The 115343-nt window shown below is 69.2% G+C and carries 103 protein-coding genes, 1 pseudogene and 1 riboswitch (1 of these 105 only partly in view); of the genes and pseudogenes, 48 read left to right on the forward strand and 56 right to left on the reverse strand.

Annotated features, from left to right (window positions below; genetic code table 11):
* Window positions 1–206 precede the first annotated feature (206 nt).
* From OG587_RS05190 to OG587_RS05245, 12 genes are all read right to left on the reverse strand, one after another.
* Window positions 207–1628 carry an aldehyde dehydrogenase family protein gene (locus OG587_RS05190; protein ID WP_329087375.1) on the reverse strand — a complete coding sequence of 474 codons (1422 nt, stop codon included), beginning with the start codon at window positions 1626–1628 and terminating at the stop codon, window positions 207–209.
* A gap of 183 nt (window positions 1629–1811) precedes the next feature.
* The gene (locus OG587_RS05195; protein WP_329093742.1) at window positions 1812–2912 is read right to left on the reverse strand and encodes a tartrate dehydrogenase; all 1101 of its coding nucleotides are present in this window, start codon (window positions 2910–2912) and stop codon (window positions 1812–1814) included.
* 91 nt (window positions 2913–3003) lie between these two features.
* Window positions 3004–3834 carry a DeoR/GlpR family DNA-binding transcription regulator gene (locus OG587_RS05200; protein WP_329087377.1) on the reverse strand — a complete coding sequence of 277 codons (831 nt, stop codon included), beginning with the start codon at window positions 3832–3834 and terminating at the stop codon, window positions 3004–3006.
* On the reverse strand, window positions 3831–4790 hold the full coding sequence (locus OG587_RS05205; protein ID WP_329087379.1) for a hypothetical protein: 960 nt from the start codon (window positions 4788–4790) through the stop codon (window positions 3831–3833). Before OG587_RS05205 ends, OG587_RS05200 begins: the two co-directional genes overlap by 4 nt.
* A 10-nt stretch (window positions 4791–4800) precedes the next feature.
* Window positions 4801–5706: a carbohydrate kinase family protein gene (locus OG587_RS05210; protein WP_329087381.1), complete on the reverse strand. Its 906-nt coding sequence runs from the start codon at window positions 5704–5706 to the stop codon at window positions 4801–4803.
* Between the two features lie 11 nt (window positions 5707–5717).
* Entirely contained in the window at window positions 5718–6560 is an 843-nt protein-coding gene (locus OG587_RS05215; protein WP_329087382.1) for a carbohydrate ABC transporter permease, read from the reverse strand.
* Entirely contained in the window at window positions 6553–7542 is a 990-nt protein-coding gene (locus OG587_RS05220; protein WP_329087384.1) for a carbohydrate ABC transporter permease, read from the reverse strand. Before OG587_RS05220 ends, OG587_RS05215 begins: the two co-directional genes overlap by 8 nt.
* A 108-nt stretch (window positions 7543–7650) precedes the next feature.
* Complete coding sequence (locus OG587_RS05225; protein WP_329087386.1) at window positions 7651–8970, reverse strand: ABC transporter substrate-binding protein; 1320 nt, start codon at window positions 8968–8970, stop codon at window positions 7651–7653.
* A gap of 621 nt (window positions 8971–9591) precedes the next feature.
* Complete coding sequence (locus tag OG587_RS05230) at window positions 9592–10401, reverse strand: SAM-dependent methyltransferase (protein WP_329087388.1); 810 nt, start codon at window positions 10399–10401, stop codon at window positions 9592–9594.
* Between the two features lie 282 nt (window positions 10402–10683).
* Window positions 10684–10881: a ferredoxin gene (locus tag OG587_RS05235; RefSeq protein ID WP_329087390.1), complete on the reverse strand. Its 198-nt coding sequence runs from the start codon at window positions 10879–10881 to the stop codon at window positions 10684–10686.
* Between the two features lie 20 nt (window positions 10882–10901).
* Complete coding sequence (locus OG587_RS05240) at window positions 10902–12119, reverse strand: cytochrome P450 (protein ID WP_329087391.1); 1218 nt, start codon at window positions 12117–12119, stop codon at window positions 10902–10904.
* A 139-nt stretch (window positions 12120–12258) separates the two neighbouring features.
* Window positions 12259–13719 (reverse strand): MFS transporter, encoded by a 1461-nt coding sequence (locus tag OG587_RS05245; protein WP_329087393.1) that lies wholly within the window; start codon window positions 13717–13719, stop codon window positions 12259–12261.
* Window positions 13720–14218: 499 nt separating this feature from the next.
* Here OG587_RS05245 and OG587_RS05250 point away from each other — a divergent pair, with 499 nt between their 5' ends.
* A complete protein-coding gene (locus OG587_RS05250) occupies window positions 14219–15505 on the forward strand; it encodes an endonuclease Q family protein (RefSeq protein WP_329087395.1) in 1287 nt (428 codons plus the stop codon).
* Window positions 15506–15651: 146 nt separating this feature from the next.
* Here OG587_RS05250 and OG587_RS05255 read toward each other — a convergent pair whose 3' ends face one another.
* Window positions 15652–16272, reverse strand: coding sequence for a TIGR04282 family arsenosugar biosynthesis glycosyltransferase (locus OG587_RS05255; protein WP_329087397.1), 621 nt, complete (start codon window positions 16270–16272; stop codon window positions 15652–15654).
* Window positions 16273–16793: 521 nt separating this feature from the next.
* Here OG587_RS05255 and OG587_RS05260 point away from each other — a divergent pair.
* The gene (locus OG587_RS05260) at window positions 16794–17579 is read left to right on the forward strand and encodes a neutral zinc metallopeptidase (protein ID WP_329087399.1); all 786 of its coding nucleotides are present in this window, start codon (window positions 16794–16796) and stop codon (window positions 17577–17579) included.
* 342 nt (window positions 17580–17921) lie between these two features.
* On the opposite strand, the gene OG587_RS05265 is transcribed toward OG587_RS05260, so the two are convergent.
* From OG587_RS05265 to OG587_RS05275, 3 genes are all read right to left on the reverse strand, one after another.
* Window positions 17922–18161 (reverse strand): hypothetical protein, encoded by a 240-nt coding sequence (locus tag OG587_RS05265; protein ID WP_329087400.1) that lies wholly within the window; start codon window positions 18159–18161, stop codon window positions 17922–17924.
* A gap of 176 nt (window positions 18162–18337) precedes the next feature.
* Complete coding sequence (locus OG587_RS05270) at window positions 18338–19432, reverse strand: LCP family protein (protein ID WP_329087401.1); 1095 nt, start codon at window positions 19430–19432, stop codon at window positions 18338–18340.
* Window positions 19433–19434: 2 nt separating this feature from the next.
* The gene (locus OG587_RS05275) at window positions 19435–20016 is read right to left on the reverse strand and encodes an RNA polymerase sigma factor (protein ID WP_329087403.1); all 582 of its coding nucleotides are present in this window, start codon (window positions 20014–20016) and stop codon (window positions 19435–19437) included.
* A 302-nt stretch (window positions 20017–20318) separates the two neighbouring features.
* Between OG587_RS05275 and OG587_RS05280 the strand changes: the two genes are divergently transcribed.
* From OG587_RS05280 to OG587_RS05290, 3 genes are read left to right on the forward strand one after another with little or no spacing between them, the layout of a single operon-like run.
* Window positions 20319–21434, forward strand: coding sequence for a DUF559 domain-containing protein (locus tag OG587_RS05280; protein WP_329087405.1), 1116 nt, complete (start codon window positions 20319–20321; stop codon window positions 21432–21434).
* Window positions 21424–22176: a hypothetical protein gene (locus tag OG587_RS05285; RefSeq protein ID WP_329087407.1), complete on the forward strand. Its 753-nt coding sequence runs from the start codon at window positions 21424–21426 to the stop codon at window positions 22174–22176. The genes OG587_RS05280 and OG587_RS05285 overlap by 11 nt, the downstream gene beginning before the upstream one ends.
* On the forward strand, window positions 22173–25487 hold the full coding sequence (locus tag OG587_RS05290) for a helicase HerA domain-containing protein (protein WP_329087408.1): 3315 nt from the start codon (window positions 22173–22175) through the stop codon (window positions 25485–25487). The genes OG587_RS05285 and OG587_RS05290 overlap by 4 nt, the downstream gene beginning before the upstream one ends.
* A gap of 81 nt (window positions 25488–25568) precedes the next feature.
* Here the strand turns inward: OG587_RS05290 and OG587_RS05295 are convergent, their stop codons facing one another.
* Entirely contained in the window at window positions 25569–26270 is a 702-nt protein-coding gene (locus tag OG587_RS05295; protein WP_329087410.1) for a nucleoside/nucleotide kinase family protein, read from the reverse strand.
* 180 nt (window positions 26271–26450) lie between these two features.
* Here OG587_RS05295 and OG587_RS05300 point away from each other — a divergent pair, with 180 nt between their 5' ends.
* A complete protein-coding gene (locus OG587_RS05300) occupies window positions 26451–26960 on the forward strand; it encodes a SigE family RNA polymerase sigma factor (RefSeq protein ID WP_329087412.1) in 510 nt (169 codons plus the stop codon).
* On the forward strand, window positions 26957–28186 hold the full coding sequence (locus OG587_RS05305; RefSeq protein ID WP_329087414.1) for a TolB family protein: 1230 nt from the start codon (window positions 26957–26959) through the stop codon (window positions 28184–28186). Before OG587_RS05300 ends, OG587_RS05305 begins: the two co-directional genes overlap by 4 nt.
* Before the next feature lie 307 nt (window positions 28187–28493).
* On the opposite strand, the gene OG587_RS05310 is transcribed toward OG587_RS05305, so the two are convergent.
* Complete coding sequence (locus OG587_RS05310; protein ID WP_329087415.1) at window positions 28494–29228, reverse strand: GntR family transcriptional regulator; 735 nt, start codon at window positions 29226–29228, stop codon at window positions 28494–28496.
* Window positions 29229–29512: 284 nt separating this feature from the next.
* On the opposite strand from OG587_RS05310, the gene OG587_RS05315 reads away from it, so the two are divergent.
* The 5 genes from OG587_RS05315 (at window position 29513) to OG587_RS05335 (ending at window position 35845) form a co-directional block, all read left to right on the forward strand.
* Window positions 29513–30652 carry an extracellular solute-binding protein gene (locus OG587_RS05315; protein ID WP_329087416.1) on the forward strand — a complete coding sequence of 380 codons (1140 nt, stop codon included), beginning with the start codon at window positions 29513–29515 and terminating at the stop codon, window positions 30650–30652.
* Between the two features lie 195 nt (window positions 30653–30847).
* Complete coding sequence (locus tag OG587_RS05320; protein ID WP_329087417.1) at window positions 30848–31909, forward strand: carbohydrate ABC transporter permease; 1062 nt, start codon at window positions 30848–30850, stop codon at window positions 31907–31909.
* Window positions 31906–32811 carry a carbohydrate ABC transporter permease gene (locus OG587_RS05325; protein WP_329087418.1) on the forward strand — a complete coding sequence of 302 codons (906 nt, stop codon included), beginning with the start codon at window positions 31906–31908 and terminating at the stop codon, window positions 32809–32811. The genes OG587_RS05320 and OG587_RS05325 overlap by 4 nt, the downstream gene beginning before the upstream one ends.
* Window positions 32812–33029: 218 nt before the next feature.
* Window positions 33030–34325 carry a beta-N-acetylhexosaminidase gene (locus OG587_RS05330; protein ID WP_329087419.1) on the forward strand — a complete coding sequence of 432 codons (1296 nt, stop codon included), beginning with the start codon at window positions 33030–33032 and terminating at the stop codon, window positions 34323–34325.
* Window positions 34326–34435: 110 nt separating this feature from the next.
* Window positions 34436–35845 (forward strand): cellulose binding domain-containing protein, encoded by a 1410-nt coding sequence (locus OG587_RS05335; RefSeq protein ID WP_329087420.1) that lies wholly within the window; start codon window positions 34436–34438, stop codon window positions 35843–35845.
* On the opposite strand, the gene OG587_RS05340 is transcribed toward OG587_RS05335, so the two are convergent.
* Both OG587_RS05340 and OG587_RS05345 read right to left on the reverse strand, forming a co-directional pair.
* Window positions 35842–37176 carry an MFS transporter gene (locus tag OG587_RS05340; protein WP_329087423.1) on the reverse strand — a complete coding sequence of 445 codons (1335 nt, stop codon included), beginning with the start codon at window positions 37174–37176 and terminating at the stop codon, window positions 35842–35844. The genes OG587_RS05335 and OG587_RS05340 overlap by 4 nt on opposite strands.
* Window positions 37177–37398: 222 nt before the next feature.
* A complete protein-coding gene (locus OG587_RS05345) occupies window positions 37399–38700 on the reverse strand; it encodes an MFS transporter (protein ID WP_329087425.1) in 1302 nt (433 codons plus the stop codon).
* A 262-nt stretch (window positions 38701–38962) separates the two neighbouring features.
* Between OG587_RS05345 and OG587_RS05350 the strand changes: the two genes are divergently transcribed.
* Window positions 38963–42304: an AfsR/SARP family transcriptional regulator gene (locus tag OG587_RS05350; RefSeq protein WP_329087427.1), complete on the forward strand. Its 3342-nt coding sequence runs from the start codon at window positions 38963–38965 to the stop codon at window positions 42302–42304.
* 202 nt (window positions 42305–42506) lie between these two features.
* On the opposite strand, the gene OG587_RS05355 is transcribed toward OG587_RS05350, so the two are convergent.
* The gene (locus tag OG587_RS05355; RefSeq protein ID WP_329087429.1) at window positions 42507–43130 is read right to left on the reverse strand and encodes a TetR/AcrR family transcriptional regulator; all 624 of its coding nucleotides are present in this window, start codon (window positions 43128–43130) and stop codon (window positions 42507–42509) included.
* Between the two features lie 104 nt (window positions 43131–43234).
* On the opposite strand from OG587_RS05355, the gene OG587_RS05360 reads away from it, so the two are divergent.
* A complete protein-coding gene (locus tag OG587_RS05360) occupies window positions 43235–44443 on the forward strand; it encodes a cytochrome P450 (protein ID WP_329087430.1) in 1209 nt (402 codons plus the stop codon).
* A gap of 8 nt (window positions 44444–44451) precedes the next feature.
* Window positions 44452–44661: a ferredoxin gene (locus OG587_RS05365; RefSeq protein WP_329087431.1), complete on the forward strand. Its 210-nt coding sequence runs from the start codon at window positions 44452–44454 to the stop codon at window positions 44659–44661.
* Between the two features lie 3 nt (window positions 44662–44664).
* On the opposite strand, the gene OG587_RS05370 is transcribed toward OG587_RS05365, so the two are convergent.
* The 4 genes from OG587_RS05370 to OG587_RS05385 form a co-directional block, all read right to left on the reverse strand.
* Entirely contained in the window at window positions 44665–44865 is a 201-nt protein-coding gene (locus OG587_RS05370) for a hypothetical protein (RefSeq protein WP_329087432.1), read from the reverse strand.
* A 619-nt stretch (window positions 44866–45484) separates the two neighbouring features.
* On the reverse strand, window positions 45485–45955 hold the full coding sequence (locus OG587_RS05375; RefSeq protein WP_329087433.1) for a hypothetical protein: 471 nt from the start codon (window positions 45953–45955) through the stop codon (window positions 45485–45487).
* Between the two features lie 502 nt (window positions 45956–46457).
* On the reverse strand, window positions 46458–46889 hold the full coding sequence (locus OG587_RS05380; RefSeq protein WP_329087434.1) for a hypothetical protein: 432 nt from the start codon (window positions 46887–46889) through the stop codon (window positions 46458–46460).
* Window positions 46882–47151, reverse strand: coding sequence for a hypothetical protein (locus OG587_RS05385; RefSeq protein ID WP_329087435.1), 270 nt, complete (start codon window positions 47149–47151; stop codon window positions 46882–46884). Before OG587_RS05385 ends, OG587_RS05380 begins: the two co-directional genes overlap by 8 nt.
* A 527-nt stretch (window positions 47152–47678) precedes the next feature.
* Here OG587_RS05385 and OG587_RS05390 point away from each other — a divergent pair.
* From OG587_RS05390 to OG587_RS05400, 3 genes and pseudogenes are all read left to right on the forward strand, one after another.
* Window positions 47679–48653, forward strand: coding sequence for a type IV toxin-antitoxin system AbiEi family antitoxin domain-containing protein (locus OG587_RS05390; protein ID WP_329093743.1), 975 nt, complete (start codon window positions 47679–47681; stop codon window positions 48651–48653).
* 38 nt (window positions 48654–48691) lie between these two features.
* Entirely contained in the window at window positions 48692–49567 is an 876-nt protein-coding gene (locus OG587_RS05395) for a nucleotidyl transferase AbiEii/AbiGii toxin family protein (protein ID WP_329087436.1), read from the forward strand.
* Between the two features lie 36 nt (window positions 49568–49603).
* A pseudogene (locus OG587_RS05400) lies at window positions 49604–49846 on the forward strand (hydroxyurea phosphotransferase); the annotation flags it as partial.
* 305 nt (window positions 49847–50151) lie between these two features.
* Here OG587_RS05400 and OG587_RS05405 read toward each other — a convergent pair.
* From OG587_RS05405 to OG587_RS05455, 11 genes are all read right to left on the reverse strand, one after another.
* The gene (locus tag OG587_RS05405) at window positions 50152–50493 is read right to left on the reverse strand and encodes a hypothetical protein (protein ID WP_329087437.1); all 342 of its coding nucleotides are present in this window, start codon (window positions 50491–50493) and stop codon (window positions 50152–50154) included.
* A gap of 251 nt (window positions 50494–50744) precedes the next feature.
* Window positions 50745–51281 carry a hypothetical protein gene (locus OG587_RS05410; protein ID WP_329087438.1) on the reverse strand — a complete coding sequence of 179 codons (537 nt, stop codon included), beginning with the start codon at window positions 51279–51281 and terminating at the stop codon, window positions 50745–50747.
* Between the two features lie 341 nt (window positions 51282–51622).
* Entirely contained in the window at window positions 51623–52513 is an 891-nt protein-coding gene (locus OG587_RS05415; RefSeq protein WP_329087440.1) for a LysR family transcriptional regulator, read from the reverse strand.
* A gap of 934 nt (window positions 52514–53447) precedes the next feature.
* A complete protein-coding gene (locus OG587_RS05420) occupies window positions 53448–54296 on the reverse strand; it encodes an SDR family oxidoreductase (protein WP_329087442.1) in 849 nt (282 codons plus the stop codon).
* Complete coding sequence (locus OG587_RS05425; RefSeq protein ID WP_329087444.1) at window positions 54293–55537, reverse strand: acyl-CoA dehydrogenase family protein; 1245 nt, start codon at window positions 55535–55537, stop codon at window positions 54293–54295. The genes OG587_RS05420 and OG587_RS05425 overlap by 4 nt, the downstream gene beginning before the upstream one ends.
* 119 nt (window positions 55538–55656) lie before the next feature.
* A complete protein-coding gene (locus OG587_RS05430) occupies window positions 55657–56265 on the reverse strand; it encodes a GTP-binding protein (RefSeq protein ID WP_329087445.1) in 609 nt (202 codons plus the stop codon).
* Window positions 56246–56596, reverse strand: coding sequence for a DUF742 domain-containing protein (locus tag OG587_RS05435; RefSeq protein WP_329087447.1), 351 nt, complete (start codon window positions 56594–56596; stop codon window positions 56246–56248). Before OG587_RS05435 ends, OG587_RS05430 begins: the two co-directional genes overlap by 20 nt.
* Window positions 56593–57018: a roadblock/LC7 domain-containing protein gene (locus OG587_RS05440; RefSeq protein ID WP_329087449.1), complete on the reverse strand. Its 426-nt coding sequence runs from the start codon at window positions 57016–57018 to the stop codon at window positions 56593–56595. The genes OG587_RS05435 and OG587_RS05440 overlap by 4 nt, the downstream gene beginning before the upstream one ends.
* A complete protein-coding gene (locus tag OG587_RS05445; RefSeq protein WP_329087450.1) occupies window positions 56999–59350 on the reverse strand; it encodes a sensor histidine kinase in 2352 nt (783 codons plus the stop codon). The genes OG587_RS05440 and OG587_RS05445 overlap by 20 nt, the downstream gene beginning before the upstream one ends.
* 312 nt (window positions 59351–59662) lie before the next feature.
* The gene (locus OG587_RS05450) at window positions 59663–60640 is read right to left on the reverse strand and encodes a YihY/virulence factor BrkB family protein (RefSeq protein WP_329087451.1); all 978 of its coding nucleotides are present in this window, start codon (window positions 60638–60640) and stop codon (window positions 59663–59665) included.
* A gap of 214 nt (window positions 60641–60854) precedes the next feature.
* Window positions 60855–61667 carry a class I SAM-dependent methyltransferase gene (locus OG587_RS05455; protein WP_329087453.1) on the reverse strand — a complete coding sequence of 271 codons (813 nt, stop codon included), beginning with the start codon at window positions 61665–61667 and terminating at the stop codon, window positions 60855–60857.
* 192 nt (window positions 61668–61859) lie between these two features.
* Here OG587_RS05455 and OG587_RS05460 point away from each other — a divergent pair, with 192 nt between their 5' ends.
* Window positions 61860–62303, forward strand: a complete 444-nt coding sequence (locus tag OG587_RS05460) for an MmcQ/YjbR family DNA-binding protein (RefSeq protein WP_329087454.1) — start codon at window positions 61860–61862, stop codon at window positions 62301–62303.
* A gap of 203 nt (window positions 62304–62506) precedes the next feature.
* Here the strand turns inward: OG587_RS05460 and OG587_RS05465 are convergent, their stop codons facing one another.
* On the reverse strand, window positions 62507–63004 hold the full coding sequence (locus OG587_RS05465; RefSeq protein WP_329087456.1) for a hypothetical protein: 498 nt from the start codon (window positions 63002–63004) through the stop codon (window positions 62507–62509).
* Between OG587_RS05465 and OG587_RS05470 the strand changes: the two genes are divergently transcribed.
* The gene (locus tag OG587_RS05470; RefSeq protein ID WP_329087458.1) at window positions 62988–63359 is read left to right on the forward strand and encodes a hypothetical protein; all 372 of its coding nucleotides are present in this window, start codon (window positions 62988–62990) and stop codon (window positions 63357–63359) included. The two genes, OG587_RS05465 and OG587_RS05470, sit on opposite strands and share 17 nt — an antisense overlap.
* 6 nt (window positions 63360–63365) lie before the next feature.
* On the opposite strand, the gene kynU is transcribed toward OG587_RS05470, so the two are convergent.
* On the reverse strand, window positions 63366–64598 hold the full coding sequence (gene kynU, locus OG587_RS05475) for a kynureninase (RefSeq protein WP_329087460.1): 1233 nt from the start codon (window positions 64596–64598) through the stop codon (window positions 63366–63368).
* Window positions 64599–64887: 289 nt separating this feature from the next.
* On the opposite strand from kynU, the gene OG587_RS05480 reads away from it, so the two are divergent.
* The 13 genes from OG587_RS05480 (at window position 64888) to OG587_RS05540 (ending at window position 77286) form a co-directional block, all read left to right on the forward strand.
* Window positions 64888–66186, forward strand: coding sequence for an ABC transporter substrate-binding protein (locus OG587_RS05480; protein ID WP_329087462.1), 1299 nt, complete (start codon window positions 64888–64890; stop codon window positions 66184–66186).
* A gap of 80 nt (window positions 66187–66266) precedes the next feature.
* The gene (locus tag OG587_RS05485) at window positions 66267–67583 is read left to right on the forward strand and encodes a branched-chain amino acid ABC transporter permease (RefSeq protein WP_329087464.1); all 1317 of its coding nucleotides are present in this window, start codon (window positions 66267–66269) and stop codon (window positions 67581–67583) included.
* 14 nt (window positions 67584–67597) lie between these two features.
* Complete coding sequence (locus OG587_RS05490; protein WP_329087466.1) at window positions 67598–68566, forward strand: branched-chain amino acid ABC transporter permease; 969 nt, start codon at window positions 67598–67600, stop codon at window positions 68564–68566.
* Entirely contained in the window at window positions 68559–69413 is an 855-nt protein-coding gene (locus tag OG587_RS05495; RefSeq protein ID WP_329087467.1) for an ABC transporter ATP-binding protein, read from the forward strand. Before OG587_RS05490 ends, OG587_RS05495 begins: the two co-directional genes overlap by 8 nt.
* A complete protein-coding gene (locus OG587_RS05500; RefSeq protein ID WP_329087469.1) occupies window positions 69410–70144 on the forward strand; it encodes an ABC transporter ATP-binding protein in 735 nt (244 codons plus the stop codon). The genes OG587_RS05495 and OG587_RS05500 overlap by 4 nt, the downstream gene beginning before the upstream one ends.
* A 100-nt stretch (window positions 70145–70244) precedes the next feature.
* Window positions 70245–71723, forward strand: a complete 1479-nt coding sequence (locus OG587_RS05505) for a 2-hydroxymuconic semialdehyde dehydrogenase (protein ID WP_329087471.1) — start codon at window positions 70245–70247, stop codon at window positions 71721–71723.
* A gap of 5 nt (window positions 71724–71728) precedes the next feature.
* On the forward strand, window positions 71729–72511 hold the full coding sequence (locus tag OG587_RS05510; protein ID WP_329093745.1) for a 2-keto-4-pentenoate hydratase: 783 nt from the start codon (window positions 71729–71731) through the stop codon (window positions 72509–72511).
* Window positions 72511–73467, forward strand: a complete 957-nt coding sequence (locus OG587_RS05515) for an acetaldehyde dehydrogenase (acetylating) (RefSeq protein ID WP_329087474.1) — start codon at window positions 72511–72513, stop codon at window positions 73465–73467. The genes OG587_RS05510 and OG587_RS05515 overlap by 1 nt, the downstream gene beginning before the upstream one ends.
* Complete coding sequence (dmpG, locus tag OG587_RS05520) at window positions 73464–74483, forward strand: 4-hydroxy-2-oxovalerate aldolase (protein WP_329087476.1); 1020 nt, start codon at window positions 73464–73466, stop codon at window positions 74481–74483. Before OG587_RS05515 ends, dmpG begins: the two co-directional genes overlap by 4 nt.
* Window positions 74480–75295: a 2-keto-4-pentenoate hydratase gene (locus OG587_RS05525; RefSeq protein WP_329087478.1), complete on the forward strand. Its 816-nt coding sequence runs from the start codon at window positions 74480–74482 to the stop codon at window positions 75293–75295. The genes dmpG and OG587_RS05525 overlap by 4 nt, the downstream gene beginning before the upstream one ends.
* On the forward strand, window positions 75292–75747 hold the full coding sequence (locus tag OG587_RS05530; RefSeq protein WP_329087479.1) for a RidA family protein: 456 nt from the start codon (window positions 75292–75294) through the stop codon (window positions 75745–75747). The genes OG587_RS05525 and OG587_RS05530 overlap by 4 nt, the downstream gene beginning before the upstream one ends.
* The gene (locus tag OG587_RS05535) at window positions 75744–76271 is read left to right on the forward strand and encodes a 3-hydroxyanthranilate 3,4-dioxygenase (RefSeq protein ID WP_329087481.1); all 528 of its coding nucleotides are present in this window, start codon (window positions 75744–75746) and stop codon (window positions 76269–76271) included. Before OG587_RS05530 ends, OG587_RS05535 begins: the two co-directional genes overlap by 4 nt.
* A 10-nt stretch (window positions 76272–76281) precedes the next feature.
* Window positions 76282–77286: an amidohydrolase family protein gene (locus tag OG587_RS05540; RefSeq protein ID WP_329087482.1), complete on the forward strand. Its 1005-nt coding sequence runs from the start codon at window positions 76282–76284 to the stop codon at window positions 77284–77286.
* A 94-nt stretch (window positions 77287–77380) separates the two neighbouring features.
* Here the strand turns inward: OG587_RS05540 and OG587_RS05545 are convergent, their stop codons facing one another.
* Window positions 77381–78337: a LysR substrate-binding domain-containing protein gene (locus tag OG587_RS05545; RefSeq protein ID WP_329087484.1), complete on the reverse strand. Its 957-nt coding sequence runs from the start codon at window positions 78335–78337 to the stop codon at window positions 77381–77383.
* 201 nt (window positions 78338–78538) lie between these two features.
* On the opposite strand from OG587_RS05545, the gene OG587_RS05550 reads away from it, so the two are divergent.
* The 6 genes from OG587_RS05550 to OG587_RS05575 all read left to right on the forward strand — a co-directional run bounded on the left by OG587_RS05550 (window position 78539) and on the right by OG587_RS05575 (window position 83189).
* A complete protein-coding gene (locus OG587_RS05550; protein ID WP_329087485.1) occupies window positions 78539–79315 on the forward strand; it encodes an SDR family NAD(P)-dependent oxidoreductase in 777 nt (258 codons plus the stop codon).
* A 241-nt stretch (window positions 79316–79556) separates the two neighbouring features.
* Window positions 79557–80315, forward strand: a complete 759-nt coding sequence (locus tag OG587_RS05555; protein WP_329087486.1) for an IclR family transcriptional regulator — start codon at window positions 79557–79559, stop codon at window positions 80313–80315.
* Between the two features lie 117 nt (window positions 80316–80432).
* Window positions 80433–81146 (forward strand): dienelactone hydrolase family protein, encoded by a 714-nt coding sequence (locus OG587_RS05560; protein ID WP_329087488.1) that lies wholly within the window; start codon window positions 80433–80435, stop codon window positions 81144–81146.
* Window positions 81147–81386: 240 nt separating this feature from the next.
* Complete coding sequence (locus tag OG587_RS05565) at window positions 81387–81929, forward strand: VanZ family protein (RefSeq protein WP_329087490.1); 543 nt, start codon at window positions 81387–81389, stop codon at window positions 81927–81929.
* 150 nt (window positions 81930–82079) lie between these two features.
* Entirely contained in the window at window positions 82080–82832 is a 753-nt protein-coding gene (locus OG587_RS05570) for a GntR family transcriptional regulator (RefSeq protein ID WP_329087492.1), read from the forward strand.
* 126 nt (window positions 82833–82958) lie between these two features.
* Window positions 82959–83189 (forward strand): hypothetical protein, encoded by a 231-nt coding sequence (locus tag OG587_RS05575; RefSeq protein ID WP_329087493.1) that lies wholly within the window; start codon window positions 82959–82961, stop codon window positions 83187–83189.
* 288 nt (window positions 83190–83477) lie between these two features.
* On the opposite strand, the gene OG587_RS05580 is transcribed toward OG587_RS05575, so the two are convergent.
* Window positions 83478–84812, reverse strand: a complete 1335-nt coding sequence (locus tag OG587_RS05580) for a hypothetical protein (RefSeq protein ID WP_329087495.1) — start codon at window positions 84810–84812, stop codon at window positions 83478–83480.
* A gap of 140 nt (window positions 84813–84952) precedes the next feature.
* Here OG587_RS05580 and OG587_RS05585 point away from each other — a divergent pair, with 140 nt between their 5' ends.
* The gene (locus OG587_RS05585) at window positions 84953–85495 is read left to right on the forward strand and encodes a gamma carbonic anhydrase family protein (RefSeq protein ID WP_329087497.1); all 543 of its coding nucleotides are present in this window, start codon (window positions 84953–84955) and stop codon (window positions 85493–85495) included.
* Between the two features lie 370 nt (window positions 85496–85865).
* Entirely contained in the window at window positions 85866–87209 is a 1344-nt protein-coding gene (locus OG587_RS05590; RefSeq protein WP_329087499.1) for a hypothetical protein, read from the forward strand.
* Between the two features lie 485 nt (window positions 87210–87694).
* Here OG587_RS05590 and OG587_RS05595 read toward each other — a convergent pair whose 3' ends face one another.
* From OG587_RS05595 to OG587_RS05620, 6 genes are all read right to left on the reverse strand, one after another.
* Window positions 87695–87976: a metal-sensitive transcriptional regulator gene (locus OG587_RS05595; protein ID WP_329087501.1), complete on the reverse strand. Its 282-nt coding sequence runs from the start codon at window positions 87974–87976 to the stop codon at window positions 87695–87697.
* 18 nt (window positions 87977–87994) lie between these two features.
* On the reverse strand, window positions 87995–89071 hold the full coding sequence (locus OG587_RS05600) for a glycosyltransferase (RefSeq protein WP_329087503.1): 1077 nt from the start codon (window positions 89069–89071) through the stop codon (window positions 87995–87997).
* Window positions 89068–89862 (reverse strand): hypothetical protein, encoded by a 795-nt coding sequence (locus tag OG587_RS05605; RefSeq protein WP_329093746.1) that lies wholly within the window; start codon window positions 89860–89862, stop codon window positions 89068–89070. Before OG587_RS05605 ends, OG587_RS05600 begins: the two co-directional genes overlap by 4 nt.
* 167 nt (window positions 89863–90029) lie before the next feature.
* On the reverse strand, window positions 90030–92180 hold the full coding sequence (locus OG587_RS05610) for a heterodisulfide reductase-related iron-sulfur binding cluster (protein WP_329087505.1): 2151 nt from the start codon (window positions 92178–92180) through the stop codon (window positions 90030–90032).
* A 285-nt stretch (window positions 92181–92465) separates the two neighbouring features.
* Window positions 92466–93098 carry a TetR/AcrR family transcriptional regulator gene (locus OG587_RS05615; protein WP_329087506.1) on the reverse strand — a complete coding sequence of 211 codons (633 nt, stop codon included), beginning with the start codon at window positions 93096–93098 and terminating at the stop codon, window positions 92466–92468.
* The gene (locus OG587_RS05620) at window positions 93095–93904 is read right to left on the reverse strand and encodes a sugar phosphate isomerase/epimerase family protein (protein WP_329087508.1); all 810 of its coding nucleotides are present in this window, start codon (window positions 93902–93904) and stop codon (window positions 93095–93097) included. The genes OG587_RS05615 and OG587_RS05620 overlap by 4 nt, the downstream gene beginning before the upstream one ends.
* A 162-nt stretch (window positions 93905–94066) precedes the next feature.
* On the opposite strand from OG587_RS05620, the gene OG587_RS05625 reads away from it, so the two are divergent.
* The 5 genes from OG587_RS05625 (at window position 94067) to disA (ending at window position 98411) form a co-directional block, all read left to right on the forward strand.
* The gene (locus OG587_RS05625; RefSeq protein WP_329087510.1) at window positions 94067–94765 is read left to right on the forward strand and encodes a class I SAM-dependent methyltransferase; all 699 of its coding nucleotides are present in this window, start codon (window positions 94067–94069) and stop codon (window positions 94763–94765) included.
* A 120-nt stretch (window positions 94766–94885) separates the two neighbouring features.
* Window positions 94886–95266, forward strand: coding sequence for a MerR family transcriptional regulator (locus OG587_RS05630; RefSeq protein WP_329087512.1), 381 nt, complete (start codon window positions 94886–94888; stop codon window positions 95264–95266).
* Entirely contained in the window at window positions 95263–95577 is a 315-nt protein-coding gene (trxA, locus tag OG587_RS05635) for a thioredoxin (RefSeq protein ID WP_329087515.1), read from the forward strand. Before OG587_RS05630 ends, trxA begins: the two co-directional genes overlap by 4 nt.
* 70 nt (window positions 95578–95647) lie before the next feature.
* A complete protein-coding gene (radA, locus tag OG587_RS05640; RefSeq protein ID WP_329087516.1) occupies window positions 95648–97051 on the forward strand; it encodes a DNA repair protein RadA in 1404 nt (467 codons plus the stop codon).
* A 274-nt stretch (window positions 97052–97325) separates the two neighbouring features.
* Complete coding sequence (disA, locus tag OG587_RS05645) at window positions 97326–98411, forward strand: DNA integrity scanning diadenylate cyclase DisA (protein WP_329087518.1); 1086 nt, start codon at window positions 97326–97328, stop codon at window positions 98409–98411.
* Between the two features lie 192 nt (window positions 98412–98603).
* On the opposite strand, the gene OG587_RS05650 is transcribed toward disA, so the two are convergent.
* Window positions 98604–99278 (reverse strand): hypothetical protein, encoded by a 675-nt coding sequence (locus OG587_RS05650; protein ID WP_329087519.1) that lies wholly within the window; start codon window positions 99276–99278, stop codon window positions 98604–98606.
* A 133-nt stretch (window positions 99279–99411) separates the two neighbouring features.
* Here OG587_RS05650 and OG587_RS05655 point away from each other — a divergent pair, with 133 nt between their 5' ends.
* The gene (locus OG587_RS05655) at window positions 99412–100287 is read left to right on the forward strand and encodes an A/G-specific adenine glycosylase (RefSeq protein WP_329087521.1); all 876 of its coding nucleotides are present in this window, start codon (window positions 99412–99414) and stop codon (window positions 100285–100287) included.
* A 252-nt stretch (window positions 100288–100539) separates the two neighbouring features.
* On the opposite strand, the gene OG587_RS05660 is transcribed toward OG587_RS05655, so the two are convergent.
* The 5 genes from OG587_RS05660 to OG587_RS05680 all read right to left on the reverse strand — a co-directional run bounded on the left by OG587_RS05660 (window position 100540) and on the right by OG587_RS05680 (window position 108305).
* Entirely contained in the window at window positions 100540–101490 is a 951-nt protein-coding gene (locus OG587_RS05660) for a TIM barrel protein (RefSeq protein WP_329087522.1), read from the reverse strand.
* 373 nt (window positions 101491–101863) lie between these two features.
* Window positions 101864–104371, reverse strand: a complete 2508-nt coding sequence (locus OG587_RS05665) for an ATP-dependent Clp protease ATP-binding subunit (RefSeq protein WP_329087525.1) — start codon at window positions 104369–104371, stop codon at window positions 101864–101866.
* Window positions 104372–104650: 279 nt separating this feature from the next.
* The gene (locus OG587_RS05670) at window positions 104651–104983 is read right to left on the reverse strand and encodes a histone-like nucleoid-structuring protein Lsr2 (RefSeq protein WP_329087527.1); all 333 of its coding nucleotides are present in this window, start codon (window positions 104981–104983) and stop codon (window positions 104651–104653) included.
* A gap of 1294 nt (window positions 104984–106277) precedes the next feature.
* Window positions 106278–107432: an RDD family protein gene (locus tag OG587_RS05675; protein ID WP_329087529.1), complete on the reverse strand. Its 1155-nt coding sequence runs from the start codon at window positions 107430–107432 to the stop codon at window positions 106278–106280.
* 219 nt (window positions 107433–107651) lie between these two features.
* Complete coding sequence (locus tag OG587_RS05680; protein WP_329087532.1) at window positions 107652–108305, reverse strand: amino-acid N-acetyltransferase; 654 nt, start codon at window positions 108303–108305, stop codon at window positions 107652–107654.
* 336 nt (window positions 108306–108641) lie between these two features.
* A riboswitch (cyclic di-AMP (ydaO/yuaA leader) is annotated at window positions 108642–108790 on the forward strand.
* Between the two features lie 5 nt (window positions 108791–108795).
* On the opposite strand from OG587_RS05680, the gene OG587_RS05685 reads away from it, so the two are divergent.
* Window positions 108796–109845 carry an NlpC/P60 family protein gene (locus OG587_RS05685; protein ID WP_329087534.1) on the forward strand — a complete coding sequence of 350 codons (1050 nt, stop codon included), beginning with the start codon at window positions 108796–108798 and terminating at the stop codon, window positions 109843–109845.
* Window positions 109846–109898: 53 nt separating this feature from the next.
* On the opposite strand, the gene OG587_RS05690 is transcribed toward OG587_RS05685, so the two are convergent.
* From OG587_RS05690 to OG587_RS05705, 4 genes are all read right to left on the reverse strand, one after another.
* Complete coding sequence (locus tag OG587_RS05690) at window positions 109899–110099, reverse strand: LuxR C-terminal-related transcriptional regulator (protein ID WP_030905642.1); 201 nt, start codon at window positions 110097–110099, stop codon at window positions 109899–109901.
* Window positions 110100–111344: 1245 nt separating this feature from the next.
* Entirely contained in the window at window positions 111345–112847 is a 1503-nt protein-coding gene (gene lysX / locus OG587_RS05695; RefSeq protein WP_329087539.1) for a bifunctional lysylphosphatidylglycerol synthetase/lysine--tRNA ligase LysX, read from the reverse strand.
* An 88-nt stretch (window positions 112848–112935) separates the two neighbouring features.
* The gene (locus OG587_RS05700) at window positions 112936–113718 is read right to left on the reverse strand and encodes a type III pantothenate kinase (RefSeq protein ID WP_329087541.1); all 783 of its coding nucleotides are present in this window, start codon (window positions 113716–113718) and stop codon (window positions 112936–112938) included.
* Window positions 113718–115343, reverse strand: partial view of an L-aspartate oxidase gene (locus OG587_RS05705; protein ID WP_329087543.1) — the 3' portion only. 927 nt of this gene lie beyond the right edge of the window; 1626 of the gene's 2553 nt are visible here — the last part of the coding sequence; the start codon falls outside the window, past its right edge; the stop codon is at window positions 113718–113720. The genes OG587_RS05700 and OG587_RS05705 overlap by 1 nt, the downstream gene beginning before the upstream one ends.

The raw sequence follows: 115343 nt of genomic DNA on the forward strand, positions 1-115343 counted from the left end.
CCGGGATCCCGCTCAAACCACGCCGGGATCCCATCCGGGCCCGACACGCCGGGGGATCCCGCTCAGGCCGCGCGGGGATCCCGCCCAGACCTGACGCGCTCTGGGATCCCCTGGGGCCGACGCGCGGAAAGAGGCGGAAGACGAAAAGGCATGGCCCCGGCCGGGACCATGCCTCCCGGCCGGGGCCACGCTTCGAGCGGCACCGGCTACGGTTTGAGAACCACCAGCTTGTGGTGCAGCAGCTCGTGGACCGCGTACCTGACGCCCTCGGTGCCCTGCCCGGAGTCCTTGACCCCGCCGTAGGGCATGTGGTCGGCGCGGTAGGACGGGGGCATGTTCACCAGCACGCTGCCCGCCTGCGCGCGAGCCGCGTACCGCATGGCCTCGCCGAGGTCGCCGGTGTAGATCGACGAGTTGAGCGCGTACATGGAGGAGTTCACGCCGCGGATCGCCTCGTCCAGGTCGTCGACGACGAGCACGCTCGCGACGGGGCCGAACGCCTCCTCGCAGACCAGCGCGCTGTCAGGATCGACCTCGGCCAGCAGGGTGGGCTCCAGCACCCCGCCGACCACCTCGCCGCCCGCGAGCAGCCGCGCGCCACCGGCCACCGCGGCGTCGATCGAGCGTTTCAGACCCGTCGTCGCCTCGGTGGTGACGAGCGGCCCGACCACGGTGGCGTCGTCCCGCGGGTCGCCGTAGCTCACCGCCCTGAACGCCTCGCCCAGCAGGGTGACGAACCGGTCGGCCACCTCGCGGGTCACGTACACCCGCTGCAGCGAGACGCAGGCCTGGCCCGAGTTGGCCAGGGCGGAGGTCACCGCGTCGGCGGCGGCGCGCTCCAGGTCGGCGTTGCCGGTGACGACCATGGCGGTGTTGGACCCCAGCTCCAGCACGTGCAGCTTGCGGGGTGACCTCGCCTTGAGATCCCAGCCCACCCGGCTCGACCCGGTGAAGCTGATCACCGCGACCCGGGGGTCGTCGATCCACGGCTCCACGACGTCGGCGGGCGTGCCCGTCACCAGGTTGAGCCATCCGGCGGGAAGGCCCGCCTCCGCGAACACCTCCACCAGCAGGCCCGCGACCAGCACCGCCTTGTCGGACGGCTTGAGCACCACGGCACATCCCGCCGCGAGTGCCGGCGCGACCTTGTGCAGCACCAGGTTGAGCGGGAAGTTGAACGGGGTGATGGCCGCGGCGATGCCACGTGCCTCGGGCACCGTCAGCGCGATGGTGCCCGCACCCGACTCAACGGCGTCCAGCGGGACGGTCTCACCGGTCAGCCGCCTGGTCTCCTCCGCCGCCCAGCCGAGCGTCTGCACCGCGCGGCCCACCTCGCCGCGCGCCGCGGTGATCGGCTTCCCGGTCTCCGCCGTGATGGATCGGGCGAACTCCTCGCCGCGCTCCTCGACGAGCCGCGCGGCGGTCGCCAGCACGCGGGCGCGTTCCGGCACGGGCAGCCCCCGCGCCATGGCCCGCTCGGCCGCGTCGACGGCACGGACGGCGTGCTCGCCCAGGCCCGCCGCGACCGTGCCGATCCGCTCACCCGTCCAGCGGTCCCGGACCGGACGCGATCCCGCGCCCTCGACCCAGGCCCCGTCGATGTACAGCAACTGGTCGCGACTCACCACGGTCCGGCTCCCGCCCGAGTGTCCGATGCCGACATGTTCCTCATGGTGCCGACTTCCAGCCGGATACCCGGTGCCGACGTGTTCGTCATCGTTCTGGCTCCCGCCCGCGTCTCCGGTGCCGACGCGTTCGTCACGGTCCCGGCTCCCGCCCGGCCACCCGGTGCCGACATGTTCCTCATCGTTCTAGCTCCCGTCCGGGTCCGCGGTGCCGGCGTGTTCCCCGGTCCTCGCGAGGTCCTCGATGTGCCCGCGCACCACCTCGGTGAACGCGGCCGTCGAGGCCTGCCCGCCCAGGTCGCGGGTGCGGGTCCCCCCCGCCAGCGCGGCCTCGAAGGCCGCCACCAGGTGCGCGGCGGCGGCGGGATGTCCCAGGGCGTCGAGCATCATCGCCCCGCTCCAGATCTGGCCGACGGGATTGGCCACGCCCTGCCCGGCGATGTCGGGTGCCGATCCGTGGACGGGTTCGAACATCGACGGGTGGCGGCCCTCGGGATTCAGGTTGGCGCTGGGCGCGACCCCGATGGATCCGGTGATCGCACCGGCCAGGTCGGAGAGGATGTCGCCGAACAGGTTGGACGCCACGATCACGTCGTACCGGCCGGGGTGCAGCACCAGGCTCGCGGCGAGCGCGTCGATGAGCTCGCTTCGCAGCTCGACCTCGGGGAAGTCGGCGAGCGCCTCCCTGACGACCTCGTCCCAGAACGGCATCGTGTGCACGATCCCGTTACTCTTGGTGGCCGAGGTGAGGCGCCCGCCCCGGCTCGCGGCGAGCCGCGCGGCGTACCGCGCCACCCGATCCACACCGCGCCGGGTGAACACCGACTCCTGCACCGCGAACTCCTCGGGCAGGCCGCGGTACATCCGCCCGCCGATCTCCGAGTACTCGCCCTCGTTGTTCTCGCGGACGACGACCAGGTCGATCGGGCCGGAGTCGGCGAGGGGGGAGCGCACACCCGGCAGGGTCTTCACCGGCCGGAGGTTGACGTACTGCTCGAAGCGGCGGCGGATCGGGATCAGCAGGCCCCACAGGGTCTCCACGTCCGGGATGTCCGGGACTCCGACCGCGCCCAGGAAGATGGCGTCATGCTCGGCCAGGACGTCCAGCCCGTCGACCGGAAGCATCCGGCCGTGGGCACGGTAGTGGTCGGAGCCCCAGCCCAGGTGGTGCCAGTCGAGGTCGAGCCCGTACAGACCGGCCACCAGGTCGAGGCAGTCGATGGCGGCCGGCATCACCTCCTGGCCGATGCCGTCGCCCGCGATGACCGCGACGCGATGACGGTTCACCCGGCCCACACCGCTCACGCCGCTCACGAGGCGGCGCCCGCGATGACCGCGACGCGGTGACGGCTCACAACACTCATACCGCCCACACCGCTCACGAGGCGGCGTCCGCGGCGGAGCCGAGGTCCTGCGGGGTGGCCGTCACCGTCACCACGTCCACGTCCTGCTGTTCGAGCACGTGCCTCTGGTTCTCGGAGATGCCGTCGTCGATGATGATCCGGTCGATGACCTCCCAGTCACAGATCTTCACCATCGCCGAGGCGTAGAACTTGGAGGAGTCCGCGAGCAGCACCACCCGCTCCGCGACCTCGATCAGCGCGCGCTTGGTGATGGCGTCGAAACCGTTGCCGCAGAAGGCGCCCCGCTCCCCGATGCCGCTCGCGGCGAGGAAGAACGTCTCCACCCTGAGGTTGGAGATGGCCGCGAGGGCGGCCGGTCCGTCGAAGGACAGCGACTCCGGGTGCAGCAGGCCGCCCAGGCACATCACCTCTGTGCCGGTACGGCCGATCAGGCTGGACACCACGGGGAAGGAGTGCGTGACGACCGTCACGTTGCGGTCCGGTGGCAGCAGTTCGGCCACCTGGTGGCCCGTCGTCCCGGCGTCGATGGCCACCACCGAGCCGATGCCCACCATGTCGATCGCCTTGAGGGCGATGGCCCGCTTGGCGTCGGCCATCTTCATGTCCCGCAGGCGGTAGTCGCTGCCCTCCATCTCCTGCTTGGACAGCGAGCCGACACCGCCGCGGAAGGCCCGTACCTTGCCCTGCTCGGCCAGCCGCAGCACGTCGCGCCGGATCGTCATCTCGGAGACGGCGAAGGCGTTCGACAGCTCCGTGATCGTGCAGTATCCCTGCTCCGAGATGAACTGCACCAGCCGCTCGCGGCGTTCCGGTGCCGAGGTGTACCTGAAGTTCTCCTCGGTCATCTCCGTACCCCCTCCGCTTCCACATCCGGCTCCGAAGCCCGCGGCCCCCTCGACCGCGAGGCCTCGGCCACGATGGTGGTCAGCGCGCGCAGCCTGTCCACCGACCGCCGGGACAACGCGCCGAGCGTGTCGGGGTCGGCGACGGTGTCCCCCCAGATGGCGCGTCCGGCGAGGAAGCCCTCGGCGCCGCCGAGGCACGCCTCCCGGACGCCCGGCGCGAAGTCGGGCTGGTTTACGCCGTTGGACAGCACCACCCAGGGGACGGGGACGATGTCAGACATGCGTTCGGCGTGCTCCCTGACGCGCGAGACGTCCCCGGGCAGGTAGCCGGGCATCTCCGCCTTGTAGATCGTCCCGCCGAGGGTCGAGACCTCGCGCGCCGCCTGGAGGATGGCCTCGTGGCGGGCGTCGGGGCCGTCCCACTCCCCGCCGGTCGCGGGCCGCACGATGGCCTCCACCAGGCTGGGCACCCCGGCGGCGCGGGCGACGTCCAGGAATGACAGGACCAGCCGTGTCCTCTCCTCCAGGCCCTCGTCCGGCCGCCAGATGACCAGGAGTTTCACCGCGGTGGCTCCGACCCGCCCGATGAACTCGGGGGTGACGGCGGGGTCGAGGGTCGTGGTGATCACCCCCTGTCCCCGTGGCTGGTCCAGGACGTCCGCGGCGAGGATCAGGCTCGTCGAAGGGGCGAGGCTGCCGGGCCGGGCGTCGGTGACCGCGTAGGGGCGGTCGAGCAGGACCGCGGAGACCAGTGGTGACAGCACCCGTGTCGCCATGTCTTTGAAACGGCGCAGCGAGTCGTCACCGACCTCGTCGCCGTCCACGAGCGGGAACATCTGGCGCAGTGACTCCCGTTGGTCCAGCGCGAGCATGGCGAAACCGCCCTCGGCCGATTTCAGCGGCGCCACCAGCTCGTCTATCGCTTGATCATCCGGGGCCACACGGTTCCCAGACATCTCTCTCCGTTCACCTGTATTCATCAATCCGCGATGCGGGTCGCATCGCGGATAGGTATTTTCCGGTCTCGGCGGCGTCGGGGATGCCGCTTCTGCCGTCGAGGGAACGACATGAAAGCGCCGCCACCACGTTGGCCCGCCAGGCCGCCTCCACCGGGGACATGCCCTCGACCAGCCCTGCCAGCAGGGCGCCGTGGAAGACGTCGCCCGCTCCCATGGTGGACAGCGGGTCGACGGTCACCGGCGGAACGTGCACGGCCCGGCCGTCCACGAGCACCTGGCATCCCTCGCCACCCGCGGTCGCCACCACCTGGCGGGCACCCGCCGCGGCGGCGGCCCGCAGGCTCCCGGGCACGTCCTCGGCCGGGAAGGCGTCACGCAACGAGCCGACGGTCGGCGCGTACAGTGCGACGTCTTCGAGGTCGAGCCCGGGGATCGGATTGCCGCCGTCGATACTCAGCGAGGCCACGTCCGTCTCGCCCCGCAGCGCGGTCCGCGCGCTGCGATATCCGGTCTGGTCGACGTGCAGCCACCGGGAGGCGCGTACCGGTACGGAACCGGGGTCGGGGGGCACCGAGGGCGACGTGACGATGGACCGGGAACCGGACGCGCGGGACACCACGATCATGCTCTGCGGCGTCCGTACGCCGGGGCGCGTCCGCAGCCAGCGGGTGTCGACCCCCTCCTCGTCCAGGAGCCGCCGGCTGAGCTCTCCGGCGGCGTCGTCGCCGACCACGCCGCAGAAGCCGACCGAGGCGCCCAGCCGGGCGAGGGTGACCGCCGCGGTCGCGGCGGGACCGCCCCCGGCGACCACGAAGGGCTCGCCGAGCACGCGGTCGTCTTCGGCGGGCATGCGCTCGACCATGGCGATCGTGTCGATGGTGACAACTCCGACGCAGATGACATCCAATGCCATTTCCCGCGCCCCTACTTTACCGCTCCGGCGGTGAGGCCGGAGACGAGATATCGCTGCAGAATCAGGAATCCGGCGACGATCGGCACGCTCACGACGAGGGCCGCGGCCATGACCTGGTTCCAGTAGACATTCGTTTCGGTGGCGTAGCTCTGCATGCCGACCGAGAGGGTACGGGTGGCGCTGTTGGTCAGCTGCGAGGCGAAAAGGATTTCCCCCCAGCCGGTCATGAAGGAATAGACGGCGACCGCGATGATGCCGGGCCGCGCGGCGGGCAGGATGACCCGGAAAAGCGCGCCGAGCGCCGTGGTGCCGTCCACCTTCGCGGCCTCGTCGAGGGCGCGCGGTATACCGTCCATATAGCTGGCCAGCATCCAGATGGAGAATGGCAGGGTGAACGTCAGGTAGGTGACGATCAGCCCGATCCTGGTCTGGTAGAGAAACGGGAGCCCGAGGCTTCTGTCGATGTTGACGAAAATGATGAACAACGGCAGCAGGAAGAGCACACCGGGAAACATCTGCGTCGACAGGACGACCCCGGAGAAGGCGCCCTTGCCGCGGAACCGGTAGCGCGAGATGGCGTACGACGCGAAGATCGCGATGACGACGCTGAACAGTGTCGCGATGCTGGTGACCAGCAGGCTGTTCACGAAGTAGTCGGCCAGCGGAACGGTCGACCACATGTCGATGAAGGGCTCGAACGTCAGGTTCGTCGGCCACCACTGGAAATCACCCTGCACGTCCCGCAGCGGTTTGAGTGACGAGGTGATCATCACATAGAGCGGGACGGCCGTGAACACGGCGAGGGGGACCAGCACCACCCAGCGGAAAACGCGGAACGACAGTTGCTCACGCATCGCGGTTCACTCTCCTGTTCCACAGGGCCCACAGACTGGCGACGACGACGAGGAAGAGCATCAGCAGTACCGACATAGCCGAACCCAGGCCGAAGTTCCAGGTGATGAACGAGCTCGAATAGATGTGCACGGTCAGCAGGTCCGCGGATTCCGGCGGAGTCGGCCCGAACAGCACGTACGGGGTGTTGAACTCGCGGAACGTCCACAGGAACAGCAGCAGTATCAGGACGGCGTTGATGGGACGCATCATGCGCAGCGTGATGTGGCGGACCTGCTGCCAGGTGCTCGCGCCGTCGATCGCGGCGGCCTGGTAAAGCTCCTCGGGAATCACCTGCATGCCGGCCATCGACATCAGGAACGCGAAGGGCCACTGCTGCCAGATCGACACCACGACGACCGAGACGAACGCGTTGCCGCCGATGAGCCAGAACGGCCGTTCGCTGGCGAGGTGCAGGCCGTCGACCAGCAACTGGTTGAGCAGCCCGTTGTCCCGCTGGAGGATGAACTTCCAGACGATGATGCCGGCGTAGGCGGGCAGCGCGTACGGGATGAGGAACAGGGTGCGCAGGAAACCGCGGCCGCGTCCCAGGCGGTGCAGCACGAGCGACGCCGACATCCCGAAGACGAACGAGATGCCGACGACGAGCACCGTGAAGCCGAGGGTGATCCCGAAGGACCGCAGCAGCTGCCACCCGAGCGGGCCGGAGAAGTCCAGCGCGACACCGTAGTTGCCCGCGCCGGTGAACGGCGCCGCCGACCAGTTGGCGATGTAGAGCTGGGTGAGCTGGAGGAAGCTCATGAAGATCCCGACGATCATCGGGATGACGTGGACGAGCAGTTCGAACGCGACAGCCGGGAGGATCAGCAGGTAGGGCGCGGCCTGCGTCCAGTTGAACCTTCTCCTGCGCTGCGGCTGGTCGGCGTCCGGCTCCTGCTCGCCCGGTGGCCCCTGTGCGGGCCTCCTGGGGAACGTCACTGCCATCTCGTTCTCCTCGGGTTGACATCGTCCCGGGTGCTGGGCTGACGTGGGACGATGTCAACCCGTGGTTCGGTGGGTTCTGTCGGTTATGCCGGTTGTGCCGGACGGGACCTAGCTGGCGCCCATCTTCTGCTGGGCCTGCTCCAGCGCGGCCTTGATGTCGGCGTCACCGATGGTGGCCCCGGTCGCCGCCTTCGCGATGAGCCCGACGACCTCGCCACCCACGTTGGCCTGGAAGGCCTGGATCCCCGGGACGAGCGGCAACGGCTTCGCCTGCTCGGCCAGGATCTTCGTGAAGGCGTCCAGCTTCTCCTGGTCCTCGGTGAACGCGGCCGACGCGCCCTTGACCGCGGGCTGGGTGGTGTACGCCTTGTTGAGGATCTGCTGCTCCTCGTCGCTGGTCATGAACTTCACGAACTGCAGCGCGGCGTCGAGGTGCTTGGTGTTCTTGAAGATGGAGAGGTTGGTCCCCGCGACGAAGCTTGAGATCTTGGTGCCGCTCGCGGGCGCCGGGATCGGCACGATGCCGTACTGGTCGGGCTCCATGCCGTTCTGCTTCAGGACGTTGATCCCGGAGGTCTGCGTCATGAGCATGGCCGCGTCGCCCCGGGCGAAGTCTCCGGCGGCCTGCGCGGCTTCGGTGTACTGCGCGGCGCTCGGGTTCACGACGTGGTGCTTGCTGATCAGGTCGACGTACTGCTTGACGCCGTTGATCATCCCCGGGGAGGTGAAGGACGGCTTGCCCGCCTGGTCGAAGGCCGAGCCGCCGTACTGCTCACTGAAGATGTAGGAGAAGTGCATGCTCACGTTGACGGTGCCGCCGGGGATGACGATGCCGTACTTCTTCTTCGCGGGGTCGGTCAGCTTCTGGGCGGTCGAGACCAGCTCCTCCCAGGTGGTGGGGGGCTGCAACCCGGCGTCGGCGAAGGTCTTCTTGTTGTAGTACAGCGCGTACACCTGGCTGTACAGCGGGATCGAGGTCGGGGCCGCGCCGGGCGGACCCGCCGTGGCGAAGGCGCTCTCGACGAAGCGGTCCTTACCGCCGATCTTCTGCAGCGCGGCGTCGTCGAAGGGGTGGAAGGCACCGGTCGACTGGAACGTCGTCGCGTTGGTGTTCCCGATGTTGAGGACATCGGGCCCCTGCCCGCTCACCGCCGCGGCGAGGGTGTTGTTGGTGAGGTCGCTCCACGGAACGACCTCCAGGTTGACCTTGATCCCGGTCTGCTGGGTGAACTTGGCCAACTCCGGCGTCAGAACCTCTTTGTCGTTCTCCAGGCTCGCGCCCTGGTTGCTCGCCCAGTACGTAAGTGTGACGGGGGCATCGCCGGAACCGGTCGCGCTGTCCGATTCGGAACTTCCGCCGGAGCAGGCGGTCAGGGCGACGGCAAGAAGTAGTGCGGAGACGCCAGCTGCGAGGGGTTGGGACTTCATCGCGCCGCTCCTGATGAGAAATGGCAAGCGGGGGGCTTACCTTGCCTTTGAGTGTTGCCATTTGAACATCAGGTTACAGTTGGTGTCAATAGAACATCTTTTGAGATCTATCGATCACTATCAGGTCGACTGATGGCCGTCCTGTGACAAGACGAGCACCTGTTGCGCGAAGCTGTCACGACCGGGAACACCGGACACGTGCCGGGACCAGGGCCGGGGCCGGAGGCCAGGTGGGAGCCGGGTGGGAGCCGGGAGGGAGCCGGGAGTCGCGAACGGGACCGGACGTCGCGGCCGGAACCGGGGATCACGGCCGGGATCGCGGGGCACGGCCGGAACCGGGAGGCGCGGGCACGGCGCGCGGAGGTTTCGCTCCCCTCACGCGTGCCCCGCGCGCGAAAGTGAGAAAGGCCGTGGCCGTGGCGGGGTCACGACGGCGGATCGACGCGGATCGACTTCGCCCGGCCATGACGCCACCGAGGTGGGCGAAACCCGGCCTATGTCCGTAAATCCGGGGGCCGTGAATCCGGGGGCCGGGGCCAGGGGTCGTGAATCCGGGGGCCGGGGCCAGGGGTCGTGAATCCGGGGGCCGGGGCCGGGAGCCGGGGGAAACCAGCGGAACGGTCAGAGCCGCCCGACGACGCCGAGGATGCCGGGCTTGGTGAAGTCGACCGTGACGTCCTCGTCGTATTCGGGCCGCCACGCCTCCACCGGGACGACACCCGGTTCCAGCAGATCCATTCCGCTCAGCAGTTCGGCCAGCTGTTCCGGGCCCCGCGAGGTGAGCGCCCCCGCGCTGGTCGAACGGTAGACCTTCTGCCCGGCCTCGCGCACCTCCGCGCTGACCTCGGCCTCGAAGGCGTGCGTGATGACCAGGTGGCCGCCCGGGACGAGCCGTTGGCGGATCTCGGACATGATGCGGGCGACCAGGACGTCGTCGGGGATGAAGTGCAGCATCGAGACCATCAACACGGCGACGGGCCGGGTGAAGTCGATGGCACTCTCGACCTGCGGGTGTGTCAGGAGCTTCTCGGGTTCCCGCATGTCGGCCTGGACGACCGAGGTGAAGGCGTTGTCCTCCAGGAGCGCGCGGCCGTGCACCAGGACGATGGGATCGTTGTCGACGTAGACGACCCGGCTCTCCGGCGCGACGCGCTGGGCGACCTGGTGCACGTTGTCCCGCGTCGGCAACCCCGACCCGATGTCGAGGAACTGCCGCACGCCCTGACGCGCGAGGAGCTCGACGGCCCGCGACAGGAACGCCCGGTTGTCCCGGGCCATTTCCCTGATGCCGGGCACTATCCGGATGAACTGTTCGGCGGCCTCGCGGTCGGAGGCGAAGTTGTCCTTGCCCCCGAGGTAGTAGTCGTACATTCGAGCGACGCTCGGAATGCTCGGATCAATACCCGCAGGAACAGCCTCTTGTTCGGTCATGCCCTCGCCCCGTCCCTCGTCTTCGGGAAATGATATGAGGGGCCCGCAAGATCGTGGATCTTTATCGGTGGATATGTCCCCGGTCACGGTCGCGGCCGTACTCCCACGATCCTCCTGAGGTTTCGCGACAGGTTTCGCGACACACCTCGGGAAGATCGCGGGAGCATGGGCGGACCCGGCGCCCTCGCCGGCCAAGGTCAGTGAACCGGCGGCGGGGTTCCGGCGGCCGTCAGACCTCCTCCGCCGCCGAAGCACCCGCGGCGACGATCCGAGACGGCCGGCTCACGACGGGGTAAGCGTGATCGCCTGGGCCGGGCAGATGCGGGCGGCCTCACGAACGTCCTCCCGTAGCCCCGGTTCCGGACTGTCTCGCAGGAGTACGACGACGCCATCCGCGTCGCGCTGGGCGAACACCCCGGGTGAGCCGAGTACGCACTGCCCGGAGCCGGCGCACGCGTCCTCGTCGACGGTGACCTTCACGCGCTTTCTCCTTTCACGATTCACCAGGTGACGGGCAGTTCCCGCACCCCGTAGAAGATCGCGTTGTGTTTGAACGTCAGTTGTTCCAGCGGTGTGGCCAGGGCCAGTGTGGGGATGCGCCGGTAGAGGGTGCCGTAGACGACCTGCAGTTCCACCCGGGCCAGTGGCTGGCCCAGGCACACGTGGGCGCCGTAGCCGAAGGCGACATGGTGGCGGGCCTTGCGGTGGACGTCGAGAACGTCGGGGTCGGGGAAGGCTGAAGGATCCCGGTTCGCGACGCTTTTCACGCCGATGATGCCTTCGCCCTCGCGGATGAGCCGGCCACCGATCTCAAGGTCCTCGCGCGCGACGCGGCGGGCTTCGGTGTGGGTGATGGAGAGGTAGCGCAGGAGTTCCTCAACCGCGTTGGCCACCAGTGCGGGGTCGCCGCTGTCGCGAACCTCGCTCAGCTGGTCCGGGTGTGCCAGCAGCGCGGCCGTACCCAGTGCGATCATGACCGCGGTGGTGTCGTGCCCTGCGACCAGGAGCAGCTGACCCATCGTGGCGATCTCACGCCGGGTCATCCCGCCGGTCCGGTACTGCTCGACGGCCAGCCTGCTGAACACGTCGTCGCCCGGCTCGGCGTTCTTCCTGTCCACCAGTTCTTCCAAGTAGGCGTTCAGTTCCTCGCTGGCGGCCATGGCCTGTGCGGGGTCGGGCTCGTCCATGACGAGCGCACTGGCCACCCGGTGGAAGAAGGCCTGGTCGGCATAGGGCACACCCAGCAGCTCGCAGATCACCAGTGAGGGAACCGGCAGCGCGAACGCCTCCACCAGGTCGACCGGATTGGGGCCGGCGAGCATCTCGTCCACGAGGTCGTCGACGATCTGCTGGATCCGGGGCCGCAACGCCTCCATCCTTTTGATCATGAAGTCCGAGGTCAGCAGCCGCCGCTGGGCTGTGTGCTCCGGCGCGTCCATCTGCATCAGCGTCTTCATGTGCGCGTCGCGTGCCTTGCTCACCGCGTTGGTGTGCGGGAAGCCGGGTTGCGCGACGTCGACGCTGACGCGCGGATCGGTGAGCAGCGCGCGCACATCCGCGTAGCGGGTGACCATCCACGGGGTAGTGCCGTCCCACAGCCTCACTCGCGAGACCGGCGCCTCCTTCATCCTCCGGCTCAGCTCCGGCGGCGGGTCGAAAGGGCAACCCGTCGCACGAGCCATCGGAAACATCGGCGTCTCCGACAGGTCATCGGTCATGAAATCTCCTCACATCGAATGCGGTCGTCAGGTGATTGCGGGCGTTCGCCGAACAGGCGCTGGAAAACCCGGGTCGAGCGTTTCCCCCGGAATGACTGGCATGATCGCGACCTGCCCGGGGTCGGTCGCGAGCCCCGCCTCAGCGGGTGCGGCCGGACGGCTCGGACGGCTCGGACGGCTCGGACGGCTCGGACGAGGAGGGCTCGGACGAGGAGGGCCCCGGTCGGCTCGAACGAGTCGCGGCGCGGGCGGTGACGATCCCGATCGCGCAGATGATCGCGAATCCAAACAGCAGGTATCGGGCCGAGTCGAGCATCGACCGTCCGCCCAGGTTGACCAGGACTCCGGCGACCGCCGTGCCGAACGCGGTCGACATCGTCGTCACGGTGGCGATCGCCGCGGCCGCCTGCCTTCCTTCCTCCGGGTCCGGGGTGCTGGCCATCGCGGCCACGGACAGGTGCGGGTAGGCGATACCGATGCCCGAACCGGCGACGAACAGCACCGGCACCCAGATGGCCACCAGCCAGATCGGCACGCTCTCGCGCTGTAGCAGCCCCTGAGCGAGGAAGCCGAGCGCGAGCAGCACCGGGCCGATGGCGATCAACCGCCGCACCGTGCGTTCCCTGACCGCCGATGAGCTGCCGATCTGGGTCACCGACCACCCGAGGGAGATGACCGCGCCGAAGAAGCCGGCGGCGACCGGGGGCAGACCGGCCAGTCGCTGACCGAACAGCGGGAGGAACGACTCGGCCGCGACGCCGAAGGCCAGCAGCCCGAGCGTCAGGTAGACCCACTTCAGTGGTGAACCCGCCCGATAGGTCGTGCGCGGGAACACCCGCAGTTCGCTGCGCCGCTCATGGAGGACGAATCCGACGACCAGCAGCAGCGCCACCACGATGCCGGCCGCCCTCGTCATCGCGCCGGGCAGGACTCCCGCCACGCTGACGGCCAAGGTGGCGGCCGTGACCAGCATCAGCGACACGATCGGGATCGGCGCCCGCGCGTCGCTCCGTTCGCTGCGGGGCAGCACGCGGGGAACGACCGCGCCGCAGGCCACCGCGATCACCGCCATCAGCACGAACGCCAGGCGCCAAGAGCCGAACTGGGCGAACAGGCCGCCGAGTGCCGGGCCGACGAAGTTTCCGATGCCGTACATCGCCGACATCAACGCGTTGCCGCGTGTCCAGAGCCGGCGCGGCAGGGCCGATCGGATAACGGCGAACCCCAGCCCGGACAGCAACCCGGCACCGAGTCCCTGGACTCCACGGCCGACCAGCAACATCGGCATCGTCATGCTCGCCGCACAGGCCAGTGAGCCCACCATGAACACGGCGAAGCCGAGAAGGTAGGCGCCGACGTTCCCCCACCGGGAGAGGAACCGGCTGACGAGCATCGTCGCGATCACCGTGGCGACGAGGTAGATCGTCATGCTCCACGCGTAGAAACTCGCGCCGCCGATGTCGGCCACCACGGTGGGCAACATGCTCGATGCCAGATAGATGTTGACCGCGCCGACGAGCACCCCACCGGCCATCACGATCACGGCTCCGAGATGTTCCGGGCCCAGGAGCTCCCGCCAGGAGGCTGGGGCGGGGGTCACGCGGTCACCTCCGTCGGGTGGGTGGTGCACGGGATCGTGGTGTGCCCCGTCCTGGACGGCCGTGGGGCCAGGACCTCGCCCCGGCGAACGCGCGGATCCGCCCCGTTCGGCGCATCGGCCGAGCCGTGTCGCATGCGTAGGCCGCGGGGCCGGACGGCAGATCCCGCTCCGGGTGACTTGTCGTCGTCGGTATTCATGTCTTCAAGACTTACGTTGAAGCGTTCCCGGAGACTTTTCCTCGCCCACGGCCGACGGTCCAGGGCCGACGGGCGGGCAACCCTCAAACGGCCGTCGAACCTTTCCGTGATGGGCCGCGGCGGAGATCCGGCGTCGGCGAAGAAGACGTTCCGCTCTCCCGATCGGGATCCCGGTGCGCGGAGGGTCCGTCCGGCGGCATCGCCGTGCGGAGCGGGTCCGTCCAATGGGAAGACCGTCATAATCCGGGCCGGTTCATTCCCTTTCCTGATCTTCATCTCTGGCCTGTGGCAGAATGTGATGGATGCGTTTCCATGCTGACCTGCACATTCACTCGAAATATGCTCGGGCCTGCAGCAGAGACAGCGACCTGGAGCACCTGACATGGTGGGCACGGCGCAAGGGCGTCGCGCTGATGGGCACCGGCGATTTCACACATCCGACGTGGTTCGAGCACTTACGCGAGAACCTCGTACCCGCGGAGCCGGGGCTGTTCCGGCTGCGTGAGGAGATCGACCTGGAGGCCCTCGGACCGCCGCCCGCCGGTGTGGTCCCCGGCCAGGTGCGGTTCATGCTGTCCACGGAGATCTCCACGATCTACCGGCGCGGCGAACGCACCCGCAAGATCCACCACCTGGTCTACATGCCGGGCTTCGACGAGGCCGCGGCGTTCAACGCCAGGCTCGACCGGATCGGTAACCTGAGCGCGGACGGGCGGCCCATCCTCGGCCTGGACTCCCGCGCCCTGCTGGAGATCGCCCTGAGCAGCGGCGACGGCGCCTATCTGGTACCCGCCCACGTCTGGACGCCGTGGTTCGGCGTCTTCGGTTCGAAGTCCGGGTTCGACACGATCGAGGAGTGCTACGGCGAGCTCTCCGAGCACATCTTCGCGCTGGAGACCGGGCTGTCCAGCGACCCGGCCATGAACTGGCGGGTCTCCGCCCTCGACCGTTACCGGCTGGTCAGCCACTCCGACGCCCACTCGCCGCCCATGGTCGGCCGCGAGACCACGGTGTTCGAGACCGACCTCGACTACTTCGCCGTCCTGCGAGCGCTCCAGACCGGGACCGGGTACGCGGGAACGACCGAGTTCTTCCCCGAGGAGGGCAAGTACCACGTCGACGGGCACCGCGGGTGCGACATCCGGATGGGCCCCGAGGAGACGCGCGGGCGTGACGGGATCTGTCCCGTGTGCGGGAAGCCGCTCACGGTGGGCGTGCTGAGCCGGGTCCAGGATCTGGCCGACCGGCCTGACGGTTTCCGGCCGGAGGGCGTCGCGGGCTTTCGCAGCCTCGTACCGCTGCCGGAGATCGTGGGCGAGATCCTCGGCGTGGGGTCGAAGAGCAAGAAGGTCCTCAAGGAGGTCGACAGGCTCACCGCCGTCCTGGGTCCCGAGCTGGGGATCCTGGAGGACGTGCCGGTCGACGACATCGCGGCCCACTCACCGCCGCTCGCGGAGGCCGTCGAACGGCTGCGCCGCGGCGAGGTGATCCGGGAACCCGGGTACGACGGCACGTACGGCGTGATCCGGCTCTTCGAACCAGGCGAGCTGGAGCGCACGGGCGAGGAAACCACCCCGACACTTTTCTAGCCCCCGCTTCCAGGCCCGTTTTTCAGACCCCGGTTCCGAGCCCAGCTTTCAGGCCCCGCTTCCAGGCCCCGGTTCCGAGCCCCGCTTCCAGGTCCCGTCGACCGCGGCCTCCCGGGCTCCGTTCGCGCGGCCTTCCGGGACTCCGTTCACCGAAGCGCGCTCATCCTGGCGAGGGCGGCGGCGAAGAAGGACCGCGGGGCCTGCGCGGCCACGACGAACGTGTCCGCCGCGGTGTCCACGTCGGTGAGGCGGGGCATCAGGGCGACGCTCAACCCGGCTTCCCCCAGCCTCCGCAGCTGGACCTCGCCGGTGGTCGGCTCCGACATCGGGACGCCGAGCAGAAGGCCGGGGTCGGGAACGCGCAGCCCGAGCAGCCAGAACCCGCCGTCCGCCGCCGGGCCGAACACCGCGTCGTAGGCGCTGAGCATGGACAGGGCATAGGCCAACATGTCCGGGGTGACCTGCGGGGTGTCCGTACCGATCAGCACGACGGGCACGGGCAGGAGCCGGTGGGCGTCGTCGAAGGCCGCGGCGAGCCGCTCGTCCGGCCCGTCCCCACGCTGCGGCAACACCGTGAACCCGTGGGGAAGCCAGGGACCCGGAGCACCGTCGAGCGCGAGCACGCGCCGGGCGACCGGGACGCGGGCGACCGCGCGCAACGTGTCCTCAAGGGCGGCGGCGGCCAGCGCGGCGGCCTCACGCGCGGTGAAGGGCGGGATCAGCCCGGTCTTGACCTCCCCGGGCACCGGTTCCTTGGCGAGCACCACGACCTGTCCCCCGGGCGGCCCGCCCTGGGACGGTACGCGCCGCGACGGCTCACCCCAGGCTCGCCGGCTCCTGGACGCGTCGCCATGAAGTATTTCGTCCTGGGAAAGCTCATCCCGGGTGTGAGGAAACGGACCGGCGCCGTACCGCCCGTTCCCGGCGCGGCTCATGCGTCCGCTCGATCGGCCATGACCCGGCGTATCAGGGCCGCCTCTCCGTCCGGGCGGGGCGGCACCACGTCGATCTTCATCGTTCGACGCTAAGGCCACCGGGCTGGATCGCCCCCGAGGGATGACGACGTGCTTCCAAGAAATGACCAGTTCGGGCCTGCGCCGAGAGAGTGACCTGAGCCACGGCTGGTGCCATCATCTGAGCACGGCCTCGCTCGGGCTGTGTACCACCATCTGGTTGACCGGTGATCGACGATTGTTTCTTCCGGAAACAAAGCCCTTTGTTCCAAGTGAATTCCAGAAGCTCGCCGGATATTTACCGACTGCGGGTATTTCCCCTAATGTCGGCGATCATGAAGATTCGAATGATCATGGCAGCGGCCGGCGCGTCCGTCCTGCTGCTCTCCGGTACGGCCACCGCCGCCGCCGCATATCCGATCGAGAACGCCTCCGTCCTGACCAACAACGATCTCTACGGCGCCGGAAAGCTGCCCGACGCGGCATGTGCCAAGAGACCTCCCAAGGGCAAGACCACGGCCTCGGTCTCCAAGCACGTCAAGGCGATCGTCGCGTGTCTGGAGACGACCTGGGGTTCCTACCTCAAGGAGGCCAACCTGCCGTACGTGCCGGTCCAGTTCGACCTGAAGGACAGGATCGAGGACCCGTGCACCCATGAGGCGCGCTATCCCAAGTCGGACGTCTCCTACTGCGGCGGCCGGGCCTGGTTCGACGTGCAGATCCGCCCGGACTGGACCAAGTCCTCCAGCGACCTCGACATCTTCGCCAAGCTGAGCGCCGCGTACGGCCACCACGTGATGAACATGGTCGACATCGCGGAGGGGAACGCCGCGCTGCACTACGACACGAGACCCGAGGCCGCCGAGCAGTATCGCCGCTACGGCATGCAGTCGAAGTGCCTGGCCGGGGTGACCGCGAAGAGCGTCTGGTCCACCCTGGGCTACCCGGCCAAGGACCTGGGCCGCATGCTGAACCTGATGAGGACAGACGGCGACACCAAGGGCAAGGAAAGCCTGTACGGCAAGGGCTCCACCCTGGTCTCCTGGGCGAAGCGGGGCTACGCCTCCGGAAACCCGAAGTCGTGCAACACCTGGACCGCCTCCTCCGGCAAGGTCCTGTAACCCGGCCGGAGAGGCTCGCGCGAAAACCCGTCCGCGAATCGTGACCGGGGCCCGGTCCCGCAGTCCGCGATCCGTCCACCGGCGAAGAGGGATTCCGCCGGTGAACGCCCTCACGGGCGAGCCCCCGGCGCCGGACTCGGGGCCAGGCTCGGGACCGGGCTCGGTTTCAGGCCCGGACTCGGTTTCAGGCCCGGACTCGGTTTCAGGCCCGGGATCGAGCTCGGGACCGGGATCGAGCTCGGGACCGGGTTCAGGGCCCGGCTCGGGGTCGACCTCTCGTTCGGGGCCTGAAACGCTCCGGCTCGGGCCCGGGGTCAGGTACGGGCCTGAAACCTAGCCCGGCTACCAGCACTCGACGAACTGCCGCGAACTGCTCTGGGAGGACTGGTAGCTCTCGTAACCGGGCCCCCAGCTCCAGGTCTCCGTGGTGTCGCCGTGCTTGACGGTGGTCCTCCCGGTGGACAGATACCCGTCCATCGAGGGGGGCTGGGGCGGAATGAGAGCTGCGGACGCGACCGGCGCGGCGAGCGTCACCACGGAGGCGACGAGGACGACGATGGCGATACAGCGGGCAACGGACATGGGTTCTCCCATGACGTGCGGATGATTCGACGGAGATATCACCTTTTTTCCGGAAAGCCGAACCACGTCGATCCTCAAGACTCACACCGAGCCCCATTCGGAACGAATACCCCTTTCATGCGCTTTTGTGCCCCTCTGGCATGGGACGCGCACCCCGGTGCGAGAAGCTCCACGGCTCATCCGGCGTCGTCCCTGAGCGCGGCGAAGAGCCGCTCGGCGGCGGGCTGGTTCCACGCGAGCCGGTTGCGATCGTCGGGGTGCGGACGGGTGGGAACCGTGGAGAACGTGACCGAGCCGGGCTTGAGCTCCGCCATGCCGCTGGCGATGGCGTACATCGTCCGCAGGTCGAGCCCGGCGTCGGTCCTGACCGATTTCTTCACCTCGGTGAGGAAGGCGAAGAGCGCCGCCGGTTCGCCCATCAGGCCTCTCACCCTCATGACCAGCATGTTCATGAAATGCTGCTGGCGCTTGATCCGCCCCAGATCGGTCCCGTCTCCGAAGTTACGGAGCCGCACGAAGCCCAGCGCCTGCTCACCGTTGAGCAGATGCCTTCCCGCGGGCAGCCGCAGCTTCGCCTTGGGATCGTCCACCGGCCGCGGCAGCGTGACCTCCACCCCGCCGAGCGCGTCGACCATGCCCTTGAACCCGGAGAAACGGATCTCCATCGCGTGGTCGACGTGGATCCCGGTGGTCGACTCGACCGTCTTCCAGGCGCAGGACAGCCCGCCCGTGCGGAACGCCGAGTTGATCATGTCGGTTCTGGCCGGAACCGCCGTCCCGTCCGAGGACTCGCAGGCGGGAATGCGGACGATCGAGTCCCGGGGGATGTTGACGGCCAGGGTCTTCCGCCGGTCGGCGGAGAGGTGCAGCAGGATCATCGTGTCAGCGCGCGCCCCCGCGGCCTCGCGCTGGTCGGGTTTGATCGCCTCGCTGTCGTTCCCGACCACCAGGATGTTGAGGGCCTCCCCCTGCTTGTACGGGCGATCTCCCGACGGGCCCGGCACGGACGGACCGGGGGCGAGCGGGCGCCCGCTCAGGAGCACGACGGGAATGACGGTGACGGCGGCGGTCACCGCCGCGACCAGCGCGAGCATCGGCCAGCCGCGCATCGCGCGGGGCAACCGCCACCGGGAGCGGGCCGAGGTGCGGGCCAGGCCCCGGGGGGAACCGGCCGAGGCGTCGAGCAGGCGCGCACGCTGGCGCGCGAGCGTGGCGGGCGGTTCGTGCTCCAGCTCGCGGCCGAGGTCGCGGAGCATCGTCAGGTCGTCCATGGTCACTCCTCCTCGTGCATCGGATTGCTGTCGCCGAACTCCGCGCGTACCTTCCGTCTGGCCCTGTTCAGGCGGGACCGTACGGTGCCGATCGGGATGTCCAGCGCTCGGGCGACCTCCACGTACGACAGGTCGCTCCAGGCGACCAGCAGCAGGACGTCGCGGTCTCCGGACGAGAGCCCGGCCAGCGCCCGCGCGAGCGCCGGGCGGGACACCTGGGCGGTGACCCCCGCGAGTACCCGGTCGTCGGGGGACTCCGCGACGTCCTCGGCGGGGCTGCGCCGCAGCGCCCGGTAACGGGCGGCCTCGGTGCGGTGGTGCCGGGAGACGAGTCTGGTGGCGATGCCGAAAAGCCACGGCCGGGCGTCGGCGTAGGCCAGGTCGTAGTGGCTCCGGCGTGCGAAGGCGACCAGGAACGTCTCGCCGACCAGGTCTTCGGCGATCTCCGGTCCCAGCCGCCGGGAGACGTACCGGTAGAGCATCCCGGAATAGCGGTCGAACAGCGCCGCGAACGCCTCCGGGCGGGCCCGCGACTCGTCGATGAGGTCGCAGTCGCGGGTTTGGGCGGTGAGTGGCGCGGTCATCGCGGGCACCATGGCATGAAGGCCGGCCTTCCCGTGGGAAAAGTGGTCAGCGATGTATCGCCACCACCTCCCGACCGGGTTCACGCCCCCCGAAGGATCGGCGTGCCGGATCGCGACCGGCCTCACGCTCCGCTGTCCCCCAGATGGCGCCGTGACGCCCAGGATCGAGGGAAAAATCCCCTCAAATACGAAATTACCGGCGATAAAAACGGACGAATTTCATCGCTTCCGGCAAAGCGCCTGCATTATCTAGCACTGGCGTATAACCTCGCGAAGTCTCAACACGCGAAAGAGGAAGTGGCGTGGCAGGATCATGGGCGGAGCTGCCGATAGGGCGCGTCGTGCACGTTCACGGCGCGGACGCCGACGCCATCGCCCTTTCGATCGACCCGCTTCCCGATGACGCTCCGGCGATTGTCACCTACTTCGCGGGCGACACGCAATCCGCGACGGAAATGGTCTCCTCGGTATTGCGCGAGCTGGAAAAAGCCGCCGTCGGCCTGTTCCCGGCGTGGCTGCCGGGCGCGGAGGGCATCGGCGGCCCCGGTGGCGCGAGCGGGCGCGCCATACGCGTGCTCGCACTGCGAACCGCGTCCGCGACCGAGCACTTCGGCCCCTTCCTCGCCGATCTCGCCGAGCGGGCGCTCCGCGGAGCCATGCTCGCCGCGCCTCCCGTGCCACGAGGGGCATCGCGGGAGGCGAGGTCACGGCGCTCCCCCGGATTCGCGGCCGAGGTACGGGCCGCCGGTCTCGGGCGAGTGATCGCCGCCAGCTTCGGCCGGCCCCGCGCGGCGGTCCTCGTGCACGTGCCGGCGGACCTCTCTCCCGCCGCCGAGGAGGCCCTCGTCACGGGGTGCGAATGGCTCGCCCACCACGGTGACCTGGGAGTCTGGCTCACCGGCGCCCCCCTGGCCGCCGTGGACCGGATCGCCGTGACGACCCTGCGGCTGCCGGCCGAGGTGACGGACCTCGTCCGCGACCTACCGGCGCCGACGAAGCCCCGGCCCGACGCCCGTACGGCGCACGTGGCCACGTACCCGGCCGTGGCGGGGAGGCCGCATCCGGCGAGTGTCGCCGAGCGGACGCTGGAAACCGCGCTGGCCACGTGCGACTGGGCGGCGGGGCGGGCGTGGAACCAGACCCACCGACCGCACCCGCTCGTCAACCCCATCCGGGTGGACCTGCTCTGGCGGGACGAGCGGTGCGTCATCGAGATCGACGGGCCCGAGCACCACTCCGCGCTCGCGTACGCGGCGGACCGGCAACGGGACGTACGGCTCCAACTCGACGGTTACGCGGTGCTGCGCTTCACCAACGCGCAGGTCACCACCGATACAGAAACCGTGCTTCACCAGATAAGGCGATTTCTCCGGGGCCGTCGTCCCGGGATGTTGGAAGGACTGGAACATGCCCGATAAAGCACTTTCGCTGCCGGAAATTACCGCGCTCCTGGTGTTGATGGTCGAGGCGAGGGAGATCTCCAATCCGGAGCTCCAGGAACGTCACGGTCTGACGATCACCGGAGACCCGCGCCGGAATTTGAACGAGCTGAAGCTGGTGGAGAGCCGGAAAGGAAGGCGCGGCGCGTTCGTCCACGTGCTGACCGACGCCGGATGGGCCTGCCTGACCGACGAGCTCCGCGCCGGGATCGTCGTCCCGGAGCGCTCGGGCTCGGCGGGGATCGCGCTCCGCGCCGTCCTGTCCGGGGTGCAAGGCTTCATGGAGCGGACCGACCACAGCCTCGCCGACGTCTTCGCGGAAAACCCCGACCCGGCCCCCGCGGCCTCTTCCGACGACCCCGCATCAACACCCGCGGCCTCCCCGGATGACTCCGCGTCCACGACATCCTCGGACGACTCCGCGCCGTCGTCCGTGGCTCCCCCGGTCTCGGTGGCGCCGGACGTCGAGGAGCGCATTCGTGCCGCCTACCGCGAGCTGGCCGCCAAGCCGGGCGCCTGGGTGAGCCTCACGAAAGTCCGTCCGCTCCTGGGTGAGGTGGCCAGGGCGACTGTCGACGAGGCCCTCGTCCGGATGAACCGCATGCCGGACGTGAACATCGTCCCTGAGTCCAACCAGAAGACGCTCTCCAGGGAGGACAGGGACGCGGCGGTGACCATCGGCGCGCAGGAGAAGCACCTCCTCTGGATCGAGGCACGATGACCGACGACGAGCGCAGAGCACTGGCGGAGCTCAAGCTCAGGCTGAACTCGGTGCTGGGCCTCAACGACGTGTGGAACACCTCGCCGTTCCACGTGAAGGGCCTGCACCGGCACACTGGGCAGCTCCTGCTCGACGGGCTGGGCGAGGCCGGGGAGAGCCGCGCCGCGAGCCCGATCGGCGTGGTCGTCCACGGCCAGCGGGGCACGGGCAAGACGCATCTGCTGGGCTGGGCACGCGCGCGGGTCCTGAAAGAGGGCGGATACTTCTTCCTGGTGAGCCTGCTGGACGCCAGGAGCTTTTGGGAGAGCGTCGTGGGGTCGATGCTCGACAGCCTTTCCCGCAGGGCCCAGGAGGACGGGGCGAGCCAGCTCAAGGTCTTCCTGGACCGCCTGTCGTCGCTGGTCGAGGTCCCCCGGATGGTGCGGCGCGCGGTGACCGGGAACACGGCGCTGACGCGGGAGGCCCTCGACGCCTTCATTGAGGCGCTGCACCGCTTCGACGGGCCGCTGTGCCTGGAGAGCCAGAACACCGCGCGGGCGCTCGTCCTCCTCGCCTCCGGCGGCCTGGCGGCCCAGGAGGTCGGATTCGCCTACTTGTCCTCAATCCCCGAGGAGGAGCCGGGTGAGCGCGCCCGGTGGGGCATCCGGCGGGGCGAGAAGTCGTCGCAGGAGATCGTGAGGGACATCTCTCGGCTGATGGCGCTCACCGGCCCCTCCGTGATCGCGGTCGACCAGATCGATACGCTCATCGCGCAGGCCTCGCTCTCCGGCGTCAGCGACTTGGACCAGGACTGGCGTGACGCCCTCATCGTCGAGCAGGTCGCGGGCGGGCTGATGTCGCTGCGGGAGGTCACCCGCAGGACGCTGACGGTCGTCTCCTGCATCCCATCGACGTGGATCCTCATCGAGAAGCTCGCGACCGACACCGTCCAGGACCGGTTCCGGCAGGCGGTCCAGCTCATGACCATTCCCGACGCCAAGATCGGCCGCGCCCTGGTCGAGCGGCGGTTCGCGGCGCCGTTCCGGGAGCTCGGCTTCGAGTTGCCCTACCCGACGTGGCCGGTGCTGCCGTCCGCGTTCGAGGACGCCCCCGACTTCACCCCCCGGGAGTTGCTGAAGGTCGTCGACCAGCACATCCACTCCTGCCTGGTCAACGGCGAGGTCAGGGAGCTGGAGAGCCTGCACGCCTCCTCCGCCACGGACCCGACTCCTCTCCACAAGCCCCCCGTGCCCTTGCAGGAGCTCGCGGCGCTGGACGCCCGCTTCGCCGAGCTGAGGGACGCGGCGGACGTGTCCTCGGCGACCGGTTCCGCCACCGAGGACACAACGATGCCCGCGCTGCTGTCGGCGGGGTTCAAGGCCTGGATCGTCGAGCGGGGCGAGGCGGGACGGGTGTTCAGCCAGGACCCCCCGCCGAGCGCGAAGCCTCCCCTGCACGCGCGCCTGCGGCGCAGCCTGGACGAGATCACCGAGGACGAGGCGCACTGGTGCTTCCGCGCGATCGCCACCACGCACGCCAACGCCGCGCTGGTCCGCCTGCGCGGCGCCTCGGTGGCGGCGGGCCTGGACGCCGAGGTCCCGAAGCGGAAACTGTTCGTGCTGCGGAACGCGGAGTGGGCGAAGGGGCCGCGCACCCGCGAGGCCCTCGCGGAGTTCGAGCGGGCGGGCGGCAGGGTGCTCCGCGTGGACGACGAGGACCTCAGGATCCTCGCGGCGCTCCGCGACCTGTTCGCCGAGGACCCCGCGAACTTGCGGGCGTGGCTCGTCTCGCGGAAGCCCACCGGTGACGTCAAGGTGCTCGGCGAGGCGCTGGGGGACGGGTGGACCGTTCCCGGTGAGCGACCCGATCCCGACGGGCCGTCTTCCCCCGCCGCCTCCGACGAGCCGTTCGGCCACGTCGTTTCCGATGAGCCTTCCGGTCGCGCCGCTTCCGAAGGAGACGAGGCACCGGGGCACGCCACCGTACGCGTCGAGGCCGAGCCCGGACGCACCGCCACCGGAGAACCCTCCTCCTCGACGGTCGCGGGACCCGGCGCGAAGCCCCGTACGAGGTCCGGCGCGAGCCACGCGCCGTCCGTCACCCTCGGCAGGACGGTGGCCGACGGCGCACCCCTCGACATCGACCTGGAGTCGCTCAGGAAACACACCGCGATCTTCGCCGGATCCGGGTCGGGGAAGACCGTGCTCATCCGCGGCCTGATCGAGAGGTGCGCGCTCCAGGGCGTGTCGGCCATCGTGCTCGATCCCAACAACGACCTGGCACGTCTGGGAGACCCGTGGCCGCACGCGCCGGCGCACTGGGACGACGGTGACGCGGCGAGGGCCGAGGAATACCTGGCCGGGACCGACGTCGTGATCTGGACGCCGCGCCGCAGCATGGGACGTCCCCTCAGCTTCCAGCCACTGCCCGACTTCGCGAGCGTCGTCGACAACCCCGACGAGTTCACCGAGGCCGTGGAGGTCGCCGTCGCGTCCATCGTGCCGCGGGTCAAGCTGGACGCGAGAACGACCAAGGCCCAGCTCGGGCAGGCGGTGCTCAGGGAGACGCTCAGGCACTACGGGAGGCAGGGGGCGAGCAGCCTCAGGGGTTACATCGCGCTGTTGTCGGCACTGCCCGACGGGGTGAGCGAGCTCGACAACGCGGAGAAGATCGCGGCCGAGCTGGCCCAGAGCCTGACCGCGGCCATGGTCAACGACCCGATGTTCGGTGGTGAGGGCACGCCGATGGACCCCGGACTCCTGCTGACCCCTCCCCCGGGGAAGAAGGCCCGCGTCTCGGTGATCAGTCTCGTCGGGCTGCAGTCGGACTACCAGCGGCAGAGCTTCGTGAACCAGCTGCAGATGGCCCTGTTCGCCTGGATCAAGAAGAACCCGGCCGGTGACCGGCCGCTGGGCGGGCTGTTCGTGATGGACGAGGCCCAGACGTTCGCGCCGTCCGGCATGATGACGGCCTGCACGCAGAGCACGCTGGCACTCGCCTCCCAGGCCCGCAAGTACGGGCTCGGTCTCGTGTTCGCGACCCAGGCCCCCAAGGGACTGCACAACCGGATTCCGGGGAACGCCGCGACCCAGTTCTTCGGCCTGCTGAACAGCCCGATCCAGATCTCCGCCGCGCGGGAGATGGCCCAGGCCAAGGGAAGTGACGTCACCGACATCTCACGGCTGAGGACGGGTGAGTTCTACGCGGCGACCGAGGGGGCGACGTTCGCGAAGGTGCGGATCCCGCTGTGCCTGAGCCACCATCCCAAGGACCCGCTCAGTACCGAGGAGGTCATCAAGAGGGCCGGAAAACCGGCGGCGAGCTCCGAATAGCCTCCCCGCGAATCGCGCCGACCGCGCCGACCCCGCCGGGGCGGACCTCGCCGATCCCGCCGATCCCGCCGAGGCTGGTCGTCAACCGGTCTCCGTCTCGCGGTCACCGATCGAACGGTCGCCGATCGAGCGCAGGACGGCGTCGGGGACGACGAGGTCGGCGCGGGGGCGGGTGGTGGCGATGAGGTCGGCGTTGCGCTGGTCGGTTCCCAGGGCCCAGGCCACGGCGGCGTCGGGGTCCTTGCCGAAGCGCTCGTGCCGGGAGACGAGGCGGCGCACGCGCTCGTCCGGGTCGAGGTCGCAGTACCAGACCTCGTGGAGCCCGGCTCGCACGCGTGCCCAGTCGCCCTGGTCGAGCAGCAGGTAGTTCCCCTCGGTGACGACGAGCCGGGCGGCCCGGTGGACCGGGACGCTGCCCGCGATCGGCTGTTCCAGGTCGCGCGCGAACGCGGGCGCGTAGATCACGTCGTCCTCGTCCTCGCGCAGGCGGCGGAGGAGGGCCGCGTACCCGGCGGCGTCGAAGGTGTCCGGGGCACCCTTGCGGTCGCGGCGCCCGAGCCGGTCGAGTTCGACGTCGGCGAGGTGGAAGCCGTCCATCGGCACGTACGCCACCCACTCCCGCTCCGGCAGGCCCTCGGGGGGCACCGGCCGCAGCAGGCGGACCAGGTGTTCGGCGAGGGTGGTCTTGCCCGCCCCCGGGCCGCCGGTGACGCCGAGCAGCGCGCGGTGCCCCTCCCGTACGAGGGAGCGTGCCCGGACCACCAGGTCGTCGAGGGAGGTCATCGGGGCCGGCCCGCGCGGAGCCGGTCGTCCCGGGCCGGGGCGGCCGAGGTGATCGTCATCGAACGAACGTAGCCGAGCCGCTCGCCGACATCCAGAGCGGCCTGTACGCCTCGACGATGCGGTGCAACACTTTCGGTCTCTTCGCCGTCCTAGGTCATGACAATGGAGAAGAGGCGACAATTGGACGACGAATCCGGCTTTGACGACTTCGTGGCCGAACGGGGCGAGACGCTGCTCCGCTACGCGTACGTCCTGACCGGCAATCCCCACGACGCCGCCGACCTCACGCAGGATGTGCTGATCCGGTTGCGCGACGCCTGGCCGAGAGTGCGGCGCAAGACCGACGCGCACGGCTACGCCCGGACGACGATGGCGCGGCTGCACATCAGCATCTGGCGCCGGCGCAGGCGTGAACACCTCACCGGGGAGCCGCCCGAGCGGACCTGGGAGGCGGTCTTCCCCTCCGACGAGGATCAGGGACTCTGGCGGGAACTGGCCGTGCTGCCCCGCAGACAGCGCGCCGTGCTGGTGCTCCGCTACTACGAGCAGCTGGCCGACGCCGAGATCGCCGAGGTGCTCCGCATCTCCCAGGGGACCGTGCGCAGCCAGGCCTCCCGTGGCCTGAACAAGCTGCGATCCTCCCTCTCCAACTCATCCAACTCACCGGCGGCCTATGGGAGCACGCGATGACCGACATCGAAGACAAGCTGCGTCGCATCCTCTCCGAAGCCGCGGACCAGGTGCCCGAGCGGGCGCGGGTCAGGCTGTCCGCGACGGTCAGGGCACGCCATCACCCCCGGCGGGCGCCCGCCGCACTCCTCGCGGCGGCGGCCGTGGTCATGGTGGCCGGTGGGGCGGGTACAGCGGTGCGGACCCTGGGCGCGTCGGCCGTGCACCAGCCCGCGGCGAACGCCACGGACACGCAGGGACCGACGTCGCGGCCGACCCCGCTACCGGAGGAGAAGCTGCCGCCACCCATCGAACAGGTATGGCCGCGGGCCCTGCACAAGATCCCTGCCAAGCTGCCCGACGGCCGCGCTTACTACCCGGAGTTGCTTCTCGACGATCGGACGCTGGTCGTCATAACGGGAGCGCTCGACGGGAAAAGGCAGTTCCTGTGGAGCTACGACCTGGAGAGCGGCAAGCCCCGGCGGATCACCGAGATCCCGACCCGGAATTCGACGCTCTACGCCAACGACGTCACCGCGGGCGGCGGGAACATCGTCTGGTGGGCGTCGTACAAGGAGCCGGGCAAGCAGCGGGTCGCCCGGATCTGGGCGGTGCCGACCGGCGGCGGAGCCCCTCGGAAAGTGACCGACGTTCCGCTGAAGGACATCATGAAGAAGGGCCACATCCGGGCACTGGAAGTGGTGGGCTCGGAGGTGGTCTTCTCCCGCGAGAGCGGCGGGGTGTACCGGGCGCCGCTGCGCGGCGGCGAGTCCCGGCTGGTGCCGGGCACCGAGGGGCAGCACCTCCTGCGGTGGCCCTGGGTGGGCCGCCACGCCAGGCAGGCCGTCTTCGTCAAGCTGTTCAATGTCGAGACGCGGGAGCGGCGCGACGCCGTGGTCAAGCCCGGCGAGCACTCCGTCAGGTGCGGCGTCACCCGCTGCTACGGCCAGAGCCCGCCCGACGGGTCCGAACCACGTATCTTCGTCCGCGACCGCGACGGTTCCCGGGAGCGGGCGCTGCCCGCCAGGGTCCAGCTAGGTGACGATCCCGGCCTGGAGCGGTTCCACAAGAGGACATTCGCCAAAGGTGTCGTCCTTTACGACCTGGTCACCGGCAGGTCCGCCGATCTGGGCGTGCGACGGGACAAGGATGGACGCATGGGCATTCCCAACGGCGGCTTCGACCGGCTGATGGCCTATCAGGTCGGCAAGAAGATGTACGTCGTGGACCTGGCGGCCATCAAGTAGCGGAGGGGCCGGGGCTCACGCCCGGACCCGGCCGTCTCCTTCCGGGGAGACGGCCGAGCAGGCCTCACGGCAGAGGACAACAGGACGCTCCCCGGGCAGGTCTCACGGCAGAGGACAGCCGGACGCTCCCCTGGCAGATCTCACGACCGGGGTCAACCTCGACCGGGCTCTCCTCAAACCGGCTCGGGGGCGACCGGGCTCTCCCCTGGCAGGCTCGCGGCCGAAACGGCCCCGGGACGAGCCGAAGCCAGCCGAGTCGGCCGGGCGCGCCCGGGCTCGGTGGGGCTCGGCCGGGCGCGCCCGGGAATCAGCCGGAGTCGGCGTTGAAGGACAGCTCCGAGGTCACCCGGTAGCGGTCGCCGCGGTAGATCGAGCGGGTGAACTCGACGATCCGGCCGCCGACGTCGCGGGTGGTGCGCTCGAAGAGCAGGGCCGGGGCGTGCTGGGGGACGTGGAGGAGCTCGGCCTCGGTCTCGTCGGTCACGGTGGGCTCTATCGTCTGCACGGCGGTGCGGACGTCGACGTTGAAACGTTCCCGCAGGAGCCGGTAGAACGAGCCCGACTCCATGTCGGCCGGGACCAGGCCGTCGACCAGGGCGTACGGCAGGTGGATGCGCTCGATCGCCATGGGCTCGTCGTCGACGACGCGCAGCCGCACGACCCTCAGGACGGGGTCGGCGGGCGAGAGCTGGAGCCGGGTGGCGAGCCGGGCGCCCGCGGGGGTGGAACCGAACTCCAGGATCCGGCTGAGCCAGTTGCCCTCGGCGGGCGGCGCGTAGAACGAGTTGCCCGTGGTCGAGGCGAGCGCCTGGGTGACCCGGTGCGGGCCGGTGAACGTGCCGCGCCCGTGCTCGCGGACGAGCAGCCCCGACATGACCAGATCGTCGATCGCCGCGCGCACCGTGGGCCGGGAGACTCCGAGCTCCCTGCAGAGATCCCGCTCGGAGGGGATCGCCTCGCCCGGCTTCATGTCGGCGATGAAGTCGAGCAGGACGTCGCGCACCCGGTCGCGCTTGAGCCCGGACCTCATGTTTAGAGTCACCACCACACCTTACCAAGACCTTACCTATTTGTTACCTGTCATCCCGGAAAAAACAGGCCTTGACGTCGGAAGTGGTAAGAGCCACCCTATGCGGAGCAGGCCAATTACTTACCAATATCTGACCTCTGGGAGTACCGATGGGGTACCGCCTCCGCGCCACCGCGGCAGTGTTGACACTCGCCGCAGGCCTCACCGCATGCGGCTCCTCCGAGCCGTCCCCCTCCGCGGACTCACCCGGTTCGGCCGGTACCGGGCAGGGCTCCACGAACCTCACCGTGTGGGTCATGCGGGACAGCTTCTCCGACGCCCTGCTCGACCGCTTCCGCACCGACTACCAGGCGGCCCACCCCGGCGTCGCCCTCGACATCCAGATCCAGGAGTGGGACGGCATCGGCCAGAAGGTCACCAGCGCCCTAGCCAGCAACGACGCCCCGGACGTCATCGAGGTCGGGAACACCCAGGTCGCCGAGTACGCCGCCAGCGGCGGGGTGAAGGACCTCACCGACAAGATCACCGACCTGGGCGGCGGCGACTGGCTGCCCGGCCTGGCGGAACCGGGCAAGATCGACGGACGCCAGTACGGCATCCCGTGGTACGCCGCGAACCGGGTGGTCATCTACAACAAGGACCTGTTCGCCAAGGCCTCGATCACCTCCCCGCCCAAGACCAGGGACGAGTGGCTGGAGGTCACGGCCAAGCTCAACAAGGGCGGCGACCAGGGCATCTACCTGCCCGGCCAGAACTGGTACACCCTCGCGGGGTTCATCTGGGACGAGGGCGGCGACCTCGCGGTCAACGAGGGCGGCACCTGGAAGGGCGGCCTCGGCACCCCCCAGGCGCTGGCCGGGGTCGAGTTCTACCGAAAGCTCCAGGCGCTGGGCAAGGGCCCCAAGGACTCCGACGAGGCCAAGCCGCCGCAGGCCGACGTCTTCGCCAAGGGCGACGTCGCCCAGATCATCTTCACCCCGGGTGGCGCGGTGGCGATCGAGAAGGCCAACCCGGAGCTCAAGGGCAAACTCGGTTTCTTCCCGATCCCCGGCAAGACCGCCGACAAGCCGGGCGCGGTGTTCACCGGCGGCTCCGACCTGGTCATCCCCGAGGCCTCGAAGAACCCCGAGGCGGCGTACGAGGTGGTCAAGGCGCTGGCGGGTGAGAAGTTCCAGGTCGACATGGCCAAGGAGATGAGCTACGTGCCCAACCGCGTCTCCCTGGCGAGCGTGCTGGACGGCAACGAGGCGACGGCCGCGATGGCCGCGGGCGCCGCCAACGGGCACGCCACCCCCAACTCCCCCAACTGGGCGGCGGTCGAGGCCAAGAACCTGATCAAGGAGTACCTGACCAAGGTGCTCACCGGGGGCACCCCCGCCACCGAGGCCGCCACGGTGGACCAGGGCATCGCCGAGATCCTCAACACCAAGTCCTGATCCCCGCCCGGAGCGGGCACCCGTTCCCCGCGTCGGCCATCGGCTCGGCACACCGGCCCACGAGACCCACGCCCACCCCGTATCGGCACCGGCCCGTGGAACCCATGCCGGACCTCACCCACCGGCACCGGCTCACGAGGGGCCCGGACCGGATCCCCACCCCACCCGTACCGCTCGCCCGCCCCGAGGAGTGCCATGCCCGCTGCCCCCCAGGCCCCGACCGGGCGCCCGACACGGCGGCGCGCCCGCGACCGGGACGCCTCCGCCCCGGGACAGCTCGAACCACCCGGGCGACCCGGGCGACCCGGACCGGACGCGGCGCGATCAAAGGCGCGATCCACGGCCCGATCCGGGGCGCGGCCGTCCCGGCTCACCGGCCTCTGGCCCTACCTGCTGATCGTGCCCACCCTCGCGGGCACCGCCTACCTGCTGCTCTACCCGCTGATCCGCAGCGTCGTCATCTCCTTCCAGCACTTCAGGACCGGCGAGCTGATCCGCGGCGGGGCGGAGTTCGTCGGCCTGGACAACTACGCGGAGGTGCTCGGCGGGGCGGAGTTCTGGGCCGTGGTGCGCAGGACCCTGATCTGGACGGCCGTCAACGTCGTCCTGATCATGGTCATCTCCACCGCGGTGGCCCTGATGATCGCCCGTCTGGGCCGGGGGATGCGCCTGGCCGTGCTGGGCGGCCTGGTACTCACCTGGGCCACCCCCGTCCTCGCCGCCACCACGATCTTCCAGTGGTTGTTCCAGTCGCGGCTGGGGGTGGTCAACTGGCTGCTGGTCACGCTGGGGTTCGAGTCCTTCAGGGACTACACCTGGTTCGCCGACGGCACGTCCACCTTCGCCATCCTGGTCGCCCTGGTCGTCTGGCAGTCCGTGCCGTTCGCCGCCCTCACCCTCTACGCGGGCCTGACCACCATCCCCTCCGAGCTGTACGAGGCCGCGCGAATCGACGGCGCGAGCGGGCGGCAGGTCTTCACCGCCGTCACCTTCCCCATCCTGCGACCGCTCTTCGGCCTGATCACCTCGCTGGAGGTGATCTGGGTGTTCAAGTGCTTCGCCCAGATCTGGGCGATCAGCAAGGGCGGGCCGGGAGAGGCCACCACCACGCTGCCCGTCTACGCGTTCCAGGTCGCGCAGTCACTCCACAAGTACGACCTCGGCTCGGCGATCTCCACTCTCACCGTGCTGATCCTGATCGCCCTGCTGATCACCCACCTCCGGCGGATGCTCAAGCACGAAGGGGAGGAACTGTGACCACCCCGAGGCCTGGCCGACCGGCACCCGGCCGCGCACTGCCCGGCCGCCTGACATCCGGCCACCTGACACCCGCCCGCCTGCTGCGCCGCGCGCCGCTGAACCTGGCGGCCCTGGCCGTGCTGGCCGTCTCGGTCTTCCCCGTCTACTGGATGGTGCTGACCGCGTTCAAGCCCACCCGGGACATCCAGTCGCAGACCCCGACCTTCTGGCCCGCCCATCCCACCCTGGAGCACTTCGCGACCGCGGTGAGCGCGGACGGTTTCTGGACGTTCTGGCGTAACAGCCTCGCCGTCACCGCGAGCGCGGTACTGCTCGCCCTGGTGGTCGCGCTGCTCGCCGCGTTCGCGGTGGCCCGGATGCGCTGGCGCGGGCGCAAGGCGTTCATCCTGATGGTCTTCATCGCCCAGATGGCCCCGTGGGAGGCGCTGCTGGTGTCGATGTTCATCATCGCCCGCGATACCGACATGCTCGACAAGCTGTCGATGCTCACCCTGATCTACTTCATGACGACGCTGCCGTTCACCATCGTGACCCTGCGCGGGTTCCTCGCCGCCATCCCTCCCGAGTTGGAGGAGGCCGCGCTGATGGACGGGTGCGACCGGGCCGCCGCCTTCCGCCGGGTGGTCCTGCCGCTGCTCGCCCCCGGCCTGATGTCCACCTGTCTGTTCGGCTTCATCACCGCGTGGAACGAGTTCGCCTTCGCCAACGCGCTGATCATCAAGAACCAGGACGACCGGACCCTCCCCGTCTGGCTCTCCTCCTTCAGCAACGTCTTCGGCACCGACTGGGGAGCCACCATGGCCGCCTCGACCCTCTTCATGCTGCCGGTACTGCTGATCTTCCTCGTCCTGCAGCGCAGGGTCACCTCGGGAATGATCGCCGGCGCCGTCAAGGGGTGAGCGGGGCGGCGGCCCCGCCGACCGGCCACCCGCGTCCGCACACCCGAGGTCCGCCCTCGGACCCGGAAGGTCCGCCACGCCCTTTTACCGTCACGTCCTCTCACCGTCACGTCCTCTCACCGTCACGTCCTCTCACCGCCATGCCCCTCCCACCGCCATGCCCTCCCACCGTCCGTCCACAGGCGTGCCCTCCCGGGGCGCCGTGAAGGGAAACCAACGTGATCATTCCGAGGCCACGGGAAGTGGCCGTCGACGGGGGCTCCGTCGCGTTCCAGCGGGACCTCCTGCGGCTGATGCCCGACGACCCGTCCCTCGGCGAGGAGGGCTACCGCCTCGACGTCTCCCCCTCCGGTGTCGAGCTCACCTCCGGCGGCCCGGCCGGCCGCTTCTACGGCTCGCGGACCCTCTCCCAGCTGGGGCCGCTGATCCCGTACGGGACGATCGAGGACCGGCCGAGGTTCGCCTGGCGCGGGGTGATGCTGGACGTCGCCCGGCACTTCATGCCCAAGGCGTTCGTCCTGCGCCTCGTCGACCTGCTCGCCGAGCACAAGCTCAACGTGCTGCACCTGCACCTGACCGACGACCAGGGATGGCGCCTGGAGATCGAGCGCTACCCCCTGCTCACCGAGGTCGGCGCGCGGCGCGGCGGTTTCTACACACGGGAGGACGTGCGGGAGATCGTCGCGTACGCGGCGGAGCGCTTCGTCACCGTGGTGCCCGAGATCGAGATGCCCGGCCACGCCCAGGCCGCCATCGCCGCCTACCCGCACCTCGGCAACGACCCGTCCCGCGAGGTGGAGGTCTGGTCGGAGTGGGGGATCAGCGAGCACGTCCTCAACCTTGAGGAGTCCACCGTCCGCTTCTGCCAGGACGTGCTCGACGAGGTCTTCGAGCTCTTCCCGAGCCCGTACGTGCACGTCGGAGGGGACGAGTGCCCCACCGCCGAGTGGGAGCGCAGTCCCCGGGCGCGGCGGAGGCTGGCGGAGCTGGGGCTGGCGGGGCCTCAGGAGGCGTGCGCCTGGTTCATCGGCCGGATGGCCGCGCACCTGGAGAAGCACTCGCGCAAGCTGGTCTGCTGGGACGAGCCGGACCGCGAGCCCACTCCCGGCACGACCGTGATGGTCTGGCGCGACGAGCAGGCCGAGCGCGGCGGCAACGACATCATCCTGGCGCCGCACACGCGGACCTACTTCGACTACCGCCCCTCGGCCGCGCCCTTCGACGACCAGCCGGCCGACCCCGACCGGCCGACCGTCCAGGAGCGCGTCCTCACCCTGGCCGACACCTACGCGTTCGCACCCGACCCGGCCGCGCGGGGCGTGCAGTGCCAGCTGTGGACCGAGTACATGCCCACGCCCGAACGGGTCGAGTTCATGGCCCTGCCCAGGATGTGCGCCTTCGCCGAGGTCGCCTGGGGATCGCCCGGCGACTACCCCGACTTTCTCCGGCGGCTCGGCCCGCACCTCGCCCGGCTCAGCGCCCAGGGCGTTCGCGGCGGCCCGCTCATCCCCTGAAACCCCAGGCCCCGCAAACCCCCCGGGCCCCGCACCCCAGGCCCGCACCCCGGCCCCGCAAATCCCCCGGACCCCGCAAATCCCGGAAAGCACCCAGGAAAGGAAAGAAAGTGCGCAGAAAGCTGTTACTCGGCGGACTCGTGTCCGCCATGCTGCTCGCGCTGGTGGGCGTCGCGGCCAACCCGGCGAGCGCCCAGCAGTCCGTCAGGCTCCAGTACAAGACAGGCGCCACCGGAGCGACCGCCGACCAGGTCGAGCCGTGGTTCAACCTGGTCAACAGCGGCACCTCGGCCGTGCCGCTGAGCGGTGTGAAGATCCGCTACTACTTCAAGGCGGACACCGGATCGCCGCAGTACCGTTTCGCGTGCTCGTGGGCGGTGGTCTCCTGCTCCACGGTCACCGGGACCTTCGGGACGCTCTCCCCCGGCACGTCCACCGCCGACCGCTACCTGGAGGTGGGCTTCACCTCGGGGAACCTCGCGGTCGGGGCGCAGACCGGTGACCTGCAGCTGCGCTTTTACCGCGCCGACTGGCAGCGGCTGACCCAGAGCGACGACTACTCCTTCGGCCCGGCCCGCACGACGTACGGCGACTGGACCAAGGTGACCGTCCACCAGAACGGCGCCCTGATCTGGGGCACCTCGCCCGTGGGCGGCGGTGGCGGCGACCCGACCCCGACGCCCACCCCGACGATCACGAACCCTCCCGGGGGCAGCGGGGTGGTGTTCGACGACTTCGCGTACAGCAACGCCGACGACCCGAACATCTCCGCGCACAACTGGACCGTGCGCACCAACAGCGGCGGCCCCGGCGTGCCCGGCGCCGGCTGGCCCAAGCAGAACGTGACCTTCCCCACGGTCTCCGGTACGAACAAGGCGCTGCAGCTCAGGGCCGTCACCGACGGCACCGCCTCGGGCACCCAGCAGTCGGAGGTGCTGCACCAGCGCAAGTTCCTGGAGGGCACCTACGCGGCCAGGGTGAAGTTCTCCGACACCCCGGTCAGCGGCCCCGACGGGGACCACGTCGTGCAGACCTTCTTCACGATCACTCCCCTGGCCGCCGACATGGACCCCAACTACAGCGAGCAGGACTTCGAGTACCTGCCCAACGGCGGCTGGGGCGAGCCCGCCAACATCATGTACGCCACGTCGTGGGAGACCTACCGCAACGAGCCCTGGCAGGCGGTGAACGTCCACACCGAGGTCAGGCAGAGCTACGCCGGCTGGCACGACCTGGTCCTCCAGGTCTCCGGCGGCCAGATCAGGTACTACATCGACGGCGCCCTCTTCGCCGAGCACGGCGGCGACTACTACCCGGAGACGGTGCAGTCGGTGAACTTCAACCTCTGGTTCATCAGCGGCGGCCTGGTCGGCAGCTCGACCTCGCGTGACTACGTCCAGCAGGTCGACTGGTTCTACCACTCCAAGAACGAGGTCGTCGCCCCCGCCACCGTCCTGAGCCGCGTCAACAACTACCGCTCCGCCTCGACCACCTGGGTCGACACCGTCCCCAACTCCTAACCGCCCTCCTTGGTACGGCCCGCGCTCTCCCCGGGCGCGGGCCGTACGGCTTCCTCAAGGACCGGCGCCTCCCCGGTGTGCGACGCCTCCCCGGTGTGCGACGCCTCCCCGGAGACCGGCGCCCGGAGGGTACGGACCTGGGGGGAGAGCAGCGCCGCGAGCGTGGCGACCACGACGAGAGCGGAGCAGCCAAGAAGGGCGGTACCGGGACCGACGGCGGCGGCGACGGGACCGGCGACGAGGATGCCGAGGGGCGCCAGGGCCAGGGACCCGAACCAGTCGTAGGAGCTGACCCGGGAGAGCGCGTCGGGCGGCACCTCGCGCTGCATGGTAGTGGTCCACAGCACGCCGAACACGTCCCCGGCCACACCGGCGGCGAACATCGCGACGACGATCGTCCACAGCGGTGCCCCGACGCCGAGGAGCACCATCGGCAGCGCCGTGGGAAAGGTGGCCAGGACCGCGAGGAGCATGGGGCGCCGGGGCCGCAGGCGCGCGGCGAGGCCCGCTCCCGCGACGGTCCCCAGCGCCTGGGCCGCGACGATCAGCGCCCAGGAGCTCGCCCCGTCCAGGTCCCGCTCGGCGATCAGGGGGCCGAGCACGCCGACGTTGGCCCCGACGGCGGCGACGACGAAGGCGTACTGCAGCACCACGACCCACAGCCACTGGCGTGAGACGAACTCCCGCCAGCCGTGCCGCAGATCGGACCAGCTGGACCCCATGGACACCCGGAGGCGGCGGGGCAGGCGCATGGCGCGGACCAGCGCGGCGCTGGCGAGGAACGAGACGGCGTTGAGCGCGAGGGCCCACCCGGCGCCGACCAGTGCGACGACGACACCGGACAGCGCCAGCCCCAGCACCATCGCGCCGTTCCTCGCGACCCCGAGCAGGGCGTTGGCCTCCTGCAACCGCTCCCGGGGGACGACCTCCGGCACCACCCCGGTCATCGCCGGTACGAACAGGGCGAGGGCCACCCCCGCGAGGGTCGCCAGCAGCGCCACGGCGGGGATCGGCGCGTCACCGGTCAGGAACATCACCGCCAGCCCGCCGTACGCGACGGTCCCCAGAACATCGGCGACCACCATCAGCCCCGACCGGGAGAACCGGTCGGCCAGCACCCCGCTGAAGAGAATGAGCAGCAGCATCGGCACGGCCTGGCAGGCCAGCACCAGGGACAGTTGCTCAGGAGTGCTCCCGGGAATCGCGATCACGCCGAACGCCAGGGCCACCCGGGCGAAACCGTCACCCAGCACGGAGATCGTCCGAGCCGAGGCGAGCAGGACGAAGCGCCTCTCTCTCAGCAGGAGCGCGGTGGGAGAGGGCATCGCCATGTCACGTCAGCGTAGACGCGAAAGCGTCAACGGTGACATACCAGGAAGACCGGCTGGTCCGAGGTATGGATCGGCGCGCTCGTACCCCCGCGAGGATCACACCGCGAACGCGCGCCGAACAGGGGAACAGCACGGACAGGAGGTTGTGATGACCGAAGGCCACCTTCGGGATGCGGTGGTGGCGGAACGCGGCGAACAGGCGGACCCGCTCGCCGCCCTCTGTCATCGCGCCGGCGCGGCCGAAGCCTCGCGGTTGAGTTCCGCGACTCGTGCGATCTCCGCGTCGATGACATCGCCTCGCGGCCAGGTCTTGACCACGACCCCCACCAAGGCCAGGCCGCAGAGAGCCCACCCCCCGACCAGGACCGGCACGGAGAACCTTTCTGCCAACGCGCCCGCGGTGAGTACGGCGGTCGCGAGCGTGATCTGGATGCCTCCCTGCATGATCCCGAAAGCACGGGCCCGGAAGTCGCCGGGGAGCACGCTGACGAACAGGCCGTTCAGCGGCACGATGACCGTGTTGGCGATACCGGCACCGACTATCAGAAAGAACACCACGATGAACGGCGGCCGGGCCAGAGCGGGCACAAGAAGGAGAGGGGCCGCCAGCAGGAGTGGCTTGACCAGTTTCAGTCGTCGCTCGGGTCCCGTCACCCGCATCAGGACGGCACCGATGACGGTGCCGATCGGCATCGCCGCCATCAGCAGGCCCGTGGTCCAAGAGCCCCCGTCCAGCTCGGCCGACCAGGCGGCGGCCAGCCCCTCCGGGACGATCACGATCGCGACCAGGCTGAACACCACGAGGGCGATCGGCCGCATGACCCGGTTCCCGAAGACCAACCTCAGGCCGTCACCGGTCTCCTTCAACAGGGATCGATGACGCGCCCTGGTCATGGCCGCCGGACGAGGCCGCACTCCGCGCCACAGCAGCAGCGCCGAAGCGCCGAACGTCGCCGCGTTGATCAGAAGCGCACCACGTGGGTCGACAGCGGCGATCAACCCTCCCACCGCGTAACCCGCGACCTGCGCGGCCTGACCCGCCGTGTTCTGCAGCGAGACACCCAGCACGTAGCGGTCTCCGGTCAGCAACTGCGCCACCAGGGCCGAACGAGCCGCCTCGAACGGCGGTGTGAACATGGAGGAGACCATGAGCAGGAGGAGCAGGGCGGGCAACGGCAACCCGGGCAGGGCGACCAGTGTCACGAGAGCCGCTCGGCCCAGATCGCAAATGATCATGACGCGGCGGTACGGAAACCGCTCCGCGAGAGCGGCGAGGACAGGCCCTCCCACCACCCAGGGCAAATAGCTGATGGCGAAGCCCGCGGCGGACAGCAGTGCGGAGCCGGTATCGCTGAAGATCAGAACCGCCACCGCGACCTTGGCGAAGTAGTCGCCGATCCAGGACAGCGACGTCGCCGCGAACAGGGAGCGATACTCCGCGACGGCGAAGACCTCCCGAAAGGTGGCGGGCCGGTCGGCCGCGACGACGTTCTCCGCGGGACCTTCGCCCTCCTGCTCGTCCACAGGCGTTCCGTTCTCCACATCTCACCGCGCATCTCGCTGCGGCGTCTCACCGCGGCGTCTCACCGCGGCGAGGACCGATGTGGTCCGGCTGGCAGCCGGACCACGCTCCCGTACGGATCAGGACTAGGTCCAGCTCGGCTCACGACGCATCCCGATCACCTCCATCCGAATATCCGGTGTCATACCGACGTAGCCTCGCCCGTTCGGCATGACGTTTCCTTGCCATCGCCTGGCCGTCCGGGGCGCCGGTAATCTCTCGGGTGTGGAGTTCAGGCTTCTGGGCGCGGTGGAGATTCGCTCCGCCCGCGGCGAGGTGTTCCGGCTGCGACGGCGCCAGGAACGCCTCGCCCTGGCGATGCTGCTGCTGGAGCCGCAGCGGGTGCTCACCACCGAGCGCCTCATCAAACTCCTGTGGGACGAGGCTCCACCGTCGACGGCCAGGTCGACGGTGCAGACCTTGATGTCCCGCATCCGGACCGCACTGCGATCGGCGGCCGATGGCGACACCGGTGAGCCGGTGCGGCTGCTGGCCTTCGGTGGGGGTTACCGCCTGCAGGTCCGACCGGAGTCGGTGGACCTGCACCGGTTCGGCATGCTGGCCGATGAGGCGCGGGGGATCAGGGAGCCGAACCTGCGCGCGGCCCGGCTGGCGGAGGCGCTCGCGCTGTGGCGCGGGCCCGCGCTCGCCGACGCCGCGACCGACGCCATGCGGGAACGGTTGTGCGGCGGCCTGGAGGAGGCACGGTTCGCGGCGATCTCGGACCGGATCGACGCGGAACTCGCCGCGGGCCGACATGGGGAGCTGGTCGGCGAGCTGTCCAGTTTGATCGACGAACACCCGCTGCGGGAGCGGCTACACGGCCAGTTGATGATCGCCCTGTACCGCTGTGGCCGCCGTGCCGAAGCCCTCGAAACCTACCGGCGCGCCCGCCGCCTGCTGGTCGCCGAGCTCGGCCTGGAGCCTGGCCCGCACTTACGCGACCTGGAGGCGTCGATCATCGCCGACACCGCGGGGACCGGCACGGACATCACGAAGACCGGCGCCGACATCGCGAGAACCGACACGGACATCACGGGGACCGGCACGGACATCGACCGGCGGACGGCGGGCACGGCGGAGCCCGTGGTGCCGGCGCAACTCCCACCGGACTCCGCCGATTTCGTCGGCCGTGCCACGTACCTGCGCGAACTCGACGCGCTGTTGCACCCGGAGGTGCCCGCCACGGCCACGGTGCTCGCCGTGATCACCGGGACTGCCGGGGTGGGTAAGACGAGCCTCGCGGTGCACTGGGCTCACCGGGTCAGCGGGCGGTTCCCGGACGGGCAGCTCTTCGTGAACATGCGCGGCTTCCACACCGGACCGCGGATGTCGCCTGTCGGGGCGTTGGCTCTGTTGCTGGGCGCTTTGGGGGTGACCGCCGAGCGCATCCCGATCAGCGTGGACGCGCAGACCGCCCTGTACCGGTCGATGCTGGCGGGCCGGCGGATGCTGGTCGTCCTGGACAACGTCGCCGACGCGGATCAGATGCGCCCGCTGCTACCGGGTGCCCCCGGATGCCTGATGTTGGTGACCAGCCGAGACCGGCTGAGCGGCCTGGTGGCGCTGGACGGCGCCCATCGACTCAAACTTGACGTCCTGCCCGCCGAGGACGCCGTCGACGTGCTGGCCCGCGTGGCCGGTGTGGACCGGATCGGCGCCGACCGGGGCGCCGCGGTCGAACTGGCGAATCTCTGTGGTCACCTGCCGCTGGCTCTCCGTATCGCCGGGGCGCGCTTGGCGGACCGCCCCCACCTGGGCGTGCGGCAGCAGGTCGAGGAGTTGGCCGCGTACGGCCCGATGAGCCAGTTGCGGGTCGACGGCGACGGCAGCGCGACGGTTCGCGGCGCGTTCGACCTGTCGTACCGGGCCCTTCCGGCTGAGGCCAGGCGGGTGTTCCGGCTGCTGGGGCTGGTGCCGGCCCCCGCCGGGTTGGCCACCACCGCCGTAGCGGCGCTCACCGGTCTGCCCGTGGAGGACGTGACGCCGCTGATCGATGTGCTGACCCGGTTTCACCTGGCCGAGATCGCCGCTGACGGCCGACTGGTCTGCCACGACCTGCTGCTGGAGTACGCCAGGCAACTCGCCGCCGAACACGACCCGCCCGCGGAACGCGAACGCGCGGTCGACCACCTGCTCCACTTCTACCTCCACACCGCCTGCCAGGCCACCACCTTCAACGGGCAGTTCCGCCTGAGGCTGCCTCCCGATCCCCTTCCGGCAGGCGTATCACCCCTGCGATTCCCCGAAGTGATCCACGCTCGGCAGTGGATCACCGTCGAGTGGGCGAATCTGATCGCGGCGCTCGACCACGCCGCCGTGTCCGGCAGGCATCGGATGGTGTGGCAACTGGTCCACACGCTTCGCGACTTCCTGCAGGTGCACGCCTCGCTGACACAGTGGCTGTCGATCGCGCGGACCGGACTCAGCGCCGCGCGACAGGCCGGCGACGTGCTCGGCGAGGCGGCGATGCGGCACAACCTGGGGTTCCTGCGCTGGCGCAACGCCGAGTTCCAAACGGCGATCGACGAATGCGAGGCCGCGGCGGTCCTCGCCCGGCGCGCGGGGTGGCGGCGGGGAGAGGCGGTGGCCCGGAGCAACACCGCCATCGCGCTCGACCAACTGGGCCAGACCCAGCCGGCGATCCGCCTTTACGCGCAGGCGTTGGCCATCGAGCGGGAGATCGGTGACGAACGCGGCGAGGCTGACGTGCTCGCCAACCTGCTGCCCGCGTACCTACTGATCGGCGACCTGAGTCGGGCGGCCGAGGTCGGCGAACTCGCGCTGCCGCTGCTGCGCCAGGCCGGCCAGCGTCAATGTGAGGCCATCTCCATGATCAACATGGCCATCCTCCACCGGGAACAGGGCCGCCTCGGTGACGCGCTCCACTCACTCGACCGGTCTCTGACCATCTGCAGAACCATCGGTGCCCAGCGCGAGGAGGCAGCCGCCCTGAACGGCCTCGGTCTGGTGCACCGCGACGCCGGGCGATACCAGGATGCCACCGCGGCCTTCACCACCAGCCTCGACATAGCCCAACGGCTGTCTGACGGCCGCCACGAGGTCTTCGCCCACGCGGGTCTCGCCGACGTCCAGATAAGGCAGGCTCTCCTGGCCGACGCCGCCGACCGGCTCGATCTCGCGCTGGACATCATCCGCCGCACCGGACATCGACGCGGCGAGGTCGAGACGCTGCTCACACTCTCCCGCCTCAACGCCTCCCGGCATGACTACGACGGCGCCAACAAGCACGCCACCAAGGCGTTGGACCTCGCCCGCGCCTCCGGATACGCGCTCCTGGCCGCGCAGGCCCACAGCAGCCTCGCCATCGGCTTCCTCGGCCTTGGAGACATGTCCGGATGCCTGGAACACTGCCACCGCGCGCTGAGCACGCAACGACGCGCCGGCCAGCGGCTGGCGCAGGCCCGCACCCTGCTCACCAGCGGCCACGCCCACCAACGCCAGGGGAGAACCCAGCTGGCCAAGGTCCGCTGGCGACAGGCCCACGCGCTCTTCGAGCAGATCGGCGCACCCGAGCGCGACCAGACCGCCGTGCTGTCGACGTAGCCCGGCCGACGGCGTCGACGTAGCCCGGCCGACGGCCCGGACACCCTCGACACGACGACCGTGACCGGCCGATCCGCGGCAACGGCGCGGCCGGAACGAAACCCGCCCGGGTCCACCCGGTGCCTGGCCGAGCTCGCGGGGCGAGCGCCGAGACTCCCACCGGAAAAGACACTCACGGATGGATTCAGCGAGGTCAGTGAGTTCAGGACGGCTGTGAGGCGACGGCGCGGAGGGCCGAGAGGGCGAACTCGACGGCCTGGCGACCGGCCTCCAGCATCTCCTCCGGTGAGGCGCCGTTGCTCATGCTGACGAAGGAGGCGAGCTTGCCCCCGCCGATCACCGCGCCGACGGCCGCCGACGCCTCGACGAGGCTCAGCTCCTCCGGGCATGCCCGGTGCAGAGTCTCGGCGAGCTCCCGCTGGCTCTCGAAGAGGAGCAGCAGACCGCGCGCCCGCAGCGAGGGGACGGTCATGGCGAGGTAGTTGGCCGGGCCTATCTCGCGCCGGAGTCGCTCGTCGAGGGCGACCATGGAGAAGCCGGAGGTGACGGCGCGGGCCAGGAGGTCGATCGCCCGGTCTCCCGGACGGGGCTCCGCGATCACCCGCAGCACGCGCTCGATGCCGTCGCGCGCGTTGTGGAAGACCACGTCCTCCTTGCTCGCGAAGTAGCTGAAGAAGGTGCGCGTCGAGACGTCGGCGGCCGCGGCGATCTCCGAGACGGTGGTCTGCTCGTAGCCCTTCTCCATGAAGAGCTCGAAGGCCGCGGCGATGAGCGCGTGCCGGGTGCGGAGCTTCTTGCGTTCACGCAGTCCCAGGACCTCACTCATGCGGGCAGCTTAATGCATCAGACCATACTTTGCACGTATTGCAATTTTGCACTTGATGTAGTTTTCTGGATGGGACGAAGCGCGTCACTACAGAGGAGCGCGAGATGACACAGCCCCACCCGGCCCACCCGGAAGCGGTCACCTTCCCCTTCGGACGTCCCAGCCCCTTCGAACCGCCGGAGCGCCTGGCCTCGCTGCGCGAGGAGCGGCCCGTCACCCCGATGGTCTACCCGGACGGCAAGATGGGCTGGCTCGTGACCGGCTACTCCGCCGTACGGTCGATCCTGGCCGACCCCCGGTTCAGCTCCCGGCGCGAGCTGCTGCACGCCCCGGTGCCCTTCCCACTGGCGCAGGAGATGCGCACCCCGGCCGACCCCGGCCTGTTCATCCGGATGGACCCGCCCGACCACACCCGCTACCGAAAGCTGCTCACCGCACAGTTCACGGTGCGGCGGATGAAGCAGCTGGAGCCCAGGATCCACGAGATCACCGAGGAGCGGCTCGCCGCGATGGAGAAGGCCGGGCCTCCCCAGGACCTGGTGCGGGAGTTCGCGCTGCCTATCCCCTCACTGGTGATCTGCGAGCTGCTCGGCGTCCCGTACGCCGACCGCGAGGAGTTCCAGCGGTTCACGGCGGTGCTGCTGAACCTGGAGTCCTCCGTCGACGACATCCGCGCGACGATCGCCGGCTTCAGCGCGTTCTTCGCCCGGCTCATCGCGGCCAAGCGGGCCGACCCGGCCGACGACCTGCTCAGCGGGCTGATCACGGGCGGCGAGCTGACCGACGAGGAGCTGGGCAACGTCGGGTTCCTGCTGCTCGCCGCCGGGCACGAGACGACGTCGAACATGCTCGGGCTCGGCACGTTCGCCCTGCTCCAGCACCCCGACCAGCTCGCCGCGCTGCGCGCCGACCCCTCGCTGATCGACAACACGGTCGAGGAACTGCTCCGCTACCTCAGCATCATCCATGTCGGCCCGCTGCGCGCGGCCCTGGAGGACGTCGAGGTGGACGGGCAGCTCATCAGGGCCGGAGACCCGGTCACCCTCTCGGTCCAGGCCGCCAACCACGACCCCTCGCGCTTCTCCGACCCCGACCGCCTGGACATCACCAACCCCGCGACCGGGCACCTGTCGTTCGGGCACGGGCTGCACCAGTGCCTCGGTCAGCAGCTCGCCCGGGTGGAGATGCGCACCGCGTTCCCGATGCTGTTCGACCGCTTCCCCGACCTGCGCCTCGCCGTACCGGCGGAGGAGGTCCCCATGCGGGACACAATGTCCATCTACGGTGTACGGGAGCTGCCGGTCAGATGGTAGGAGGAGATATGAAGATCACCACGGACGTGTCGCGGTGCATCGGAGCGGGCATGTGCGCGCTCACCGCACCCGAGGTCTTCGACCAGAGCGAGGACGAGGGCACCGTCGTGCTCCTCGACGAGACACCCCCGCCCGAGCTGCACGCCGCAGCCCGCCGTGCCCAGCAGCTGTGCCCCTCGGGCGCCATCTCGGTGAGCGACCCGGAGGGCGGGTCCTGACGGTCAGGCGGCCGACGGGACGTAGGGGAAGGCCCGGGTCGGCTTGACGGCGACGGAGTCGCCGGTCAGGCCGATCGTGAACGCGGTGTTGGTGGCGAAGGAGAACATCACGTCCGGCGCGTTGTCGGTGAGCGAGCGGCCGTTCCACTCGCCGCGAGGACGCCGGGTTCGATCCAGAAGGGGTCGCTCGTCTCGCCGACCCACAGCCGCAGGCCGCCGTCGGCGTCGATCAATACCAGTGAATTCCCACGAGTTACTACAAACCGCCTATTACCGGCCAAATGTCGCTCCTACGAGGGGTCGCAACTTTTCCGCGACAACCATGGTCACCGTCACCGGGCCGGTCCTCATCGCCCCTACGAGGGACCACAAAACGTCGGCGCCGCCGCGAGGTTGGAGGTGTCCGTCGGATCTGCTGAGGCTGCCGCTGTCCGAGCAAGAGATCACCTGATCGGATTCCAGCCTTGGTTTCAGACCTCGGTGTCCTTCGGGTGACGGGGTGATGCATAGACGACCCAGACAGTCCGGGTGGCGTCATCGATGGCATAGCGAACACGCCCGCCGCTGGTGACCTCGAATTCCCATTGCTCCAGGTCCTGGCCACTGTGGCGATGAGTCGCGAGGTCGCCACGTAGGCGATGTTGACACTCGTGATCAGCCCGTGAGCGTGGATCGGCGCGTAGTGCCTCAAAGCACCGGCGCGTGTTGGCCAAGGCATGACGGCACAACTCCTCCCGCCCTTTGACCGCATCGCTGCTACCGAACCGGATGCCCCATTCACCGTCCGGAGGTGGGACCGTCACCCGGTCTCCACGCTTCGGACTCACGCTGAGGCCTCTACCGCTCCGAAGTCGCCGCTTGTGGCCTTACGGGCCTGGGCGTAGCACACGGGGTCGGCCTTGATCCGAGCGGTTGCCCGCCAGCCCGCGATCACTTCCTGGGTGGTGACGTCGACGTCCAGCTCTGCGGCATCGGAGAGCGCCTCGACCAGTTCAAGGGTGAAGGCACGCAGCTCGGCGGAGGTGAGGTGGCGGACCCAGGGGAAGACCTCGGGCATGGCGATGACCAGCGTACGAGCGGTCGGATCGTGCTTGATGAGAGCGAGGAACAGCCGGGATGCGGTAGCCAGCGTCTGCCCACGTTGATCCTCGCGGTCGGCGGCGGTCAGGTAGAAATCGGGGGCGTCGCGGTGGGTGATGCGTACGCGGCCGAGGCGTGCGGCGCGTTCGGCGACAGCTCGGGGGTTTCTCGACAGGTCCGAGAAGGTGACGGCGTCGGCGTTACCAGTGCTCACCCCGCCATCGTAAGTCAGAACACATTCTGATAGGCGGTGAACACCTCAGGGAGTAGACATCGTGCTTGCGGTCATTTCGGATGACAGCGGCGCTGCGAGCCCGCCACCGGTCGTCGGGGCTCCGTCTCCGGGTCTCATCGATCGGTAGGAACACGCTCGGGTAGCGATTCCCTCCGCCGCAAGCAGCGCCGTTCACCTTGTGCGTGGGGTCAGGAACTGTGGCCCGCTCAGCTCGAACCGGTCGCCGTACCCCTCGCAGGTGCCGAAGCGCGGGACAGGCTCCCAGTCGGCGTCGCGGTCGGATCGGGAGATCACCACGGCGTCGGACGTGAGGCCTCGATCGTCCCGTACCGGACGCAGGACACTCGCTCGGAAGTTCGCCTCAGCGGGGTCGAGGGTGACGAACCGGCTGTCGCCGTCGAGGTCGGCCAGGAGGCCCGTACTTGCCGTCCAAGCCGGTGAAGGCGACGGAGTACGCGGTCGTGAAGAGCGAGCTCTTTTGCTATTGGTCTGGGTCGGCGATCTCAATGATGTGTAGCGGGTTGTCCAGGGCACGGGACGGCTGCACCCACTTGGAAGCGTCGAGCGTGAGAATCGGGCAGACCGTCACGTCGGCGATGGCGGCAACGTGCGCATCCCACGCGTTGAGCCCGGTGGCCGACATGATGTCGGCGAGCTTCGCGGCTTGATGGATGCCGTCGAGCGGAGCGACGGTGGTGCGTTCAAACGCGGCCAGGCCGGTGAACAGCGCTTGCGCGTCGGGCAGGCCCTGACTGTCGAGCAGGGCGCCGGCGGCCGTGAGCGACGGGATGACCAGGGATTGGCCCGCCCGGTCGAAGTCCTGCAGGAAGCCGATCAGGTCGACGTCACCGCGGGCCACATCGACCAGGATGGTGGAGTCGAGGATGTGCGGGGTGGGGGTGAAGTCACTCACCGGACGCCGCCGGGAAACCCTGCTCGGTGAGCTGGCGGTTCACGTGCCGCATCATGCGGGCCACCCGGTCCGGGTCGGCCCTGCGGGCGCGGTCCCGCAGAAGGGCCAGCGCCCGCTGGTCGTTGATGCGCTTGGCGGCGATGGCGTCGTTGAAGACGGCGGCCACGCTGAGTGCCTTGCCGCTGGACACCAGGTGTTCGGCGTATTCAACGACGTCGGGGTCCACGGTGATCGTGATCCGGGCCTTCTTCTCTCCGCTCATACTTGGAATCATACTCAGATGATGTTGGGTGACCAGGGAAAACAGCGGAAAGGACGCGAGCAGTGTCCACGGCCCGCGCCCAGCGGCGACTACCAGCCGTGCTGGAGAAACCGGCGGGCACGCTCAGGCATCTGCCCCCATCGGTAACCTTTGTCGTTAAGCCTCTGCAGCAAGACCATCAGCTCAGCCGCACGCGCGGTGAACCGGCTCCGAACCCGCTGGGGCGCCGACGAGAAAACGCAGCGGTTACGCAGCTCCGCCTGGCCGATGCCGAGCCGCAACGCGGCCAGGATGGACTGGTCCCTCACGGGAAACCCCGCGGTGTGAGGGACAGGCATGGAAGGTCGATCCCTGCGGTGACGGCTACCCGAAGCAGGGATGGCTGCGTTGCAACTTTCGCTACATCGTGGCGATATGTTCAAGATTTACCCCTCTTCTCTGCAGCGATAGTTACTCCTAGAATGTAACTATCGCTGCAGATAAGAGGTAACCTTTGCTGTGTGAGACGGGACCAAGCGCTCAGGACAGTGGGTGAGTCGGCAGCTGATCAGTGGGGCCTCGTAACGGCAGCTCAGGCCAAAAGTGCAGGTCTCAGCGCTGTGGATCTACTACGGCTGGCTGAGGCTGGTTTCCTGGAAAGCGTCGGTCGTGGCGTCTACCTCGTTACAGGTGCTGTACAGCCTGAACATCTGGACATCAAGGTTGCCTGGCTGCGGCTTGAGCCCAAGCTGCCGGCGTGGCAGCGTCATGATCTTGAGACGTATGGCGGGGTGATCTCTCACGGCTCGGCCTGCGAGCTTCACCAGCTCGGTGATCTCCCAACGTCTCTGGTAGAGATTTCAGTACCTCGCCGTCGTACCACCCGTGAGCATGGGGTACGCATGCATCGTGCCGAGCTTGAATCGGCCGATGTTGTGCTGGTTGACGGTCTTCCGGTCACTACTGCTGAGCGAACCGTGGTCGACCTGCTGGCTGCACGTGTAGACGGTGCGCATGCTGGTGGAGTAATCGCCGATGCTGATCGGTACGGTCTGACGAACCGGGATTCTCTTAGTCGGCGCGTTGCGCGTTTCACGGCAGCCTACGGCCTGCCTCGTTCCGCCTCGGGGCGGCAACTGCTGGAGTACCTGGTGGAGCAGGCTGGTACGGGACTGCCCATGGAGGAAGTCGCACGTCTCAGACAAGAAGGCGTTGCCGAGGGCTTCGTCTCTGCACTTGCACTACTTTCCAAGCTTGACGAAGACCGGATAAAACAAATCTTCGCCGACCGACCCAACCCCCTAGCCGACCTGCAGGCCGAAAGCGTCTCATCATTCGCCGAACGCCTGGCAAAGAGCGGGGCTATCCCACTGTCAGCGATTATCCATCAGGCCTCTCAAGCTTCCCGGCTTGCTGGCCGCCTCCCCCCTGCCGCAAAAGTAAATCCAGGAAGTGCAGACTTCTCTACACAGGAATCAATTACAAAAAGCAGCGACAGGACATCTCCCGGAGAGGCCCAGTGACTCAGCTTTATACCACTCCCCGAGCATTTGATATGGCTATGAAAAAGCGCTTGGGGGCTTTTGCCAAGCAGCACGGCCTTAACTCAGCTCTGGTGTTTCGTAGCTTCTACTTCAGTCGTTTGGCTACGCGAGTCTTTCGTCATGACCCTGATGGATGGCTACTTAAGGGGGGACAGGCCCTCCTGCTGCGTTATCCGACTCAGGCCCGCCTGAGTCGGGACATCGACCTGCAACGTTCTACGGCAGAGAGTGCCCAGGAGGCACTAAGCGCGTTGCTCGATGCTGCCGCACTTGATCTGGAGGACTTTTTCACTTTCAGTCCAACCAGCATGGTTGAGCATTCCAATGAAATTGGCGGGGCCAAACAAACCTTCACCGTTACCTTAGGCACTCGCGTGCTTGACACGATCAAGGTCGACCTTGTTGCCGGCCGATACCCTACTGGCACTCCCGAGAAGGTAAGCCTTGCATCGAGTTCCCTTATGCCCTGGCCGGATGATTGGCCGTTTGTTCAGCTCTATCCGCTTGCCGATCATGTAGCAGACAAGATTTGCGCCATGTATGAGCGTCATCGGGGTGCCGCATCCAGCCGATTTCGTGATCTCGCAGACCTCCTGCTGATCAGCCAGCAAGAGAGCCTGAGTGGAACCGCAGTGCAAATCGCGCTCAGTAGCGAAGTTCATCGCCGCACCAGACTGGGAACGGACTTGACGTTGCCGGACCGATTTATCATCCCCGACCCCTCCTGGGTCAGGGGATACCCCACCGCTGCGGCCGAGGTAGTTGGACTCCGGGGTTGCCTTTCTCTGACTGATGCCCAGGTAGCGGCGGAGGCGTTCATCACTCCCATGCTCAATGGCGCGTCTGCGGGGCGCTGGAATCCTCACACATCAGCATGGTCAAACGCTGGTTGACCGGTGCGCTTGGCCGCCCTGCAGCGCAGGACGGGGGCCAGCGACCCGGGGTTCGAGTTGCTGCCGGTGCTGGACAACCGGTGGGAGGAGGTGGAGGCCACCGGTGATGTGGCTCGCGCGGTGCTCCGCCGCTTCGACCTGCTGACCGAGGTTCTCGGCCTCGACCGAGAGCGGGCGATCGGCTGGACCCTCGGCCGCGTGCTGCAGAACGCCCTGTGGGACATCGAAGACGGCAGGGTCACACTTGAGCCCGCCCAAGTCGCCATCGCTGAGGCGCTGCTGCGTCGGCGGGAACGAAAGGGTGACAGCTCCCGGTCTCGCACGTCAGGATGTTCCACACCGTCGGCGACGTCGATAACGGACAACCCCAGGCGTGTGTCGAACACCGCCAGGCGAGACGTGGGCGAGCGACTTCGCAGGTCGAGGGGGAGCGCGTGCGGGGGATGAGTGGCTTCCAGGAGAGCGCACCACCCGTACGGACACGGGAGCGCCACCACCCGTACAGGTGTGTGGCGCTCCCGCGTCCGTGAATCAGGATGGCAGGGCGTCGCCGTGGCGGGCACGTCCTGCGGGATCGGCTGGGATCAGCCGATATTGATGAAAGAGGGGTTGCGGGCCTTGAAAGTGCACTCGCCCACGAACTTGACCGTCTTGCCGGCCGGGATGCTCTTCGTGGTGCTGTACTGCTTCGAGCCGCCGCCGACAGCGTTGACGCACCAGTACACCAGGGTTGCCTTGCCAGCCGTGGTGCCGGTGTTCTTGCAGTTGCCCCAAACGGTGGTGTTGCCGGTTCCGGGAGCGTTGCAGCTCACCTTCGCGGCCATGAGCGCGGACGTGCCCGCCGAGGCCTGGGCTGCGCCGCCGAAGGACATCAGCGCGGCGACGGCACCTGCGGTGACGGTCAGCGAACGGATTACCTTGTTCATCTTTGATTTCCCCCGAGGAAATGTAGATGGATTGTGACGCTTCACGATCCGGAAAAGCTCCGTGTCGCGTCCGGAGATATCCCGGTTATGCGGATTCCGGGATGTCCGCCATGGTGGCACCTGGCCCGTCGGCCAAACAAGGCATCTTTGTCCAAGGCCGTTGTTCGGACTTTTGGACAAATGAATCCGCAGGTCAATGCGGATCCGGCCGGACAGCCGGGTGATCCGGACGTCTGATGTCGCCCGCGAACTCAGAATCGTCGCCGGCGATTTTTCGTGCTGCCGGCGCGGCCGGGGAGCAGCTTCTCCCTGGCCTTGTCGGCGAACAGAAATATCAGGCCGGCCGTGACGGCCCCGGCTGAGGCGACGTTGACGAGGACATGTTTCCACGGCGCTGGCCCGGGTGAACACACCGGGACTATCACCACTTTCACCGAGCCGGCCGACAGCGCGTCCGCGGGCATGTCGTCCGTTCCGACGATCACCACCTCGTGGGACACACCGCCGACGGCCCCCGAGCCGTCGGAGGAATCGGCCGCCTTCGTGCGCTCCCATAGTTCCCGCCACTCGCGTTCGGTCTCCTTGGGGTCACACCCCAACCGGTCGACCGCGAGGACCCGCACGAACTCCCAGGTCGTCTCCCAACTCGGCAGTCTCCGCCCCTGGACGGCACTGGCCAGCGACGACTTCGAGGCCGCCGCGCCGAGCCGGGAGGCCATCTCGGCGTACGGCGGGTCGCCCGCCTTCCGCCTCAGCCGCCAGAGCCGGTTCGCGAACGCCTCCACCACCCCCGAATCCGGGTCCGGCCGTCTCGACCGCCGCCCCCGCCGTTTCCCACGATCCGGAAACCGAGCTTCCAACTCCATGTTCCCCCCGAGGATTCACAACCGTGGGGGCCTCCACCCCCGTTCAACCTCTACCTCATGACACATGTAAATGATCACTGTTCTGTCGGAAAACTTGGACATAACGGAAGTTTCACGGGGTGCTGGAATCCTCACCCGGCAGCACGGTCGAACGCCGGTCGACGATGCGCCTGACCGTCCCGCGACGTGGAACAGGGACCGGCCGTCAGCTCAAGGTCCCACAGCACCGCGGCACCGATCGCTGTACTCTCCGCGACCGATGTTCACTGTGTCGCGGCGTCCTGGAGAGCGCTGAGCAACCCGTCGAGCGCGGGCTGGCCCAGTGATGTCTCCCGTACCGCCGCGTGGATGGCCCGGACCGGTTCCGGCTTGCGGAACTTGCGTACGACGACGGCAGGGTGGCGGTTGGCCAGCCCCATGTCCGGGATGAGGCTGATCCCGAGGCCGGCGGCGACGAATCCCTGCGCGGTGGCGTAGTCCTCGCTCTGCACCACGAAGTTCGGGGTGAAGCCCGCCTCGGCGCAGCCCGCGAGCATGGCGTCGCGGCAGGGGCCGGGCCGCTCGCTGCCGACCCAGGGCTCGTCGGCGAGGTCCGCCAGGTTGACGACCCGTCTCGTGGCGAACCGGTGCCCCTTGGGCAGGACGACACGGTAGGGGTCGTCGAGCAGGTGGACGAGGTGGACGCCTTCGTGGAGCCGGTCGTGGGGCCGGACCACGACGGCCAGGTCGGCCCGGCCCTGCATCACCTCCGACAGCAGGTCTTCGGCGTCGGCCATCGTGAGGTCGATCCGCACTCCCGGGTGTTTCCGGCGGAGCCGGGCGAGCGCGGGCGCCATCAGGGTGGCGCCCGCCGTGGCGAAGTAACGGATCACGAGCCGTCCCGTGCGCCCGGCTCGCAGGTCGGCCAGCGCCGCCTCGGCCTCGGCCATCTGCCGGTCGATGACGGCCGCGTGCTCGGTGAGCAACCGCCCTGCCGCCGTCGGCCGCACGCCCCGGCCGACGCGCTCGAGGAGCGCGATCCCGGCCTGCTTCTCCAGCGCCGCCACCTGCTGGCTGACGGCGGACGGGGTGTAGCCGAGGTGCGCCGCCGCGGCGGTCACCGACCCGCTGGTGACCACCGCGTGCAGGACCAGGATGCGACGCACATCAAGCATGTAGCAGAGCTTAAAGGTGGATGCACAACTTTGCGCTTGTCCTGCCAGGCTCCCCTCGGGCAGATTCGTACCCGACGGACTGAGCGAGGGCCAAAGAGTGATCATCGGCGGACGTGGCTCGTTGGTGCGCGTGGCCGTATTCGCCCGGCTCGTCGCCACCGGCGGAAACGGTTCTGTGCTCGCCGCCAACGACGATTCCTCCGTCTCCCGATCCCGGAGTAAAGCGGTGCCGACCTGCGGCTGAACGACGACTATATGGAAAATATGCGACCCACCCATAGTCTTCGATCAGTCGGACGGCAAGCGGGCGAATAATTCGACTCAGTCTGTTCGTCGCACCGAAGGAACGCCGGTGCGCAGCGAAAACCTCCAGTTTCCTCGCCGTGTCGAACAGCGTTTCCACCGACACCGCGGACGGATCGAAAGGGCATTGGATGAGGAACAGAGATCGTCTTGCGAGCCTGCTCGCCGGCGGCCTCGCCGAATACCGGGCGCCGAAGTGGCGCTAGGAGCGTCGTGAACGGCATGGGCCATCGCCCAAGACCGGGGCGAGGCGATGGCCACGCCCGGTGGCGCGTCCCCTTCGATCACCACGCGACCGTTCAGGGGTTGTGAGGACACTCGAAGATCGCATGGTGGCCGTGACCTGCGGACGTCGGCACCCGCGAACCGGATGGCCGCTTTCGATGAGTCGCCGAACCGAATCAGGGGCCGGTTCGGGCTCGTCGAGCCACGCCGTACGGCGGGTGCCCACGTCCATGGGCCACGGCCGATACCGAGCCCGGTCCCCGCTCGAAGTCGCGCGGCTGCTTTGTGGCCGGGCCGATCCCTCGGTCTCCCGGCCGCGGGGCATGTCGTGCCGGCGCGACATGCTCGACCGGGCGGCTACCCGTCCCCGGCGGCCGGGCGAGGCCGGTCGTCCCGTCCGCTCACGTCAGGTACGCGGCCCAGGGACGCGGCGGAAGGTGAAGGGCTCGCTCTCGCGGCCCGGGATCACGAACCAGCACTCGCCGGTGCCGTCGCTGTCGAGCAGCCGGACGAACGTGTCGACGACGGACGAGACGTCGAGGATCGGGAAGCCGAGCCGCTCCAGCACCGCCTTCTCCTCGCCGAGGATCGCGGTGTCGGCGAACGAAGGGCAGAGTCCCTGCACCTTGACGCCGTACGGCCGGAGGTCCTCGCCGAGCGAGCGGACGAGGCCGACCACGGCGTGTTTGTTGGCGGCGTAGATGGGGTCGGCCGGGATGCCGACGATGCCCGCCATGCTCGCGGTCGCCACGATCGTGCCGCCGCCCGCCGCCCGCAGGGCCGGGAGCGCGGCGTGCACCCCGAAGACGACGCCGTCGAGGTTGACGCCCATCGCCAGGCGGTAGCGCCGGACGTCGAAGTCCTCCCCCAGCCCACAGCCCGAGGCGACGCCCGCGTTGAGGAAGACGAGGTCGAGCCTGCCGTACCGCTCGACCGCGGTCGCCACCGCCGCCTCGTTGTCCTCCAGCCGCGACACGTCGCAGTGGACGTACGTCGCGCCCAGCTCGTCCGCGAGCCTCTCGCCCGCGACGTCGTCGATGTCGGCGAGGACGAGGCGGGCCCCGCCCTCGGCCAGCCGCCGGGCCACGCCCGCGCCGATGCCGTTGCCGCCGCCGGTGACGAGGGCGACCCTGCCCTCCAGCCCGTCGCCGCGGACCACGTTGGAGGCCTCCACCGGGCTCTCCCCTCCGAGCCCGCTGAGCAGCCCGCCGCCTTCACCGGCTCCGGCGAACCCGCCCGTCTTCTCCGTACTCACAGTGGCAGTCCTCCGGTGGCGGCGTTGGTCGAGCCCGTACTCCGGTACGCCGCGATCGTACGCTCGGCGATGCGCATCTGGTGGATCTCGTCGGCCCCGTCCGCGAAACGAGCCCAGCGGGCGTGCTGGAGCATCTTGGCCAGCGGGGTGTCGGTCGAGTAGCCGAGCGCGCCGTGCACCTGGATCGCCCGGTCGACGATCCGGTTGAGACTGTTGGCCACGAAGTGCTTCGCCATCGAGACCTCGGTACGGAAGTCCTCACCCCTGTCGATTTTCGAGGCGGCGTGCAGGACCATCAGCTTGCACTGGTACAGCTCCATGGCCGAGTCGGCGATCAGCCACTGGATGCCCTGTTTCTCGGCCAGCAGCGATCCGTGGCTGTAGCGGTTGAGCGCGCGGTCGACCATCATGTCGAGCGCCGTCTCGGCCTGGGAGATCCAGCGCATGCAGTGCGCCAGCCGCGCCGGGCCCAGGCGATACTGGCCGAGCCGGTGGCCGTTGCCGCGCCCGCCGAGGATCTGGCCGTCGTGCACCCGCAGGTCGGTGATGACGATCTCGCTGTGGCCGGTGGAGCCGTGCATCGTCTCGACCTCGCGGACATCGTTCCATCCCTCCTGCGGGAGGTCGACGATGAAGGCCGTGTTGCCGCCGCGCGAACCCTCGGGCACGTCGAGTTCGGTCTTGGCGATGAGGATGGCGAAGCTCGAACGGCGCGCGTTGGAGATGAACCACTTGTGGCCGTTGATGACCCACTCCTCGCCGTCCTGGACGGCGTGGGTGCGGATGAGCGTGGGATCGGAACCGGCCACCTCCGGCTCGGTCATCGCGAAGCACGACATCTTGTCGCCCTTGAGCAGTGGCTTGAGATATCTCTCCTTCTGCTCGTCGGTCCCCCAGTGCAGCAGCGTGTGCATGTTGCCCTCGTCGGGCGCCGAGCAGTTGAGGACCCACGGGCCGAGCCGGGTCTTGGCCGCCTCGGACTGCACCATGGCCAGCTCGACGTGGCCGAGGCCCATGCCGCCCCACTCCTTGGGCATGTGCGGCAGCCACAGCCCCTCGGCCCGCGCCTTCGCGCGCAGCCCGAAGATGACGCGGATGTACTCGTCGCGCGTGGCCGCCCTCTCCGTGTCGTCGAGGTCGCCGAAGCCGGCGACGGCCGGGACGACGGTCTCCTGGACGAAGGCCCGCACGCGGCGGCGGATCTCCTCGTGCTCGGGGGCGAGGGTGAAGTCGATGGCCATGAGGTCCTCCCCTTACCGGTTACCGGCGGCTGACAGGTCCGAGGGGGCCGGGGAGGTCCTGGAGAACCCGGCCCTCGGACCAACACCGACCCCGGCGGGAAAGACGGGAGGTTCGGCCCTCAGGCGCCCGCGTGAGCCGCCTGGAAGGCACCCCCCGCCGAGTAGGTGACCAGCGTGGTCAGCACCTCCTTCACCGAATCGCGCCTGCGCACGTCACAGAGGATGATCGGGGCCACGCCGTCCAGGCCCAGCGCCCGCCGTACCTTGATCGGGTCGTGCCGCCGCGCACCGTCGAAGCAGTTGACCGCCACGACGAACGGTAGCCCGCGCTGCTCGAAGTAGTCCACGGCGGGGAAGCAGTCCTGCAGGCGGCGGGTGTCGGCGAGGACGACCGCGCCGAGGGCGCCGACGGACAGCTCGTCCCACATGAACCAGAACCTGTCCTGGCCCGGGGTGCCGAACAGGTAGAGCCAGAGCCCGTCGCGGATGGTGATCCGGCCGAAGTCCAGCGCGACGGTCGTGGTGATCTTGGACTCCACGCCCGCGGTGTCGTCCACGTAGATGCCGCGCTCGCTCAGCAGTTCCTCGGTGTGCAGAGGCCTGATCTCGCTGATCGTGCCGACCATGGTCGTCTTGCCGACCCCGAAACCACCGGCGACAAGGATCTTGATGGCCATGGCCGGGGTGTCGACCGGGGTCATCCCCGGCTCAGAGGCCGCGTATTCCATGCAGCACTTCCCTGTAGATGCGTTCGTCGATCGTCTTCCCCATCGGCCGGGGCCTGTCGATGGTGACCAGGCCCTCGCGTCGCAGCTCGCTGAGGAGTACGCGGGTGATGTTGAGTGGCAGCTTGAGGTGCGCGGCGACGTCCGCCACGGGGGTGGGCCTGCGGCACGAGGACAGCACGTCGAGATGCTCGGGCATCAGCCCGACCGGCTCGAAGGGCATCTCGACGGTCGTGACGATGGCCACCAGGTCGAAGCTCTCCCCGACCGGGCGCGCCCGGCCGCCGGTCACCCCGAAGAGCCTGACCAGAGGCCCGGGATCCTCTCCCGTCACGTCCTGGCACCGTTCCAGGCTGGCGCTGGGGCAGCTCCCCTCGGCTGCGCGGACAGGTGCTCGCCGACGCGCTTGACCAGCAGCGCCATCTCGTAGGTCACCATGCCCAGTTCGGCGTCGCCCGCGGCCAGTACGGCCAGCCTGGCTCCCTGCCCCGCCGCGGTGACGAACAGGAAACCACCCTCCATCTCGATGATGGTCTGCCGCACACCGCCGAGGCCGAAGTGCCGCCCCGCGCCCAGCGCGAGGCTGTGGCTTCCCGCCGCGATGGCGGACAGGTGCTCGGCGTCCTCGCGGGTCAGCTCCCGGGAACCGCCCATCGCCAGGCCGTCGGCGGACAGCACGATGGCGTGCCGGATACCGGTGACCCGCTGGGTCAGGTCGTCGAGCAACCAGCTCAGTTCAGATCTGGGGTCGGGCATCGGAGTGGCCATCCTTTCGCTTCCACACGTCCAGTTCCTGCTCGGCCTGACTGCGACCTTGCTGCCAGCCCCGTTGCATGGAGGACATGAGGTTTGAGAGCTCCTCGGGAGTTCGCGCGGTGATGTCGCGCTGCTCTGGGGAACGTGTCTGGCGGAGCTGAGGGGCCAGATTAGCCTGCCGTACCCGCATCGGCAGCCCGTCCAGGTCATCGTCGACGTCCGGTACGGAGACGGCCCGCCGCACGGGCATCGAGGGGGCGGGGACCTCGCGCCGCTCCTGGGTGGGGAACCAGCTCGACGTGGTCTCGGGAGCGCGGGCCACCACGTGGTCCTCCGTGCCGGAGAGGGCCCTGGGCCAGTCCTCCGGTGCCGCGCTCAGCGCCCGTACCGGCCCGCCCGCGTGCGCGCCGCCCTGGCGCGCCCGCCTCGGCGCGGCCTCGGCGGCCAGCGCCTCGCAGGTGGCGAGCAGGCTCTGCGGCAGCAACACGATCGCGGTGGTGCCGTCGTACGGCGAGGGGCGCAGGACGACCTTGATCCCGTGCCGGGCGGCGAGCCTGGCCACCACGAACAGGCCGAGCCTGTCGCTGTCCGCCAGGTCGAACTCCGGCGGGTCGGCGAGCTTGGCGTTGAGCTCGTCGAGGTTGGCCTGGCTCAGTCCAAGGCCCCGGTCCTCGACCTCCAGCGCGAAGCCGTTGGCCGCGATCATGCTCCGTACGTGGACCACGGTGTTCGGCGGCGAGAAGATGGTGGCGTTCTCCACCAGCTCGGCGATCAGGTGGATCACGTCGGTGACCGCGGCGCCGACCAGCAGCGGCGCCTGCGGCATGGGAAGCACGGTGACGCGGGTGTAGTCCTCGACCTCCAGGACGGCGCTGCGCACCACGTCGAAGATCGGCACCGGGTCGCGCCACCTGCGGGCCGGGGCCGCGTCGGACAGGATGATCAGGTTCTCCGCGTGCCGCCGCATGCGGGTGGTCAGGTGGTCGAGCTTGAAGAGGTCCTCCAGGATCTCCGGCTCCTCGACGCGGCGCTCCATCGTGTCGAGGAGCGTGAGCTGGCGGTGGAGCAGCGCCTGGTTGCGCCAGGCGAGGTTCAGGAAGACCATGCCGACGCCCTTGCGGAGCGTCGCCTGGCCGACCGCCGCCTCCACCGCGGTACGCCGCACGGCGGAGAAGGCGTTCACGACGCGGTCGACCTCGGCGGTGTTCGCGGGGGCCAGCTCGGGGGCCTCGGTCGCCGGGTCCACGTCGTCGCCCCTGCGCAACCGCTCGACCAGCCGGGGCAACCGCACCTCGGCCAGTTCCACGGCCGACGCCTGGAGCCGCTTCAGCTCGGCGATCAGGGAGCGGCCGAACCGGTAGGAGGCCAGGATCGAGAGGACGATCGCGAGCAGGCCCGCTCCCAGGATCAGCCCGACCCGCAGGTAGGCGTCGTTCCTGAGCGTGTCGCCCTTGGCCGTGGCGCGGGCCAGTTCCTGCGTGCTCTGCTTGCTGACGGCGACGAGAACGGCCTGGGCGTCACGCTTCCACTCGCCGGCGTCCAGCGGGGGCCTGCCGATGAGGTTCCACGAGAAGATCCTGTCCTCGTTGGCCTTGAACCGCAGGTAGGCGGGGTTCTGCACGAACGTGTCGTACTCCGCCCGCAGCTCGGGTCCCATGTCCCGCTCCGCGTAGACCAGGTAGTTCCTCCGGCTGGTCATCGCCGAGACGAAGGCGGCGTGTTCGGCGGCCGTCATCTCGCCGCGCTTCATCGCGGCGGTGAGCACGGCGTGTTCCCTGGCCGCGAACTCGCCGGTGGTGCTGTAGGCGCCCATGCCGCGGACGATGCGGAAGGACGACAGCTCGGCGATCGCGTCGGAGTCACCGAACTGCCGGTTGGCGACGCTGATGAACTCGTTGTAGCCGTCGGTCACCTGGATGGGGGTGATCGCACCGCTGTCGGCGAAGGTACGCACCTGGCTGAGGCCGTCCATGGCCGCCACCAGCGCCCGCACGTCTGTCGGGGCGTTGTCGGGCTCGTAGGCCGCGGCGGACGCGACCGCCTGGCGCACCAGGTCCAGCTTGCCGTTCGTGACCCGCCGCTGGTCGGAGAGCATCCTGTTCTGGGCGGTCGCACCGGCCGCTTCGGCGGAGAACTGGCGTTCCCGCTGGATCTCGACGATCAGCTGCCGGATCGGCGCCCCGATCACCTGCCAGCGGTTCTGGGTCTGCGCGATGCCGGCGACCTGCGCGATGGTCGAGTAGGCGATGAACACCCAGAGGACGATCAGCGAGAGCACGGGAAGGAGAAGGATCCGGAGGATCTTCGAGCGGATCGGAGGGGGGGAACTCATTCGACTTGTCCAATCCGCGGTTCCTGCGCGTGGCCGGCAACCGCGGGCGGAGCGGACCCCGCGGTCGCACGCCGCGACTGGTGCGTGTGTGATTCGACACACTATGCCCATGGGACATATCGCGCTTCAAGCCACCAGAGCGAAGATTGAGTATCAATGTTCATGGTGGACGAGGCGGCTCCTTGCCCGTGAAAACCGGGGTTTCGGACGATCGCGCAGCTCACATAGGGTGCCGCCGGCGAGCGGGCGTCCCCGCGCCGTCGCCACGGACTGAAATTATTCCGTCACCATCCGCCGCCGATCGGCGACCGGTCACCCGGTGACGGGGAGCCCTTCTTCGGGGAGCTTTCCTTCCTTCGGGGAGCCCTCCTTCTCGGCCCGGGAGCCCTCGCGCTCGGCATCGGAGCGGTCGCGACGGGCGGCCAGGTCGATCACGGTGCCCTCGCCGGTGGCGGTGAGCGCCGCCGCGAAGAGGATCAGCTGGTTGAGGATCTTGAGGAAGACGAGCATCCCGACGGCACCGGCGACGACCTGGTAGGCGGGATTGCCCACGGTCATCTCCAGATAGACCTGGCCCAGGGACTTGAGGACCTCCAGACCCGCGGTGATGAGCAGAGCGGGCCAGATGACCCGGCGCAACGAGAGCCGCAGGCGCGGCGGGGCGCAGAGCAGGGCGATCGCCAGCAGGGTGTTGACGGCCAGTCCGATCACGAACGCGGCGGCCGAAAGCAGCCACAGCGACAGCGTGTCGTCGACGCCCACCGTGTGCGTGAACAGCCAGTTCAGCACCGTCTCCGCGGCGAAGGCCACCGCGAGCGAGGCGGACAGCAGCAGTCCCAGCCCCGCCATCACCCCCAGGTCGATGACCTGGCGCATCATGAAGCGGCCCGGATACTCCTCGATCCGCCAGATGGCCCTGATCGCCGAACGCAGGGCGTCCATCCAGAACAGCCCGGTGAGGGGCAGCCCGACGAAGGCGATCACCCCGGCCGTGGCCCTGGCGCTCTGCAGCGCCTGCACGTCCAGGCGGGGGAAGTTCTCCGAGAGGTAGCCCTGAACGGTGTGCACCACCTTGGGGTCGTCGAGGAACTGTCCGATGATGGCGAAGCCGAGCAGTCCCAGCGCGAACACGGCGAAGAACGAGTAGTAGGTGAGGGCCGCGGAGAGCCGTCCGGCGTCCACCTCGTCGTAGCGCACCACGGCGCGTACCAGGTGGTCCAGCCGGCCGTGGCGATGGCGAGCACGTGTCCACGCCCTGGAGATCCGCGTGGTGAGACCCGTGATCGTCATGCCACGGCCTCTACCCTCAGCCCGCCCGCTTACCGCAACCGGGACGCCTCGTCCGCGAACCCCGCCCCCACCGGTCACGGGTCCCGCGAGGCGCCCGGCCGTCACACCGTTCGCGGAACGCTCGCCCGTCGCACACAGGGCCCAGGTGTCCCCAGCCCCGTGGAGCCCCGGCTGTCAGAGGTCCGAACGCCTGGCCACCGTCCGCACGGCACGCTCAGTCGGCACCGGCCCTGCGGGCGAGGATCGAGTGGATCTCGAAGGAGGGGGCGCTGAAACCCGGAGCCGACATGACCTCCCGGACCTCCCGGAGCTGCCTGAAGGTCATCCCCGCCGCCACCAGGTGGTCCTCCAGGTGGTGGCTGTTACTGATCAGGAGGCCCAGCCCGGCGGAACCGCGCTCCCACACCTCGGTCCATCGCACCTGGTCGACGTCGACGAGTCCCGCCGCCGCCACATCCCGCGCGGCGGAGCCACCCCAGGTCGGATCGCCGCCCGCCGCGCCCAGCACCCGGGCCATCGCCGTGACGTAGGCCCGGTACACCTCCCCCTCGCGCCCGCCGGAGGTGGGCGGCGCCACCCAGCGGGTGATGTCGATCTCGTCGAGCTGCAGCCGGCCGCCGGGCCGCAGCGCGGCGTGCAGGCGTCTCAGGACCTGGCTGCGCTGCGGCAGGTGGCTGAGCACGAGTCTGGCGTGGATCAGGTCGAACGCGCCCTCCGGCAGCGGGTCGGTGACGACGTCGTGGCGGGCCACGGTCAGCCCCGGCCTGGACGGGATCAGGCCGGGCTTGATGTCGGTCGCCAGCACGCGCCCGCCCGGCGCCACCCTCTCGGCCAGCCAGAGGGCCACGCTGCCCCCGCCCGCCCCGACCTCCAGGCAGTTCCAGCCGGGCCCGACGCCGGTCAGGGCGAGACGCTCGAACGTCAGCGGGTCGAGAAGCCGGGCGAGGTAGTGGTGCTGGTCGGACGAGTGGTCCCCGTCGTTGTCGAAGACGTAGTCGGACGCGGTCGCTGAGTTCTGCCCGGTCATCTGGACCCTTCCAGGAGCGGTTACATCGCCCGCATGGTAAGTAGGGCACCACGGAAAGTGACAGGCCTCCGGCCGGACCCGGCCAGCTTCTCTGGAGAACGTATCCCTCCGGCTACAGTTCGAGGTTCTCCGCCGGGCCGCCCGTACCGGATCCGGCCGAAATCGTCGGTGCCGAGGTTCACAATGGGCGCCATGGACAACTGGCGTGAGGTCCGCGAGACGCTGCGCGAGTTCGCGCTGCGCCTGCCGGAATCCTATGAGGACCATCCCTGGGGCGACACGGTCGTCAAGGTCAACAAGAAGATCTTCCTCTTCCTCGGCGTCGACGAGCCGACCGAGAAATGGAGCCCGAGCGTCGGGGTGAAGTTACCGGAGTCGAACGGCCACGCGCTGGCGGTCGAGGGCGTCAAGCCGTCCGGCTACGGGCTGGGCAGAGCGGGGTGGGTGTCGATTCCCCTGATGGGCGCGGGCGCGCTCCCGGAGACCGAGATGCTCCTCGACTGGGTCGAGGAGAGCTACCGCGCCGTCGCTCCCAAGAGGCTCGTCGCCAGGCTCGACGCGCCCTCACAGAACGGCCTCGACGCGCCCTCACAGAACGGCGACGAGACGGCGCGCACCGGCGGGCAATCACTCTAGCCCCCTTCCCCCCGCCCTTTCCCTATTCAGTGGACTGGGTCTCGGCGTGTCATCACATGGCCCCCAATCGCGACTGTAAGCATCATCACTGTCACGCTGAGTGGCTCGGCGCACCGGCAAAAGCCGTATTCCGGTCAGCGGATTGGTCGCGGCCACGGACCACGTCTCGAAGGGAATGCCGTTTCCATGCTCACCCCCAATCCTCAAATAAGCGCCGCAACCATGCGTAAACGGCAGAAGGGGCGCCGGTCGATGAAAAGATCGGCGATGCCGGCCCTGACCGGATCCCTCTCCATGGCCCTTGTGGTCACCGTGTCCTTCGCCGTCCCCTCACCCGCCACCGCGTCCGCGCTCGGCGATCCGCCACCCGACTCGAAATCGTCCGTCACGTCGACCAGCACCTCCACCACGTCCTCTCCCGGCGACACCGATACCGATACCGACACCGGCACCGGCACGGGCACGGGCACCGGCCCCGCCACCGACCTCGCCACCGACACCGGCACGGGCACCGACTTCGGCACCGGCGACGATGACGATGACGATGACGACAAGCACCGCCACACGCTTCTGGAGCAGGCGCGCAAGAAATGCAAGCCGAGGTCCTTCTTCAGATTCCACTCCTTCAGGCCGAGGAATTTCTTCGTTCCCCGTACGCGCTTCATCGACGGGCCCGGCGGCACGATGACGGTTTCGGTCACCCGGCAGCACCGCGTGTACGCCGAGATGGAACTAGAAAGGGAAAGAATCGGCGAGATCGACAGGGGCGAACTGATCCGCCAGTTGCGAAACATGGTGAGCCCGCTGCTCGCCGAGGAATACATCGTCGAGACCGGACACGAGTACGCGCGGGAGATCACCGCCGGCAAGTACGGAAACATGTGGTACCGCGTTTTCGGCTACCGGGTGGGCTTCTCGGCGTGGCGCGAGATCTACAACTGCCGGGTGCGCAAGATCGCCGCCGGAGTGGCCAACGTCCCCGCGCGGGTGGAGGGCTGGAGATACTGGGAGACCGACCACCCGATGTACAGGGGACGCCGGCTGAGCAAGCGCTGAGGCCCCTCAGGTGACGGTGAGGCGGTTGCCGTAGCGGTCGTCGCGCCAGTGCTCCTTCTCCAGCACCTCGGCCAGGATCGCGGCCGCGTCGTAGGCGTCCGCGAAGCGGATGTAAAGCGGCGCGAACCCGAACCTGAGGACGTCGGGGGCGCGGAAGTCGCCGTGGACACCGCGGTCGATCAGGGCGCGCATGACCGGGTAGCCGTCGGGGTGGCCGAAGCTGACCTGGCTGCCCCGGCGCTCCGGGTCGCGGGGCGAGACCAGCTCCAGCCCGTACGGCGCGCAGAACTCCTCGACGAGCTCGATGAAGATCGAGGCCAGCGCCACGCTCTTGGCCCGTACGACGGCCAGGTCGACGCGCTCCCAGATGTCGAGCGAGGCGTTGAGCGGGGCGAAGGACACCACGTGCGGCGTGCTCACGGTGAAGCGCCGGATGCCGTCGGCGGGGCGGAAACCGGGCTCGAACGCGAACGGCGCCGCGTGGCCGTGCCAGCCGGTCAGCATGGGCCGCGCCTCGGCCTGGTGGCGCGGATGGACGTAGACGAAGGCCGGGGATCCCGGGCCGCCGTTCAGATACTTGTAGGTGCAGCCGACCGCGAAGTCGGCCGCCGAGACGTCCACCTGGTAGGCGCCGACACTGTGGCACAGATCCCAGATCATCAGCGCGCCCGCCGCCTGGACCAGCGCGGTGATCGATGCCGTGTCGTGGCGGGCCCCGGTCCGGTAGTCCACCTCCGACAGCAGCACGCACGCGACATCGTCGGAGAGGGCGTCGGCGAGGTTCTCGACGCCGGTGACGTCACGGACCTCGTAGCCGTCCAGCGCCTCGACCAGCCCTTCGACCACGTAGCGGTCGGTGGGGAAGTTGGCCAGGTCCGAGATGACCACCCGGCGCCCGGGACGCAGGCCCAGGGCGGCGGACACGGCCTTGACGATGGAGATCGAGGTGCTGTCACCCACCGCCACCTGGCCGGGGCCCGCGCCGATCAGCGGGGCGAGCCGGTCGCCCGTGGTCAGCGGCAGGTCGAACCAGCCGGAGGCGTTCCAGGCGCCGACCAGGCGGCCTCCCCACTCCTGTTCCACGGTCCGCGTCACCGCGGCCGCCGCGGTCTTCGGCGGGGCGCCGAGGGAGTTGCCGACCAGGTAGATCGTCCCGTCGGGCAGGACGAACTCGTCCCTGATCCGCTTGAGGGGGTCGGCGGCGTCGAGCGCGACGCACTCCGCACGGCTGATGGCCAAGGGTCGTCTCCCGGTCAGGTTGCTGACAATCATCCCATCATGCCGTCAACTGCAGATATCGCAACGTTTCTGGCTAAAAGTCTGTCCCTGTGGCGGCGAGTCCGATCTCTGACCGGCGGCCCGGCCCGCCCCGGTCGGCGGCGGCCTCAGCCATACCCATGCCTGAACAGGCATGGCAGGACCTGGAACCTGCATTAGACGGGCATGCGGAACGGACCTCATCCTCGGACGTACATCAGCGTCTTGCCAGCTCGGGGGGGAGGGCGACGCAGCCGATCTGGAGCGCCACATGAATCGAAAACTGACAGGGCTGGCGGTCACCGTCGCGACATCCCTCATCCTCACCGGATGTTCTACCTCAAATGATCAGCAGAGCGCGGAGAAGCCCGCTAAGAAGACGCAGATCTATCTGGTCGACGGCAACACCACTCAGTACGGCGACGAGTTCAAGGCCGGCACGTTCAACGGCGTGAAAGGCGTCATTCCAGGCGGGAAGTCGACCGACGAGTTCCGCAAGCGACTCCTCTCCGTCGACTCCGGTCTGAAGGACTTCGCCTACGCGGTGGAGGCGTACGACTCGGTGATCCTGACGGCTCTCGCGGCGGAGGCCGCGAAGAGCGACAGCGCGAAGCTGGTCGCCGCCAAGATGCGGGACGTCTCGAACGCGCCGGGAGAGAAGTGCACCACCTTCGAGGACTGCTCGAAGCTGCTGAAGGCCGGCTCGGAGATCGACTACGACGGGTTGAGCGGTCCGATCGATCTCAACAAGACCGGCAGCCCCTCGGCGGCCTCCGTCGGCGTCTTCCAGTACGGCGAGGGCAACACCTACCAGCCGGTCGGCTACGAGACGGGTAAGGCGTCCGCGGACCCGGACCCCCTCCCGACGCAGGAGATCGGTGGAGCCGCCGCGCCCGGCGACGGCCGGTTGGTGTTCGGTTCCCTCCTGCCGCAGACCGGCGACCTGTCCTATCTCGGTCCGCCGATGTCGGCGGGGGTCAAGGTGGCCGTCGCCGAGCTGAACGACAAGGGCGGGGTCCTGGGTGAGGACGTCAAGCTGGTCGCCGGAGACTCCGGTGACGGAACGCCCAACATCGCGCCCCAGGAAGTCGACAAGCTCCTCGACAAGGACGTGGACGTCATCGTCGGCACCGCTTCGTCGAGCGTCTCCCTCAGCGTTCTCGACAAGATCGTGAACGCGGGAGTTCTCAACATCTCCCCTTCGGTGACGTCCCCGGGGTTCGACACCTTCCCCGACAAGGGGCTCTTCTTCCGCATGATGCAGTCGGACGCCCTGCAGGGCGGCGTACTCGCCAACGCGATATCGAACGACGGCTACACCGACATCGCGATCCTCGTCCGGCAGGACGCGTACGGGCAGGGTCTCGCCGAGAGCATCAAGGCGGCGTTCACCGAGTCGGGGGGCAACGTCGTCGCCACTCGCTTCTACGCGGCGGACTCGGGCGGATTCACGGCCGAGGTGAACGCCATCAAGGCGGCGGACCCGGACGCCATCGCGCTCGTCGCGTTCGACGAGACCAAGAAGATCGTGCCTGAGCTGATCAAGGCCGGCCTCTGGATGGGTCAGTAGCTCGACCCACGGTGCTGTGGCGCCGGGACACGCGACGTCACGGCACCGAATCCCCATCTCACCCGAACTTGGAGTTCTCCGTGCGGTTCCGTCCTGCCATATGTCTTGTATTGCTCGTCGTGGCCTTCCTCGGTGCCGGCTCCGCGGCGGCCTCGGCGACCTCCACAGTGGACACGGCCAGGTTCACGGTCACGGACGACGACCCCGGAGCCGTGAAGGTGACGGGCAAGCTGGTCAACCGCGACGACACGGGATCGTCACCGGTCGGTGGCGGCAAGGTGACGGTGACCGATTCGTCGGGTTCTGAGTATCCCGCCACCAGCCTGGCGGATGGCAGCTTTTCCGTCGAGGTGCCGTTCAAGGCCGGAAGCATCTCGATCAAGCTTGACGAGGCGTCGCTCCCGGACGGCGTCTCCCTGCGTGAAGGCGGTCGCAATCCGATCACCAGGACGGTGTCGAGCACACTTCCGCTGACGGTCACATTCGTCCTGGGGAAGGGTGACCGCCAGACGATGAGCTGGGCGGACCAGATCCCGCAGAGCCTGTTCAACGGTCTCTACTTCGGTCTGATCATCTCCCTTGGCGCGCTGGGACTCTCACTGATCTTCGGCACCACCGGTCTGACGAACTTCGCGCACGGCGAGATGGTGACCTTCGGCGCACTCGTGACGTACGCGCTCAACGTGATGGGTGCCGACATCTGGCTGGCCGGACTCCTCGCGGTGATTCTGGCCGCCGCGTTCGGATTCGCACAGGATCGGTTCTTCTGGCGCCCGATTCGGCGACGAGGTACGAGCGTCCTCGCGATGATGATCATCTCGATCGGTGTGCAGTTCGTCCTCCGGAACACCTACCAGTTCTTCACCGGTGGCCGGACGGAGACGTATCGCCAGTACACGACACCGGAAGGGCTTCATCTCGGTCCGATCACGTACTCCGTGCGCGACGTGATCTGCATGGCGATCGCGATCGTGCTGGTCGTCGGCGTGACAGTCGCGCTCAAGCGGACCCGGCTCGGCCGGGCGACGCGCGCGGTGGCCGACAACGCGGCCCTCGCCGCGACGGCGGGCATCAACGTCAACCGGGTGATCGCGGCCGTCTGGTCCGTGGGCGCGCTCCTCGCCGGGACCTGTGGCCTGCTCCTCGGTTTCAGCCAGGCCGTGAAGTTCGACCTCGGCGCGCTTCAGCTCCTGGTGATGTTCGCCGCCATCACGGTGGGCGGCCTCGGATCCGTGTGGGGAGCCGTCATCGGAAGCCTGCTCGTGGGCACCCTGATCGAGATGTCGACGCTGGTCATCCCGTCCGAGCTCAAGGTGGCGGCCGCGCTGTTCCTGCTCATCGGCGTGCTCCTCGTCCGGCCGCGAGGGCTCCTCGGGCGCGCAGAGCGCATCGGTTGATCGAGAGGAATGACATGGACATCCTGATGAGCGCCCTCCGGGCCGGTTTCTCCGTCGACGCGGCGTACTTCTGCCTCGCCGCCATCGGGCTCAACGTGCAGTTCGGATACGCGGGTCTGATCAACTTCGGTCAGGCCGGTTTCCTCGCCGTCGGCGCGTACGGGTTCGCGGTCGGTTCAGTCTCGCTCGGACTCCCGTTCTTCGCCGCGATCGGTCTCGGCCTGTTGTGCAGCGTCGTGTTGGGCCTTGTCCTGGGCCTGCCGACGCTGCGTCTTCGCGCGGACTACCTCGCCATCGCGACCATCGCCTCCTCGGAGGTCCTGCGGCTGTTCTTCGGCGCGGCGTTCCAGGAGACCTTCCACGGACGTGACGGGATCTCCGGCTTCTCGTCGGCGTTCCAGGCGGCCAATCCCTACCAGCACCCGTTCCTCGGGTACCGGCCGACCGACCTGTGGGTCATGACGGTGGGCTGGGGGCTGGTCGTGATCGTCAGCGTCATCGTCTGGTCGATCATGCGCGCGCCGTGGGGTCGTGTGCTCAAGGCGATCCGCGAGGACGAGGACGCGGTCCGCAGCCTGGGCAAGAGCGTCTACGCCTTCAAGATGCAGGCACTGGCGATCGGCGGTCTCATCGGCGCCCTCGGCGGGTTCGTCGTCGCGCTGGGCCAGAACTCCGTGCAGCCGGACAACTTCAGCTTCGACCTGACGTTCATCGTGTGCACGATGCTCATCCTCGGCGGCGCGGCCCGGATCATGGGCCCTGTCGTGGGCGCGATCCTCTTCTGGGCGTTCCTCTCCCTGGTCGGCGGGATCTTGAGCGTTCTCACCGAGGGGCAGGATCCCGTCATCCCCACCTGGCTCATGACGGGCGACCAGATCGGAACGGTCAGATTCATTTTTGTGGGAGTCGCCCTGGTGCTGCTGATGGTCTATCGACCCCAGGGAATCTTCGGAGATCGTAAGGAGATGGCGCTCAATGCCTGAACGCACCCCCTCCACAGTCCGGCCCGGTCCTCATCCGTCCGTGATCCTCGAAGCCGAGAACGTGGAGCGGCGATTCGGCGGATTCACGGCCGTCGACGTGAACCACCTGGCCATCCGCCGAGGCGAGATCACCGCGCTCATCGGGCCCAACGGGGCGGGCAAGAGCACGCTGTTCAACCTGCTGACCGGATTCGACCGTCCTGACTCCGGCCAGTGGACGTTCGACGGTCGCCCTCTGGCGGGTGTGCCTCCGCACAAGGTCGCTCGCATGGGCATGGTCCGCACCTTCCAGCTGACGAAGGTCCTCTCTCGCCTGACGGTGCTGGAGAACATGAGGATCGCCGCACCGGGCCAGCTCGGAGAGCGTCTCTGGATGGCCCCGTTCGGCGCGGTGTGGAGACGGGGCGAGAAGGAGAACACCTCTCGTGCGCGCGCGCTCCTGGCGCGGTTCCTGCTGGACGACAAGCGCGACGAACTGGCCGGATCGCTCTCCGGCGGGCAGCGCAAGCTCCTGGAGATGGCCCGCGCGCTCATGGTCGAGCCTCGGATGGTGATGCTCGACGAGCCCATGGCGGGGGTGAACCCGGCGCTCAAACAGTCTCTGCTCAAGCACATCGTGTCCCTGCGCGACGACGGCGTGAGCGTGCTGTTCGTCGAGCACGACATGGACATGGTCCACGAGATCTCGGACAACGTCGTCGTCATGGCCCAGGGCCGCGTCATCGCCGAGGGCACGGCACGAGAGGTCACGAACGACGAGCGGGTGATCAGCGCCTATCTGGGAGAGCGCTTCGGCAGTGACCTCGACGAGGCCGCCGCGGTGCCGAGCGACGGGGGCGGCCGATGAGCACGACACACGAACTGCTGGTCGCCGAGGATCTCGTGGCGGGGTACGTGCCGGGAGTCGACATCCTCAAGAAAACCGGGCTCCGGTGCGGCGAGGGGGAACTGATCGGCATCATCGGGCCCAACGGGGCCGGGAAGTCGACCCTCCTCAAGTCGCTGTTCGGTCTCGTGCCGATCCGCAGCGGAGCGGTCCGCCTGCGCGGGGAGGACATCACCAACGAACGCGCCGACTCGCTCGTGGCACGCGGCATCGGATTCGTCCCGCAGACCGAGAACGTCTTCACCAGCCTCTCGGTCGAGGAGAACCTCCAGATGGGCTGCTACCAGGCGCCCGCGACGTTCGCCGAACGGCTGAACTTCGTCGGCGACCTCTTTCCGTCGCTGCTCGACAGGCGGAACCAACCGGCCGGTTCGCTGTCCGGCGGGGAACGGCAGATGGTGGCGATGGGACGCGCGCTCATGATGAAGCCCTCGGTGCTTCTGCTCGACGAGCCGTCCGCCGGTCTCTCGCCGCAGATGCAGGACGAGGTGTTCGTACAGACCCGAAGCGTCAATCGCGCCGGGGTGAGCGTCGTGATCGTCGAGCAGAACGCGCGGCGGTGTCTTGAGATCTGTGACCGTGGATACGTCCTGGACCAGGGTGCCAACGCCTTCACGGCGACGGGCAGGGAACTCATGCACGACCCCAAGGTCGTCGAGCTGTACCTGGGCACCCTGGGTCGTGACGCGTGATGAACCACCTCACCACCTCCCTCAGGTATGCACTTATGGACATAGCCAACCCCGCAACACCTATTTGTGACACATGGCTGGGACCGGTGAACATATGACCATGACCGCAGCGTTCGCAGAGGGCGTCGTCCACAACTTCGTCGACGGAGAATTCGTGGAGCCCGACCCCACGTCGTTGTTCGACAATGTCGATCCCACGACCGGCCACGTCGTCGGACGTGTGCACGAGGCCGACCGCGCACTGGTGGCTCGCGCCGTACGGGCGGCACATGACGCGCTCGGCGGTCCCTGGTCGGAGTGGACCACGAACGACCGCACGGCCCTGCTCCGGCGCGCGGCCGACCGCATCGAGGAGCGTTTCGAGGAGTTCGTCACCGCCGAGGTTCGAGACACCGGCAAACCGGTGACGCACGCCCGTGACGTCGACGTCGCACGCGCCATCACGAACCTCAGGACGTTCGCCGACATCGTCGGATCGGCCGGTCAGCAGTCGTTCCTCACCGAACTCGCGAACGGACGCCGTGCGCTCAACTACGCGGTCCGCAAGCCCCTCGGGGTCGTCGCCGTCGTGGTTCCGTGGAACCTGCCGCTGCTGTTGCTGACCTGGAAGGTCGCGCCGGCGCTCGCCTGCGGCAACGCCGTGGTGGTCAAGCCGAGCGAGGAGACGCCGTCGACGGCGGCGCTGCTGGCCGAGGTCCTGCGCGAGGTGGGCCTGCCGGACGGCGTCTACAACGTGGTCCACGGGTTCGGCCGGGAGTCCGCGGGTGAGTTCCTCACGACGCACCCCGGCATCGACGGCGTGACGTTCACGGGCTCGACGGCGACCGGTTCGCACGTGATGCGGGCCGTCGCCGGGCGGGTCCGGCCCGTGTCGTTCGAACTCGGCGGCAAGAACGCGGCCGTCGTCTTCGCGGACGCCGATCTCGATGCGACGCTGGAGGGGCTCAAGCGGTCGATCTTCTCGAACACCGGCCAGGTGTGCCTGTGCACCGAACGTGTCTACGTACAGCGTTCGATCTTCGACGACGTCGTCAACGGTCTCGTCGCCCAGGCGAAGACGCTCACCCTGGGCGACCCGTTCAACGAGACGACGACGACGGGCCCGCTCATCTCCCAGTCCCATCGGGACAAGGTGCTCGACTACTTCCGCCTGGCCGAGGAGGCGGGGGCGAGCACCGTTGTCGGCGGCGGCGTTCCGGCGATGGGACCGGCCCTCGACGGTGGTTCGTGGATCGAACCCACGATCTGGGTCGGCCTGGACCAGGACGACCGTCCCATGCGGGAGGAAGTGTTCGGCCCGGTCGCCGGCGTGATCCCGTTCGACTCCGAGGAGGAGGCGATCGCTCTCGCGAACGACACCGAGTACGGTCTCGCGTCGTCCGTGTGGACCTCGGACCTCACCCGCGGCCACCGCGTGGCACAGGCGATGCGCGTCGGCATGTCATGGGTCAACACCTGGTTCCTGCGGGACCTGCGCTCGCCGTTCGGCGGCATGGGCCTGTCGGGGATCGGCCGCGAGGGCGGCGAGTCCTCGCTCCACTTCTACACCGAACCGACGAATGTGTGCGTGCAACTGTGAAGACCATGATTCACGCCGCGGCCGACCGGCTGCTCGCGGCCGGGAGAGAGGGCACTCCGTGCGCTCCGGTGCGGGACCTGATCGGCGCCGACGACATCGAGCAGGCGTACGCCGTCCAGGAGACCGTCGCCGCCGAGCGTGAGCGGGCGGGAGCCCGCGTCGTGGGCTGCAAGATCGGTCTCACCGCGAGGTCGGTGCGGGAACAGTTCGGTGTCTTCGAGCCCGACTTCGGGCTCGTCTTCGACGACATGCTGCATTCCCACGGCAGTGAACTGGAGCGCGGCGCCTACCTTCAGCCTCGGGTCGAGGCCGAGGTCGCGTTCGTGCTCGAGACGGACATCGAGATGCCCAGGCCGTCGGTGGCCGACGTGATCCGGGCGACCGGCTTCGTCCTTCCGGCGATCGAGATCGTGGATTCGCGGATCGCCGACTGGGACATCACGATCAGCGACACGATCGCCGACAACGCTTCCAGCGGCGGGGTGGTGCTGGGGACGACCCCGCGATCGCTCGATCGCCTCGACCTCGCGGACGTCGGCATGGTCCTGGAGCACGACGGCGAGGACGTGGCCTTCGGCTCGGGGGCCGCGTGCATGGGATCGCCGGTGGTCTCGGCCACCTGGGTCGCGCGCGAACTCGCCCGCCGCGGCCGGCCGCTGCGGGCGGGCGACATCATCATGACCGGTGCGCTCGGACCGATGGTCGACGTGGCGAGCACCGGGCGTTTCACAGCTCGACTGGCCGGACTCGGCCAGGTCGAGATCACCTTCACCGACCGGGAGACGTGATGGCCGCGGGGCGAAAGGCGGGGGCCGTCGTCATCGGCTCCGGCAACATCGGAACAGACCTCATGTTCAAGATCGAACGACTCTCGGAGCGGCTCTCGATGGCGGCCATGGTCGGCATCGACCCGGACTCCGACGGTCTGGCGCGGGCCCGCAGGCGCGGTGTCGCGACAACGGCGGCAGGCGTCGACGGGCTGGCGGACCTGCCCCAGTTCGACGACGTGGAGGTGATCTTCGATGCGACCTCGGCCGGAGCGCACGAGCGGCATGCCGCCTTCGCGCGCCGGCACGGGAAGCTCATGATCGACCTGACGCCGGCGGCCCTGGGGCCCTACGCCGTGCCGACGGTCAACCTGGACGAGATGCACTTCGTCGACAACGTGAACATGGTGACGTGCGGCGGGCAGGCGACCATCCCCGTCGTCTCCGCCGTCGCGCGGGTCGCCCCGGTCGCGTACGCCGAGATCGTCGCGTCCATCGCGTCGCGTTCGGCCGGACCGGGGACTCGCGCCAACATCGACGAGTTCACCGAGACCACGAGCCGCGCGATCGAGTCCGTCGGTGGTGCCGGGGTCGGCAAGGCGATCATCATCCTCAACCCGGCGGATCCCCCCATCGTCATGAGGGACACCGTCTACTGCCTGGTGGAAGACTCCCCCGACCGGGAACGGCTCGACCGGAACGCGGTGGCGCGCGCGGTCGGGGACATGGTCGCGCGGGTTCGGGAATACGTTCCCGGGTATCGGCTCAAGCAGGACGTCCAGTTCGACCGGCTGGCCGGCGTGTACGTCCCGTCGCTCGGCCGCGCGTTCTCCGGAACCAAGGTCTCCGTCTTCCTTGAGGTGTCCGGAGCCGGTCATTACCTCCCGGAGTACGCCGGCAACCTCGACATCATGACCTCGGCGGCCCTGCGGACGGCCGAGCGGATCCTCGAACTCCGTAAGGGGGTTGAACTGTGAAGCTCTACATCCAGGACGTGACTCTGCGTGACGGAATGCACGCGATGGGGCACTCGTACACGACCGAACACGTGCGCCGGATCGCGATGGCCGTCGACGCGGCGGGGGTCGACGCCATCGAGGTGGCGCACGGCGACGGCCTCGGCGGATCGAGCGCGAACTACGGATTCGGCGCCCATTCGGACCTTGAGTGGATCGACGCGGCGGCCGAGGTGCTGCGACGTGCCAGGCTCACGACCCTCCTCATCCCGGGGATCGGCACGGTCAAGGACCTGGAGCGAGCGCACCGGCACGGCGTCACCAGCGTCAGGGTCGCGACCCACTGCACCGAGGCCGACATCGCGGCGCAGCACATCGACTGGGCCCGGTCCCACGACATGGACGTCTCCGGATTCCTCATGCTCAGTCACATGGTCGATCCCGCGAAACTCGCGGCGCAGGCCGCGCTCATGGAGTCGTACGGCGCCAACTGCGTTTACGTCACGGACTCGGGGGGACGTCTGACCGGCCGTGACGTCGCCGAACGCGTCAGCGCCTACCGTGACGTGCTCGACCCGCGGACCGAGATCGGGATCCACGCGCACGAGAATCTCTCGCTCTCGGTGGCGAACAGCGTGACGGCCGTCGAACACGGAGCGGTACGCGTCGACGTGGCGCTGGCCGGACAGGGCGCCGGCGCGGGCAACTGTCCCGCGGAGCCCTTCGTGGCGGTGGCCGATCTGCTGGGCTGGGAGCACGGATGCGACCTCTTCGCCCTTCAGGACGCCGCCGACGACATCGTCCGCCCGCTCCGCACCCGTCCCGTCAGGGTGGACCGCGAGACGCTGACCCTGGGGTACGCGGGGGTCTACTCCAGTTTCCTGCTCCATGCCGGACGAGCGGCCGAGAAGTACGGCCTCGACGTGCGCAGCATCCTGATGGAGGTCGGCCGCCGCCGGCTCGTCGGCGGCCAGGAGGACATGATCCCGGACATCGCCCTCGACCTCGTCGCCGCCGGACAGGAGGGCGACCGATGAGCCTGACAGACGGCGAGGTGGTGGAACTCGCGCACGAGCTGGACGACGCCCAGACGTCGGCGCACGCGGTCACCGGCCGGTCGGGAGGCGAGGACTGGGACGTCGCGAGCGCGTACCGGGTCCAGCGACATCTCATGTCACGCCGCCACTCACGCGGGGAAAGGCCGATCGGTCTCAAGCTCGGTTTCACGAGCCGGGCGAAGATGCGCCAGATGGGTGTCCACGAGGTCATCGTCGGGCAGCTCACCGACGCGATGGACGTCCCCGACGGTGGTGAGCTCGACCTCGGTGGTCTGATCCATCCGAGAGTGGAGCCCGAGGTCGCCTTCAGGATCGCCCGGGACGTCGACCTGGACGACCCGCGGACCTCCATCGCGACCGCGGTGGACGCCGTGGCCCCGGCCTTGGAGATCATCGACTCGCGCTACCGGGACTTCCGGTTCTCGTACGCGGACGTGATCGCCGACAACACGTCCGCGGCGGCGTTCGTCATCGGTCCGTGGACCGCCGTACGGCCACTCGACAACCTGGCGGTGCGGATGGACATCGGACCTCGGACCGTCTCGGTCGGGACCACGGGGGCCATCCTCGGAGATCCGATCCGCGGTCTGCGTCTGCTCGCCGAGATCTCCCGCCGCCACTCGATCCCGATTCGCGCGGGCGACGTCGTCCTCGCCGGAGCGGCGACCGCGGCGGTGCCGCTCACCGAGGGCACCGGGGGCACCGGGGGCACCGTCACCGCGCAGGTGTCGGGCCTGGGCCGGGTGTCGGTGAGGGTGGTCCCGGGCCGGAACGGGGGCGGCGCGTCATGACGGATCGGCACGACGGCAGCCGCACGATCGACGGGCTCGCGCGTCCCCGCGGCAGGTTCCCGCACGTGAAGGTCGCGGGCGACCTGGTGTTCGTGTCCGGGACGAGCTCGCGACGGCCCGACAACACCTTCGCCGGCGTCGAGGTCGACGAGCTCGGCACCACCGACCTCGACATCCGCGTTCAGACCCGTGCGGTCATCGAGAACATCGGGCGCATACTCGGCGAGGTCGGGGGGCACCTGTCGGACGTGCTCCAGGTGACCGCCTACCTCACGTCCATGAACGACTTCGGCGGGTTCAACGAGGTCTACGCCGAGTTCTTCGACGAGGACGGCCCGACACGGACGACCGTCGCGGTCCATCAGCTCCCACACCCCCACCTGCTGATCGAGATGCAGGTCATCGCCCGCAACCCACACACGCACGCACCAGACCAAGGAGAACGCACGTGACGAACTCGCTCGTCCCGGCACCGATCAACTTCGCCTCGTGGATCAGTGAGCACGAACACCTGCTGAAGCCGCCGGTGAACAACCGGACGATCCAGACCGGTACGGACTTCATCGTCCAGGTCGTGGGCGGCCCGAACCAGCGAACCGACTTCCACGTCGATCCATACGAGGAGTGGTTCTACCAGCTCAAGGGCGACATGCATGTCGATCTCATGACGTCTGACGGCCCGCGGACGATCCACATCAGGGAGGGCGAGGTGTGGCTCCTTCCCGGCAACCTGCCGCACTCGCCCCAGCGACCGCAGGAAGGCTCCATCGGACTGGTCATCGAGCGGATCCGCGAAGAAGGGACGCTGGAGAAGTTCCAGTGGTACTGCCCCAACTGTGCCGGCCTCGTCCACGAGGTGGAGCTTCAGGTGCGTGACATCGTCAAGGACCTCCCCGCCGTGTTCAAGGAGTTCTACGAGAGCGAGGACGGCCGGACATGTGACACCTGTGGAGCCGTGCACCCCGGCAAAGGCTGAGGTCGCGACCATGAGCGGTTCTATCGACGTGCACACGCACTACGTTCCCCGTGGCTGGCCCGATCTCGGATCGGTGAGCGAATCCCTCCCATGGCTGCGCATCGACTCGGAGCGCGATGCCATGATCATGATGGGCTCGTCGGAGTTCCGTGCCATCCACGACAACTGCTGGGACGCCGAGGTGCGAATCCGCGAGATGGACGCCGACGGCGTGGACACCCAGGTCCTCTCGCCGACGCCCGCGTTCTTCTCGTACGGCCAGTCCCCCGGCCAGGCCGCCAAGATCTCGGCGATCTTCAACGATCTGGCGCTCGAAATCTGCGCGCCCGCTCCCGAGAGGCTCCTGCCGTTCTGCCAGGTGCCGCTCCAGGATCCGGACGCGGCCTGCCGCGAGCTCGAACGGTCGATCGCGAACGGTCATCGTGGGGTCGAGATCGGCAACCACGTGGGCGATCGAGACCTGGACAGCGCGGGCATCGTGACGTTCCTGCAGCACGCGGCCTCGTTGAACGTTCCCGTGTTCGTCCACCCCTGGGACATGGCGAAGTCACCGCGGCTCGAACGGTGGATGGCGCAGTGGCTGACGGGAATGCCCGCCGAGACACACCTGTCGATCCTCGCCATGATCCTCGGTGGCGTGTTCGACCGTATCGATCCCGGTCTGCGGATCTGCTTCGCTCACGGAGGTGGCTCCTTCGCGTTCTGGGTCGGGCGCATGGACAACGCGTGGCACCAGCGCCACGACGTCATCGGAACGTCCGAGCACCCGCCGTCGCACTATCTCGGTCGCTTCTACACCGACTCGGTGGTCTTCGACCACCGGGCGCTGCGACTGCTGGTGGACACGATCGGCGTCGACCGTGTGCTGCTCGGCAGCGACTACCCGTATCCCCTGGGCGAGCGTCCGGCGGGCCGCGTGGTGCACTCCAGCCCCGACCTCGGGGAGGCCGGGCGCCAGGCGATCCTCCGCGGGAACGCCGAGACCTTCCTGGGTTTGGAGCGTGTGACGAGATGAGCTTCGCCGTGTTCTGATCACTCACTGTCATGACGGCGAGAGGGATGTCCGATCCGCCGCCGCCTCGGCTCATCGCGTCGGCGACCCCGGCGCCTCAGTCGCGGGGCGGCGAGATCGGGCTGGTAGACGGCATGGAGAGGTCGCGTGCCGTGCGGCGAAGGGTGTCGACCAACGCGGCCGTCGCGGGATTGAGGCGGCGGTCGGCCTGGAGCGTGAGCCCGACGCTGTGTCCGATGCGCTTCAGGGAGATGGGGAGCGTCGAGATCCGCGGATCCTCTCGCGCGATGAGGTCCGGCATCACCGCGATGTTGTGAGTCTCCAGGAGAAGCTGCCGCACCGTGAGGAACGACGTCGCCTCCACCCTGTTCTGCGGGAGCTCGAATTCGTTCTCAAGAAAGTAGGTTTCGAGCTCACGCCGGAGCACCGTCTCGACCCCGGGCAGGATCCAGGGATACTCGGCGAGATCTTCCAGCTGGACGTCGGCCCGCCGGGCCAGAGGGTGCTGTGCGCCGACCACGACACGTACCGACTCCTGGTACAGCGTGCGGCGCACGAGCCTTTCGTCCGACGGCGAGGTGAGGCGGCCGACGATGATGTCAAGCCGTCCCGACTCGAGCTCGGCCAGCAGCATGTCCGTCCCGCCCTCGCGCACGACCACGGTCACCAGCGGGCGTTCGGCCTTGAGCGCCGCGATCGCCCGGGGGATCAGCAGGTTCGACCCGGTGAGGTGGGTCCCCACGACCACGGTCCCGCGTTCCGCGTCGGCGATCTCGGCGATATGGCGTGCCGCCTGGGAGAGCTGCGAGAGCACGGTGCGCGCGTGCGACGTGAAGGCGACGCCGAAGTCGGTGGGGGTGAGCCCGCGGGGACCCCGGTTGTAAAGGACGACGCCAAGGACCTGCTCAAGATCTTGAAGGCTGCGTGTGACGACGGGCTGGGTCACGTGCAGCTCTCTGGCCGCGCCGATCACGGTGCCCTGAGTGCTCAGTACGTCGACCAGGACGAGATGCCGCAGCTTGAGCCTTCCATCGAGCAGCTTGGGGATGTGCATGCGATCGATCGTAGTCCGAACATGCCTTTATGAACATGTCACGTGATAAATAGCACCAACTTTGGCTATAGCAACATGGACATGCCTTCACACGCAAGGGGAATGGCCCGAGGCCGCCATTGACCCGCGTCGTGCTGGATGCTCGAAGTGTCGGCTTGGACGGCCACTCATGGAAGGCCACCGAGATGCGAGGAGTGCGTGGTGACCGATCTCAGCGGGATGATCGCGGTGGTGACCGGAGGTTCGTCGGGAATCGGTGAGGCCACCGTACGGCGGCTGATCGCCGATGGCGCGTACGTGGTCTCCGGCGATCTGATGCGGGCCGCCGACCACCCGCCGGAGCTCCACCACGTGGACCTCGACCTGACCGACCCCGAGGCGGGAACGACTCTGGTCGGCGCCACGCTGGACCGTTTCGGCCGGCTCGACATCCTCGTCAACAACGTCGGCATCGCACCCACGCGGCCCTCGTTCGTGGGCACGACCGACGACGACTGGGCGACGACGTGGAGCGTCAACGTCATGAGCGCGGTGCGCGTCTCCCGAGCCGCTCTTCCCTCGCTGAAGGCGTCACAGCGCGGCTCGGTGGTGTTCGTCGCGTCGACCACGGGCCGGACTCCCGACCCGTACTTCGTCGACTACGCCGTCACGAAGGCCGGCCTGGTGACGCTGGCGAAGACGCTGGCGGAGGAGTTCGGCCCGCACGGCGTGAGAATCAACTCGGTGTCGCCGGGGTCCATCCGCACCCCGCTGTGGGATCAGCCCGGCGGGTTCGTGGACGATCTCTCGGCCCGTCTCGGCCTTCCTCGCGAGGAGGCCGTCCAGAAGTTCGTCCGCTCTGAGCGGAGGATCAGTCTCGGGCGCCCCGGACATGCCGCCGAGGTCGCCTCGGCCATCTCGTTCCTGGTGTCCGACGACGCTTCGTACATCACCGGAATAGACCTGGTCGTCGACGGCGGCTCGACGAAGTCGGTGTAGTGACCGATGGGCGCTCCGAGGCGAGCGCCCGGACGACGCCGGCGAGACGGCGCGTCCGGACGGCACGCCCGGCCCCCCGCGACGTACGGGTACCAGGGGCCGTACGGGTACCAGGGGCGCTCAAAGGCCATCGGCGGCGACGGGTACCAGGTGGCACGCTCAGAGTCACCGGCGGCGCTGGGGGTGCTGGGGGTGCTGGGGGTGCTGGGGGTATGGAGTCGCGAGCGGCTCGTCGGCAAGAATGCGTTCCGTGAAACGGAACCCCGACCGGCTGTCCGTGCTGGAGAAATCCTGGCTCGTACTCGACGCGTTCCGTCCCACGGGAGGACCGCTGCGCCTGGCCGACGTCGCCGAGCGCTGCCACCTGCCCAAGACCACCGCCTTCCGGCTGCTCACCGAGCTGACCGCGATCGGCGCGATCACCCGCCGCCCGGACGGCTACCATCTCGGCCGCCGCCTCTTCGAACTGGGGAGCATCGTGCCCCTGGAGCGCGACCTGGGACACGCGGCGCTGCCCTTCATGCACGACCTTCACGAGGCGACCCACGAGACCGTCCACCTGGGCGTGCGCGACGGCCTCGACGTCGTCTACGTCGAGAGGATCCTCGGCCGGGAGACCTTCGCCCTGCCCTCGCACGTCGGCGGGCGCCTCCCGCTCACCTGTACCGGGATCGGCAAGGCCCTGCTCGCCTACTCCGGGCCCGGCCTGATCGACGAGGTCCTCGGCCGCCCGCTGCGCCGGTTGACCCCACACTCGATCGTCGACCCCCGGCGCCTGGAGGAGGCCATCGGCCAGATCCAGGCGGCGGGGCTGGCCTACGATCGGGAGGAGGCCCAGCTGGGCGGTGCCTGCGTCGCGGCCCCGGTGTTCGGCGGCGGCGTGGCCGTGGCCGCGCTGTCCGTCTCGGTGCCGCTGGCCCGCTTCCAGCCCACCCGGCTGGCCCCGGCCGTCAAGGCCGCCGCCCTGGGCATCTCCCGCGCCCTGGCCAGGACCGTCTGACGGGCGGACCTTACGCCCGTTCGCACATCTGTCCGCGTTCGACGGGTATGCGGTTCACTGCTCGTACGTCGTCACACGTCGGCAGTCGCCACGTCAGCAGCCAGCAGGAGGATCCCCGTGGAAGCTCGCACCGAGACGGTCACCGTCGCCGACGGCTCGTTCGACCTGCATCTGTGGCTGCCCCCGAGCGGCCGGGGCCCGGTCGTCCTGCTGATCCAGGAGATCTACGGGGTCGGACCGTACATCAGGCGGGTCGCCGAGGACCTGGCCGCGCTCGGGTACGTCGTCGGCGCCCCCGACCTGTTCTGGCGGCTGCGGCCCAACTGGGTGTCCGCCCACGACGAGGCCGGGACGGCCCTGTCGATCGAGATGGGCTCCAGGTTCGACGTCCCCCACGGGGTGGCCGACTCGGCCGTGGCCCTGGCGCACCTGCGTGAGCTGCCCGAGGCGGAGGGCGGGGCCGGGGTGGTCGGATTCTGCCTGGGAGGCTCGATCGGCTACCTCCTCGCGGCCACGGTCGAGGTGGGCGCGGTCCTGTCGTTCTACGGATCCGCCGTACCCGACGCCGCGGGCATGATGGAGAAGATCACCTGCCCGCTGCTGCTCGTGTTCGGCGGATCCGACCCCTACATCCCGCGGGAGCGGGTCTCCGTGGTGGAGAAGGCCGCGGCCGGGCGCTCGAACGTCGAGGTGTACGTCGCCGAGGCGGCCGGGCACGCCTTCCACAACCACGAGGCCCCGCAGTTCCACGATCCGGAGGCCGCGCGGGCCGCCTGGGACCGGGCCGTGCACTTCCTCGGGCGCAACCTCGCCCCGGCCTCCCTGCCCTGAGGCGCCTCACTCCCAGGTTCCCGCCCTCCGCACCCGCGGCGGGGCTCCGGCCGCAGAGCTCTGTCCGGGGAGCTCCGGCCGCAGGGCTCCGGCCGGGGCGGATCCCCCGGGGTGCTCCTCCTCCGCGTCCGGGTGCCCCTCCACCGCTCACGGGAGTGAAGAACGACCCTTGCCTGGAGGTCACCTTCTCGTAACCTCGAAGGCCGCCCGGCGGGGCTCCGCGCACCACATCATTGCCTCATGCACCAGGCGTGGCAGCAGTGGGGGAATGTCGTTCTGGCGGCCTTGGCGGCGGTCCCCGCGGTCGTTTTGGCCGTCCATCTGCTGGCCCTCCGCCGCACCCGCGCCGGTCACCCTTTCCCCGTGCGCACCGCCCTGGCCGACGTGGTCGCGGTGGCCGGGACCGTGCCCTGGATCTGGATGATCCTCACCCCCGGAGCGGGGCTCTCAGACGTCAGCCTCATCCCTTTCGCGGACCTGTGGGCGACCCTTCACGGGCCGGGGCAGGCGGCGTTCGTGCAGGTCGGAGGGAATCTCCTGGTCTTCGCCGCGCTCGGGGCCATGCTCCCCGTCCGTTCGGCGCGGTTCGCCTCACTCACCCGGATCGCGGCCGTGGCGGCCGGGGCGTCGCTCACCGTGGAGGTCCTCCAGTACGCCCTGCGTCTGGGACGGATCAGCTCCGTCGACGACGTGATCGTCAACGCGGCGGGGGCCGTGTCGGCCGCCCTCGTCACGCGCCGGTGGTGGGCCGCCCGAATACCGGTCGGGACCGTTCCACGGTAACGGACCGGGAAAACTCTTTAAGATCGCCACACGGGCACGATCCTCCCAAAAGAAGCACGATACCAACCTCCGTATCTGTGCGATCGTGGACAAGGCGGGGCAAGTTCTCTGGAGACGCCAAACCCGGTTGGTGACAGAGGGTGATCGAACGTGCAGCAGTCCCCGGTACCTCCCGAGCCCCCGATCTATCGGCGCATCGCCGACGGGCTTCGCGAAGCGATCCTGTCCGGCGATCTCCGAGACGGGGATCGGCTTCCGGGCGAGAACGCCCTGATGGCGAGGCACGGCATAGCCCGTGCCACCGCCAGGCAGGCACTGTCCGTACTAATCAACGAAGGACTGGCCGTCCCCAAACGCGGCTCGGGGGTGTACGTCAGGCAGTTCCGCCCCATCAGGCGGCACGGCTCCCGGCGGCTCTCCCGCGACCAGTGGGGACGCGGCGAGGCCATCTGGGACTCCGACACCAGGGGTCGCCCCTACACCGTGGACGAGGTGGACATCGACCGGGAGACCGCCGAGGACGCCGTGGCCCGGGTGCTGGGCAGCCCCGAGGTATGGGTCCGCAGGCGGCGCTACTCGGTGGACGAGCGGCCGGTGCAACTGTCGGTCTCCCACTTCCCCGCCGCCCTGGTGGACGGAACCGCGATCACGAGAGAGGACACGGGTCCAGGAGGCGTCTACGCGCGCCTCGGCGAGCTCGGCCACGCCCCGGCGCACTTCACCGAGGAGATCCGGGCCCGCATGCCCCACCCCCACGAGACCGTCCAGCTCGACCTGCCCGCGGGCACCCCGGTCATCGTGATCGCCCGGGTCGCCCGCACCGCCGACGGCGTCGCCGTCGAGGTCAACGAGATGATCCTCGATGCCGCCTCTTACGTACTTCAGTACGACTTCGACTCATAGATCAAGACCATCCGTCAACCGATAGGTTGACCTGTCCCCCGCGATCATTGATTTCTCTAGAGAAGTGCCTCACCGTCAGAGGTGGAACGTCGCAAAGACGGGCCTGGGCGCGGGGAAGGTGCACAGATGTCTTTCGACCGACATCTCGCTGAAATCGCCCGGGAGTTCCCCGACTGGACGATCTGGCGGAGCGACGCGGGCAGGTGGTGGGCGACCCGCCACCACCCGCTGACCTCCGCCCAGCGTGACGTCGGCTGCGCGATGACCATCGACGCGGACGATCCGGAAGGGCTGCGTGAGCAGCTACTCGACCAGCAGGAACGTTCCGGCGGCACGACGCCGGGGACGGACACCTGAAGACCGCCCGGTGCCGGGGTGAGCGGATCCGATGCGGTCCCGGCGCCGGGCCCCCAATCGCGGAAGTCCCCGACCCTATCGGGGGCGGGGGCTTCCGCTTGATCTCCGGCCACCGTGACGCGCGACGTCTCCACGGCCGCGCGAATCCGCTCACGGCCCCCGGAGAAGGGATTCCGCACGGCGTCTCCACAGCCGCGCGAGCCCGCTGCACGCTCTCCGGAGGAGGGGACCGCGCGACGTCTCCACGGCCGCGCGAGCCCGCCTCACGGTCTCCGGGGGCGGGGTCTCCTACTTCCGCCTGGGGGCGGCGTACTTCTCCTCGTCCTCATCGGCCTTCCCCGCGGCCTGGCCGAGGTCGGTGTCGGTGGCGAGGTCGGCGGCAGTGTCGTCGGCGTCGTCGGCGTCGTCGTACACCTCGACATGCATCTCATCGGAACGGTCGTCGTCCCGGCCACGCCGCTCGGCCGCGCCCCTGGCGGGGGCGTCGTCGTCCACGATCACCCGTACGGACTCCAGGTCGGGCGAGTCGTCGAACCCGGTGTCCCGCACGCCCTCGGGCTCGTCCTCGGCTTCGGCGTGCCGAACGTGCCCGCTCTGTCCCGACGGTGCCTCGGCACCGTCGGGGGCGACGGCGTCCGCCGCGCCGGGTGCGCCCTGGACGTCGTCGGGAGCCTCCGCGGAGGCGGGACCGGAGTCGGAGGGGACGGGATCGGGAACGGCGACGGGGGCGGCCAGCGCGGGCTGCACGCGGGCCGGGGGCAGCACGGAGCCCTCGTCGATCAGTGGCCCGGCCGCACCCTCGCGATGCAGCAGGTCGCCCAGAACGGCGCCCATCTCGTGCAGGCGACGCATGACCTCGTGGTGGGTATCGGTGAGGTAGACGACCCGGCGGCCGGTGGTCTCGTCCAGGGCGGCGGCGCGCTGCTGGGCCGTCGACAGGGTGGAGTGCGCGTCGGTGTTGGCGGCCAGGACGGTCGCCTCCGCCTCGGCGCGGGCGGCGCTCAGCGTGGAGTCGGCCTCGGCACGGGCCTCCTGCACCGTCCGCTCGGCCTCGTTCCTCGCCGAGGTGACCATCCGGTCGGCCTCGGTGCGGGCGCTGCGCAGCGTCTCCTCGGACTCGGCACGGGCCGCGTTGAGCGTCTCCTCGGCGTCGTTGCCGGCCTGGGAGAGCATCTGCTCGGCGGCCGCGGTGGCCTCGGCCACCCGGCGCTCGGCCTCCTGCTGCGCGGCGTTCAGTATGCCCTCGGCCCGATCCCGCGCGGAGGTGATCAGTCGTTCGGCCTCCATCGCCGCGTCGTCGCGGAGCTTGATCGCCTCGGCTTCGGCGACCTGCTTCTTGGAGGTGGCCTCCTCCTCGCCCAGTTTCAGGATCTGGCTGAGCCGCTGGCCGAGCTCGTCATAGTCCTGCGGGGCGTCGGAAAGCCTTCTGCGGGCCTCGGCGAGCTCGATCCGGCCCTGCTCGGCCTGGTCGATCGCGCGCCCGAGCCGCTCCTCCAGGTCGCGGATCTGGTGGCGGTGGCGGTCCATGTAGTCGTGAACCTGACGACGGCTGTAGCCGCGCATGACGACCTCGAACGAGTCCTCATGCATCAGGTCGGGAAAGCTCTCGTGCTGGTTTGTCATGGCACTGCCCGTGGAGGTTGTGTGGCGGGAAAGGAGACGTCAGGAGACGACTTTCCTGCTTACTGCCCAAGTCCGCAACCGGAACGCCCCACCTGCTTGCGGAAATACCAGACAGATCGCCCCCTCGTAACATCGTCCTCATGAACCCCACGCCCTACATCGCCGCCCTCGACGGCGACGCGATCCCGCGGATCCATCCGGACGCCTACATCGCCCCCGGAGCGGTGGTCGTCGGGAGGGTACGGCTGGGCCGTGCCGCGAACGTCTGGTACGGCTCGGTCCTGCGCGGCGACGACGAGGACGTCGAGGTCGGGGAGGAGTGCAACATCCAGGACCTGTGCTGCCTGCACTCGGACCCGGGCGAGCCGGCCGTGCTGGAGCCCCGGGTGAGCCTCGGGCACAAGGCCATGGTGCACGGGGCCCACGTGGAGACCGGCGCGCTCGTGGGCATCGGCGCGATCGTGCTGGGCGGCGCCAGGATCGGCGCCGGATCGCTGATCGCGGCGGGCGCCCTGGTGGCGCCGGGGAAGCGGATCCCGGCGGGGGTGCTCGTCGCGGGCGTCCCCGGGAAGATCGTCCGTGAGCTCACGGACGACGACCGCGCCTCGTTCGCCCGTACAGCGGCCGGCTACATCGCCAAGGCGGCCCGCCACCGGGCCGCGACCCCCCTCCCACCGGCCTGAGCGGCCCGGACGACCGGACGCCTCCCAGCGCCCCCTGGACGACCTGAACGACTCGGACGACTCGGACGACCTGAACGACCTGAACGACCTCAGCGACCTCAGCGACCGAACACCCGACACACCTGAGCGCCTGAGCGCCTGAGCGCCTGAGCGCCTGAAGATCCAAACGTCCCGAGGCACCCGGATATCCGGGTGCTTCGGGACGTCCCGGTCCCGGGCCCTGGCGGCCCCTCCGGCACCGCGGTGGGAAGGGCCTTACGATCGTGCAAGGCCCGATCGGGGGATCGCGGGGCCTGGTACGACCTTGACCGAAGGGAGGCAGGGGCATCCCGCCCGTGGCGCAGGCCAGGGGTCCTGCCCCGGAATGCCGATGACCGGCATGTGGCAGTGGGACGGGTTCGACGCCATCGAGAACGACGTGCGGACCATGGTCGCCGACCACCGGTGGGCGGCGCTACCGCCGCTCGCGCGCGCCCAGGCCATCGCGCAGCGCACGCTGGCCACCCCGGACGGCGGACGCTGGCTGTTCGGCGCCCACGCCCGGTGGTACCGCCAGGATCCCGCCGACGGCCGCTGGTACCTGACCGCGCCCCCCGCCGACCGGGACTTCCGCGCCGCGGCGCACGTGATCCACGTCACCTCGACGATCATGTCGCACCTGGTACCGACCGGGGCCGACTTCGCCACCGACCGGGGGTCGATCCAGGGGTTCGTCGGCCCCGACGTGCCATACAAGATCACCGAGAGGGTCCGCGAGCTGGTGATCGCCCAGCGTGGCAGGCGCAGGGAGGACTTCCCGATCACCGGGCCGTTCGCCGGGCTCTTCGCCGGGGAGGTGGCCAGCCCCGTCGCCGCGATCTGGGGCACGCTCATGTGGTGCGCCTACGCCCCCGCCTTCGACGGCAACGAGGTGCTGCTGTCGATGTTCGGGGAGTTCCTTGCCCGCCCGCTGCCCGGCGACGAGTGGGTCCGCTGGCTGCCGCCCACCTCGCTGGGCGACCTGGTCGCGTTGTACGGCGAGCGGGTCAGGGCCGGGCACCCGGAGGCGGGCCTGCGGCTGGTCGCGTTGATGGCCGACACCGCCGCCGCGGTGCGTGAGGACCCGAGGTTCAGGCCGAGGGCCGACGCCCTGCTGTCCATGGTCGAGCCGTTGCTCCGCCGGGCCTGCCAGGATCCCGCCGTGGCCCACCAGGGCGACGACGCGGTACGCCACGCGTGGCTTTCGCGCTGCCCGTCCCATATGACGCTGCCCGACGCCTCGCCCGGCGAGCACTTCCAGCACGCGCTCTACGACCTGGTCCAGGCGCTGGACTTCCTCGCCCCGATGGGCGCGGACCCCCGGGCGGTGGCCGCCTCGCTGCTCGCCGCCGACCTGTCGGGCGTCGCGCCCAGGGCGGCCGACGGCCTCTACCCGTGGCTGGATCCCGAGCTGCGGCACATCCTCCACGTGGTGCTCACCGACGCCTCGCACCCGCTGCGGGGGTGCTGGCCGCGCTCGGGCGAGCTGCCCTCGGCACTCCACCCGCCGAACCGTGCCTCGGCGGCGGCCCTGCTCGGCGCCGCCTACGCCACCGGGCTCGCGTGGTGCCGCCTCACCGGAACCGACATACCGGAGCGCGGATTCGCGACGGCCTCGGCGGTCGTGCACCGGCTGACGCACGAGCGCGACGACCCCGTCCCGCCGGTATCGGGGACTTACCCCCGTCACTTCTGACACACCTCAGTATGCTTAAACCACAAATTTAGTTATTTCATCCTTACTCTCCCTATATCCTTCTACGCCCCTACGCATCAGACAATTAGCTGAATTGTGATCTCCTAAACGGGAAATGATCCTCCTTGAGGATGTGACGGGCGGGGCGAGGAATGGTCCCGATGGGCCATGGGCACCGATGACCGCCCGCCGTAACCTCGAAGTGGGTGTGGGCTGCGGAAGGAAGGACGACGCGGTGGGGCACGACGACCTGGACTCTAGGGTCCACGACCGTGTCGCGTTGGACGAGATCGCGCTCTATGCCGAGGTGCTGTCCGCCGTCGCGATCAGCGAACGGCCCCTCACCTTGGTGGAGCTCGACAACGCGCTCGGATTGAGCGCTTCGGCTGTTTGCTGAAGCCTCGGGAAGAACCGTTTCCAAGACCTGGTCCCGGACCCTCCAACGGGGTCCGGGACGTGGTCGGAAAAGATAGTCATGTGACTAGTCACGAACGGACGAGACGGGCGATCGCGGCCGACGCCTCCTTGACCTTCTCCTCCGCCTCCGGCCCCCCGGTGTTGATGGCGTCGGCGACGCAGTGCCCGATGTGGTCCTCCAGCAGGCCGAGCGCCACCGCCTGGAGCGCCCGGGTGGCGGCCGAGACCTGGGTCAGCACGTCGATGCAGTAGGAATCCTCTTCGACCATCCGCTGCAGGCCCCTGATCTGCCCCTCGATGCGCCGCAACCGGGTCAGATAAGCCTGCTTGTCACCGCTGTACCCATGCATGTCCCAACGGTACCGGTGTCAGGCGCGGCGGGATGTGGCCGCGATCAGTTTCTCCCAGCGGTCTGCCACCGAGGACGCGCCGTGACCCGCCGCGACCTCCAGGGCGCCCGCGGCCAGCTCCCGCCGCCGCCGCTCGTCGTCGATGAGCGCGAGCAGCGCGGACGCGTACGCCTCGATCTCGCCGTCCCCCTCGGCGACCAGCACCCCGTTCCGCCCGTCGGCCACGAACTCACCCGGCCCCCGGGGGCTGTCGAACGCGATCACCGGCACCCCGCTGGCCATCGCCTCGATCACGGTCATCCCGAGCACCTCCGTCCTGGAGGTCGTCGCCACGATCGACGCCTTGGCGAACTCGCCGGTCAGGTCGGAGGTCGTCCCCATGAAGTAGACGTGGTTGTGCAGGTCGAGGTCGCCGACCAGGGCGCGCAGGCGCTTCTCCTCCGGGCCTCCGCCGTACAGGCGCAGCCGCCAGTCGGGGCGCTTGCCCGCGACGACGGCGAACGCGCGGATCAGCCGCTCGTGGGCCTTGCCCGGCACCAGGCGCCCTCCCGCGGCGACGATGCGGTTGTCCATCCGCGAGCGCGGCCACGGCCCGGCGGGCAGCGCGTCCGGGATCACGCTGACCGGCACGTTCCCGCCCAGCAGGTGGTCCCACTCCCGCCGGCCCGTCTCGGTGGCGGTGACGACCGCGTCCAGGCGCGGGTAGAACTTCCTGATCGGCCCCGGCACCGGCGGCCGGCCCCACTCGCGGGCGATCCGCGTGACGTCGCGCGGCACGTGCCTGGCCGCCTGGACGCCCAGGCCGGGCCGGGTGCTGATGAGCACGTCGGCCCGCAGCGCGCGCAGCCGCCGCCAGAGGGCGACCTCGGTGCGCATCTGGCCCCGCGGGAGCAGGTACCTGACCCCCGGCTGGGCGTCGACCACCCAGGAGAGCGTCACGCCGGACGCCACCGGGAAGAACGGTTTCTCCCGGTGGCGGCGGACGCTGATGATCTCGACCTCGTGACGTTCTGCCAGCTCTCCCGCGAGGTTGACGATCGAGCGGACGTCACCGCGCATGCTGTAGACGGAGGGGGTGAGCAGGCAGATCCTCACCCGCCGACCTCGATCCTGAGCTCGTCGTCCGCCGTGTAGCAGGGCCGGATCGGCACCCCGTCGATCTGCGCCGCGGGATAGTGCAGGCGGCGGCGCTTGCCGTCGACGTCGTCCAGCCGGGAGCCCAGCCGGAGTGGCGTGGCCACGCCGCGCACCTCCAGCGAGGGTTCCCAGGTGCCGGTCTGGTCGGGAGCGGCGGCGAGCACGTCGCACAGCGAGAGCGCCGCGTGGAAGCGCACGCCCTGGACCGTTGCAACGGCGGTCAGCTCGGCGTCGGGCCGGCTGCGGCGCAGGGCGAGCCTCGCCTCGTGCCGCTCCTCGTCGTCGTCGAGGCCGGTGAAGGCCAGCAGCCCGGTGACCTCGAAGCGCCCCTCCCTGAACCAGACGGAACGAACCTCCGCCGCCGGCTGGGCGTCATCGACCTTCAGGGCCAGGAAGCCGTTGCGGGTCCGGTAGGCGCGGTAGGCCAGCGTGCGGCGGCTCAGCGCGTACGCGTCGAGGTGGTCGAGGGAGAATCCGGGATCGACACTGCGCAGCCGCGTACGCGCCGTGCCCTGTTGCAGGTAGGTGTCCCAGCGGCCGGGACCGAGCGCGAGCGGCGCGAGCGAGACCGCCAGCTCCGCCTCGCGCATTTGCACGTCCGGAGTGCCCAGCGGCACCCGGCTCTCGACCGAGGTGGCCCGGTTACGCAGGACCAGTTCGGTGCCGTCGGCCAGAGGCTCGTCGACGGCCAGCCGAAGTGAGAGAACATCGGCCAGGGTAACCTCGGCATCGCTGACGACGACGGGCATCGTCAAGCCCCCTCCCCGTTGAATGAGCTACGCGACGTTGAGGTTACCGTGATTTTCCCGTTATGTGGAGAAAGGTTTTCGGACCTGACGTCCTTTTCCCATTGACTTGACCATATGTCAGAAGGGGAATCGGGAAGATCTCCCTTCTGACGATGATCGACCGGATGTCAGGGCGCCTCGACGGGCCGACCCTTGATCGACTTGATCAGCAGCTGGGCGACGTCGACGACCTCCAGCGTCTCCTTGGCCTCGCCCGTGCTCTTCTTCTCGTTGATCGAGTCACCCAGCATGACCAGGCAGAACGGGCACGCCGTGGAGATGGTGTCCGGCTCGGTGGTCAGCGCCTCGTCCACGCGCTCGGTGTTGATGCGCTTGCCGAGCCGCTCCTCCATCCACATCCGCGCGCCGCCGGCGCCGCAGCAGAAGCCGCGGTCCTTGTGGCGGTGCATCTCCTGGGTCCTCACCCCGGGCACCTTCGCCATGATGTCGCGGGGCTGGGAGTAGACCTTGTTGTGGCGGCCGAGGAAGCACGGGTCGTGGTAAGTGATCTTCTCCTCGATCGGCGTGACCGGGACCAGCCTTCCCTCGTCCACGAGCTTGGCCAGCAGCTGGGTGTGGTGCACCACCTCGTAGGTGCCGCCCAGCTGGGGATACTCGTTGGCGAGGGTGTTGAAGCAGTGCGGGCAGGTCGCGACGATCTTCTTGACCCCGGCCTCGTTCAGGGTCTCGATGTTCTGCTTGGCCAGCATGTCGAAGAGATACTCCATGCCCAGGCGGCGGGCCGGGTCGCCGGTGCACGCCTCCATCGGGCCGAGCACCGCGAACGTGACCCCCGCGACGTGCAGCAGCTCCGCGACCGCCTTGGTGGTCTTCTTCGCCCGGTCCTCCAGGGCCCCGGCGCAGCCGACCCAGAAAAGATATTCGACATCTTCGCCTATTTTTTCATCGACGAGCTGGATCTCGATGGGATCGACCTCGCGCCCGGCCAGCTCCTCGATCCAGTCGGCCCGCTTCATCTCGGACATCCCCCAGGGGTTGCCCTTGTTCTCCAGGTTCTTGACCATGACGCCGGCCTCGGACGGGAAGTTGGACTCCACCATCGCCTGGTAACGGCGCATGTCGAGGATGTGGTCGATGTGCTCGATGTCGACCGGGCACTGCTCGACGCAGGCGCCGCAGTTGGTGCAGGACCACAGCACGTCGGGGTGGATGACGCCGTCCTCGCCGACCAGCGGCTTGTCCAGCAGGGCCAGCACGTCCTCGTGGAAGCCCGCGCGCTGCTCCTCGGTGGCCGCCAGGTACGGCGCGATCTTGAAGGCGTGGTCGCGCTGATCGAGGATGAGCATCTTCGGCGACAGCGGCTTGTCGGTGTTCCAGGCCGGGCACTGGTCCTGGCAGCGTCCGCACTCGGTGCAGGTGTAGAAGTCGAGGAAACCCTTCCAGTTGGTGTCCTCGACCTTGCCCCGGCCGAGCCTGTCACCGTCGAGCTCCTCGTCCTCGAAGTCGACGACCTTGCCGTCGATCCGCATCGGCTGGGCCGGGCCGTTGCCGTCGGGACGCCGGGAGAACGCCACGTTCAGCGGCGCGGTGAAGATGTGCAGGTGCTTGGAGTTCACCACGATCACGAGGAACACCAGCATGACGCCGATGTGCAGGAGCAGCCCGACGTGTTCGAGCATCTCGTTGGCCGAGGGGCCCAGCGGGCGCAGCAGGGCGGCGGCCGCGTCGGAGGCGAACGCCCCCGAGGCGTACGGCAGGTTGCCGGTGTTGGCCGCCGCGCCGCGGAAGAGGAACATCGTCCAGATCACGTTGAAGATCATGAAGAGGACGAGCCAGGCACCGCCGAGGTGCGACCCGGAGAAGCGAGACCTGCGGCCCAGCTTCTTCGGCGAGTTCCTGACCCTGATGACCGCGAAGGCGATGAGGCCGAACAGGGCCGCGACCGCGATGAAGTCCTGCAGGAAGCCCAGGATCGCCCACGTCCCGACGAGCGGGATGTGGAAGTCGGGGGTGCCGGTGACGGCCCCCTGGATCAGCGCGCCGTACGCCTCCAGATAGACGGTCGCCAGGATGAAGAACGCCCACATGACGAAGAAGTGCGCGACGCCCGAGGCCGTCCACTTCAGCAGCTTCCGCTGCCCGAACACCTCCACCAGCTGGGCCTTGATCTCCTCACCCAGGTGAGTCCTGGCGTACTCGACGCGTTCGGGCGCGGGGGGCCCGACGGTGGCGAGCCTGTACAGGAACAACACGCGGCGCGCGGCAAGCGCGACCGCGACGGCTGTCATGACCAGCCCGATGATCGCTACCCAGAGCACGGGTCCTCCCACAGACGGCGTTGGCTGCCAGCGTACGACCGCCGGTCATCCAGGATGACAAGAGGTCCCCACCAATCCTACCGACGAGTAACTTCCCTTCGCACCGGGACCCGCGGCGACCGCGATCACCCTATGGTCAACACCATTCCCAGAACAATGCTCTGCACGCCTCCGGGTGGCGCCGAAGTGGCCGGCGGGACGCGACAGGATATCGGGACGGCCGACGCATGACGCGCTATCACGGGATATAGCGCGATATGGCGGACCGGGATGTGACCGGGGACGCTATCGAGGCGGGCCGAGATAGCCCTGGATCGTGGGGGTGAGCAGTTTCACCAGCTCCTCGATGCTCACCGAGGCCAGTGGCTCCAGCTCGAGGACGTAGCGGACCAGGACCACGCCGAACATCTGCGCGAACGCCGCCTCCACCCGGATCGGCGGGACGTCCAGGGCCTCCGCGACCCGGTTGAGGAGCGCCCCGGTCATGAACTCGCGGATCGTGACGACCATCCGCTCGTTGGTCATCGCGGTGCGGACCAGCGCCAGCACCGGCTGGCGCTGGTCCGCCTCCGAGGTGATCGTCAGGATGAGCCTGACCAGCCGTTCGCCGGCCTCCTCGCGGGGCCCCGTCGTGATCGCCGCGAGGATGATGTCGGGGTTGATCGGCAGCTCCATCGCCTCGACGAACATCCCCTCCTTGCCGGAGAAGTAGTGGTGGACCAGCGCGGGATCCACCCCCGCCTGCCGGGCGATGCCCCGGATGGTCGCCTTGTCGAACCCCTTCTCCGCGAAGGTCTCACGCGCCGCCGCGAGGATCTGCCCCCGCGTGTCGGCCGACCCCGGCCTGCGCCCCGGACGCCTCCTGGCCTCCGCGGCGGACCCGTTCCCGGACGGGGTGCCCACGGCGGGATCGCTCATGCGGGGGTGGAGGCGGCGAGGTGCAGCCGGGCGAAGGCCAGCGCCTCCGCGAGGTCGTCGATCCGCTCGGAGCGGCTGGCCGCCCTGCGCGTGTTGATCTCCAACACGACCAGCCCGGAGTATCCGTTGCCCGCCATCCGCTCCAGGATCGGCGCGCACGGCTGGCCACCCCGCCCGGGAACCAGGTGCTCGTCCTTGTTCGGCACCCCCACGCCGTCGGCCAGGTGCAGGTGGGCGAGCCGGTCGCCGAGCTTGGTGAACATCTCCAGGGCGTCGGACCCGGACACCGCCGTGTGCGACAGGTCCAGCGTGACCTGCGGGAAGTCGTAGTCGACCGGGTTCCAGTCGGGGGAGTAGGGGACGACCTCGTTGCCCCTGGCCTTCAGCGGGAACATGTTCTCCACCGCGAAGACCACGTCGGTCTCCTCACGCATCCTGGCCAGGCCGACCTCGAAGTCGCGCGCGTAGTCGCGCTGCCAGCGGAACGGGGGATGCACCACGACCGTCCTGGCGCCGACCCGCTCGGCGGCGCGCTGCGCGCGCTGGAGCTTGGCCCACGGGTCCTTGCCCCACACGCGCTGCGTCACCAGCAGGCACGGCGCGTGAATGGCCAGGATCGGCAGCTGGTAGTGGTCCGACAACCGCTCCAGGACGTCGACGTCCTGGCTCACGGGGTCGGCGCCCACCATGACCTCCACACCGTCGTACCCCAGGCGCGCGGCCAGTTCGAACGCGTCGGGAGTACGTTCGGGATACACCGACGCGGTGGACAGCGCGATCTTCGCGCTGGATACACGGACGCTCATACCGCTTCCTCGTCTCCGGCTCGGAGCGCGCACTCGCGAACACCGCCGGGCCGACCGGCCCACTCGCTCAAGTCGCTCACCTTTGCCAGCCTAAGCGGGTACGAAGAGCAGTGCTGTCCGCCACCACCGACACGACCGAGATCACACCATTACGGTGAAGGCATGCCGAGGTTCTTGAGGGGCGCCATCCCCAGCCCCAACATCTGGAACGCCCCCCAGACCTACGAGCTGGAGAACCGGGCGGTGGATCCCGAGGGGCGTGCCGAGGCCGCGATGGCGGCCATCCGGTCGTGGACCGGGGCGACGGTCCTCGACATCGGCTGCGGCACCGGCTACCACCTGCCGGCCCTCGCCGCCACCGCCACCCGCGTGATCGGCGCGGAGCCGCACGAGGACCTCGTCCTGCTGGCCAGGCGCCGCTGCCGCACCCTGCGGAACGTCGAGATCCACGCCGCCACCGCCCAGGCCCTCCCGCTGCCCGACGCCTCCGTGGACGTGGCCATCGCCCGCTGGGCGTACTTCTTCGGCCCCGGGTGCGAGCCTGGCCTGGCCGAGCTCTCCCGGGTGATGCGGCGCGGCGGCGCGGCCTTCGTGATCGACATCGACACCACCCGCGGCGCCTTCGGCCGCTGGTTCGGCCAGTCCATCCCCGCGTACTCGGCCAGGTCCGTCGAGAGCTTCTGGAACCGCCAGGGCTGGCAGACGAACAGGCTCGACCTGCGCATGTCCTTCGAGCGCCGCGCCGACCTGGAGGCGGTGCTCCGCATCGAGTTCACCCCCCCGGTCGCCGACCGGGCCATCGCCGAGACCCCCGGCCTGGAGATCGCCTACCCCAACCTGCTGCGCTGGAAGCTTTTCTGAGACCTCCCCCGGACGTCGTCGTACGGGCGGCGGCTCCCGCGGGCCGGCCGGGAACAACCGAACGGGGCTTGACCTTGACGTTGATGTCAAGGTCTATCGTCGTGTCGTGGGGAGGGCCGGATGCGGATCGGTGAGCTGGCGCGGCGGGCGGGTGTCAGCACCCGGGCGCTGCGCTACTACGAGCAGCAGGGGCTGATCACGGCCCGGCGCTCGGCCAACGGCTACCGGGAGTACGGGGAGGCGGATCTCAGACTCGTCTCCGAGATCCGTTCACTGCTCGCCGTCGGCTTCACCCTGGACGACGCCCGCCCGTTCGTGGCCTGCCTGCGGGCCGGTCACGACTCCGGGGGGTCGTGCCCGGAGTCCGTGGCCGTTTACCAGCGCAAGCTGGCGGAGATCGACGACGAGATCCGCACGCTTCTCACCCGGAGGGCGGAGGTGGCGGCGCAGCTGACCACGGCCTGCCCAGGATGCGTACTGAGGAAAGTGGGAGAATCATGATCACATTGACCGCGGAGAACTTCGACGAGCAGGTGCTGCGGAGCGACAAGCCCGTCCTGGTCGACTTCTGGGCCGAGTGGTGCGGGCCGTGCAGGATGATCGCGCCGGTCCTGGTGGAGATCGAGGCCGAGTACGGCGACCGCGTCACGATCGCCAAGCTCAACGCCGACGACTACCCCGAGATCACGGCGAGGTACGGCGTCCTCGGCCTGCCGACGCTCAACCTCTACAAGGGCGGCGAGGTGGTGCAGCAGATCAAGGGCGCCAAGCCCAAGCGCCTGCTCCTGGCCGACCTCGAAGGCCACATCTGACGGAGCGCGCACCGTCCCTCCCTGCGACTTTCAGGTGAAAGTTGTCGGGCCCTGCCGGTAACGTGCGGCCATGGCGAAGAAGGCTGGTGGCTACCGCTGTGCCGAGTGCGGGTGGCAGGCGGCCAAGTGGGTGGGGCGCTGCGGCGAGTGCCAGGCCTGGGGCACGGTCGAGGAGGAGACGGCGGCCGCGGGGGCGCGCGTGGCCTCCGCCGGGGCGGTGTCGGCACCGGCGGTGCCGATCGGCCAGGTCAAGGCCGAGGTGGCGCACGCGCGCGGCACCGGGGTGCCCGAGCTCGACCGGGTCCTCGGCGGCGGCCTGGTCCCCGGAGCCGTCGTGCTGCTCGCCGGTGAGCCCGGCATCGGCAAGTCGACTCTCCTGCTGGAGGCCGCGGCCAAGATCGCCCGGCAGCAGACGGTCCTCTACATCACGGGCGAGGAGTCGGCCGCCCAGGTGCGGATCAGGGCCGACCGGATCGGCGCGATCCAGGACCGCCTCTACCTGGCCGCCGAGACCGATCTGGGCGCGCTGGTCTCGCACGTCGAGCAGGTCCGGCCCGACCTGCTCATCGTCGACTCGGTGCAGACGATCGGCTCCACCCAGGCGACGGGCGTGCCCGGCGGGGTGACCCAGGTCAGGGAGGTCGCCGGAAACCTGGTGCGGCTGGCCAAGGAGCGCGGCATGGCCACCGTGCTGGTCGGCCACGTCACCAAGGAGGGCTCGATCGCCGGTCCCCGCACCCTGGAGCACCTGGTCGACGTCGTGCTCCACTTCGAGGGCGACCGGCACTCCCGGCTCCGCCTGGTCCGCGCGATCAAGAACCGGTACGGCCCGGTCGACGAGGTCGGCTGTTTCGATCTCCACGAGAGCGGCATCGAGGGCATCGCCGACGCCAGCGGCCTGTTCGTCTCCCACCGCACCGACCCGGTGCCCGGCACGTGCGTCACGGTCACCTTGGAGGGCACCCGGCCGCTGCCGGCCGAGGTCCAGGCCCTGGTCGCCAGGACCGAGGCCCAGCAGCCGCGCCGCTCCTCCTCCGGGCTCGACACCTACCGGGTGACGATGGTCCTGGCCGTGCTGGAGCGGCGGCTCAACGCCAAGCTGGGCGGGTGCGACGTCTTCACCGCCACCGTCGGGGGGATCAAGCTCAGCGATCCCGCGGTCGATCTGTCGGTGATGCTGGCGGTCGCCAGCGCGGCCGGCGACAAGGCGTTGCCCTCCGGCCTGGTGGTGCTCGGCGAGGTGGGCCTGGCCGGAGAGCTGCGCCCGGTGCGCGACGTGCGGCGCCGCCTGTCGGAGGCCGCCCGGCTGGGCTTCACCCGGGCGCTGGTCCCCTCGGGCTCCCTCGACACGGGCAAGAAGCACAACGGCGACCACTCCCTGGTCCCCGTGGCCGGACGTGGCGCGCCCTTCGCGCCCGGCTTCGACGTCGTCGAGGCGGAGAACGTCTGGGATGCCCTCACCCACGTCACCTGAGGAGAACGGCTGGGATGCCGCCCTCCACCCAGGTCACCCGAGACGCGTCCCCGCTCCCGTGGCCGTCACAGGCGCCGTACGGCCACACGGGCCGGCCGTCCGCGCCGGTGCGCCCCGTCACGGGCGCCGGGCGGAACGCGGTCGACGGCTCCGGCGGCGTCCGCGCCGGTGCGGCGCGTCACGGGCGCCGTACGGCGCGTGGCATCCGCCGATTCCAGACCGCGCGGGTCCTTCGCCGGTAAGCTGAGCGTTATACGCAGACCACGGGGGTCATGTGGCAGCAACCTACAGAGGACTCGACGAACGCCGCAGAGCCGTCCTGGCCGCGGTCGCACCGGGCACCGCTCTGCGCGACGGACTGGAGCGGATTCTCCGCGGGCACACGGGCGGTCTGATCGTGCTGGGATACGACGGCACGGTCGAGGAGATGTGCAGCGGCGGCTTCGAGCTCGACGTCGAGTTCTCCGCGACGCGGCTGCGCGAGCTGGCCAAGATGGACGGCGCCATCGTCCTCAACTCCGGCGATCTCCGGATCGTGCGCGCGGCCGTGCACCTGATGCCCGATCCGTCCATCCCCACCGACGAGTCCGGCACCCGGCACCGCACCGCCCAGCGCGTGGCCCTGCAGACGTCGCTGCCGGTCATCTCCCTCAGCAAGTCCATGCGGATCATCGCCCTCTACCTCGACGGCATCCGCTACGTGCTGGAGGAGTCGGCGGTCATCCTGTCCAAGTCCAACCAGGCCCTGGCCACGCTGGAGCGCTACAAGCTCCGCCTGGACGAGGTCTCCGGCACGCTCTCGGCGCTGGAGATCGAGGATCTGGTGACGGTCCGCGACATCGCGGTGGTCGCCCAGCGGCTGGAGATGGTCAGGCGCATCTCCGAGGAGATCGCGGGTTACGTGGTCGAGCTCGGCACCGACGGCCGGCTGCTCTCCCTGCAGCTGGACGAGCTCGTGGCCGGCACGGAGAGCGACCGCGAGCTGATCGTGCGCGACTACCTGCCCGCGGCGGGCCGCCGCCCGCGCAAGTTCGCCGAGGCGCTGCACGAGCTCGACCAGCTCTCCTCCGCCGAGCTGCTCGATCTCTCGGTCGTCGCCCAGATCCTCGGCCACTCGGGCAACGACGCCCTGGAGACCCCGGTGAGCCCCCGGGGCTACCGCCTGCTGGCCAAGGTCCCGCGCCTGCCGAACACCGTGGTCGACCGCCTCGTCGACCAGTTCGCCAGCCTGCAGAAGCTCCTGGCGGCCAGCATCGGCGAGCTCCAGGAGGTGGGCGGGGTGGGCGAGGCCAGGGCCCGCCACATCCGCGAGGGCCTGTCCCGGCTGGCGGAGTCGTCCATCCTGGAACGCTACGTCTGAGGTCCCCGCCCGGCGGGCCCCGGGGCACCCACGGCGTCCCCGGGCGTCCCCGGGGTCCCGCCCGGCGCGAACCCGAGGCCCCCGCCGAACGAGAACCCCGACGGCCGCCGGAGTCGGACCCGGGGTCCCCGCCGGGCGGGAACCCCCGGCCGCCGAGTCGCGAGGTCCCCGCCGCGCGGGGATCCCCGGCGGCTAACGAAGGTGGAAGACGGCCTTGCGGCTCCGCAGGCCCGGGGCATGGACCACCGCGACGTAGGTGCCGGGCAGGGCTGCGGCACGGTCGGCGGCGCAGTCGTCACCGGACCGGCGGCGGTCCCACACCAGCTCCTTGACATACGGGATGCCGCGGTCGAGTTCGCGGACGTTGCCGGCCTCGCCGCTGACGCAGTCGGAGGACGACCACACGCGGTCGTCGCCGGAGGTGATGCGCACCTCCATCGCGCGCGGCCCCACGTCGGTGGTGCACATCACCTTGCCGACGTTGACGAGGGTGAGAATGAACCGGGGCCGGATGCCCGGCGGGTAGACCGTCCCCTGGCCCTCCATGCTCAGCACGAGCTGCGGGGAGACACAGGCCTCGCCTGGCCGCCTGGGCCTGGCGGCCGCCCTGGTCGCCGCCGGCGTGGGCGTGGGGCTCGCGGACGTCGAGGGGATGACCGTCACGGTCGGCAGGACGGCCAGCAGCGGGTCCGGCGTCTCCTGCCCGGCGGCCGGGGTGTTCCTCTCCCTGACGTCGTCCGGCCCGCTCGTCGACGAGCAGGCCCACGCCACGACGGCGACCACCACGAGCACACCGACGAGCGCGGCCATCCGGCGCCGCCAGTAGATGTCGACTCCGATATCGCTACGGAACGTGTCGGGATCCATACGCTCAGTATGGTTAGTCCTCGCGGGCCACAGGAGGCGACCCGCCGCTTCCGGCCTGTTTCGGCCTCCGGTCACGTGCCGGGGTCGGGCGAAGACGGACCAAGGCCGCCCGATCCCGCACTATCGTCGAAAGGTGCCCGAGCCGAACCGCCTCCTCGAACCCATCCTCGACTGGTACGCCGGCAACGCCCGCGACCTGCCCTGGCGGACGCCCGGCGCCTCCCCCTGGTCGATCCTGGTCAGCGAGATCATGCTGCAGCAGACTCCGGTGGTCAGGGTGCTGCCCCTCTGGACCGAGTGGATGGAGCGCTGGCCCACGCCCGCCTCCCTCGCCCGCGAGTCCCCCGGCGAGGCCGTACGCCACTGGGGCCGCCTCGGCTACCCCCGCCGGGCACTGAACCTGCACGCGTGCGCCCGCGCGATCACCGACCGGTACGGCGGAGAGGTCCCCACCGATCACGACGCCCTGCTGACACTTCCCGGCGTGGGCGAGTACACCGCCGCCGCGGTCGCCAGCTTCGCCTTCAAGGGCCGCCACGCGGTTCTCGACACCAACGTGCGGCGGGTCCTGGCGCGGGCCGTCAGCGGCCAGGAGTATCCGCCGAAGGCCACCACGCCCGCCGAGCGCAGGCTCGCCGCCTCGCTGCTCCCCGACGCCGGCCGCGCGCCCGTCTGGGCGGTCGCCGTCATGGAACTGGGCGCCCTGGTCTGCACCGCTCGCGCCGCCCGCTGCGCCGACTGCCCGATCAGCGACCTGTGCGCCTGGCGCCTGGCGGGCAAGCCGGCCCACGACGGTCCGGCGCGCAGGGGCCAGACGTACGCGGGAACGGATCGCCAGTGCCGCGGCCGCCTTCTCGCGGTGCTGCGCCAGGCCCACGGCGCCGTGCCCAAGGACGCTCTCGACGTGGTCTGGGACGACGCCCCGCAGCGCGAGCGGGCCCTCGACGGCCTGGTGGCGGACGGACTGGCCGAGGTCCTCGACGACGGCACCTACCGTCTCCCCGGCTGAAACGGCACGGACCGCCTCCCGGCCCGACCAGGCGTTCTCCCGCCGGACGGGAGCACGGACCGCCTCCGAGCCGGGCCACGAGCCGCGCCGGGCCCTCCCGGGCCTTCTCCGGGCTCTCCCAGACCGGGGGTGGCCCGGCCCCGGCTCGGATGGCCTTTCCCGCCGGGGCCTTCCCCGCCGAGGCCTCCGTGCACGACGGGGAAGGCTCCCGCCGCCGCGCCGCGAACCCGGCGAACCGGCGAGCGAGGAGGATCAGGCGGCGAGGCGCAGCCCGAGGGCGGTGAGGCTGGTGCGGGCCCAGTCGAGCTCTTCGGCGATCATGCTGACCAGGGCGCCGGGGCCCCTGGCCCTCAGGGGCACGGCCAGGTCGTGGGTCTCCACCTCGATGTGGGCGGTGCCGTTCACCGCGCCGGAGAGCATCGCGGTGAGGGTGTCCTCCAGGACCGGCCGGGTGCTGGGCAGCTCCTGGCAGGAGGCGGCCATGTGGTTGTGTACGTGGCCGAGCTTCACCACCGGGGCTCCGGCGGCCGCCAGGCCGCGCAGGGCGGCTCCGGGCTCCTCAGAGCCGCCCGCGAGGTAGCAGGCGTCCAGGCAGATGCCGAGGTGCTCGGAGTCGATGCCGCCGACCCGGTCGAGGGCCTGCTTGGTGGTCTCCAGCACGCATCCGGGCCACGGCTCGAAACCGACCCTGATCGTCTTGCCGGTGACGCTGTACAGCCCGCGCAGCTCGCGGGCGAGGCGCTCCAGCCGTCGCGAGGCGATCGAATGCAGATCGGCCGGCCAGTCGCGGCGCCAGCCGATGGGGATGGTGGAGATGCTTCCGAAGCGGACGTCCTGCGGGAGCAGGAAGGCCAGGATCCTGGCCAGCGCCATCGTGTAGCGGTAGCGCTCGGGCTTGGCCCAGTCGGGGCCCGGGACCTCCTGGTTCCTGCCACCGGTGCCGTTGAGGCTGACGACCTCCAGGCCGCGCTCCTCGAGGGAGCGGCGCAGGCGCACCAGCTCGATCCTGTCGGCGGTGAGGTGGTCGGCGACGCTCGGGGAGAGCCACAGGCCGACCCCCATGCGCTCCACCCCGAGGCGCTTGCGCACCGGCACCGCGTATCGCGTCAGGTGCGCGATGAGGTTCTCCAGATCCTCGGCGGGGTGCACGCCCGCGTTGTAGGCCAGGTGAACGAGTGTCCCGTCCTCGTGCCGTAAACGCATGCGTGCCTCCAAGGCGTACTTCCGTGTAAGCGTCCCCGATAGCCCCGCGCCGGTCGTCGACGGCGGCGTGAGCCGGAGCTCTCCCTGTCGGGAGCTCGATCCGGTCGTCTGAAGCATCCCGCGCGGCCACCGACCTCCGCGTCACTCCCGGAGCTGATTCCTCGGTACGTCGCTGGGCTGACCTCGATACCGCTCTCACCGCAGCCAGTACTACTTTGAGATCATCTGGATGAGAGTCACCGAACTCGCTCTACAGAGTGTAGTACTACCTGTCGTGGCGAGATACCGTCTTTGGTAACAAATAAGCAGACCCCGCCGTGAGTCTCCTCACGGCGGGGTCTGCTCTGCCTGATCAGGCCATGCCTGACCGTTCCTAGTTCTGGATCGGCTCCGCGATGGCGGCGGCCGAGTCGGGAACCTGGTCGGCCGGCGCGTTCTCACCGATGAAGGTGAACTTCGCGTTCTCCCCCTCGCCCTCGATCGCGATCTTCACGATCTGGCCGGGACGGAGCTCGCCGTACAGGATCTTCTCGGACAGGGTGTCCTCCAGCTCGCGCTGGATCGTACGGCGGAGCGGACGCGCGCCCATCACCGGGTCGTAGCCACGGTCGGCCAGCAGCTGCTTGGCCTCCTGCGTGAGCTCCATCCCCATGTCGCGGTCCTTCAGACGCAGGCCCACCTGGGCCAGCATCAGGTCGACGATGCGGATGATCTCCTTCGGCGTGAGCTGGTGGAAGACCACGATGTCGTCGACACGGTTGAGGAACTCCGGCCGGAAGTGCTGCTTGAGCTCCTCCTGGACCTTGGACTTCATCCGGTCGTAGTTGGACTCGGCGTCGTTGTTCTTCGCGAAGCCGACCCCCTGACCCTTGGAGATGTCGCGGGTGCCGAGGTTCGTCGTCATGATGATGACGGTGTTCTTGAAGTCGACCACCCGGCCCTGGGCGTCGGTCAGGCGACCGTCTTCCAGGATCTGCAGCAGCGAGTTGAAGATGTCGGGGTGGGCCTTCTCGATCTCGTCGAACAGGACGACCGAGAACGGCTTGCGCCGCACCTTCTCCGTCAGCTGGCCGCCCTCCTCGTATCCGACATAGCCGGGAGGCGAGCCGAACAGGCGGGAGACGGTGTGCTTCTCCATGAACTCCGACATGTCCAGCATGATCAGCGCGTCCTCGTCCCCGAACAGGAACTCGGCCAACGCCTTGGACAGCTCGGTCTTACCGACACCGGACGGGCCGGCGAAGATGAACGAGCCACCCGGGCGACGCGGGTCCTTCAGACCGGCGCGCGTACGGCGGATCGAGCGGGACAGACCCTTGATGGCGTCGTCCTGACCGATGATCCGCTTGTGCAGCTCGTCCTCCATGCGGAGCAGTCGCTGGGACTCCTCCTCGGTGAGCTTGAAGACCGGGATGCCGGTGGCGGTCGCCAGGACCTCCGCGATGAGCTCCTCGGTGACCTCGGCGACGACGTCCATGTCGCCGGCCTTCCACTCCTTCTCGCGGCGCTCGCGCTTGAGCTGGAGCTGCTTCTCCTGGTCACGCAGCGCGGCGGCCTTCTCGAAGTCCTGCGCGTCGATCGCGGACTCCTTGTCGCGCCGCACGTTGGCGATCTTCTCGTCGTACTCGCGGAGGTCCGGCGGCGCGGTCATGCGGCGAATGCGCATGCGCGAGCCGGCCTCGTCGATGAGGTCGATCGCCTTGTCCGGCAGGAACCGGTCGCTGATGTAGCGGTCGGCCAGCTGCGCGGCGGCCACCAGGGCGCCGTCCGTGATGGAGACGCGGTGGTGGGCCTCGTAACGGTCGCGCAGGCCCTTGAGGATCTCGATCGTGTGGCTGAGGCTGGGCTCGGCCACCTGGATCGGCTGGAAGCGCCGCTCGAGCGCCGCGTCCTTCTCCAGGTGCTTGCGGTACTCGTCGAGGGTGGTGGCCCCGATGGTCTGCAGCTCGCCTCGGGCCAGCATCGGCTTCAGGATGCTGGCGGCGTCGATCGCGCCCTCGGCGGCACCCGCGCCGACGAGCGTGTGGAGCTCGTCGATGAACAGGATGATGTCGCCTCGGGTGCGGATCTCCTTGAGGACCTTCTTCAGCCGCTCCTCGAAGTCACCGCGGTAGCGGGAACCCGCCACCAGGGCGCCCAGGTCGAGGGTGTAGAGCTGCTTGTCCTTGAGCGTCTCCGGCACCTCGCCCTTGACGATCTTCTGGGACAGGCCCTCCACGACGGCGGTCTTGCCGACGCCGGGCTCGCCCACCAGGACCGGGTTGTTCTTGGTCCTGCGGGACAGGACCTGCATGACCCGCTCGATCTCCTTCTCCCGGCCGATGACCGGGTCGAGCTTGCCCTCGCGGGCGGCCTGGGTCAGGTTGCGGCCGAACTGGTCCAGCACAAGGGAGGTCGACGGCGCGGCCTCGGTCGGACCGCCCGCGGCGGCCGGCTCCTTGCCCTGGTAGCCGTGGAGCAACTGGATGACCTGCTGCCGGACCCGGTTGAGATCGGCTCCCAGCTTCACCAGCACCTGGGCGGCGACGCCCTCGCCCTCACGGATGAGGCCGAGCAGGATGTGCTCGGTGCCGATGTAGTTGTGGCCTAGTTGCAGGGCTTCGCGGAGCGAAAGCTCAAGGACCTTCTTGGCACGCGGGGTGAACGGAATGTGCCCCGACGGCGCAGACTGACCCTGGCCGATGATCTCCTCGACCTGCTGACGCACACCTTCAAGACTGATGCCGAGGCTCTCCAGAGCCTTGGCGGCAACGCCTTCACCTTCATGGATCAAGCCAAGAAGAATGTGCTCCGTACCGATGTAGTTGTGGTTGAGCATCCTGGCCTCTTCTTGGGCCAGGACGACAACCCGCCGTGCGCGGTCGGTGAACCTCTCGAACATCTCGTCGCTCCTCACAGAGCGGTCAGGCAGGTCCGGGATATCCGAGCCCTGTCATCCCGCATGGTAGCCCCGACCCGGCGACCGCTCTATGCAGAAGACGTTCCCCGAGAGCAGGGCGTTCACCCTCCATCCAACTACTTACGGGGGGCGGGATGTTCCCGCTACGCCGCAAGCGAACGACGTTTCGCTTCCAGTCAAACGCATCATGCGGTCATGGCCGCCACCGGACCCCACCGTGACCGCCATAACCGCATGATTCACTCGATCCGCTGGGCCGATCTAGTGAGCCGCTTCGTACTGCTCGACGATCTTGGAGGCGATTCGACCGCGCTCGCTGACATTAAGGCCGTGGGACTTCGCCCACGCCCGGATGTCGGCGCTCTTCTCTCGCGTGAGTGCCCGCGCTCCGCCTGCGCGGCGGCGGCGGGGAGCCAGGGCGCCGGAACGACGGGCGCTCTGCACGAAAGCCGACAGGGAGTCGCGGAGCTTCTTCGCGTTAACGTCACTCAGGTCAATCTCATAGCTGGTGCCGTCAATCGCGAAGGCGACAGTCTCATTGGCCTCGCCCCCATCGAGGTCGTCGATGAGAATCTCCTGGATCTGCTTGGCCATCTACACAATCCTTTCGCGGAGTATTGTTTCATTCGCAAGCTAAACATATACCCGCGATCGAAGAGCGGCAATTCCAGGAGCCCGGCGATTCTCACAGGCAACCGAGACTCCCAGTCGAGCCTCCTGTGGATCAGCTCTTCTGCGACTCGGGGCCTGGCCGTTTTGCCGGTCGCCGGCCGACGGCTTCACTCCGAAGTAGCTTGACGACTCCGAAGATGAAGGCCCCGCCGACGACCGCCGGGGGTATCAACGCGGACAATACGTCGTACATTCGTCCTCGCTCCGCACCGTGGGTGGCTTTCTGGGGACCATGGAAATGTGGCGGCGACTCTCCGGGCCGCGCAGGCGCGCCCGATCGGTCCGGAACCGCCCACAGATGACCATAGCGCCACCGGCCGGCGACGCGCGTCAGCAGGGGCGACCATGCCGTCTCTCTCCAGCCTAATGCTTCTCTCCAGCCGCCTTACCGGTTGCAGTCGTAAAGCCCTGAGGAAAAACCGGCGGGACGATCAGGTGATCATCCCCGTCCCCGTAATACCAATGCCCGGCGGGTTCCCGGCCGCCACACCGTCGGCCTCCTGGCGACGAAGTCCCTGCTGAAGGGACCTGTCGGCCATGATGAACGACACCTTGCCACGGAACCGGAGATCGCCGCGAGCGGGTTCATCACGGGAATGCCCGCCGCCGGCAGAACGCCCGGACGGAGAGCTGCTCGCTTCATCACCCCGGTGTGGACCGATGTGACACAAGCGTATGGAACAAGACGGATCTTCAACACTTTCTCGTCAAGAGTACGACCCGCTCTGGCACGGAGTACATAGTCGTAGACCGTATAACCACCAAAGACGATGGGCCTGTCGGACAACCCCGCCAACACCACGCGCCCCCGATCCGGATCCGTAAGAAGGCCTTCACCGGCTGTCCTGAACACGCGACGGAAGGCGAAGAAGAGAATCCGGCGCGGGGTCGCCGAGGATGCCGGAGGCACGCAGGGCCGACCATTCGGCGAGTAGTGCGCGAACCCCCGACGGGGGTGGATCCGGCATTGACGCCTCATAGGAGACCCACGGGCGCCTGTGAGCCCGTTGTGGGCACCGTACGCGAATATTCCGGCGAGCGGGCCGAGACTCGGTCATAAGTTCCCCCACGTTGCTCAGGGCGCGGCAAATGGTTTTGCGGCTTCCGCGGCCCCCGGACCCCGCGACCCTTACGGGCCCCCTATGGGTCCCCGTTTTCTCACCCGCGCACGAAAACGGGGCCGGCGGTTGAACCGCCGGCCCCGCTATTCAGGGAACTACTTGATCTTGACGACGACCGTCGCGGCGGCCTTGTCGTGCAGGGTCTGCCGCAGCGGCTTGTCCCACAGCTGCCACAGGACGTTGACGAGATAGAAGACGTAGGCGATGAGGCCCGCGAGCGGGATCCAGGTCAGGCCGTAGGGGCCCCAGAGGACGCCGGCGCGCTTGACCGCCACGTCCGAGCTGAGGCCACCGGGCGACAGCGCGCCGCCGACCGGCACGACCTTGATGCCCATGACCATCTTGCCGACCGTCTGCCCGCCCCGGCTGAGCATGAAGAACTCGTAGGCCACGTAGATGCCCGCGGTGATCAGCGCGGTGAGCAGGCCGGCGAGGAAGTAGCCGCTCCCGCCCGAGGTGACGCCCGTCTGCAGGTTGAAGTCGTAGGGCGTCACGACCAGGGAGTTGATCACCGTGGTGACGATGAACAGCGGGATCGCCAGGATGACCCCGTCGATGATCCTCGCCACCAGACGCTGCCACCACTCGGCGAGCGGGGCGGGTGCCCCGGGAGGACCGCCGTACGGCTGCCCGTAGCCCTGCTGGCCGTACGCGGGCTGCTGCTGGCCGTAACCCTGCTGCCCGTAGTCGGGCTGCTGGCCGTAACCGGGCTGGCCGTACTGCTGCTGCCCGTAGTCGGGCTGCTGGCCATAACCCGGCTGCTGCCCGTAGTCGGGCTGGGACTGCTGACCGTAGCCGGGCTGCTGCTGGCCGTAACCCGGCTGCTGGCCGTACCCGGGCTGGGGCTGCTGGCCGTAACCGGGCTGCTCCTGGGACGCCTGCTGACCGTAACCGGGCTGCTGCCCGTACGCCCCCGTCCCGCCCTGCTGCCCGTACGCGCCGGTCCCGCCCTGCTGGCCGTACCCGGGCTGGGACTGCTGACCGTAACCGGGCTGCTCCTGGGACGCCTGCTGACCGTAGCCGGGCTGCTGCCCGTACGCGCCGGTCCCGCCCTGCTGCCCGTAGCCCTGCTGCTGGCCGTACTGCTGCTGCCCGTAGTCGGGCTGCTGGCCATACCCGGGCTGCTGACCGTAACCGGGCTGCTGGCCGTAGCCCTGTTGCCCGTAGCCCTGCTGGCCGTAACCGGGCTGACTCTGTCCTGGGCCGGTGTTCGGCTGTGAGGCCTCCGACCGATATCCCACAACTGTCACGTCGGGGTCGAGTTCGCCAGCGGCTCGACCCGCGTTGTGCTGTCCGTAATCCGGATACCCCGACGGTGTGCGATCGCGGTCGGGATCATCCTGTGGATACGGCGGCTGTCCGGTGCTCACCGCGTCACCTCACTTAGACTGCGCATGTGGCAAATGTCAGACGCACATGCTTGCTGCTGCACAAGGTATCGACATAGGTATCGACAGTCACCTTTCCGATCAGTCAGCTCTAAAGTCATCAGAGTCGGGCTCGCGTGTCAGGTGCAGCAGCATCCGGGTGTTTCCCAAGGTGTTGGGCTTGACGTGCTCCAGATCCAGGAACTCCGCCACACCCTCGTCGTAGGAGGCGAGAAGTTCGGCGTAGACCTCGGGGGCGACGGGCGTGCCCTGGATCTCCCGGAAACCGTGCCTGGTGAAGAAGTCGACCTCGAAGGTCAGGCAGAAAACCCGGCGCAGGCCGAGTTCGACGGCCGTGCGAATGAGCGCGGAGACGATCCGGTGGCCGATTCCCATCCCCCTGCGGCCCGGATCGACGGCGACGGTGCGGATCTCGGCCAGATCCTCCCAGAGGACGTGGAGTGCCCCGCAGCCGACGACCTCCCCCTCCGCGTCGGTGGCGACCCAGAACTCCTGGACGTCCTCGTACAGGGTGACGGTGGCCTTCTCCAGCAGGCGCGGGCCGGCGCCGCCGTAGGTGTCGACGAGCCGCCTGACGGCGCGGACGTCCGGGGTGCGGGCACGGCGGACCGTGATCTCGGGGCCCGCGCCGGACGCGGGCGAGTCCGGCTCCGCCCCCTCGGATCCGGCGCGCCACTCCCCGCCGCCGGGAGCGCGAACGACCGGTGCGGGAGAATGCTCAGCAAGCTGCTCCATGACCATTCAGCGTACGTCCTCACCGGTCTTCAATTACGGCTCGCCCTTAACTCGCAGCCCACAGCCCTCACGTGACCCTTGGTAATCGTTTTACCACACTGAGCGCACGACTCCTCTCGTGTGCCACAACTCACCTTTGGCACGGTCCCGGACCTGGGAAGACCTCCGCCGCACCCGTCACCCACGAGGCAAAGGCAGCGTAATGGCCATGTTGATCATATTGCCATGTGATCTTTCCGTGACATTTCAGTTGCGAAACCTCTACTGAATTCGCAGTTCTGGTTGAGCAGGAACCACGGGTGCACTAATCTCCGTGCTCGATGTCAGAGACGTAAAAAGCCTGACCCGCCGAATCCCCCACCAGCGGGGAACCGGGGACCCACCACGTCCTCCGGGGTGAATCCGAGTGCCACCGGCGCACCCGGTAGGGCTGCCTCCGGCCCGAACCCGTCAGCTAACCCGGTAGGCGGCCGAGGAGAGGAGCCTGTTGGTGAAGCGCACGCGCGACCGCGGAGGAAAGCACACGGGCGACGACGCCCGCCGTCGAGAACGCGCGCCGCGAGGGCTGCGCCGCCGCATGGCGGTCATCGGCCTGGCATTCGCCACCCTGACCCTCGGCACACCGCTGGTGGCGGCCACCGCCGATCCCGAGCCCAGCCTCCAGCAGCTGGCCAAGCAGGCCGAGAAGCTGCACGAGGAGATCGGCACCCTCGCCGAGCGGTACAACGGCGAGCGGGTCAAGCTCAAGCAGGCCCAGCGGGCCGCGGAGAGCGCCAAGAAGACCCTGGCGTCGAGCGAGTCCGAGCTGGCCATCCGCCGCACCAAGGCCACCCTTCTGGCGCAGAGCACCTACATGTCGGGCGGCCTCAACTCCGGGCTCGCCTTCACGCAGGCTACGGATCCCGACACCTTCCTCGACCAGGCCACCACCAACTACGCGCTCCAGCAGCAGCAGAGCGAGGAGGTCGCCCAGGTGGCCCGATCGATCGAGGCCGCCGAGCGGGCGCAGGCCAGCGCCAAGGCGAGGACCTCGGAGGTCAAGAAGCTCCTGGCGGAGCTCGACGGCAACCGGACCAAGATCGAACGGCTGGTCGCGCGGGTCGAGAGCAATCTGTTCAGCGAGGTGCGCAGCAGGGCCGTCAGCAACAGGGGCGCCAGGGTGAAGACCAACGTGCCCATCGTGGGCAGCGGCAAGGCCGCGGAGGCCACCCGCTGGGCGCTCACCCAGCAGCTCAAGCCGTACGTCTGGGGCGCCGAGGGTCCCAACTCCTTCGACTGCTCCGGGCTGGTCATGTGGGCCTACCAGAAGGTCGGCATCAGCCTGCCGCACTACACCGGCAACCAGTGGACCGCGGGCACCCACGTCACCAGGAACGAGCTGCGCCCCGGCGACCTGGTCTTCTTCTACAGCGACCTGCACCACGTCGGGATCTACATCGGCGCGGGCCTGATGGTCCACGCGCCCCAGACGGGTGACGTCGTCCACATCGCCACGATCGACAACCGGCCCTTCGCCGGAGGCGTCCGCATCGCCGACTGAACGTGCCCGGCCCGCACGCGTGTCCGGCCCGACCTGCCGGACACGCGGCGGTGCTAGATCAGGCGGCGGCGGGCGGCCCAGGCCACGGCCTCGATCGCCGTGGCGACACCGATGCGGTCGCAGATGCCTCTCAGCCTGCGCCTGACGGTCCGCCCGCTGATGTCGAGGCGACGACCCACCCGATCCACCGTGACACCCTTGGCGAGCTCAGCCAGCAGCACGAGGTCGTCGTCGCTGAGACCGATATCGCTCATGCCCAGGGGGCTGTCGCCATGGCGTGAATCCACTTCTGGATATGCCATCAAGAGTCACTCCCCCCACTCTGGAAACCGGGTGCGAGACGCCGGAAATGAATACCGTCCGCCAGGAACGGTAAACGCCTTGTTCAAAGGTCGTCAAGTTCCACTCTTCATAGCGTGCGTCCAGTATTGACATAGTAGGCGCTACATGAAGTACTCATGATATGTCAGTGCCTTTGCGGCTATGTCATGACCGAGCCTGGGCACGAGGCGGCAAGCACCCCCTGGCTGCGGCGATCGAAGTCCTGGCAGAACAAGGTTTCGCCGAAACCGCCGCTCCGCCGGGCGCGCCGGGGCCGGCCCTCCGGGGATCCGGCCCGCCCGCATTTCTCGGGAAAAACGGATCTCTTCCCGATACTCTTCGACGACCATGGTCACTCACCACCTTGACAGCACCCCACGAAAAACACGGAAATATGAGGGTCAAGGGAGCAGTTTTGCGGCATTCGCGAGGTATCACACGGCGACGATGGGGTGCCGGGCGATATTGGACGTGCTGGAAATGGATTTCCGACCCGTACAGAAACGCGTCCGACATTGCGGGGAACCACGGGCGCGACGGCCGGTTCCGGCCCACCGTTTTCGCCTCATTCGTCCTGGCTTCGCCCGCACACCGTACGGGGACTCCCGCGATCCGCGGACCCGCGAGGGCGGGGGCCCGGCATCGCTCCGTCACGGTGTCCTGAGCCGCGTCCACGGGAAACGGCCCGGCGATATCGAAGACCGCTCCGCCGTCGCCCCGGCCGTGCGGCTCACACCCGGGTTCACGCCCACCTGCCCGGAGCCGTGCGGCTCACACTCAGGTTCACGCCCACCTGCCCGGAGCCGTGCGGCTCACACTCAGGTTCACGCCCACCTGCCCGGAGCCGTGCGGGGTGTCGCCCAGCGGGGGGTGGGACGGTGACGGCGCCGCTCGGCGCGGCCGGCCGGTCTTCCGGGGCGCTCGCCGGCCCCGGCCCGCCCGGCCCTGACGTGATCCCGACCGGACCTCGGCCCGCCTCCGGCCCGCCCCGGCCGGATCCCGGGCTGCGGCCGGGCCGCCATCCGGCCCTCGGCCCCGGCACGCCTCCGCTCGTCCAGCCGGGGACGCGCTCCGGCCGGGAAACGGCGCCGGTCCTCACGACGGTGGCGCCGGGCCGGGCGATGCCCGGCCCGGCGCCACCGTACGGGGAGAACGTCCTTCCGCGCCGCCCGCCGGGCTCAGGTGGTCGGCTTGACCAGCGGGAACAGGATGGTCTCGCGGATGTTCCTGCCGGTGAAGGCCATGATGAGGCGGTCGATGCCGAGCCCCATGCCGCCGGTGGGCGGCATCGCGTATTCCAGGGCCGTGAGGAAGTCCTCGTCAAGCTGCATGGCCTCGACGTCGCCACCCGCGGCGAGCAGGGACTGCTCGGTGAGGCGGCGGCGCTGCTCGATCGGGTCGTTCAGCTCCGAGTAACCGGTGCCCAGCTCGGTGCCGAAGCCGATCAGGTCCCACTTCTCGGTGAGGAGCGGGTTGTCCCGGTGGTTGCGGGCCAGCGGGGAGGTCTCCAGCGGATAGTCCATGACGAACGTGGGCTGGATGAGCGTGTGCTCGACGAGGGCCTCGAAGATCTCCTGGACCAGCTTGCCCTGACCCCACTTGGCGTCCCAGTGGATCTCCCGCGCGTCCGCGAGCTTGCGGACGTGCTCCAGGGGCGTCTCGGTGGTGACCTCCTCGCCCAGCGCCTCGGAGACCGACCCGTACAGGGTGATCCGCGGCCACTTCGCCAGGCCGAGGTCGACCTCCTGGCCCTGGTGGACGACCACGGAGTGCCCGAGGGCGACCACCACGGCCTTCTGGATCATCCGCTGGGTCAGGTCGGCGATGTCGTTGTAGTCGAGATACGTGCCGTACGCCTCCAGCATCGTGAACTCGGGGTTGTGGGTGGAGTCCGCGCCCTCGTTGCGGAAGTTGCGGTTGATCTCGAAGACCTTCTCCAGGCCGCCGACCACCAGCCGCTTGAGGTAGAGCTCGATCGCGATGCGGAGGTAGAGCTCCATGTCGTACGCGTTGATGTGGGTCCTGAAGGGCCTGGCCGTGGCTCCGCCGTGGATCGGCTGGAGCATCGGCGTCTCGACCTCCAGGTAGCCCTCCTCGTGCCAGAAGTCGCGGACGGCCCTGACCACGGCGCTGCGGGTGTGGGCCATCTTCCTGGCCTCGTCGTTGACGATGAGGTCGACGTAGCGCTGGCGGACCCGCGCCTCGGGGTCGGTGAGCCCGGCGTGCTTCTCCGGCAGCGGGCGCAGGCACTTCGACGTGATCGCCCAGCGGTCGGCGAGGATGGACAGCTCGCCCCTGCGGGAGGTGATGACCTCGCCCTCGATGCCCACGTGGTCGCCGAGGTCGACGTCGCGCTTCCACGCGGCCAGGGATTCCTCGCCCACCCTGTCCAGGGAGACCATGACCTGGAGATCGCCGGAGCCGTCGCGGATGGTGGCGAAGCAGAGCTTGCCGCCGGTCCTGGACAGCATCACCCGGCCGGTGACGCCCACTTTGTCGCCCGTCGCGGTGTCAGCGGAGAGATCAGCGTATTTCTGGCGGATCTCGGCGTTGGTCGCGGTGCGCGGGAAGTTCACCGGGTAGGGGTCGACGTCCTCGGAACGGAGGCGGTCGAGCTTCTCCCGGCGCACGCGCATCTGCTCGGGCAGATCCTCGGCGGGATTCGTCACGTCATCGGTCACAGTTCCAAAGGGTACCGATGTGGCGAACCTCGTGAGTTCGCCGGCCGTCCGGCACCGGAAGGGGATTCCTCCCGGCGCCCCGGCGCCCTCAGGCGGTGTTGCGGTGGTAGATCAGGCGCAGGCCGATCAGCGTGAGCCAGGGCTCGTGCATGTCGACCGAGCGCGCCTCGCTGACCACGAGCGGCGCCGCGCTGCCGGTGGCGACCACGGTGACGTCGTCGGGGTCGTCGGCGAGCTCCGCCGCCATCCGCTCGACGATCCCGTCCACCTGGCCCGCGAAGCCGTAGATGATGCCCGCCTGGAGCGCCTCGACGGTGTTCTTGGCGATCACGGAGCGGGGGCGGATCAGCTCCACCTTGTGCAGCTGCGCCCCCGCGGCGGCGAGCGCGTCCACCGAGATCTCGATACCGGGGGCGGTCACCGCGCCGACGTACTCCCCCTTGGCGGAGACGGCGTCGAATGAGGTCGCGGTCCCGAAGTCGACGATGACGCACGGCCCGCCGTACAGCTGGATGGCCGCCAGCGCGTTGACGATGCGGTCGCTGCCGACCTCCTTCGGGTTGTCCATCCTGACCGGCACCCCGGTGCGGACACCGGGCTCGACGATCACCGCGTTCACGTCGCCGTAGTAGCGGCGGCACATCTCGCGCATCTCGTTGAGCACCGAGGGGACGGTGGAGCAGATCACGATGCCGTTGACGTCGGCGCCCTTGAGCAGCGGCGACTGCCCGAGCAGCCCCTGGAGCACAACGGCGATCTCGTCCGCCGTGCGCCGGGCGTCCGTGGAGATCCGCCAGTGCTCGATGACGTCCTCGCCCTCGAAGAGGCCGAGAACGGTGTGAGTGTTGCCGACGTCGATGGCAAGCAGCATCAATTCCCCCGAAGGTCCAAGGCGATGTCCAGCGCCGGCGCCGAGTGCGTGAGCGCGCCCACGGCAAGGTAGTCAACACCTGTTTCGGCCACGTCACGAGCGACCTGGAGGGTCAGCCCGCCGCTGGACTCCAGCCGCGCCCTGCCGTCCACCAGCCGTACGGCCCGCGTCAGTTCCTCGACGGTGAAATTGTCCAACAGGATCTCCTCCGCTCCCTCGGCCAGCACCGGCTCGATCTGGTCGATCCGGTCGACCTCAACCTCGATCGGCAGGCCGGGGTAGGCGTCACGGACCGCCCGGAACGCCTCGGCGACCCCGCCCGAGGCCACCACGTGATTGTCCTTGATCAGCGCGGCGTCCGAAAGCGACATGCGGTGATTGGTGCCGCCGCCGCACCGGACGGCGTACTTCTCCAGGGCGCGCAGCCCGGGTAGCGTCTTGCGGCTGTCCCTGATCCTGGCCCCGGTCCCCTCGACGGCCCGGACCCAGTGATCGGTCAGGGTCGCGACGCCGGACAGGTGGGTGAGCAGGTTGAGCGCGGTGCGCTCGGCGGTCAGCAGGTCCCTGGTGGGACCGGTGACGGTCATCAGCACGTCGCCCCCGGCGACGCGCTCGCCGTCCTTGACCCTGCGCTCGGCCACCAGGCGGCCCTGGCTGAGGTGGGAGAAGGCGCCCTCGGCCACGGCCAGCCCCGCGACCACGCCGTCCGCGCGGGCCACCACGTCGGCGGTGGCGGTCTGGTCCGCGGGGATGGTGGCGACGCTGGTGACGTCGCCCCCCTCCTGCAGGTCCTCGGCCGCGGCGGCCTCCAGGATCGCGGTCACCGCCCCCGGGTCCAGCCCCGCCTCGACCAGGTCGTTCTCCACCTGGGGCGGCAGCGCGGTCACGCGCCGGCCGTGCGGTACGTAGGTCATAGCCGGTCCCTCCGCTGTCAGGGTGGTGTCGAGGTGGCCCAGCCACCAGTCGTCGTCTCGCTCGGGAAAGTCCTCGCGCCAGTGTGACCCCCGGGTCTCCTGGCGTTCGCGGGCGGCCGCCACGAGCGCGGAGGCGACCGTCAGCAGGTTGGTGGTCTCCCAGGACTCGGTGCACGGCTCGACCGTCACCGGGGTCCACCTGAGGTTCAGCAGGGCCCTGGCGACCTCTCCCAGGGACTCCTGGCCGCGCAGCACGCTCGCCCCCCGGCTCATGTGCCCCTGGATCCTGCTCCGGGCCCTGGGATCGATCAGGCCGGTGGGACGGTCGTCGGGGACGGGTTCACCCGCGACCGGCCGCGCCCCGCTGTGGGCGGCCCGCGCCGCGTGGATGTCGGCGGCGATACGCCCGGCGAAGACCAGGCCTTCGAGCAGGGAGTTGGAGGCCAGCCGGTTGGCACCGTGCACGCCGGTGCACGCGACCTCGCCGCACGCGTACAGGCCGGGCACGCTGGTACGGCCGCGCAGGTCGGCGCGGACGCCGCCGCTGGCGTAGTGGGCGGCGGGCGCGACGGGGACGAGCCGGGTGACCGGGTCGATGCCGTGCTCCAGGCAGACCGCGTGGATCGTCGGGAAGCGGGTGCGCCACTTCTCCTCGCCGAAGTGGCGGGCGTCGAGATAGACGTGGTCGGTGCCGGTGGCGCGCATCCGCCG

It is taken from the genome of Streptosporangium sp. NBC_01469 (assembly GCF_036227305.1).
Taxonomy (GTDB): Bacteria; Actinomycetota; Actinomycetes; order Streptosporangiales; family Streptosporangiaceae; genus Streptosporangium.

What these genes read in the sequence shown, in the direction of transcription:
- OG587_RS05295 (WP_329087410.1), bottom strand. Translation starts at nt 26,270, where the DNA reads ATGACCTCCCTCGACGACCTGGTGGTCCGGGCACGCTCCCTCGTACGG.
- OG587_RS05415 (WP_329087440.1), bottom strand. Translation starts at nt 52,513, where the DNA reads ATGCTTGATGTGCGTCGCATCCTGGTCCTGCACGCGGTGGTCACCAGC.
- OG587_RS05365 (WP_329087431.1), top strand. Translation starts at nt 44,452, where the DNA reads ATGAAGATCACCACGGACGTGTCGCGGTGCATCGGAGCGGGCATGTGC.
- OG587_RS05395 (WP_329087436.1), top strand. Translation starts at nt 48,692, where the DNA reads ATGAAAAAGCGCTTGGGGGCTTTTGCCAAGCAGCACGGCCTTAACTCA.
- OG587_RS05630 (WP_329087512.1), top strand. Translation starts at nt 94,886, where the DNA reads ATGCGGATCGGTGAGCTGGCGCGGCGGGCGGGTGTCAGCACCCGGGCG.
- OG587_RS05355 (WP_329087429.1), bottom strand. Translation starts at nt 43,130, where the DNA reads ATGAGTGAGGTCCTGGGACTGCGTGAACGCAAGAAGCTCCGCACCCGG.
- OG587_RS05625 (WP_329087510.1), top strand. Translation starts at nt 94,067, where the DNA reads ATGCCGAGGTTCTTGAGGGGCGCCATCCCCAGCCCCAACATCTGGAAC.
- OG587_RS05540 (WP_329087482.1), top strand. Translation starts at nt 76,282, where the DNA reads ATGAGCGGTTCTATCGACGTGCACACGCACTACGTTCCCCGTGGCTGG.
- OG587_RS05240 (WP_329087391.1), bottom strand. Translation starts at nt 12,119, where the DNA reads ATGACCGATGACCTGTCGGAGACGCCGATGTTTCCGATGGCTCGTGCG.
- OG587_RS05460 (WP_329087454.1), top strand. Translation starts at nt 61,860, where the DNA reads ATGGACAACTGGCGTGAGGTCCGCGAGACGCTGCGCGAGTTCGCGCTG.
- OG587_RS05545 (WP_329087484.1), bottom strand. Translation starts at nt 78,337, where the DNA reads ATGCACATCCCCAAGCTGCTCGATGGAAGGCTCAAGCTGCGGCATCTC.
- OG587_RS05450 (WP_329087451.1), bottom strand. Translation starts at nt 60,640, where the DNA reads ATGACGATCACGGGTCTCACCACGCGGATCTCCAGGGCGTGGACACGT.
- OG587_RS05430 (WP_329087445.1), bottom strand. Translation starts at nt 56,265, where the DNA reads ATGGAATACGCGGCCTCTGAGCCGGGGATGACCCCGGTCGACACCCCG.
- OG587_RS05445 (WP_329087450.1), bottom strand. Translation starts at nt 59,350, where the DNA reads ATGAGTTCCCCCCCTCCGATCCGCTCGAAGATCCTCCGGATCCTTCTC.
- OG587_RS05225 (WP_329087386.1), bottom strand. Translation starts at nt 8,970, where the DNA reads ATGAAGTCCCAACCCCTCGCAGCTGGCGTCTCCGCACTACTTCTTGCC.
- OG587_RS05680 (WP_329087532.1), bottom strand. Translation starts at nt 108,305, where the DNA reads ATGGAGCAGCTTGCTGAGCATTCTCCCGCACCGGTCGTTCGCGCTCCC.
- OG587_RS05265 (WP_329087400.1), bottom strand. Translation starts at nt 18,161, where the DNA reads ATGTCCGTTGCCCGCTGTATCGCCATCGTCGTCCTCGTCGCCTCCGTG.
- OG587_RS05580 (WP_329087495.1), bottom strand. Translation starts at nt 84,812, where the DNA reads ATGACAAACCAGCACGAGAGCTTTCCCGACCTGATGCATGAGGACTCG.
- OG587_RS05670 (WP_329087527.1), bottom strand. Translation starts at nt 104,983, where the DNA reads ATGGCCAAGCAGATCCAGGAGATTCTCATCGACGACCTCGATGGGGGC.
- OG587_RS05275 (WP_329087403.1), bottom strand. Translation starts at nt 20,016, where the DNA reads ATGACCGCGCCACTCACCGCCCAAACCCGCGACTGCGACCTCATCGAC.
- OG587_RS05405 (WP_329087437.1), bottom strand. Translation starts at nt 50,493, where the DNA reads ATGAACAAGGTAATCCGTTCGCTGACCGTCACCGCAGGTGCCGTCGCC.
- OG587_RS05665 (WP_329087525.1), bottom strand. Translation starts at nt 104,371, where the DNA reads ATGTTCGAGAGGTTCACCGACCGCGCACGGCGGGTTGTCGTCCTGGCC.
- OG587_RS05440 (WP_329087449.1), bottom strand. Translation starts at nt 57,018, where the DNA reads ATGCCCGACCCCAGATCTGAACTGAGCTGGTTGCTCGACGACCTGACC.
- OG587_RS05660 (WP_329087522.1), bottom strand. Translation starts at nt 101,490, where the DNA reads ATGCGTTTACGGCACGAGGACGGGACACTCGTTCACCTGGCCTACAAC.
- OG587_RS05575 (WP_329087493.1), top strand. Translation starts at nt 82,959, where the DNA reads ATGTCTTTCGACCGACATCTCGCTGAAATCGCCCGGGAGTTCCCCGAC.
- OG587_RS05490 (WP_329087466.1), top strand. Translation starts at nt 67,598, where the DNA reads ATGGACATCCTGATGAGCGCCCTCCGGGCCGGTTTCTCCGTCGACGCG.
- OG587_RS05595 (WP_329087501.1), bottom strand. Translation starts at nt 87,976, where the DNA reads ATGCATGGGTACAGCGGTGACAAGCAGGCTTATCTGACCCGGTTGCGG.
- OG587_RS05525 (WP_329087478.1), top strand. Translation starts at nt 74,480, where the DNA reads ATGAGCCTGACAGACGGCGAGGTGGTGGAACTCGCGCACGAGCTGGAC.
- OG587_RS05620 (WP_329087508.1), bottom strand. Translation starts at nt 93,904, where the DNA reads ATGAGCGTCCGTGTATCCAGCGCGAAGATCGCGCTGTCCACCGCGTCG.
- OG587_RS05530 (WP_329087479.1), top strand. Translation starts at nt 75,292, where the DNA reads ATGACGGATCGGCACGACGGCAGCCGCACGATCGACGGGCTCGCGCGT.
- OG587_RS05495 (WP_329087467.1), top strand. Translation starts at nt 68,559, where the DNA reads ATGCCTGAACGCACCCCCTCCACAGTCCGGCCCGGTCCTCATCCGTCC.
- OG587_RS05470 (WP_329087458.1), top strand. Translation starts at nt 62,988, where the DNA reads ATGACGGTTTCGGTCACCCGGCAGCACCGCGTGTACGCCGAGATGGAA.
- OG587_RS05425 (WP_329087444.1), bottom strand. Translation starts at nt 55,537, where the DNA reads ATGGCCATCGACTTCACCCTCGCCCCCGAGCACGAGGAGATCCGCCGC.
- OG587_RS05305 (WP_329087414.1), top strand. Translation starts at nt 26,957, where the DNA reads ATGACCGACATCGAAGACAAGCTGCGTCGCATCCTCTCCGAAGCCGCG.
- trxA (WP_329087515.1), top strand. Translation starts at nt 95,263, where the DNA reads ATGATCACATTGACCGCGGAGAACTTCGACGAGCAGGTGCTGCGGAGC.
- OG587_RS05210 (WP_329087381.1), bottom strand. Translation starts at nt 5,706, where the DNA reads ATGGCATTGGATGTCATCTGCGTCGGAGTTGTCACCATCGACACGATC.
- OG587_RS05360 (WP_329087430.1), top strand. Translation starts at nt 43,235, where the DNA reads ATGACACAGCCCCACCCGGCCCACCCGGAAGCGGTCACCTTCCCCTTC.
- OG587_RS05205 (WP_329087379.1), bottom strand. Translation starts at nt 4,790, where the DNA reads ATGTCTGGGAACCGTGTGGCCCCGGATGATCAAGCGATAGACGAGCTG.
- radA (WP_329087516.1), top strand. Translation starts at nt 95,648, where the DNA reads ATGGCGAAGAAGGCTGGTGGCTACCGCTGTGCCGAGTGCGGGTGGCAG.
- OG587_RS05455 (WP_329087453.1), bottom strand. Translation starts at nt 61,667, where the DNA reads ATGACCGGGCAGAACTCAGCGACCGCGTCCGACTACGTCTTCGACAAC.
- OG587_RS05285 (WP_329087407.1), top strand. Translation starts at nt 21,424, where the DNA reads ATGCCCGATAAAGCACTTTCGCTGCCGGAAATTACCGCGCTCCTGGTG.
- OG587_RS05690 (WP_030905642.1), bottom strand. Translation starts at nt 110,099, where the DNA reads ATGAGCGATATCGGTCTCAGCGACGACGACCTCGTGCTGCTGGCTGAG.
- OG587_RS05585 (WP_329087497.1), top strand. Translation starts at nt 84,953, where the DNA reads ATGAACCCCACGCCCTACATCGCCGCCCTCGACGGCGACGCGATCCCG.
- OG587_RS05500 (WP_329087469.1), top strand. Translation starts at nt 69,410, where the DNA reads ATGAGCACGACACACGAACTGCTGGTCGCCGAGGATCTCGTGGCGGGG.
- OG587_RS05200 (WP_329087377.1), bottom strand. Translation starts at nt 3,834, where the DNA reads ATGACCGAGGAGAACTTCAGGTACACCTCGGCACCGGAACGCCGCGAG.
- OG587_RS05220 (WP_329087384.1), bottom strand. Translation starts at nt 7,542, where the DNA reads ATGGCAGTGACGTTCCCCAGGAGGCCCGCACAGGGGCCACCGGGCGAG.
- OG587_RS05215 (WP_329087382.1), bottom strand. Translation starts at nt 6,560, where the DNA reads ATGCGTGAGCAACTGTCGTTCCGCGTTTTCCGCTGGGTGGTGCTGGTC.
- OG587_RS05385 (WP_329087435.1), bottom strand. Translation starts at nt 47,151, where the DNA reads ATGAGCGGAGAGAAGAAGGCCCGGATCACGATCACCGTGGACCCCGAC.
- OG587_RS05700 (WP_329087541.1), bottom strand. Translation starts at nt 113,718, where the DNA reads ATGCTGCTTGCCATCGACGTCGGCAACACTCACACCGTTCTCGGCCTC.
- OG587_RS05605 (WP_329093746.1), bottom strand. Translation starts at nt 89,862, where the DNA reads ATGCCCGTCGTCGTCAGCGATGCCGAGGTTACCCTGGCCGATGTTCTC.
- OG587_RS05315 (WP_329087416.1), top strand. Translation starts at nt 29,513, where the DNA reads ATGCGGGACAGCTTCTCCGACGCCCTGCTCGACCGCTTCCGCACCGAC.
- OG587_RS05565 (WP_329087490.1), top strand. Translation starts at nt 81,387, where the DNA reads ATGCACCAGGCGTGGCAGCAGTGGGGGAATGTCGTTCTGGCGGCCTTG.
- OG587_RS05230 (WP_329087388.1), bottom strand. Translation starts at nt 10,401, where the DNA reads ATGACCGAACAAGAGGCTGTTCCTGCGGGTATTGATCCGAGCATTCCG.
- OG587_RS05650 (WP_329087519.1), bottom strand. Translation starts at nt 99,278, where the DNA reads ATGGATCCCGACACGTTCCGTAGCGATATCGGAGTCGACATCTACTGG.
- OG587_RS05615 (WP_329087506.1), bottom strand. Translation starts at nt 93,098, where the DNA reads ATGAGCGATCCCGCCGTGGGCACCCCGTCCGGGAACGGGTCCGCCGCG.
- OG587_RS05515 (WP_329087474.1), top strand. Translation starts at nt 72,511, where the DNA reads ATGGCCGCGGGGCGAAAGGCGGGGGCCGTCGTCATCGGCTCCGGCAAC.
- OG587_RS05555 (WP_329087486.1), top strand. Translation starts at nt 79,557, where the DNA reads ATGCGTTCCGTGAAACGGAACCCCGACCGGCTGTCCGTGCTGGAGAAA.
- OG587_RS05290 (WP_329087408.1), top strand. Translation starts at nt 22,173, where the DNA reads ATGACCGACGACGAGCGCAGAGCACTGGCGGAGCTCAAGCTCAGGCTG.
- OG587_RS05270 (WP_329087401.1), bottom strand. Translation starts at nt 19,432, where the DNA reads ATGGACGACCTGACGATGCTCCGCGACCTCGGCCGCGAGCTGGAGCAC.
- OG587_RS05340 (WP_329087423.1), bottom strand. Translation starts at nt 37,176, where the DNA reads ATGGCGATGCCCTCTCCCACCGCGCTCCTGCTGAGAGAGAGGCGCTTC.
- OG587_RS05480 (WP_329087462.1), top strand. Translation starts at nt 64,888, where the DNA reads ATGAATCGAAAACTGACAGGGCTGGCGGTCACCGTCGCGACATCCCTC.
- OG587_RS05505 (WP_329087471.1), top strand. Translation starts at nt 70,245, where the DNA reads ATGACCGCAGCGTTCGCAGAGGGCGTCGTCCACAACTTCGTCGACGGA.
- OG587_RS05250 (WP_329087395.1), top strand. Translation starts at nt 14,219, where the DNA reads ATGCGTTTCCATGCTGACCTGCACATTCACTCGAAATATGCTCGGGCC.
- OG587_RS05510 (WP_329093745.1), top strand. Translation starts at nt 71,729, where the DNA reads ATGATTCACGCCGCGGCCGACCGGCTGCTCGCGGCCGGGAGAGAGGGC.
- OG587_RS05260 (WP_329087399.1), top strand. Translation starts at nt 16,794, where the DNA reads ATGAAGATTCGAATGATCATGGCAGCGGCCGGCGCGTCCGTCCTGCTG.
- OG587_RS05590 (WP_329087499.1), top strand. Translation starts at nt 85,866, where the DNA reads ATGACCGGCATGTGGCAGTGGGACGGGTTCGACGCCATCGAGAACGAC.
- OG587_RS05320 (WP_329087417.1), top strand. Translation starts at nt 30,848, where the DNA reads ATGCCCGCTGCCCCCCAGGCCCCGACCGGGCGCCCGACACGGCGGCGC.